Below are 115343 nucleotides of genomic sequence, written 5' to 3'. Positions count from 1 at the left end.
CGCTCCCCGGCGCGGGTCCTGGCGAGTTCCAGGAGGGCGGCCTTGCTGTAGACGCCGTTCTCGTAGCCGCCCGAGTCGAGGTCGAGATGCCCGGCGAGACCCAGTTCGGTCACCTTCAGGACGGCGTTCGGCTGCACGGACCCGGTCAGTACCGACTGGACGACGCCCGGCACGTGCGCCAGCGCCTCGACGGCCTCACGGGCACCGGCCAGGACCCGGCCGTGGGCGCGCACGTCGGCGCGCCGCGCCGCGAACGCGTCGGTGAGGGCGGTGATGAAGTCGGGCAGATGGTCGTCGGTGGTGACGACGTCGTTGAACGCCAGCGTCTCGAAGATGATCTCGGACTCGGTGCGGCCGGGGGTGGGCGCGAGCCGGACGAGGGGCCGTCCGACGGTCCGCTGGAACGCCTCGGCGTAGGCGTCCCGGGTGACCCGCCCGACGTCGACCAGGGTCTGATCGATGTTCCACAGCACCAGCCGGTTCAGCGTCGACATCCCGTTCCCATGCGAGGTCGATGGAGCGATGGACGGGCGGCGCCCCGGGCACCGGCCCGACCCCGCCGCGGGGGCGGGGCGAGCTTATCGTCCGGCTTCGCGGGCGCCGTCCGCAACCGTCCTGTACACCGCCCGGGCGGCGGCCGGTCAGGAGTTCATGTGGGGGTAGCGGTGGTCGGTCGGCGGGACGAGCGTCTCCTTGATGGAGCGGACGCTGGTCCAGCGGGTGAGGTTGAAGATCGAGCCGGCCTTGTCGTTGGTGCCGGAGGCGCGGGCGCCGCCGAAGGGCTGCTGCCCGACGATCGAGCCGGTGGGCTTGTCGTTGATGTAGAAGTTCCCGGCGGCGAAGCGGAGCGTGTCGGTCGCGGCGGCGATCGCGGCGCGGTCCTCGGCGATGATCGAGCCGGTGAGGCCGTACTCGGAGACACTCTCCATCTGGTGCAGGACGGCGTCGTACTGGCCGTCGTCGTAGACGTGCACGCCGATGATCGGGCCGAAGTACTCGGTGGTGAAGATCTCGTCGGTGGGGTCGGACGACTCCAGCACGGTCGGCGTGACGAAGTAGCCGCGCGAGTCGTCCAGCTCGCCGCCCGTCAGGATCTTCATGGACGCGATGCCGCGGGCCCGTTCGATGGCGCGGCGGTGTTTCGCGAACGCCCGGTCGTCGATGACCGCGCCCATGAACAGGGAGAGGTCCTCGGCGACGTTGCCCATGGTGAGGGACTCGGTTTCGGCGATGAAGTCGTCCCGCATCCTGTCCCAGACCGAGCGCGGGATGTAGGCGCGGGACGCGGCGGAGCATTTCTGCCCCTGGTACTCGAAGGCGCCGCGGACGAGGGCGGTCTTCAGCACCGCCGGGTCGGCGGACGGGTGCGCGACGACGAAGTCCTTGCCGCCGGTCTCGCCGACGACGCGGGGGTAGCCCTTGTAGGCGGAGATGTGCTCGCCGATCGTCCGCCAGAGGTTCTGGAAGGTGGCGACGGAGCCGGTGAAGTGGAGGCCCGCCAGGTCGGGGTGGCGGAGCGCGACGTTGGAGACGGCCCGACCGTTCCCCGTGACGAGGTTGATCACGCCGGGCGGCAGCCCCGCGGCCTCCAGGAGCCGCATCGTGAAGTGGGCGGCGAGCTGCTGGGTCGGGGACGGCTTCCAGACGACGACGTTGCCCATCAGCGCGGGCGCGGTCGGCAGGTTCCCGGCGATCGCGCTGAAGTTGAACGGGGTGATCGCGAGGACGAACCCCTCCAGCGGCCGGTATTCGAGGCGGTTCCACACGCCCGGCGACGACAGCGGCTGGATCTCCTGGAGCCGCCGAGCGTAGCGGACGTTGAACCGCCAGAAGTCGATCAGTTCGCAGGCCGCGTCGATCTCGGCCTGCTGCACGGACTTGGACTGGCCGAGGATCGTCGCCGCGTTCAGCGTGGACCGCCACGGCCCGGCGAGCAGGTCGGCGGCGCGCAGGAAGATCGCGGCACGGTCCTCGAACGCCATGGCCCGCCAGCCGGGGGCCGCCTCCCGGGCCGCCGCGATCGCCTCGGCCACGTCGGGTTCGGTCGCGTCGCCCATCCGGCCGAGGACGTGCGCGTGGTCGTGCGGCTCGACGACGTCGATCGGGGTGCCCGCGCCCATCCGCCGCTCGCCGCCGATCGTCATGGTCAGCTCGGTCTGCGCGCCGCCGAGTTCCTTGATCTTGGCCTCCAGCGCGGCCCGTTCGGAGCTGCCCGGCGCGTGGCTCCTCACCGGCTCGTTCACCGGTACCGGCACGGTGGTGACGGCGTCCATCTGACGACTCCCTGCACATTCGACGGCTTTGTCGACGCGTCAGGGGCCCTACCCGCCGGCACCCCGATCAGTCGAGAAGGTGCGGGAGTTCCTGGGTCGCGTACCAGAGGAGTTCGTGGCCCTCGGCGCCGTCGACGGTGAAGCGGGCGTCGTCGTCGCCCGCGTCGGCGGCGGGCAGGGCCTCGGCCGCCGCGACGATGTCGTCGATTGCGGCCGGGTCGTCCACATGACCGGACGCGATCCCGCTCCAGGGGATGACGGCCGAGAGTTCGACCAGGGCGCGGTCGTCGTTGCCGAGGTCGGCGTACCCCGCCCAGGAGACCACCTGGTCGGGCACCTCGGCGGCCAGCACGACGCGGCGGCGCGGCACCGACGGGTCGGCGGCGAGCAGGCGCAGGGACGCGCGGGCGGCGGCGGACATCGCCGCGTACTCCAGTTCCTCCAGGTCGCCGCCCGCGTACCACTCGCGCAGCGCGGGCGTGACCGCGTGGGCGGTGAGCGGCGCGGGACCGATCTCGCGGGCGGCGTGGATTCCGGCGAGGAGGGTGAGCGTGGACGGCAGATAGACGCGCATGACGGTTCGCCAGTCTGCCAGACGGTCAGGCCAGGACGTTCAACGCGCGCAGTTCGGCGATGGTGGTGTCGGAATCGGTGTGGTGGATGCCGTGGCAGCCGATCGCCTCGGCGGCGCGGACGTTGTGGTCGATGTCGTCGATGAAGACGCACTCCGACGCGTCCAGCCCGAGGAGGGTCAGGGCGTGCCGGAAGATGCGCTCGTCGGGCTTGCGGACCCCCACCTCGGCGGAGATGACGATGGCGTCGAAGTGGTCGGCGAACAGGTCGCGGGGGTAGTGGTCGCCCCACGAGTTGGACAGCAGGGCCGTACGGGCCCCGGCGGCGCGGGCCGCGCGGAGCGCGTCGTACATCGGCTGGACGGGGACGAACCCGCGGAACATCCGGGGGACGAGCCCGGCGGCCTCCACGGGACCCCCGTCGGTCGTGCGGAGTTCGGCCGCGAGGAGGCGCTCGAACTCCTCGGTGGGCAGGGTGCCGTCCTCCAGCCCGTGGATCGGGTTGGTGCCGGCACCGTCGTAGGCCTGCTCCACCCAGGCGCGCATCACGGTCATGTAGCGCTCGGCGTCGATGCGTTCGGCGGTGAGCCACGCGTTGATCGCCTCCCGCAGAGGCGCGGTGAGGACGCCGCCCAATCGGTGATCACGGCCTTGATCCGCTTTTGTCCGGCGTACATGGCCCTGATCGTACCGAACCCCGTTCTATCCCGATCGCTCGTCCGGAAGGCCGCCGGCCCCAACTACCGGCCGCCTCGGACCCCGGATCAGGCTGATCTGAGTCGTTGAAGAGCCTCTCGGACGCCCCCGTCGGTCTCCTCCAGCAGGACCGTCGCACGCGACGCGGGAACCTCGCCGAGGAGCGAGACCAGCGCGACGCGCGTGTTCCCCCCCGCCTCGGCCAGCGCCTTCTCGCAGATGTGCGCGTCCATGCCCGTCGCCTCGGTGAGGATGCGCACCAGCCTGGCGCGCAGCTTGGCGTTCAGCGCGTTCACGCTGACCATCAGGTTGGAGTAGGTGCGCCCCATCCTGATCATCAGTGTGGTGGAGAAGGAGTTGAGCACGAGCTTGGTCGCCGTGCCCGCCTTCATCCGGGTGGACCCGCTGATCACCTCGGGCCCGGTGGCGAGCCCGATGTGCACCTCGACCTCGTCCCCGTACGGGGTGTGCGGGTTGCAGCTGATCAGCGCGGTCCGGGCGCCGACCCCGGCGGCGGCGCGCAGCGCGCCCACCACGTAGGGGGTACGGCCGCTCGCCGCGATGCCGATGGCGATGTCACCGGACCGGACGTCGCGGGCGTCCCGGCGGCCGAGTTCCACGTCGTCCTCGACGTCGGAGACCGCCTGGGACAGCGCGCCCGGCCCCCCGGCCTGGTGGGCGACCACCCGTCCCCAGATGCCGAACGTCGGGGGCAGTTCGGCGGCGTCCAGGACCGCCAGCCGCCCGGACGTGCCGGCGCCGAAATAGTGGACGCGCCCACCCGCGCGCAGGGACTCGACGGCGAGGTCGACCAGCCGGGCGACCTCGGGCAGGACGGAGGCCACGACCGTCGGAACGGTCGCGTCCTCGGAATTGATCACGCGCAGCACCTCCAGGGTCGGCAGCGTGTCGACGTCGAGGGTCCGGGGGTTCCGTCCCTCGGTGGGGAGCTCGCAATCGATCACCGACGCCTCCGGTCGGGTCGCACGGTCCGGCCGCGGACCGCCTCGAATGTGGCCTCCAGTGCCTTGCGGGTCGGCCCGTAGGTGCGCTGCGCCACTCCGACGAAGACGCAGTCGACCACCGTGAGCTGAGCCAGCCGGCTTGCGGTGGCGCCGGAGCGGAACGTCGTCTCCCGCGCCGCCGTCGTCAGAATCAGATCCGCCACCTCCGCGATCGGGGACTTGGGAAAGTTGGTGATCGCCACGGTCGTGGCGCCCCTGCTCCGGGCGACCGCCATGGCGTCGATGGTCTCCACCGTCGCGCCCGTGTGGGAGATCCCGATGGCCACGCTCGTGCCGCCCAGCACGGCGGCGCTGGTGAGCATGATGTGGGCGTCCGACCACGCCGAACAGATCCGGCCGATCCGGTGGAGCTTCTGCTGGAAGTCGGCCGCCACGAACGCGCTGGCGCCGACGCCGTAGACGTCGACGCGGTCGGCGGCGACGACCGCGTCCACGACCTGTTCGAGCATCTTGATGTCGAGCTGCGACGCGGTCTCCTCGACGGCCCGCGCGTCGGCGAACGTCACCTTCTCGACGATCTGCTCCAGCGAGTCGTCGGGGCTGATGTCGCTGCCGATGATCCGGCCGCCCGCGGCGCTCTGCGCCCGTCCCGCCTCGGTGGCGAGGGTCAGCCGCAGCTCCGGGTAACCGTGGAACCCGATCGCCCGGCAGAACCGGATGACCGTGGTCTCCGAGGTGCCGCAGGTCTGCGCGAGTTCGGTGATGGTGGAGTTGGCGACCCCTTCGGGGTCGTCGATGACGCGTTGTGCGACTCGCCGCTCCGCGGGGGGCAGCGAGGGCAGCAGCGAGCGGACCCGCACCACGGTGCTCAGCGGCGTGCTGTCCTTCTCTCCTTCGGTGGGTGGGCGTTGGGACGCCGCCTGGTCCCGTGGTGAACCGGGCTCCCCCGTGATCCCCCGCTCGGGGCCCTGCTCAAGGCTCCGCTCGGAGCCGATGGGTTTCCTCATGATGGAAATTTTCTTACGTGCGAGATGTCACGTCAACGGTAGAAAAGGCTACGGTCGCCATGTGTTGACCCATTTGGCCGGTCCTTACGTGGTCGGTATCGACGCGGGTGGCACGAAGACCCGCTGCGTCGTACTGACGCTGGGGGGTGCTCTGGCCGGTTCCGGCACCGGCCCCGGGGCCAACCCCAACTCCGGAGGCGACACCGCAGGGGCGCTGACCACAGCCCTGCGGGAGGCGCTCGGGGACCTCGACCGTACCCATATCCTCACCGGCGTGTTCGGCATCGCCGGTGCCGGCTCCGCCGGCCGGCCCGCCGCCGTCGCGGCGGCGCGGCAGGCATGGCAGGCCGTCGGCCTGCGCGGATCACCCGCGGTGGTGACCGATATCGCGGTGGCGTTCGCCGCGGGAACCAGCGAGCCCAAGGGCATCGTGGTGTTCTCCGGCACGGGCGCCGGCGCGGCGGTCATCAACGACGGGACGATCGTGCAGCGCGCGGACGGCTACGGCTGGCTCGTCGGGGACGAGGGTTCGGCGGTATGGCTCGGGAAGGAGGCCGTCCGGGCGGCGCTCGCCGCCTACGACGGCCGCGGCTCCCCGACGCTGCTCACCGATTCGGTCCCCCGCGCACTGCTCGGCGCCACCGTGGTCGCGGAGATCGACGCGGAACGGCGAAGACCTCGCCGACCGAGGGCGCTGGCCATGGCCGGCGCCCCTTCGTCATCACCGGGCGGTTCCATGCCGCCGCCGACCGCGACGTTCGCCACCGGAGCAGGCACCCCCATCGGGAGCGGCACGGGCACCGCCGTGCTCCTCCCCGAGTCCCCCTGTCCACCGCCCGGAGAAGGGCCCGGCGGGCCGCCCGGGAACGGGTCGTGCCCGGCGTCCGGGAGCGTTCCGTATCCGGCGTCCGGGAACGGTTCCACCGGCCCGCCGGGCCGTCCGGGCTCGCATGGGCCGCCCGGCTCGCACGGGCCGCCGGGCCGTCCGGGATCGCACGGCCCGCGCGGTGATCCCGGGCCGCCGGGCCATCCCGAGATGCCCGGCATCCCGCCCAACCCTCGTCTCGCCCAAGCGATCATCAAGGAGGTGTACGGCCGTCCGCCCGCGGCCCTGGGCCGGCTCGGCCCGGTGGTCGCCGCCGCCGCGGCCGCCGGAGATCCGGTGGCCCGGCGCATCACCGAAGAGGCCGCGCAGTGGCTGCTCCGCGACGTGGACGCGGTGCGCCCGGCCCTGTCCGATCCCTGCGCACCGGTCGTCATGCACGGCTCGGTGCTCCGTGAAGGTCCCGTCGCCGAGGCCGTCCGCACCGGGCTGCGCGATCGTTTCGCCGCGGCGCCGCGTTGTGCGGGCGACGGAGCCGTCGGCGCGGCCGGGCTGGCGCTGCGCCGCCTCGGCCACCCTCTGCCCGGCTGAGCCACCGCGCCCCGCCGGACCCGGCTTCGGCTGACCTGTTCCAGCCCCGGCCGATCCCAGAAACAGACGGTGGAGAAGACCGTCCGGGTTCATCGCGATGGACCCCACAAGATCCACACCAGTGGTCCTGGGGTCCATCGTGATCGGAGTGGTACCAGAGGGGCGGCCGTGGACGATGTTGCCCCTGCGGGTGTCCGTGCGCGTCCTTTCGCGAAGCCGTGTTAACGTCGCCGCGTTCGATCCGATGAGGAACCGAGACCATGTCGGGGGGCCTGGTCAGGTGCGTGTTACTCGACCGCTCGCGCTCGCGGCGACACTGACCGTGGCGCCCGCCATGGCGCTGGCCTCGGGCTGCGACGACGGGCCGGCGCCGCCCGCCCGGTCCGGCGCGCCCACGCCGGCGAAGAGCACGGCGCCGCCGCCGGACGCGTGGATCCCCGGCCATGTCGCGAAGATGAGCGTGGCGGAGAAGGTCGGTCAGCTGTTCGTGCCACGGTTCTCCGGCCGCGCCGACGCCCTGGAGAAGATCAGGAAGTACCACGTCGGCGGCCTGATCTACTTCCCCGAGAACTTCGGCTCCCCGAAACGGACCGCCGCGCAGTCGAACGCGCTGCAGCAGGCGTCCAAGATCCCGTTGCTGCTCGGCGTGGACGAGGAGCAGGGCATCGTGTCGCGCACGCCGTTCGTCACCGTCTTCCCCGGCAACATGGCGCTCGGCGCGACCGGCAGCCCCGCGGACGCCCACGCCGCCGCGCGGGTGACCGGCACCGAGCTGCGCGCGGTCGGTGTCAACCTCGACTACGCCCCCGACGCCGACGTGAACGTCAACCCGCGCAATCCCGTCATCGGACTGCGCTCGTTCGGCGCCGACCCGGGGCTCGTGTCGAAGCTGACGGCCGGCGCCGTCGACGGCTACCAGGCCGCCGGGGTCGCCGCGGCGGCCAAGCACTTCCCCGGGCACGGCGACACCGCCACCGACAGCCACACCGGCCTGCCGGTGATCAGGCATTCGCGCCCGATGTGGGAGCGGCTCGACGCGCCGCCCTTCCGGGCCGCGATCGCCGCCGACGTCGACATGATCATGACCGCGCATATCGAGGTGCCGGAGCTCGACCGGTCGGGCGACCCGGCCACGCTGTCGAAGACCGTCCTCACCGGGCTGCTGCGCGGCGCCCTCGGCTACCAGGGCGTGATCACGACGGACTCGCTGGAGATGGCGGGCGTACGGAAGAAGTACGGCGACGCGGCCGTGGCGGTCCGCGCGATCGAGGCGGGCGCCGACCAACTGCTGATGCCACCGAGCCTGCCGCGCGCCTACCGGGCGGTTCTGGCGGCCGTCCGGTCCGGGCGGATATCGGCGCAACGGTTGGACGCGTCGGTCACGCGCGTCCTGCGGCTCAAGCAGCGGCGCGGCCTGTTCCAGCGGGCGACCGTGGACCCGGACGGAACCGGGGCCGTGATCGGCACGGCCGCGAACAAGGCCGCCGCCCGCCGGGTCGCCGAACACGCCGTCACCCTCGTCCGCAACGATCGGAACCTGCTGCCGCTGAAGGGCAGGAAGGTCGCCGTCACCGGGCCGGGAAACGGGACGCTCCGCGCGGCGCTGCGCAGTCAGGGCGTCACGGTGACGTCCCCTGCCGCAGCGGACGTCACCGTCCTGACCACCGAGAACGCGGGCGCCGCCACCGCCGCCCGGATCCGGGCGCTCGGCCCGAAACCGGTGGTGGTCGCCGCGCTCGGCCGCCCCTACGACCTCGACTTCGCCGGGGGCGCGGACGCGGCGCTCGCCACGTACTCGGCCAGTACCGTGTCGGTCACCGCGCTCGCGAAGGTGCTGAGCGGCGCGGTGCGGCCGACGGGCAAGCTGCCGGTCCCCGCGGCCGGAAAGCGGGTCGGCCACGGGCTGGGCTACCGGTAGGTCATTCCCTCGCCCCCGCGGCGTCGATGGCGGGGGTGCGCAGCCCGGCGCAGGCGGGCAGCAGCGACGCAGAGACGGCGATCATGACGCATAGGGCGAACACGCCCCCGACCGCGGGCCAGGGCAGGGCGACGCCGGGCCCCTCGCCGGTGACGGCGCGGATCGCGGCCCACAGACCGCCGAGGCTCGCCAGCGAAGCGAACGCGGCGAGGACCGTGCCGACGCCGACGGCGAGCAGCGACTCCCCCGCGACCACCCGCAGCACCTGCCCGGATGTGGCGCCCGCGAGGCGCAGGACGCCCTGCTCTCGGATCCGGTCGGCGGCGGCCATGACCAGCGTCGCGGCGATCACGATGGCGCAGTAGAGGAGAGAGACGCCGAGGATGAACAGCATCCCGGTTCGGGCGTGCCGGTTCTGCCGCCCCTCGGCGGCCGCCGACAGGTCCGCGGGGACGGCGACGTCGGCGCGCAGCCCACGCGTCGCGGCACGGAGCGCGGTGAGCGCGGCGGCACGGTCGGTTCCGGGCAGCAGTTGGACGTCGATCGACTCGGTGAGCACCGCGCCGCCCGCGTTCCGCGCCGTGACGTGGACGATGTCGTCGGCGAGCCCCTGCCTGAGCACCGCCGCGACCTTCAGCGACCGGTTCGTGCCGTCGGCGAGCCGGACGTCCACCCGGTCCCCGACCCGCCGCTCCCACTCCCGTCCGACGATGATCGAGTCGTCGGTGAGGGCGGACGGCGTCCCGGCGAGCACCGGCAGGGCGCTCAGCGGCCCGCCGGGCGGCACGGCCTCGGCGGCGTAGGTGACCGGTTCACCGTCCTGCCGGACCGTGATCGTCGTGGGCGTTCGCGGCACGGCCCGCACGCCGGGAACGGCCTCGACCCGGGCGACCGCCGCGCGGGTGAGACCCGGCGCGCCCACCGGGACCACGGCGAGGTCGCCACCGTGCCGGGCCCGCTCCTCCGCGGCACGCGCGTCCTTGACCATGGCGGTGGCGCCGAGCAGCCCGACCGTCAGCCCCAGCGTGATCAGCACCGGCGCCGCGGTCGAGGCGGTGCGCCGCGCGGCGGCCAGGGCGCCGCGCCGGACGATCGTCGTCCACGGACGGCCGAACCGTCCGAGCGGCCAGGTGACCAGCCGGGCGACCGGCGGCACGACGGCGGGGGCCAGCAGTCCCATGCCGCCGATCAGCAGCAGGGTCACCAGGACGTACTGTTTCCGGTTCGTCGCGGCCTGCGGGGAGTTCAACGCCGTGGCGACCAGCATCCACAGCGCGGTGCCGGTGATAGCGAGCCCGGCGAGCCAGCGCGCGAGGGTCATGACCCGGTGTTCGAGCACGGACTCCCGCATCGCCTCCACCGGACGGATGCGTCCGGCCCGGCGGGACGCGGCCCACACGCCGAGCAGCGCGACGGTCAGGCCGGTGCCGCACGCGACGGCGAGCGGCCACACCGACGGGGTCACCTCGTAGCCGGGGGGCGCGAGGTCACGGGCGGTCAGCCAGGCGCCGAGCGCCGGGGCGGCGGCGACGCCGAGCGCGCAGCCCGGCAGCGACGCGGCCACGCCGAGGACGGCGGCCTCGCCGAGCAGCATCCGGCGCAGTTGCCGGGCCGTCATCCCGACCGCCCGCAGCAGCGCCAGTTCCCGTCGCCGCTGCGCGACCGCGAACGCGAACGTCGAGGCGACGACGAAGACCGCCACGAACCCGGCGACTCCGCCGGCGATGCCGAGCAGGACCTCGGCGTCGGCGAGCCTGTCGTCGTCCGGGCCCGACCGCAGCCCCGCCCCTGGTGCGACCAGCGCGCCCGTGCCCGCGGCGTCCCGGACGGCCGGCACCGGGGCCGCGGAGATCAGGACGTCGACGCGTGGCGACAGCCGGGCCGCCTCCGTCCCGGTGAAGAAGATCGCGGGTTCCGGTCCGTGCGCGACGCCCGCGACCCGGTAGGTGCCGGGCCCGCCGCCCGTGAGGACGGTGATGGACGTGCCCGGCCGCGCACCGCCGCCTCCCGCCACCACGATCTCCCGGTCGCCGGACGGCGCCCGTCCCGCGGTGATCTGGTACGCGGCATAGCGCGCCGAGGGCCACGCGCGCCCGATGACCGGTCCGTCTCCCGTGGCGGGTTGGGCGTAGAAGACGCGGTCCGCGACGACGGGCCCGAGCCCGGACACACGCGCGACCACGTCGGGGCCGAGCCCCGGCGGTGGCGCGGGCGTGTCGGGCGGGTCGGGCGGTGGCACCGGCTGGACGACCGAGACGGCGCGCGGGTACCGTTCCGGCGCCTTGACGGGCTCGGTGCCGATGGCCGACGCCAGCGCCGACCCCAGTGCGGCCGTCATCGCGACGCCCAGCGTCAACGCGATGAACGTCCCGGTGAACGCCGTCCACCGGGCGCGGACCGTCCGTAACGCGAGTGTCAGCACGCCGATCCGTGCGTCGTTCCCCATACTCCAAGATCACCGCTGGGGGCGGTCACCGGCAATGGGGTAAACCCGATTCTCCGGGGTGGGGCGGCCCGGTCACACCCCCAGTTCGGTGAGGCCGGGCAGGTGGGCGCGGGCGGCGTCGCGGGCCTGACCCGCGGTGCGCGCCGCGCGGGCGGCCGACGCGGCCTTGCGGCATTCGTCCAGCGTGTGGCGGGCGAGCGCGGCCCGGACCAGCGGCAGCGACGGCGCGCTCATCGACAGCGACGTCACGCCGAGGCCGACCAGCACGCAGGCGAGCGCCGGATCGGACGCGGCCTCCCCGCACACGCCGCAGGGGATGCCCGCCGAGGCCGCCGGGGCGACCAGGTCGAGGACGGCGGGCTGCCACGGGTCCTGGAGGTGCGCGAGCCCGCCGACCTGGCGGTCCGCCGCGCACGCGTACTGGGTGAGGTCGTTGGTGCCGAGGCTGAAGAACTCCACCTCGGGCGCGAGGTCGCGGGCGCGGAGCGCGGCGGCGGGCACCTCGATCATCACGCCGGGATGGTCGATGCCCGCCTCCCGGCAGGCGGCGGCGAAGAAGGCGGCCTCGTCGGCGTCCGTCACCATCGGCGCCATGACCTGGAGTTTCACTGTCAGGCCGGTGGCGGCGCGGGCGAGCGCGGCGAGCTGGGCGGCCTGGACGTCGGGGTGGCGGCGCATCATCCGCAGCCCGCGTTCGCCGAGCGCCGGGTTCGGCTCCTCACCGGGCGGCGGCAGGAACGCGAGCGGCTTGTCGGCGCCCGCGTCGAGGGTCCGGACGACGACACGGCCCTCCGGGAACGCCTCCAGCACCTTTCGGTACGCGTCCTCCTGCTCCGCGTCGGACGGCGGCGTCGCGCGGTCGAGGAAGAGGAACTCGGTGCGGTACAGCCCGACGCCCTCGGCGCCGTTCAGCAGCGCGGCGTCGACGTCTGTAGGGCCGCCGATGTTCGCCAGCAGCGGCACCCGGTGCCCGTCCTTGGTGGCGCCGGGGCCGGTGGAGCCTTCCAGCGCGGACGCGCGGGCGGCGGCCGCGGATCGGGCCGCGGTCACCTCGGTCTCGGACGGGTCCGGACGCACCGTCCCGGCGGAGCCGTCGACGAGGACGCGGGTACCGTCCGCGAGCGCCGTCGCGCCGGGCAGCGCCACGACGGCGGGCACGCCCATCGTCCGGGCGATGATCGCGGTGTGGCTGGTCGGGCCGCCCTCCTCGGTGACGAACGCGACGACCTGCGCCGGGTCGAGCACGGCCGTGTCGGCCGGGGCGAGGTCGCGGGCGACCAGCACGAACGGCTCGTCCGACTCGGGGACGCCGGGCACCGGCAGGCCGAGCAGCCGGGCGACGGCCCGGTCGCGGATGTCGTCCAGGTCGGTGACCCGGGCGGCCATGTACTCCCCCGCTCCGGCGAGCATGTCCCGGTAGACGCCGAACGCCTCGAACACGGCGCGGGCCGCGCCGGTGCCGCCGTCGATCCTGGTGCCGACGTCGTCGGCGAGGCCGGGGTCGCGGGCCATCAGCGCCTGCGCGTTCAGCACGTCGCGGCCGTCGGTGTTGCCGATCTCGGCGGCGCGGGCGCCGCGTTCCTCCAGGTCGGTGGCGACGGCCTCCAGCGCGGCGAGCGCCGTGGCGCGCTCGGCGGCGGCGTCCCCGCCGTGCCGGTCACCGGCGGGCGGCTCGGGGACGGCGCCCGCGATGCCCCGCACCGGGCCGACCCCGACCCCCGGGCTGACTCCGGCGCCGCGCAGCACGTTCCCCGCCGTGTCGCCCGATGCGCCGTTCGTTGCGTCCGGCACCGTCAGGACTCCTCGGGCTCCGGCGTCGACAGCAGGGTCTCCAGGCTGTCGAGCAGTTCCTCCGCGCCCGCCCCCTCCGCCGACAGGACGACCTCTTCCCCGTGCCGTGCGTCCAACCCGAGCACGGCGAGGATGCTCTTGGCGTTCACCGGGGTGCCGCCGGGCTTGCCCACGGTCACGTCCATCGGGGCCTTGGCCGCCGTCTGGACGAACAGCGCGGCCGGCCGCGCGTGCAGCCCCACCCTCGACTGGATCTTGACATTGCGCTCGGTCACGGCACGCTCCTCCATGGTGTGTTGCAGCTCGATGGCGTTCAGCTGTGTCGCTGTCCGCTGTGGTTCAGGCCGCGCACCCGCAGCGCGGGGCCCGGCACGACGTGGACGTCCTCCAGATCGGGGACCACATGGTCGGCCCCGGCGAGCGCGCCCACCGGTTGCGTGGTGACGACGCCCACGCAGGTCATGCCCGCCGACTTCACGGCCGCGACGCCCGCGGGGGTGTCCTCGAACCCGACCGTCTCCTGCACCGGGACGTCCAGGTCGCGGGCGGCGGCCAGGTACCCCTCCGGGTGGGGTTTGCCGGTGACGACGTCCCCGGCCGTCACCACGATGTCCAGCAGGTCGCGGACGCCGAGCTCGTCGAGCAGGTTCTCGGCGTACGAGCGTTCCGCCGACGTCACCACCGCCAGCGGGACGCCCGCGTCCGCCAGCGACCGGATCAGCCCGACCGCGCCGGGGACGGGCGCGACGGCCGGCATCCCCGGCAGCGACTGGTAGGACACCACCTGCTCGAACAGTTCCTCGACCGTCCGGCCGGGGAACAGGTGCGCCAGGTCCCGGAGCACCTCCATCCCGCGGCGTCCCGCGAACGAGGAGATCAACGCGTCGTCGTAGGGGACGCCGTGCGCGTCGAACAACCGCGACCACTGCGCCCGGCTTCTCGGTTCGGTGTCGATGAGGGTGCCGTCGAGATCGAACACGGCGGCGCCCAGCCCGATCACCGTCATCCGTTCAGTTCCATGTGAACAGCTCTGCCCCCCGTGTCACCTCGCCCGACTCCACAACGTCCGACAGGGCGTCGGCGTTCGCGTCGAGGGCGACGACCGCGCAGACCGGCGACCGTCCGCCCGCCTCGATGACGGACGGATCCCAGGCGACGACCGGCTGACCGGACGTGACCTGGTCGCCCTCGGACACGAGGAGCTCGAAACCCTGCCCCTTCAGTTTGACCGTGTCGATTCCAAGATGAACCAGCACCCCGTGCCCTTCCTCGTCCACGACGACATAGGCATGGGGATGCAGCTTGACGAGCTTGCCGGTGACGGGCGCGAGGGCCTTGCCGGGCCCGCGTTCGGGGTCGACCGCCGTGCCCGGGCCCACCATGGCCTGGGCGAACACGGGGTCGGGCACGCCGGCGAGGCCGACGACCCGGCCCGCGACCGGTGACAGTACTCGGGTCATGTGAGGGGTCCTTCTGGTCAGTCGAGGATGTCCTCGATGTCGCTGGCGAGGGTGTCGGCCTCGGTGCCCACGACGACCTGCACGACGGTGCCGCTGCGCATGACGCCGAACGCGCCCGCCTTCTTCAGCGCGGCCTCGTCGACCTTGCCGGCGTCCGAGACCTCCGTGCGCAACCGGGTCGCGCAGGGCTCGATGTCCACGATGTTGTCGGCGCCGCCCAGCGCGGCGATGATGGCCTCGGCCTTGTCCATGGTTGTCTCTCCTCGTTGGGGTGGGCCCGGTTCCGCCGGGGTCCGTGAAGTTCAGTCCGTCTGGGTGACCTTGTTCAGGCCGCGGGGAACGTCCGGGTCGATGCCGAGCCGCCGGGCCAGGTTCTCCACCAGGATCTGGCCGGGGACGATGAGGCCGAGCGGCGCCGTCCACTCGGGCAGGACGGGTCCGGGCAGCGACGCCGAGCACGCGGCCGCCAGGTCGGAGCCGCCGCCGAGCCCGTACGCGCGGGCGCCGGCGCCCGCCACCCGGCGGGCCAGCGCGACGGTCCCGGCGAGCGTCGGGCCGGAGTCGGCGGCGACCAGCAGCGCGGGGGTCTGCGCGTCCACGACGGCGATCGGGCCGTGCTGGAGGTCGGCGTAGGACAGGCCCATCGCGTGCAGGTAGCACGCCTCCTTGATCTTCAGTGCGAGCTCCAGCGCGGTGCCGAACGCGATGCCGCGTCCGGACACGACCGCGCCCGGGACCTTCGCCAGCTCCTCGACGATCTCCGGCAGCGCCGGCGACTCCTCGGTCAGCGCGATCAGCCGGGCGACCTCGTCGGGGACGCGGCGCAGGTCGTCGCCGCCGCCTTCCACGCCGCCTTCCACGTCCGCGCCGAGACCGAGGCCGATCACCGACAGCGCGGCGAGCTGGGTGGTGTAGGTCTTGGTGGCCGGGACGGCGATCTCGTCGCCGGCCTCGGTGATCAGCGCGACCTCCGCCGCCTCGGCGAGCGGCGACCCGGCGCCGTTGGTGACCGCGACGGTCCGGGCGCCGCAGTCGCGCGCCCAGTCGAGCGTCTCGACGATCTCCTCGGTCTTGCCGGACTGGCTGATCGCGACGGCCAGCACGCCGGACAGGTCCAGCCTGCGCTTGTAGGTGGTCGCGATGGACGGCGCGGCGAGCGTCGCGAGCCGTCCGGTGTGCGATTCCACCAGGTAGCGCCCGTACACGGCGGCGTTGTCGGACGAGCCGCGGGCGATGAACAGCACCTGCCGCGTCTCCCGGCCCAGGGCCGCGAGGTCGGGCGTACGCGGCAGGAGCGCGTCGATCGTCCGGCGCAGCGCGTCCGGCTGCTCGCCGATCTCGGCGCGCATCACACTGGTCATGATCCCCCTTCGAAGACTTTCTGCCCGCCCGCCCAGGTCGTACGCGTGCGGTGGTCCGGCCCGAGCCAGACCAGGTCGGCGGCGGCGCCGGGCGCGATGCGGCCGAGGTCGGGACGGCCGATGAGGTCGGCCGGTACCCGGGTCGCGGCGTCCACCGCCGTGACCAGGTCGATGCCGATGCCGACGGCGTTGCCGACGGCCTCGTCCAGGCGCAGACCCGATCCGGCGATCGTGCCGTCGGCGCGCAGCGGCGGGCCCTGTTCGGGCATCGTGATGGGCTCGCCGCCCAGCTCGTAGGTGCCGGGTGGCATCCCGGCGGACGCGGCCGCGTCGGTGACGAGCACGACCCGTCCCGGCGCGGCCCGGAACACCAGCTCGGCGACCTTGGGCGCGACATGGTGCAGGTCGAGGATCAGGCCGGGGCTGAGCCGGTCGTCGATCAGCGCCTGCACGGCGACACCGGGGTCGCGGTGGTGGACACCGGACTGCGCGTTGAAGATGTGGGTGACCATGCGGGCCCCGGCGTCGGCGGCGGCGGCGGTCTGCTCGGCGGTGGCGTCGCTGTGCCCGACGCTGACCAGCACCCCCGCCTCGGTGAGGGTGCGGACGGCGTCGAGCGCGCCGTTGCGTTCGGGCGCGAGGGTCACGAGCTTGACCAGGCCCGTCTCCAGCAGCGCGGCGACGTCCTCGGGCGACGGGTCGGTGAGGTGCGCGGCGTTGTGCGCGCCCTTCCGCTTGTCGGACAGGAACGGTCCTTCGAGATGGACGCCGAGGACGCGCGTGCCGGCGGGAAGGTTCGAGAGGATGTCGCGGGCGCGGCGGAGGGCGGCGGCCTGCGTCTCGACGGGTGCGGTGATGAACGTGGGCAGGAACGCGGTCACCCCGGTCTCGGGGAGACGGGAGACGACGGTGTGCCAGGCGGCCTCGTCGGCGTCCACCATGTCGTGGCCGTAGAACCCGTTGACCTGGAGGTCGACGAGGCCGGGGGCGAGCAGCCCGTCCGGCAGGTCGACGTCGGGCGGATCGGCCGGACGGCCCTCTCCGGCCTCCACGATCACACCGTCCGCCACGCGGACGTATCCCGGAGAGACGACACGGGTAGAGGTACCCGTGGGGGTAATGATCACGCTGTGCGCTGTGATCAGCAGTGATGCCATGGCTCAGCACTCTCCGTGACACGAACGAACGCGGGTCGATATGACCCGAACAACTGGTCTAGTCCGGACTAGACCAGTACGCACCATACTCCACGAATCGGATGAAGATGAAGATGCGGGCTCGAACTCGTCAGGGAACCGTCCCTCGCTGGGAAGGCGCCGACCCGGCCGCGGCCGGGAGATTCGGTCCGTCGGCGCCGGGAGGGAAGCCGGATGAGGACACGCCGGGAACCCCCGCCCCGGACATACCGCCCAGAAGGGGCCCGTGAGCTGGATGTTCCTTGATCTTGGTGCCCGCCGCGCGTGACCCGGTCGTTACGAATTCGTGCATTGACATGCCTTTCGGTCCTGTGGTCTAGTCCGGCCTAGACCAGTACGAACCAAATCGAACACCTTCGAAGCCCACTTCATCCGTCGAAACCCGGCGAATCCCATCGATCCGGCCCCCGGCCATCGAGGACACCCCCGTGACGACAATCGACCCGCACAGTCCGGTACCGAAGTACTTCCAGCTCCGCGCGATCCTGCTCGACCTGATCGAGAGCGCGGAACTGCCCGTCGACGCCCCGATACCCTCGGAGCGCGAGTTGTGCGTCCGGTACGGACTGTCACGCATGACCGTGCGGCAAGGGGTCGACCAACTCGTCTCCGAGGGCCGGCTCTACCGCGTCCCGGGCAAGGGCACCTTCGTGGCCCGGCCCAAGATCGAGATGCCGCTGCGGCTGGTCTCGTTCACCGAGGACATGCTGAGCCGCGGCCTCCATCCCGGCGCGATCGATCTGGACCGGCGGACCGTCCCCGCGGACGCCCGCCTCGCCCGGATCTTCGAGGTCGAACCGGGCACCGCGATCCACGTCATCGAACGGCTCCGCACCGCCGACGGTGAGCCGATGGCGCTGGAACGTGCCCACATCCTCGCCTCGCTCGCCCCCGACCTGCTGGACCGGCGACTCGCCGACCGATCCCTTTACGGAGTTCTGGAGGCGGTGTACGGCCTGGTCTTCGACGCGGGCGACCAGACCATCGACGCCAGCCTGGCGGACGCCGCCGACGCCAGGCACCTGCACATACCCAGGGGCAGTGCCGTGCTGCTCCTGCAACGCCGCTCGTACACCGGAGGCGTATGCGCCGAGCTGGGCGTGTCGACCTACAGGGCGGACCGTTACCAGATCCACACGGCTCTCGGAAATCCACCGCCCCCGCAGGCCTGAAACCCAGCCCAGTCCCTGAGAACTCCTGAAACCCCTGAGGAGGAACCTCGCGATGACAGCCACGACAGTGGACTCAGCGCCACGCCGAGGGTCGAGCGCCCTCGCGATATTGCAGCGAATCGGCCGCAGCCTCATGCTGCCGATCGCCGTCCTGCCCGCCGCCGGCATCCTGCTACGGCTCGGCCAGCCCGACATGCTCGGCAAGGACGGTCTCGAATGGAACCGCGTCGCCGAGATCGTCGGTGAGGCCGGCAACGCGCTGTTCGTCGCCCTCCCGCTGCTGTTCGCGGTCGGCGTGGCGATCGGTTTCGCCAAGAAGTCCGACGGCTCCACCGCGCTCGCGGCCGTGGTCGGCTACCTGGTCTACGACCGGGTCTCCAAGATCATGTTCTCGCACACCGATGAGCTGAAGGACACGGTCGTCGTCACCAAGATGCAGGGCGACGCACCCACGCCGGTGATCGACTGGGGTCTGAAGAACCCCACCGACGTTCTCGGCGGCATCCTCATCGGCCTCACCGCGGCACTCCTCTACCAGCGGTTCTACCGGGTCAAGCTGCCCGCCTACCTGGCGTTCTTCGGTGGCCGCCGGTTCGTCCCGATCGTCACCGCGTTCGCCGCGCTGATCCTCGGCGTGCTGATCGGCTTGATCTGGCCCCTGTTCGGCACCATCCTCACCGACTTCGGTGACTGGGTCACGGGCGCGGGCGCCCTCGGCGCCGGTGTGTACGGCGTCGTCAACCGTCTGCTGCTGCCCTTCGGCCTCCACCACATCCCGAACTCGCTCATCTGGTTCGTGTTCGGTGACTTCCAGACCGCCGACGGCGTCGTCAAGGGTGAGATCAACCGTTACCTGGCGGGCGACCCCAACGCGGGCGGCTTCCTCGCCGGCTACTTCCCCGTCCTGATGTTCGGCCTCCCCGGCGCGGCGTTCGCCATCTGGCGCGCCGCTCCCGCGCACCGGCGTCCCGCGGTCGGCGGCATCATGCTCTCCGCCGCGCTCACCGCGTTCGTCACCGGCGTCACCGAGCCCATCGAGTTCTCGTTCATGTTCGTCGCGCCCGTCCTCTACGCGGTGCACGTCGTTCTCACCGGTATCTCGATGGCGGTCCTGGAGGCCGCCGGAGCCCAGCTCGGCTTCAGCTTCTCCGCCGGGTTGATCGACCTACTGCTCAACGCGAGGAAGGACAATACCGAGCAACTCGCGCTCATCCTCGGAATGGGCGTCCTGTACTTCTTCATCTACTTCTTCATCTTCAGTTTCCTGATCAAGAAGTTCAACTTCGCGACCCCGGGCCGGGAACCCGAAGGCGAGGAAACGGTGGCCGCGGATCCCGCGGTCGACCCGGAAATGGCCGGCAACAGGAAGGAAGGCGGCACGCGGGAGGCTCCCGCCGGCGGCTGACCTTCCCCCAGGGGCGCCGCGTTCCCCTCATCCGAGCGGCGCCCCGCCGGGCCGGTCCAGCCCCCCGGCCCGGCCCCCAGGAGAGTCCCGGGAATCCCGCGCCTCACCCGGGACTCGCTCCCAGGCGGCGGGACGCTACAGCGTCCCGCCGCCTCTCCTTTATCTCAGGCTCGTTCTCGGTGGGTGGGAGCGGCCTGATGCGGTCAGGATGTATTTTTCGCGGCTCTCGTGACTCCTGTCTCTGAAAGAGACAGGAGGTTTTTGTATGGGGCGACGTTCGGAGAGAGCCGCGGCGGTGCGGTTCGTTCGGTATCAGCCGGTGACACGCGGGGCGCTGGCGTTGAGCCCCGCGGTTCGTGCGCGGGCGCCGGAGTTGAGGGTGGTACGGCCCGCGGACGGGGTGGACGCGGAGGTCCGGGCCGTCGCGGACGCGGCCGTGCGGCTGGTCGTGGAGGTGTTGGCGGGGACGCGGCCACCTCATCAACTGTCGCTCGTGGCCGTTCCTGGGGTTTGCAGGGAATTGTCCCGGCGCGGTGACGCGGTTCGGCGCGGGAGACGGGTCGTCCCGCCGAAGGTGCTGTCCAGCCGACTCCAGCGGCCCGTTCCGGCGGTGGCGGAGGTGGTCGCGGTGGTCGTCGTCGCCGGACGTGTCCACGCGCTGGCCCTGCGGCTCCAACACACGCGGGGACGGTGGCGCTGCACCGCGCTGGAGACGACCGCGCCGTGAACGAACGGAAGCGGCCCCCGGTGTGCACCGGGGGCCGCTTCCGTTGCTTCTACTGCCTACTTGGCCTTGTTGCGCGGGTCGCCGTGGCAGCGCTTGAACTTCTTGCCCGAACCGCAGGGGCACGGGTCGTTGCGGTTCACGCCCGCGTACTCGTCCCGCGTCTCCTCGCTGTGGTGCTCGACGCCGCCGTCACCGTCGACGGTCGGGGCCGAGTACTCCAGCTTCGACGGACGCTTCGGCTTCTCCAGGCCCTTCGCCTTGATCGCCGGAGCCTCCTCCGCCTCCTCCAGTTCGTCGGCGGGGGCGGCGTCGGTGTCGGCGGCCGACTTGGCGACCGAGACGGGCGCGGCGCCGACGGTCGGGGCCGACGGCTGCTCCTCCACCTCGACCTCCAGGTGGAACAGGTAGCCGACCGACTCCTCCTTGATGCCGTCGAGCATCGCGTTGAACATGTCGTAGCCCTCACGCTGGTACTCCACCAGCGGGTCGCGCTGCGCCATGGCCCGCAGGCCGATGCCCTCCTGGAGGTAGTCCATCTCGTAGAGGTGCTCGCGCCACTTGCGGTCGAGGACGTTCAGGACGACGCGCCGCTCGAGTTCGCGCATCACCTCGGAACCGAGTTCCTCGTCGCGCTTGTCGTAGGCCGCCTGGGCGTCCTCGCGGATCCGCTCGGCGAGGGTCTCGGCGTCCAGGCCGGAGATGTCGCCGTCGGCCACCTCCTCGACCAGCTCGTCCACCGTGATCGAGATCGGGTAGAGCTGCTCGAACGCCTTCCACAGCTTGGCGAGGTCCCACTCCTCGGCGAAGCCCTCGGCGGTGGCGCCCGCGACATAGCCCGCGACGACCTCGTCGATCATGCTGCGCACCTGCTCGTGCAGGTCCTCGCCTTCGAGGACCTTGCGGCGCTCGGCGTAGATGACCTTGCGCTGCCGGTTCAGGACCTCGTCGTACTTCAGGACGTTCTTGCGGACCTCGAAGTTCTGCTGCTCGACCTGGCTCTGCGCCGACCTGATCGCGTTGGTCACGATCCTGGACTCGATCGGCACATCGTCCGGGATGTTCAGCCGCGTCATGATCGACTCGACGCGGGCGGAGTTGAACAGCCGCATCAGGTCGTCCTCAAGGGAGAGGTAGAACCGGGACTCGCCCGGGTCGCCCTGACGGCCGGACCGTCCGCGGAGCTGGTTGTCGATGCGCCGCGACTCGTGCCGCTCGGTGCCGAGGACGTAGAGGCCGCCGAGCTTGACGACCTCCTCGTGTTCGCCCTCCACGTCCAGCTTCGCCTTCTTCAGCGCCTCCGGCCAGGCGGCCTCGTACTCGTCCGGCGTCTCCAGCGGCGACAGGCCCCGCTGGTGCAGCTCCAGGTCGGCGCGGAAGTCGGGGTTGCCGCCGAGCATGATGTCGGTACCGCGTCCCGCCATGTTCGTCGCGACGGTGACGGCGCCCTTGCGGCCCGCCTCCGCGACGATCGCCGACTCCTGCTCGTGGTTCTTGGCGTTCAGCACCTGGTGCGGGATGCCGCGCCGCTTGAGCATCTTGCTCAGCTTCTCGGACTTCTCCACCGAGGTGGTGCCGACCAGGACCGGCTGGCCCTTCTCGTGCCGCTCGGCGATGTCGTCGACGACGGCCTCGAACTTGGCCTGCTCGGTCTTGTAGACGACGTCCGACACGTCCTCGCGGACCATCGGCTTGTTCGTCGGGATCGGCACGACACCGAGCTTGTAGGTCTTGTTGAACTCGGCCGCCTCGGTCACCGCGGTACCGGTCATCCCGGACAGCTTGTTGTAGAGGCGGAAGTAGTTCTGGAGGGTGATCGTGGCGAGGGTCTGGTTCTCGTCCTTGATCGAGACGCCCTCCTTGGCCTCGATGGCCTGGTGCATGCCCTCGTTGTAGCGGCGGCCGTGCAGGATGCGGCCGGTGAACTCGTCCACGATCAGGACCTCGCCGTTCATGACGACGTAGTCCTTGTCGCGCTTGTACAGCTCCTTCGCCTTGAGGGCGTTGTTGAGGAAGCTGACGAGGGGCGTGTTGACCGAGTCGTACAGGTTGTCGATGCCGAGCCAGTCCTCGACCTTCTCGACGCCGGACTCGGTGATGCCGACCGTGCGCTTCTTCTCGTTGACCTCGTAGTCACCCGGGCCGTACTCGTCGACCTGCCCGGCGGTGCTGATCAGCTCCGCCCGCTTCAGCCGCGGCGCGATCTTGGCGAACTCGGGGTACCACTTGGAGTTCTGCTCGGCCGGCCCCGAGATGATCAGCGGGGTACGGGCCTCGTCGATCAGGATGGAGTCGACCTCGTCCACGATCGCGAAGTTGTGGCCGCGCTGCACGCACTCTTCCAGGCTCCACGCCATGTTGTCGCGCAGGTAGTCGAAGCCGAACTCGTTGTTCGTCCCGTAGGTGATGTCGGCGTTGTAGGCCGCGCGGCGCTCCTCCGGCGTCATCTGCGGGAGGACGACACCGACCTCGAGGCCGAGGAACTGGTGGACGCGGCCCATCCACTCGGCGTCACGTTTGGCGAGGTAGTCGTTGACCGTGACGACGTGGACGCCCTTGCCGGTCAGCGCGTTGAGATAGGCGGGGAGGACACAGGTCAGGGTCTTGCCCTCACCGGTCCTCATCTCGGCGATGTAACCGACGTGGCGGCTGCTGCGCTGACCGGTCTCGTCGGCGTTGCGCCGCTCGTCGTCGGAGGCCTTCTGCGTGCTCATGTGCAGCGCCGCGCCGCCCATGATCTGCACGTCGAAGTGACGCTGGCCCAGCACTCGCTTCGCGGCCTCACGGGCGGTCGCGAACGCGAAGGGCAGGAGCTCGTCGAGGACCTGGCGCTCGGCGTCCCGCTCGGACTTGCCCTTGGCGACGAGCTTGGCCACCTCCTCGGTGATCTCCTCCTTGAACTTGTCGGTCTGCTCGCGCAACTCGGCGTCGCTCATCTCGAGGTAGTCCTCCTCGATCGAGTTGACCTGATCCGCGAGCTTTTTGAGCTTGCGCAGAACTTTGCCCTCGCCCGCACGAAGGATTTTGTCGATGACTGGCGGCACTCTCAGAGGCTCCTTGCAGATCGTGGGTCACCGCTCCAGCGGCGCGCACACCACACGTACGATGCCATCGTAGGCGAGACCCAGAATGGTCTACGTCACTCCGCAGCGCAATCCATAGCACGCCTCGTTTGACCCTCGGGCTCCCGGAGAGGATGTTTCCGACGAAGCGGAGGGAGACGCGCAGTGTCCGAACAGTCGCAGTCCGAAGGGTCCCACGGATCGCACGCCGGGCGACCGAGTTCATGGATGGCCGTGTCGGTCATCTTCGCCGGCTTCGTCGTCGGCGGCGTGGCGCTCTGCATGGGCCCACAGTGGATCCTGTTCTGGGTGGGCGCCGGGATCATCGTCCTCGGCATGATCATCAGCGGTTTCGTCCATCTGTTCGCCGATGTGGTCGTGGACGCGCCCCGCGTCATTCCGGAAATAGTCGACTACTCACTGTTCGGTTCCCGCTCCGACAGGCGCCGCGGCGGCCCGGCGGGCGAGTCCCTGGACCGCCCGGTGGCCACCGACCCCCATCAGACCCCCCACGGCTGACCCCCCTCACCCCACCAAGATCAACCCACACAGAAAAACCCGGTATCGGCGGCCCCCACCACACATAAGAACAAGCCCGAAACCCACCCCCGACACCGGACACGCTCCGGCCACCGCACCCGGCCGGAGCGTCCAGTCGGGACGCTTGCCCGTGCGTCGGCCAGCGGGCCCCGCTGATGCCCCAGCCAGCGATCCCGTCGGCACGCCCAATCGATACGCCCAGCTGTCACGCTCGGCTAGCACGCCCGGCCCGCAGGCCCGACCCACACCCCCGATCCGCACGCCCGGTCGGAGCGGGTCGCCCGCTCTTGTCGTGGGGACGACCAGGCGGGACGCATTTTTGACCCAACGTCCGCTAACTAGAGATCAGCCCCCGGGGAGAACCCGGTGGTGTCGGGTGACGAGGCGTGTGGATCGGCGGGGTCGGTTGGTGGGTTAGGTGGGTGTGGTGGTCTTGAGGGCGGAATCGAGGGTGGTCGGGGGAAGGTCGCTTCTCTCGATGCGGACGTCGTCGCAGCCGACCCAGGTGGCGGCGCGCCAAAGGGCCGGCGTCTGTGGGTAAAGCCGCAGCGGCGTGGTTCTGCGCTCTGGCGTCGGACGTCGCCGGAGTCAATCGCGAGGCGATCCGCCGCCGGTCGCGCGAACTAGGGGTCACAGCCTCGGGGAGAACTCGGTGGTGTCGGGTGGCGAGGCGTGTGGATCGGCGGGGTCTGTTGGTGGGTTAGGTGGGTGTGGTGGTCTTGAGGGCGGAATCGAGGGTGGTCGGGGGAAGGTCGCTTCTCTCGATGCGGACGTCGTCGCAGCCGACCCAGGTGGCGGCGCGCCAAAGGGCGGTGGCGAGGGCGGTGGTCGAGGTTTCCGTTCTGGCGGGGGTGCGGACGGCCCACGGTTCCAGGGACACCTGTCGGGCGACGAGGGTGCGGCCCTCCCTGGCGGGGTCGACACGTCCGATAAGCCTGCCCCCGGCGAGGAGCGGCATCGCGAAGTAGCCGTGGACGCGCTTGGCCTTCGGTACGTACGCCTCCAGGCGATGGTCGAAGCCGAAGACCCGGGAGGCGCGGGCCCGGTCCCAGACGAGGGAGTCGAACGGGGACAGCAGGGTCGTGGCGTGACGGCCGCGCGGCGGCGTGGCCAGTGCTTCGGGGTCGGCCCACGCGGGCTGGGACCAGCCGGCGACCCGTGCGGGGACGAGCCCGGTCGCCTCGATCACCTGGTCGACCTGGTCGCGCCTGATGCGGTAGTAGTCGGCGAGGTCACCGCGGGTGGCGACGGCGAGGGCCCGGCCGGCGCGGGCGACGAGAGCGGTCAGGCAGGCGTCGTCGTCCGGGTCGAGCGCGAAGTACTCGGCGGGGACGGCCCGTTCGGCCAGGTCGTAGACGCGGCGCCAGCCGACGCGTTGGACGCAGACGACCTCGCCGATGTCCAGCAGCCACTCGATGCCGATCTTGTGGTCGCTCCAGTCCCACCATTCGGCGCTCGCCTTGGCGCCGCCGAGTTCCTTGGTGGTCAGCGGCCCGTCCGCCGCCAGCTTCGCGCGGATCTCGGCGCAGACGCCCTCCGGGACCTTGTGCCAGCGCCACCCGCGGCTCCGGTAGGAGCGGCGGCGGAACGCGAACAGCGGCCAGTCGGCGATGGGCAGGATGGACGCGGCGTGCGCCCAGTACTCGAACGTCCCGTTTCCGGCGGCGCCGTTGCCCCAGTAGGCGGCCTCGATCTTGTCGCGTCCGACCGGTCCCAGGCGGGCGTACGGGACGAGTTCGTGAGACCGTGCGAGGACGGAGATCGTGTCGAGCTGGACGGCGCCGAGCCGTCCCAGCATCGCCGCGACGCCGCCCTTCCGCCACGCGCCCAGGAAACCCTGGGCGCGCAGCTGAAGTCGTCGTGCCTCGTCCGCGCTGAGCTCCACCGTGTCGACCACGCCCGCGATGCTACGTCACGACACCGACAAAACTGGATTGGTGGTGACTCAGGTGATCTCCAGAAGCTTCTCCCGGACGGCGTACACGACGGCCTCCATCCGCGAGTGCAACTGGAGCTTCTCCAGGATGTTGCGGACGTGGTTCTTCACGGTGTTCTCGGAGATGAACAGCTCCCGGGCGATCTCCCGGTTGCCGAGACCGCGGGCGACGAGGCGCAGCACCTCCATCTCCCGGTCGGTGAGGCGCGGCGCCGGAACCTGCTGCGTCCGCTCCTCGCTGCGCTTGGCCAGCGCCGCGAACTCGGTGATGAGCTTGGACGCCATCGACGGGCTGATCAGCGACTGGCCGCCGTGCACCGCGCGGACGGCCTGCGGCACCTCGTCGATCGAGATCTCCTTGAGCAGGTAGCCGCTGGCCCCGGCCTTGATCGCCTCGAAGAGGTCCTCCTCCTCGTCGCTGATGGTCAGCATGACGATCTTGGCGCTGGGCGCGGCGTCCTTGATGGCCGTGCACGCCTCGATACCGCTGCGGCGGGGCATCCGGATGTCCATCAGGACGACGTCGGGCAGCAGGTCACCGGCCATCTCGACGGCCTCGTGCCCGTCGCCGCCCTCACCGATGACCTCGATGTCGTCCTCGCCCTGCAGGACCATCTCCAGACCCCTGCGGAACAGCGCATGGTCGTCGACGATGAGCACGCGGATCGGATCGGCCGTCCCGGCCGGCTGGGCCGCCTCCCGCGCGGCGGGGACGGCGCCGGGCTGACGGGGTACCGCCGCGGCGTCGCGAGCCTCGGGATTCTCGCTCACCAGAGTTCGCGGCGTGGAGGAGACGCCGCTTCCCCCCTTCACTATTCAGCGATCTGGAACCACCGGAGGGTTGTTCTCCGACGGGTCGTCCTCGGGAACATACGGGTTCCCGGGGCGAACCCGGGGGATTTCGGGCCGGGGTGTCCCCCGGTGAACTGCTGTGCGTACCGGGAGGTTCCCGACGGCCCGCGTCCGCCCGGAAAGGAACCGGTGCGGCGGGGCGCCGCACCGGAGCCTCCCGGGCCTCCGACGGACCGGCTGGTACGCCTTTTCAGATCATGGCATGGTTCGGACGGTGACGTGATGCGAGTACCGCATCACTGAACACACTCCATCTTCGATCGGTACGCCCGGCCGGATGAAGAACGTTCATTCTTCGACGAGCCTGATGACTCCGTAGTCCCAGCCTCTCCTTCGGTAGACGACCGAGGGGTGCCCGGTCTCCTTGTCGCGGTACAGGAAGAAGTCATGGCCGACGAGCTCCATCTCGAAGAGCGCCTGCTCGATGCCCATCGGCTCGGCCTTGTGGAACTTCTCGCGGACGACGACGGGGCCATCGCCCTCCATGGGGATCGGGACGAGATTCTCTTCCGGGGACACCTTCACGGGCTCGGGCTCGTCCGCGGTGGGCTCGGCGACGGCCGCCGGGGGTTCGGGGAGCGTCTCGGGTAGGGGCTCTATCGTCGCGAGCTTGGCGCGCCCCTTGCCGCCGTGCCCCTTGCGCCGTTCTGAGTCGCGGCGCAACCGTGACTCCAGCTTGTCCAGCGCCAGGTCGAGGGCGCCGTAACGGTCGTCGGCGGCGGCCTCGGCCCGGATCACCGGACCGCGGGAGCGGATCGTCAGCTCGACCCTCTCGCGCTGGTCGGCCAACCGTGGGTTGCGTTCCTCGGACACCTCCACATCAACGCGGATGACCTTCTGGTTCAGCCGTTCGATCTTGGCGAGTTTGTTGTCGACGTGCCGCCGGAACCTCTCGTTGACGTCGGTGTGCCGGCCCCTCACGGTGATGTTCACGTGGGACCCCCCTTCTCCCGGTTGTACTCAGGCTTTGCCCGGGGTCCCCGGCTGAACACCTCTCATCCCCGACGATTCGTGAAGATCGTGGACGAAAAGTGCTCACCGCCCCGGACGCGCACCACAGGACGGTGGGTCGCACCCGCCCGGCCGACCTGGTCTTCGTCCCCACATCCGCCTGCTGAGGGGCTCGCGGCGCTTTCGCCACTACTGCCCTTCTCCCGGTTCGGGGGATGTCGGATCCCTCGACGGGGCAGGACTTACCTCTAAGGCGCACCGTGATCGGTCGACGAGAAGTCGCCTTACGTGGGCCGTTTCGCCTGCGCCTGGCATCGGCTAGCCGGACCGCCTCCCGTGCTCCGCACGAGCACTGCGCTCCGACGCAACCACGGACCCGGGCGGGTGCCATGTCAGGAACGCTAACCCCTTACGCCACGAATGTCAGGGGGGTGGGCCGAGGAAATACTCACTGACCGTCATCGAACCCCGCCCCGACGCGCGCCTCACCACCTCACGAACGCCACACCACCGCCCCCGAACCCCACCCGCACACCGGATCCGCTCGACACGACCCCGCAGGTCAGTGCACCCTGACCCGGCGGTGAGTTTGCCCACCCCGGACGCGACAGACCCCAAATCACCCACCCCAATCCCCCAATGTCGACTACGCCCGGTAACTACCTACAACCCCACCTCCAAGCCCGAAGAAAGTCACCAACCGCCTCCCTCCCGTTCGCCAACCGTCCCAACCGACACCCCTACGAGCCGCGCCCCCACGAACGGCCTTCACAAGCAGCACCCCCAGGGGCACGGCCGTCACAGACGCCGCCCCTCACAAGTGGCGACTCCCGAACGACGCCCCACGAACGGCCATCACGAACAGCGGCCCCACAGAGGTGCCCTTCACGAGCGGTAACTCTCACGGACGACGACACGCACGGACGACGACCCACGGACGGCCATCATGAGCAGCGGCCCCATAGAGGTGGCCTTCACGGACGGCGACCCTTACGAGCGGTGGCCGTCACAGGCGGCAGTCGTTACGGGCGGTGGCGGGGTGTGGCGGCGATGGTGGCGGCGGCGTTCACCTCGATGCCTGCGGCTCGAAGTGCGCGGGCCGCCTCGGCGAGAGTGGCGCCCGTGGTGATGACGTCGTCCACCAGGATTACCGAACAGTCCGTGATGCGCTGGGTGACGCGTCCGATCGCGGGCTCGATTCGGGGTTCGGAGGCGTGCTCGGTGAGGTGTCCGGTGGTGTGCTCGGTCGGGTGGTCGGTGGTGGGCTCAGTGGCGCGGCGGGGGGTGTGGTCGGGGATGGGGCTGGTGGGGTGGTCGGTCCTGTGGTCGGTGGTGGGGATGGGGTTGAGGGGGTGGTTAAGGAGGGGGGTTGCTTGGAAGGCGCCTTGGAGGTTTTTGGCGCGTTGGGGGGCGGTCAGGCCTGCTTGGTCGGCTGTGCGTTTGGTTGGTCTTAGGGCGTTGATGGCGGTGATGGGGACGTCGTCTTCTCGTAGGCGGTCCAGGGCGATGGCTACGGTCTGGCGGAGGGGGTCGTGGCCGCGGCGTTTGAGGGAGGCGCGGCGGGACGGGATCCATACGACCGTGTGGGGTGGGCGTTGGTCCGCTATTGCGGCGTGGAGGGACGTGGCCAGGGCCTCGCCCAGAGGGACGGCCAGGGCGGTGCGGCCGTGCTCCTTGTAGGCGGACAGGATCGCTTTTAAGGGGCCCTCGTAGGTGGCGACGGTCCAGGGTGGGGGGAGGCCGTGCGGAGCCGTTCTGGCGGGTCTTGCGGGGCCCTGGAGGGGGGACGCGCAAACGTCGCAGAGGAGGAGTCGGGGCGCGCCACAACCGACGCAGGATTCGGGGAAGAGTAGTTCGAGCAGGTCGGTGAGCCATCTCATGGCATCGACGATGCTCGTTGAGGGGGGTCGGCGGTTCGGGGTTTCGGGATTGTGGATAACTTTCAGCCCGGGTAGTCGGGGTCCTTGGCCGGGGTGGGGCAGATCCAGGGGCTGTAGGAGTTGCTGGGGGCGCGCTGGCGGCAGACCTGGTCCTTGCCGGACGACCGGGTCCCGATGAGGATCGGGGCGCCGGGGGCGGCGGCGATCGTCCGGGGTTCGCCCAGGGAGCCGACGCCCAACGACGTGATGGCGCTGCCGCTGATCGGCATCAGGAACGGGAGCGTCTGCGAGTCGCGTTGGGCGCGGCCGAGGACGGCGAGGGTGCTGTAGTCGCGCCAGGCGAGGTCGACGGCGTCCTGGAGTTCGGAGCTCACCGGCAGGAATGAGCCGACGTCCAGGGTGCCGCCGGGGGCGTACGCGATACGGCCGATCTGGACCTGGGGGCGGCCGTCGATGTGCGCGATGACGGCGGCGCGGACGCCGTCGCGGGCGATGCGGAACGCGCGGACCTCGCGGCCGCCGAGGCCCCAGTGGGCCGCGCGGACGGGTGGTCGACCGCGCGGACGCAACCACAGCCAGGACTCGTCCTTCTTGCTCTCCACCACCCACAGGGTGCCGTCGCGGCTCCAGGTCGGGGCGGTGAAGCGGGCGTCCTTCTGCGCGGTGAGCAGGAGGCGGGGCGGGGGCGAACCGGTCAGGGGCGCGGCGACGAAGACCTGGTCGGCTTCGGCGCTGAGCCCGGCGAGTTCCTGGTTGTCGGGGGCGACGGCCGGGCGGGAGAGACGGCCCGCGGCGCCGATCACCCGGGGTTGGGCGCGGTCGCCCTCCAGGGTGCCGATGAAGCCGGACGGGCTGACGACGTAGGCGTTCGGGTGGTGTTCGCCCTTCGGGACCTGCCCGTCGGGCGAGTTGGCGTCCCACGCGTGCACGGGCTGCGTGTATTCGAGGCCGTCGGGTGCGACGGGCTTCCCCTCGATCTGGAGCCGCCATCGCTTGATCTCGGACAGTTGCCGCATCGTCCAGCCGAGTTGCGCCGACATCTGCTCGACGTTTCCGGCGCGGGCCTCCTTGGTGAGGTCGACGGTGGCGGTGTCCTTGTCGATGTGGACGCCGCGCCGCAGTCTCGTCCCGGTGGGGAAGGCGGTGTGGACGGCGCCGTTCAGCCAGGACGTCGGGCCGTCCAGGAGCGCCTGGGCGAGCTGGGTCGGCAGTGTCCGCCGGTTCACGACCGGCAGGAAGATGCCGTTCGGGACGAGGGTCTGGTGGTCGGGCGCGAAGAAGAACAGGTTGACGGTGCGCATGGCGCGCTCGACGTCGTCCTTGGAGAGAAGCAGCCCGGTCTTGTCGTCGCCGGGCAGCCCGGTGATGCGCCACGTTCCCTGGGATGTCTTAGCGAGTTGGAACGAGGTGTCGAGGGCTCTTGGGGAGGCGGTGTACTGGCCGTCGGAGGTGATGGTGCCGATTTCCTGCCCGGTGACCTTGACGGTCGCGTGGGTGGCGGTCGCGCGCACTACCTGTGGTTCGGTGATGCGGCTCGCCAGGACCGTCACGGACGGACGCAGCCCCGGGTTCCATCCGGTCCGCGCGCCGAGATACAGCTTGGCGACCTTGTGGTCGTCGTCGAAGCTCGCGGACGCGGCCAGGAACCCGGAGACGATCTGGGCCGGTCCCCATTCGGGACGCGGATTCACCGGGATCAGTCGGACGTACGGGTCGTCGACGCGTTCGGAGCGTTCGGCCGGTTTTCCGGTGACGACCTGACCGCCGCTCGGCACGGTCGCGCAGCCGCCGAGGACGAGGCCGGCGACCGCCAGGAAGCAGAGCGTCCCGTTCCGCCCCACCGCGGTCACTCGCCCGCCTCCAGCTCGGCGAACAGCGGACGCGCGTCACCGGCCCCTGGAGGGACGAGCGGGAGCGGCGAGCCCCGGAGTTCGGCCCCGGCCACGCGAGGCAGCGAGAGGCGGAACTGGGACCCCGCACCGGGCTCTCCCCACGCCTGCAGCCACCCGCCGTGCAACTGCGCGTCCTCCCGGGAGATCGACAGGCCGAGTCCGGTGCCGCCGGTGGTGCGGGCGCGGGCGGGGTCGGCGCGCCAGAACCGGTCGAAGACCATCTGGCCCTCGCCCGCCTTGAGGCCGACGCCGTGGTCGCGGACGGCGACGGCGACGGCGTCCCGGTCGGCGGCGACGGACACCACGATGTCCTCGCCCTCGCCGTGCTCGACGGCGTTGACGAGCAGGTTCCGCAGGATGCGTTCGACCCTGCGGCGGTCGACCTCCGCCATGCACGGCTCGCCCGGCAGTTGCAGGACGACCTTGCTGCCCTTGCGTTCGGCCAGGCCCTGGATGTCGCCGACGACGCGCAGGACGAGGTCGCGCATGTCGAGGGACTCGACGTCCAGCGTCGCGGCGCCCGCGTCGTGCCGACTGATCTCCAGCAGGTCGGCCAGCAGCGACTCGAACCGCTCAAGCTGGCTCTGCAACAGTTCCGCGGACCGTCCCACCGCAGGGTCGTCGAACGTGTCACGGTTCTCGTAGAGCATGTCCGCGGCGATTCTGATGGTGGTCAGCGGCGTGCGCAGCTCATGAGACACGTCGGACACGAACTGGCGTTGAACCTGCGAAAGGTCCTCCAGTTCCCCGATTTTCTCCTGAAGGTTCGCGGCCATGTCGTTGAACGATCGGGCCAGGCGCGCCAGATCGTCCTCACCACGGACCCTCATGCGCTCTTCCAACCGTCCGGCGGCGAGCCTTTGGGCACCCTGCGCGGCCAGCCGTACCGGGATGACGACCTGCCGCGTCACCAGTGACGCGATCGCCGCCAGCAGCAGCACCAGGACGATGCCCACTCCCGCGAGGGACCGCCCAACATTGGTCAGGGTCCGCTGTTCCTCCACGAGCCGGAACAGGTAGTACAGCTCGAACTGGCCGGTCTTGCCGCCGACGATGAGTCCCCGCTCGGACGGACGGTCATCGATATAGGACAGCTCGCCGTAGGTGTAGGCACGCGAACCCGCGGGCGCGTTCTTCAGTTCCTTCCGAAGCCGCCGCGGGACGCTCTCCGGACGCAGTTCGTTGGTCGTGTACCCGTCGAAGTACTGCTCGGTCGTGTCGCGGATGTGGACCTCGTACAGCCCGGACGGGCCGCTCCGGGCCTTCAACCGCTCGATCGTCGAGTTGAGCCTGCTGCCGTCCCCGGTCGAGTTGCCGAGGTCGCGCTGTACCTGCGCCAGACCGTCGTCCAGTTGGAGACGGGCCGCCTTGACCTTGCCGTCCATGAGCGCCGACGACATCTGCTGCATGAGGAACATGCCCAGGATCGCGACGACGATCGCCGAAATGAACAGGGTGGACGTGACGATGCGTACCTGAATCGACCGGCGCCACCGCGTGTATCCGCTCTTCACGGTGCCGCGCAGAAGACGCCTGGCCTCCCGCAGGGCACGCCGACCGAACCGCATGGCCCTCCTCATGTCGGCTCTCATGAGGGAACCGCGATACGGCGTGGCCTGGGTGACGGGGCTCCGGGAAAGTGCTGGACGGTCATCGGTGTGTCACGAGGGGAATCACGAAGGAATGCGACTCCGGCAGGTTACGGCGACGTCATGAAGGTTCGAAAGGTCGCGCGAACGTCGGATGGCTGAGTTGAACGGTCTGGTGGACGGGACGTCTGGGCGCCGGCCCGGTCAGGCCGGACCGGCCTTGTAGCCGACACCGCGCACGGTGACGACGATCTCCGGCCGCTCGGGGTCTTTCTCTATCTTGGCGCGAAGTCGCTGCACATGGACGTTCACCAGGCGGGTGTCGGCGGCGTGCCGGTACCCCCAGACCTGCTCCAGCAGGACTTCGCGGGTGAACACCTGGCGGGGCTTGCGGGCCAGCGCCACCAAGAGGTCGAACTCCAGCGGCGTCAGCGGGATGTGCCGGTCGCCGCGCTTGACCGAGTGCCCGGCGACGTCGATGGTGATGTCGCCGATCTGCAGGGTCTCCGGCGCGGGCTCGTCCGTGCGCCGCAGCCGGGCGCGGACGCGCGCCACCAGCTCCTTCGGTTTGAACGGTTTCACGATGTAGTCGTCGGCGCCGGACTCCAGCCCGAGCACGACGTCCACGGTGTCGCTCTTCGCCGTCAGCATGACGATCGGCACGCCGGACTCGGCGCGGATCTGGCGGCACACGTCGATGCCGTCCGCCCCCGGAAGCATCAGGTCGAGCAGCACGAGGTCCGGCCGGGTCTCCCGGAAGGCCTCGAGCGCCTTGTCGCCGTCGTGGACGAACGACGGTTCGAAGCCCTCGCCCCTCAGCACGATGCCGAGCATCTCGGCGAGCGCGAGGTCGTCGTCGACGACCAGTACACGTCCTCTCATGGCCCTCATCGTCACAAAGTCGGGGTTCGGTGGAGTGAGTACTCGGTGGCGCGTGGCTCCGGCGGCCCCACCTCGCCAGGGAGAGATCTGCCTTGGCGTGCCAGGTTACCCGCGTTCGCGTCGTCCATGGCTCCCCCGCGATCAAGTGCGCGGCACGGAATTGTAGACGGAGCCACCGGAACACACGTGACGTCGACCGGCATCGGCATGATTCGGTGATCGGTGCGCCACGGAGTGCGCAGATCACCGCCATCGGGGTCGGTGACGGCATTCGCGGCGCCTCGCCCGTGACAGGATGACCTGACCGGCGGACGTGACGGGCGGGCGTGACGGGCGAACGTGACGGCCCGGACCAGAATCGGGCGGGCCGCCGGACGACCCCCGCCAGAGACCGCAGGGAGCCAGGAGATGCCGGGACCGGACGGCCGCGACGGCACGGACGTCGACAGCGACGCGTCCGGCGTGCAGGAAGTCCCGTTCCGTCCCATGTCCGTCTCGGAGATGCTGGACGGCGCCATCGCCGGCATCCGGCGGCGCCCGCGCACGTCGCTGGGCCTGGCCGTCGGGATGACCACGGTGATCCAGGTGGCGAGTTCGATCGCCGCGTACTTCTTCATCGGCGACGAGGCCCGCAACGAGGTCACGCCCGACCTGCTGCTCGAGTCGCTCGGCGCGCAGCTCACGCTGACGGTGATGGGGCTGGTGCTGTCGGCGTACGGGATCCTGGTGCTGGCCGGGCTCCTCGCGCCGATCCTCGGCCGGGAACTGGTGGGCGCGCCGATCGCGCCGCGCCAGGCGTGGCGGGACACCCGGCCACATCTCGGCCGGTTGTTGGCGACCGCCGCGGCCGTCATCGGTGTCTCGCTGGTCGCCCTAGTACTACCGATCTTTCCGTTCGCCCTGCTGATCGCGGTCGGCGCGCATCCCGGGTTGAGCGTGCTGGCGGGGCTCCTAGGGATTCCCATCGGCATAGGCCTGATGGTGTGGCTCTATCTACTGTTCGTCTTGGCCGTGCCCGCGGTCGTCCTGGAACGACAGACGGTGAGCGGCGCGCTTCGACGGGCGGTGGCACTGTCCAAGGGACGCTGGTTCAGAACATTCGGAACCCTGCTGCTCGCGATGCTCGTGACCGTGTTCATGGGTTTCTTCGCCTTGCGGATCCCGTTCCTGTTCGTGCAACTGGCGTTCTTCGGTGACGCCGAAGGCAGCGACGCGACGATGGCGGCGCTCGCCGTGGACACGCTCGGCCGGATCGTCAGCTGGTCGGTCGTCCTCCCGTTCGACGCCGGGGTGATCGCGCTGCTCTACATGGACCGGCGGATGCGCCGTGAAGGGTTCGACCTGGAGTTGCGGACGGAAAGACGCGGTGACCAACTGGAGGACTTCGTCGACCTGTGGCGGACCGGCCCGGCGCCGGCGCCTCCCGGGACGGGGGCGCACCCATGACGCGCACCGACGCGCCGCCGGACGCGCCGTTCCTTGCCGCGGCCCCCGATCCGATCGGCCGGGACGAGGCCCGCGAGCTGGCCCGTCGTGAGCTGGAGAAGCAGATCTACCAGCGCGACGAACCGTCCTGGCTGCAACGCACCTGGGACGACTTCGCCGAATGGCTCCAGGAGCTGTTCTACAGGGCGCCCGCTCCGGAGTCGCAGGGACGCGGCGGTGGCTGGACGTCGATCGTCGTCGTCGTCCTCGTCGCGCTCATCGCCATCGCGCTCGTCGCGTGGCTGATGCGGGGCCGCCGCAACCCGCGGTCCAGGAACGATCCCCTGCTGGAGGACGAGACGTCCACGGCGATCGACCACAGGAACGCCGCGGAACGGCACGCGGCGGCCGGGCAGTGGGCGGAGGCGATCCGGGAACGGCTCCGCGCGATGGCCCGCGACCTGGAGGAGCGGGCGGTGCTGCCGCCACGTCCCGGGCGCACCGCCGACGAGTTGGCGGAGGAGACCGGCGAGGCCGTCCCGCAGCTCGCCGACGACCTGCGCGAGGCCGTCCGGATCTTCGACGACGTCTGGTACGGCGACCGTCCGGGCACTCCGGAGGGGTACGCGCGGGTCAAGGACGTCGACGACCGGCTCCGGGCGGCCAGACCGAAGCCGCTGGAGGCCGACGACCTCGCGCCCTCCGGGGCCGGTGAGGACGGAGGACCGCGATGGTGACGCAGACCTCCCCGCCCGGCGGGGCGCAGACCGCACCGGCGGCGGAGCCGTCCGCGCGGCAGGTCGCGGAGCGCCGCTGGCGGTCGGCGCGCGGCGTGGTCGCGGTGCTCCTCGTCATGGTGGTGGTCGCGGTGATCCTGGCCGCGCTGCGCCCCGCGACGTCGCCGCTGGCGCTCGATCCGACGTCGCCGAAGCAGGACGGCGGCCGCGCCCTCGCGGAACTCCTCCGGCAGCGGGGGACGGAGGTGACGGTGGCGCGGAACACCGAGGCCGTCTTCACGGCCGACCCCGGTTCGCTGGTTCTGGTGACCCGTACCGAGCGGCTCACCGACCGGGATCTGAGCCGCCTGAGCGCCTGGCAGGTCGACTTGCTGCTCGTCCGGCCCACGTCGTTCGCGCTGGCGGAACTCGCCCCGCAGGTGCGCAGGCGTGAACCCGTCTACGGGAACGCCGACCCGGGCTGCTCCCTGGAGGCCGCGACGCGGGCCGGCACGGTCGCGTTCCGCCAGTCGGACACCTACGAGGCGACGGGCTCCGCGACCCGGTGTTACCAATCCGATTCCGGGGATTCCAGGGTCGTCCAGGTACAGAACGGTTCGAACACCGTCACCGTGCTGGGTTCAGCGGAGCCGTTGACCAACGGTCGGCTGACCGAGGAGGGCAACGCGGCGCTGGCCCTGAACCTGGCGGCCGGTACGGGCGCGTCGATCGTGTGGCTGGTGCCCGACCTGCCGGAGTCCGGGTCCGGGGCCGGGCAGCAGTCGCTAGGCGACCTTCTCCCGTTCGGCGTGAAGCTGTTCTTCCTCGAACTGCTCGTCGCGGTGATCCTGGTGGCGCTGTGGCGGGCGCGCCGCCTCGGCCCGGTGGTGGCGGAGGCGCTGCCCGTCGTCGTCCGCTCCGCCGAGACGGTCGAGGGACGCGCCCGCCTCTACCGCGCCGGACACGCCCGCGACCGCGCCTCGGACGCGCTGCGCTCCGGCGCGCGAGAACGTCTCGTCCCGCTGCTCGGCCTGCCCCGCGGCCGCGCGCAGGACCCCACGGCCGCACAGGAGATCGTCACGGCGGTCGCCCGCCGCACCGCCTACGACGAGACGTACGTCGGCGCGGCCCTGTACGGTCCTGAACCCGTGGACGACGCCGGGCTCATCGCCCTCAGCGACGTCCTCGACGACCTGGAAAGGCAGGTACGCGAGTCTTGAACCAACCAGTAGAGCTCGGTAAGGACGACGTGCCCGGCGGCGACCGCGCGCTGAGCGACACTCCGCCGGGCGCGCTGTCCGAGGAGGCGCGGCGGCAGGCCGACACGGCCCGGGCGGCGCTGACGGCGCTGCGCGGCGAGGTCGCCAAGGCGGTCGTCGGTCAGGACTCCGTGGTCACCGGTCTGGTCATCGCGTTGCTCTGCCGTGGTCACGTACTGCTGGAGGGCGTCCCGGGCACGGCGAAGACGCTGCTCATCAAGACGCTGTCGCGGGCCCTGGACCTCGACTTCAAACGCGTCCAGTTCACCCCGGACCTGATGCCCGGTGACGTGACCGGTTCGCTCGTGTACGACAACCGCACGTCGGAGTTCGACTTCCGCGAAGGTCCCGTCTTCACCAACCTTCTGCTGGCCGACGAGATCAACCGGACACCGCCGAAGACGCAGGCGTCCCTGCTGGAGGCCATGGAGGAACGGCAGGTCTCCGTGGAGGGCTCCGCGCGTCCGTTGCCCGACCCGTTCGTGGTGTGCGCGACGCAGAACCCGATCGAGTACGAGGGCACCTATCCCCTGCCGGAGGCCCAGCTCGACCGGTTCCTGGTCAAGCTGACCGTGCCCGTCCCCACACGGGACGAAGAGATCTCCATGTTGCAGCGGCACGCGGCCGGGTTCGACCCGCGTGACCTGTCGGCGGTGCAGGCGGTCGCGGGCGCCGGTGAACTGGCCGCCGGGCGCGCCGCGGTCCGGGCCGTCCACCTCGACCCGAAGGTCGCCGCGTACGTCGTGGACCTGTGCCGGGCGACGCGCCAGTCGCCGTCCCTCCAGCTCGGCGTGTCGCCGCGCGGCGCGACGGCGCTGCTGGCCACGTCCCGTGCTTGGGCGTGGCTGTCGGGCCGCGACTACGTCACACCGGACGACGTGAAGGCGCTGGCCCGCCCCACGCTGCGGCACCGCGTCCAGCTCCGCCCCGAGGCGGAGTTGGAGGGCGCGACGGCCGACGGCGTGCTGGAGGGCATCCTCGCCCACGTCCCGGCGCCGCGCTGAACGGCCCCGCGACATGGCACTGACGGGACGTCTCGGCCTGCTGGCGCTGCTCACCGCGGTGATCCCGCTGTTCGCGCCGACCTGGTGGACGCTGTTCATCGTCTGGGGGGTCCTGCTGCTCGGCGTCCTCGCCGACCTCGCCCTCGCCGGGAACGTGCGCGCTCTGCGTTTCCACCGTTCCGGCGACACGAACGTCCGCCTCGGCGGGACGGCCGGCGTGACGCTGATCGTGGAGAACCTTGGGCGCCGCCGTCTCAAGGCCCGCCTGCGGGACGTGTGGCCGCCGAGCGCCGGAGCGACCCCCCGCACCGTCCGGGTGGACGTTCCCGCCGGTGAGCGGCGACGTGTCGAGATGACGCTCACACCGACCCGGCGCGGCGACCGGAAGGCCGTCACCGTCGTCGTCCGGTCCGTGGGGCCGCTGGGGCTCGCCGCTCGGCAGCTCTCGCGGGCCGCGCCCTGGACGGTGCGCGCGCTCCCGGCGTTCCCGTCCCGCCGCCACCTTCCCGCCAAGCTGGCGCGCCTCCGCGAACTCACCGGCGCCCACGTCGCCCTCATTCGCGGGCAGGGCACCGAGTTCGACTCGCTGCGCGAATACGTGGACGGCGACGACGTCCGTTCCATCGACTGGCGGGCCACCGCCCGCCGCAACGACATCGTCGTCCGTACCTGGCGCCCCGAACGCGACCGGCGCATCTACCTCGTCCTCGACACGGGCCGCACGTCCGCGGGCCGCGTCGGCGACATCCCCAGGCTGGACTGTTCGATGGACGCGGCGATGCTCCTCGGCGCCCTAGCGTCCCGCGCTGGTGACCGTGTCGACCTGCTCGCCTACGACCGGCGGGTCCGCGCCCGGGTCGAGGGCGCGTCCCGGACCGACCTGCTGCCCGCGATGGTCCACGCGATGGCGCCGCTGGAACCCGAGCTGATCGAGTGCGACGCCGCGGGGATGGTGTCGACGCTGATGGCCCGCGTCCGGCAGCGGTGCCTGGTCGTCCTGCTCACCGAGCTGAACACCGCCGCGATCGAGGAGGGCCTGCTGCCGCTGCTGCCGCAGCTCACCGCTCGCCATCTCGTCATGATCGCCGCGGTGTCCGATCCGCGGGTCGGTGAGATGGCCGCAGCCCGCGGCGACCTCGCCTCCGTCTACGACGCCGCCGCCGCCGAACGCGCCCGCGCCGAACGCCGCCGCCTCACCGCCGAACTCCGCGGACACGGCGTCGAGGTCGTGGACGCGCCCCCCGACGAGATCGCCCCCGCCCTCGCCGACGCCTACCTCTCCCTCAAGGCCGCCGGCCGCCTGTAGCCTCCGGCAGGACGGGCGCGATGAGCACCGCGCCCAGGAAGAGGGTGTCGCGACGACGAGGGCCGGGGAGTAGCCCTCCGTCGCGGTGCGCAACGGGTCCGTCGAGCCGGTCAGGGCGTCGCGGCGGCGGGCGGCGAGCCCGACGATCGCCACCCCTAACGCGCCGCCGATCCGCTGGACGGACGTGTGAACACGGCCGAGCCGATCCCGGCGTCCTCCCCGGTGGTGCCCGTGACGGCGGCGACCGCCAGTGCGGGCAGGCGCAGCCCGCAGCCAAGGCTGGTGACGAGCATGCCCGGCAGCGCTCCGGTGGCGCAGCCGTCGCCCGGCGCACCGCCCCGGACAGCAGGAGCAGCCGCGCCGACCAGGGACGCGGCGACGAGGGCCCAGCGCGTCCCGAGCCTGGTCACGGCACGAGCGCGTTACCTCCGGGGCCAGATGACCCGCTGTGCGCGTTGGCCTCCTCGACCAGATCGCGAAGCGATGCGGCGCTCGCACAATCGCGGCCCTGACCGGAATTCGATGAATTCAGCCGGAGACCGGGGCGAGGTCGGGGCGGAGGTCGGCGTCGCCGGTCTCGCCGCGGCGGGTGGCGCGGCGGCCGAGGACGATCACGTAGGCGAGGAACGCGACCTCGGCGACGACGCCGATGCCGATGCGCAGCCAGGTGGTGTGCACCCAGCCGGTGACGAAGCCCTCGATGAGACCCGACACCAGCAGGACGGCGATGAGGCCGATGGCGATGCTGACGGCGGCGCGTCCCTCCTCGGCGAGCGCCTGACCGCGGCGGCGCCGACCGGGGTCGATGATCGTCCAGCCGAGTTTGAGGCCGCCCGCGCACGCCAGGTAGACGGCGGTGAGTTCCAGCAGGCCGTGCGGCAGGATCAGCCCGAAGAACACGTCGCCCTTGCCGTAGGCGAACATCAGCCCGCCGATCAGGCCGAGGTTGACCTGGTTGAGCAGCAGCACGTACACGGTGGGGATGCCGAGCATGATGCCGAACATCAGCGCGACCGCCGACACCCAGGCGTTGTTCACCCACACCTGGAACGCGAACGACGACGCCGAGTGCTCGGTGTAGTAGTTCGCGAAGTCGCGTTCGACGAGTTCGCGGATCTCGTCCGGCGGGGCGATGCTCGCCTGCACCTCGGGGCTCTGCACGACCCAGATCGCCAGGGCGACCGCCAGCAGGTTGCCGAGGACGGCGCTGCCGAGCCACCACCATCTCATCCGGTACGCGGCCGCCGGGAACGACACGGTCGCGAAGCGGGTGACGTCCCGCCACAGGGGCGCCTGCGCACCGGCCACCTTCGCTCTGGCGCGTGCCACGAGCGACGACAGCCGACCGACCAACTGGGGGTCGGGTGAGCTGGACCGGACGACCGACAGATGTGTCGCCGTCCGCTGATACAACTCGACCAGTTCGTCGGCTTCCGCACCGGTCAGCCTGCGGCCGCGGTTGATGAGCCACTCAAGGCGCTGCCAGTCGGCGTTGTGCGCGGCCACATAGGCGTCGACGTCCACCCGAGGGAGACTAACGCCTCGGCCCGCCGAACCGGCAAAATGGACGGCACCCGACCGCTTGGAGGATCAGGCAATGGCCGAACTCGTCACCGGCGAGGCCGTCGCGCTCGACATCAGGGTCGCGCGCCTGGCCAGCCGTGGCTGCGCCATCCTTCTCGACCTGCTCCTCCAGATGGTGCTGCTCAACATCGCGATCTACTTCACGGCGATGACGTCGCTCGTCGCCGACGAGGCGTGGACGATCGGGTTGTCGCTGCTCGCCGTCGTCACCGTCCTGGTCGGGTATCCGTGCGTGATGGAGACGCTGACGCGGGGACGGACGCTCGGCAAGATGGCCCTTGGGCTGCGGGTCGTCGCCGACGACGGCGGGCCCGTCAGGTTCCGGCAGGCGCTGGTGCGGGCGCTGGCGGGCTTCATCGAGTTCTGGACGTTCTACGGCTCCCCCGCGTTGATCACCTCGTTCTGCAACCGGCGCGGCAAGCGGCTCGGCGACCTGTTCGCCGGGACGATCGTCATCCAGGAGCGGGTTCCGGCGTCGGCGTTCCACGGTCCCGTCGCCGTGATGCCGCCGCAGCTCGCCTGGTGGGCGCGTTCGTTGGAGCTGTCGATGCTGTCGGACGAGCTGGCGATGACGGCCCGGCAGTACCTGTCGCGTTTCTGGGAGCTGCTGCCTGAGGTCCGTGACTCGCTCGGGCAGCGGATCGCGTCGCAGGTCGTCGCGGTGGTGAGCCCGCCTCCGCCGCCGGGTCTGCGGCCGGAGATCCTGCTGTCGGCGGTCCTCGCCGAGCGCCGCCACCGCGAGGAGTGGCGGCTCGCCCAGCGCCGCGCCCGCCGTCTACAGCGCCTCGGCCGGACGTCCTGGGCGCCGGACGCGGCCCCGGCTCCGGCGATGGCGATGGCCGGGCCCGCGCCGTCCGGGCCGCCTCGCCAGGGCCCTCCGCCGCCGCCTCCGTTCAGCCCCGCCGCGCCGGGACGCCCGCAGTTCCTGCCGCCGCCCAACTATGGCGCCGGGCCGTATCGGCAAGTGCTGAACTCGCCTCCTCCGCCCGCCCAGGGCCCCTATCCGCCCGCCCACTGACGCCCCGCGGACCGACGACTCCGGCGGCGACGGCTTTCCTTCTTCCCATCGGACGCTCGGGCCACCACTGATCGCCGAGAAGTCAAGTATTCGATCATAAAAATTGCGATCATGATGAGCGCCCTGGATGCGCACCCGGCACGCTCGATCGACCCCAGCACATTTCACGTACATTAGGCTAGCCTATCCTTAATTAGGAGAGGCTAGCCTTAACAATTGCCTGAGATGCGCCTTCAATTACAGACCGAAGGACCTTCTACGCCGAAGACGCGTTTACTTATCGATCAAGAGGCGTCCGGAAGTAGAAGCGCTGACCTGCGCACATGCTCCCTACAGCGACTTTACAATGGCACGAGATCCATTCATTGGGAATCTCGGTCGGCACCGATCTCGTCCCCACCGGAGGAGTGCCCGGCGGGGCGTCGCCGCAGCACCGGGCGCAGGTTCGCCCCGAGAGGCATGTTCAACTCGAATTTTCTAATCTGTCCGGGCCGTGCCGGGGATGTCAGCATGTGCGCATGGACGGAGACAGAGAGATCATCGGGCTGCTCAACGAGCAGCTCACCGCGGAACTGACGGCGATCAACCAGTTCTTCCTGCACGCCAAGATGCAGCAGGACTGGGGCTATGTGCGGCTCGCCAAGCACACCCGCTCGGAATCCTTCGACGAGATGAAGCACGCCGAGCGGCTCACCGAACGGATCCTTTTCCTGGAGGGAATGCCGAACTATCAGAAACTCAACGCCCTGCGCATCGGGCAGAACGTGCCCGAGCAGCTCCGGGCGGACCTCGCCCTGGAGATGGAGACCGTGGCCCGGCTGCGGCCCGGCATCGAGCTGATGCGCTCGCGCGGTGACATCACCTCCGCGCGGATCTTCGAGGAGATCCTCGCGGAAGAGGAAGAGCACGTCGACTACCTGGAAACCGAACTCAGCCTCGTCGACTCCCTCGGCGAGCACAACTACCTGCAACGTCTCACCGACGCGCCCGGTGAGGACTTCACCGAGCCCGTGTAACCCCCCGCCCCGACCGGTGGGTCCGGGGGCCGCGCTTCCCCGGACCCACCCGACCGGGCCTGCGGCACAGCGCGACGCATGGGGGGCTGTCGCAGCCCTTCGGACAGGGGGCGGAGCACATCCCCGGCCGCCCGAGCGCCGGACGCCGAGTCCGGCGGCAGAGACCCACGGAGAAGGAGCGCGCTCGTGACCAACACCCAGACCAGCACCACCGATGACACGGTCGGCCCGGCCGACACCGACGTCACGTCCCCGGCGGAACGCCTCGTCCTGGAAATGTGGCGAACACCCGTATATCAGGCCGACTGCAGCGGCGCCGCCGACCATCTTCCGCGGCTGCGGAAGCTCGTGCTCGCCGCGGACGAGGCCGACCGGCGGGCCGCGGACTCCGGCCGCGCCACCGTGATCAGGTCGTCCCAGACCCTGCTGGCCTGGGACCACCCCTCGGTCGACTGGCTGAGGGAGCAGATCGGCATGGCCGGAGACGCGCTGGCCCGCGCGGTGCTCGGCGAGACCGCCGACGAGATCGACGACCGGGACGTCCACACGGAGGCGTGGGCGGTGGTCTGCCGCCCGGGAGAGTTCCCCCGCCCGCACACCCGCCACGACTCCGCCTGGTCGGGGCTGCTCTCCATCGCCGCGGACTCCGACGGCGACACCGACGCGGGTCACCTGTATCTGCTGGATCCGCGTCCGGCCGCCCTGGACCGGGCCACCTCGGCTGGAGCGGTCCGCTTCTCCCCGGTGCCCGGCCGGATGATCGCCTTCCCGGGCTGGCAGGCCCACTGGATCAAGGCGACCGCCGCCGACTCCCGGCTGCGGATCGCGATCGCCTGGAACATCACCTACCACGGACACTGGAGCCGGACGTCATGACGCTCACCACCCCCGCCCCAGCCCCGGCCCCCGCACCGGTCCCCTCCTCCAGCCGTGCCCGGCGAAGCTGCGGCAACGCCTGCCCGGCCGTGCGGCAGCACTGGGGAACGCCCGTCGCCTTCGCCACCCTCGACCCGGCCGGGCTGCTGTCCCCGTCCGTCGCCGACATCGGCGCCGAGGGCCCCCCGCTGCGAACCGTGTCACCCGGCGACGTCATCACCGACCTGGAGGCCGCGACAGCGCACTTCCGGGTCTCGTTCGAGCACCTGGCCGCCACCCTGGACCCGGATGTCGCGCCCACGATCGACCACATCGACATCGACGTGCAGATCTGGCGGCACGGCTACGCCCTGCCCGCCACCGGGCATCCCGCCGACATGGTCGCGTGGTGGGTGCTGGGCGCCGGTCCGGCCCCGGCGCACACGGAGGCGGGCGCCCTCACCTTCGCCGACCCGCGGACCGGGTCCCCGCTGACACCCCTGCCCGGACGGCCGTGGGGACGCCATCTGATGGTCCGGCCGGTACCCGGCACGCACGTCGCCGTCCCCGGCTGGCTCACATCATCGGTCGTCCCCGTCGCCCAGGGCCAGCACGTCGTGGTGGCGTTCGCCGCGGCCCGCCGCTGACCACCGGGAGTCCCCACCGGGGTGGCCGTCCCGGCAGTCTCGGTGGGGACTCCAGGCGACCGACTAGTCCGGCCAAAACCGCTCCCCGCGAAGTGCACGATCACGACCTCACCCGTCGCAGGCCCACCCCGTCGTGGTGGCGTTCACTACCACCCGCCACCGACCGCGAATCCCCGCCGACCTGCTAACCCGACAGGTTCGGCGGGGACTCCAAGGCGACCAACTCAATGCCGGGAGCCGCCAGGACGACGTCTCCCGCGAGATGGACGGTCTCGACCTCACCCGTCGACAGATCCGTGACCTCGTACTGCGCGACGGGCAGCGGTTCGGTCTCCGTCTCATAGGTGGACGTTCCAGCCCTGCGCCAACGCCACAGGGCGGTCAGCGGCGCCAAAGAAGGACCACTCAACCGGACGAGCCGAACATCGGTCTGCGCGCCGTCGTCCAGTCCCAGGGAGCGGGCCACGGCGACGAGGAATCCAGGCGAGTCACTCAAGAAGCCGGACGCCCGTTCCGCGTGTTCGGTGCCGGTCTCTCCGGCGGCGCGCACCCACGCGACCTCCGCGCCGGTGACACCGCCCCGCACCCACCAGGACGGGGTGACCACCTCGACGCGGATTTGCCGCCAGCGGGCGTCCACGACCAGATCGACCCGAACGCCGTCCGGACGGTTGGACGTGTAACGCCACCCTCCCGGACCGGGCGCGCACTGGAACCGCTCCTCCAGCCCCCCGTCCACGTGCAGATACGTCCCGGACGGCACGGGTCAGGACCCGATCCGCCAGGAGTGCAGGTACTCCTCCTGACCCGCTGTGAGCCGGTCGATGGAGATCGACATCGACGCCAGCTTCAGCCGCGCCACCTCCGTGTCGATCTCCTTCGGAACGTCGTGGACGGCCGGGGCCAGGGTCTCGTGCGCGCTCGCCAGCCACGCGCACGTCAGGGCCTGGTCGGCGAACGACATGTCCATCACGGCGGCAGGGTGCCCCTCCGCCGCCGCCAGATTGACCAGCCGCCCCTCGGCGAGCAGCACGAGACGGCGTCCGTCGGCCATGACGTACTCGTCCGCCTGCGGGCGGACGCCGTGATGGACCTCGACGGCCATCTCGCCCAACGCCCGGACGTCGATCTCGACATCGAAATGCCCCGAATTCGCGAGGATCGCGCCGTCCTTCATGACGGCGAGGTGCTCAGCGTTCACGACTTCGCGGTTGCCCGTGACGGTGATGAACACGTCGCCGTCCACGGCCGCCTCCGCCATGGGACGGACCGCGAACCCCTGCAACGCGGCGTCCAGGGCCTTCACCGGGTCGATCTCGGTGATGACCACGCGCGCCCCGAGCCCGCGCGCCCGTTCGGCGAGACCACGGCCGCAGTAACCGAAGCCCGCGATGACGACCGTCTTTCCCGCCAGCAGCGTGTTCGTGGCGCGGACGATCCCGTCCAGCGTGGACTGGCCCGTGCCATAGCGGTTGTCGAACATGTGCTTGGTGTCGGTGTCGTTCACCGCGACCACCGGAAAGCGCAACGCCCCCTCAAGCGCCATCTGGTGCAACCGGATGACGCCCGTCGTCGTCTGCTCGCAACCCGCCTTGACCGTGTCCAGGAGGTCCTTGCGGTCGATGTGCAGGGTGTTGACAAGATCGCACCCGTCGTCCAGGACGATGTCGGGCCCGGTCTCCAACGCCCGGTGAATGTGGGCGTAGTACCCCTCACGGTCGGTACCGGCGCGGGCGAACACCTCAGCGCCGTACTCCTGGACGAGCGCCGCGGCCGTGTCGTCCTGCGTGGAGAGCGGATTGGACGCCGCGAGCGCGACACTCGCCCCGCCCGCCTGAAGCGTGCGGATGAGCCCGGCCGTCTCGGTCGTGACGTGCATGCACGCCGCGACCTTGAAACCGTCCAGCGGACGCTCCACGGCGAACCGCTCCCGGATCTGCCGCAGTACGGGCATGCTCCGGTCAGCCCACTCGATCCGCTTGACACCCTCATACGCCAACGAAACGTCCGCGATATCGCTCATGGCTCCCTCATAAAGCGGCTGCCGGGCGGAACCATACCCCCGCCCGGCAGCACCCACATCCGCGCCTACCTCAGCCACCTCCGCAACCCCGCGGCAACCTCAACACCCGCGATCGCGTCCGAAGGCAGGTTCAAGCGAAGCGAGAACCTGATCGCGCAGCGAGCCGCAAGGCGAGCCGAAGCGATGCCAGCGATCGCCCGCGTTTCTCGACGATGGAGGCCCTTCAGGGCCGAAGAAGGAGAGAAATGCAAACAAATCAGTACCGATAGTGGTCTGGCTTGTAGGGGCCTTCGACGTCTACGCCGATGTAGGCGGCCTGTTCCTTGGTCAGTTCGGTGAGCTTGACGCCGAGGGCGTCGAGGTGGAGGCGGGCGACCTTCTCGTCCAGGTGCTTCGGCAGGACGTACACGCCGATGGGGTATTCCTCGGTCTTGGTGTACAGCTCGATCTGCGCGATGACCTGGTTGGTGAACGAGTTGGACATGACGAACGACGGGTGGCCGGTGGCGCAGCCCAGGTTCATGAGGCGGCCCTCGGCGAGGACGATGATGGAGTGGCCGTCGGAGAACCGCCACTCGTGCACCTGCGGCTTGATCTCGATCTTCTCGATGCCGGGGATCTTGGCGAGCCCGGCCATGTCGATCTCGTTGTCGAAGTGCCCGATGTTGGACACGATCGCCTGGTGCTTCATCCGGCTCATGTGGTCGGCCGTGATGATGTTGAAGTTGCCGGTGGTGGTGACGAAGATGTCGGCGGTCTCCACGACGTCCTCCAGGGTGGTGACCTGGAAGCCGTCCATCGCCGCCTGAAGCGCGCAGATCGGGTCGATCTCGGTGACGATCACGCGGGCGCCCTGGCCGCGCAGCGCCTCCGAGCAGCCCTTGCCGACGTCGCCGTAGCCGCAGACGACGGCGACCTTGCCGCCGATGAGGACGTCGGTGGCGCGGTTCAGGCCGTCGATGACGCTGTGGCGGCAGCCGTACTTGTTGTCGAACTTCGACTTGGTGACCGAGTCGTTGACGTTGATGGCCGGGAACGCGAGGGTGCCCGCCTTCGCCATCTCGTACAGGCGGTGGACGCCGGTCGTGGTCTCCTCGGTGACGCCCTTGATCTCGGCGGCGGTCTCCGTCCAGCGGCCCGGCCTGTCGGCGATGGTGCGGCGGAGCGTGTCGAGGATGACGCCCCACTCGTGCGGGTCGTCCTCGGACGCGGTCGGGACGGCGCCCGCCTTCTCGTATTCGGCGCCCTTGTGGACGAGGAGGGTCGCGTCGCCGCCGTCGTCCAGGATCATGTTCGGGGCCGAGCCGTCCGGCCACTGGAGGGCCTGGTCCGTGCACCACCAGTACTCTTCGAGGGTCTCGCCCTTCCACGCGAACACCGGGACGCCCTTCGGGTCGTCCTGCGTGCCGTCCCGGCCGACGACGACCGCCGCGGCCGCGTGGTCCTGGGTGGAGAAGATGTTGCAGGACACCCAGCGGACGTCGGCGCCGAGGTCGACCAGCGTCTCGATCAGCACGGCCGTCTGGATCGTCATGTGGAGCGAGCCCATGATCTTGGCGCCGCGCAGGGGCTTGGTGGCGGAGTACTCCTTGCGTACCGCCATCAGTCCGGGCATCTCGTGCTCGGCGAGCCGGATCTCCCGGCGTCCGAAGTCGGCGAGCGAAAGGTCGGCGACCTTGTAGTCCATGCTTTCGTTGCTCCTTGGTCCGCGGTCGGTACGCGAGGGTCGATCTCAGGGGTTCACGCCCTGTGGGCGCCTGCGTCAACGCCGTGAGTCTACGGGCGGGGACCGTCCCGAGGCACGGCCGGAGGCGACTTTCTGCCACAGATTTGTCAGAATTGGCTTCATGCGCATCACGGAGGCCGCCCGGCGGCTCGGCACCTCTCCCCGCATGCTCCGCTACCGCGAGGCCCTCGGGCTGCTGCCCGCCACCAGGGAGGCGGCCGTGACCCGGCGCGGGGGCGGCCACCGCCGGTTCGGCGACGCCGAGTTGCGGGCCGTCGCGCTCACGCTGGCGCTGGAGAAGCGCTACGACATCGGCCCGGCGGAACTGGCGTTCGGGCTGCGCGTCCTCGCCGAGCCGCAGGTTCAGGCGCACGTCCGTGAGCTGGGCGAACGTATCGGACGGTTGTCCGCGCCACCGACCCGCGCGCTCGACTTCGAGAAGGAGAAGGCCATGCGCCTCCTCCGTCGCCGGTGACCGCCCCTCATGTCGCGGCTCAAGCCCGGCGGTGGGCGACCGCGTCGTGCGACATCACGCGCACGTCGACGTCATCGACGCCGGCTTCGGCGCGGGCCTGCATCTCCTCGGCGCGCTGCTGTTCGCGCTCGGCGGCGGCCCGCGGTCAGCCGGCGGCGTTCTCGCCCGGGACCACGACGCCCGACTCGTAGGCCAGCATCACGGCCTGCGCGCGGTCACGCACGCCGAGCTTGGTGAAGACCCTGGCCACATGCGTCTTCACCGTGTGCTCGCTGACGACCAGACGCGCCGCGATCTCGCCGTTGGACAGTCCGCCCGCGATGAGGACGAGCACCTCCGTCTCACGGGCCGTCAACGTGGACAGCTCCGACGGCGCCCGCGGCCGGGTGCGGCGCTGTTTGGTGAATTCGCGGATGAGGCGTCCGGTGACCTGCGGGGCGAGGAGCGAGTCGCCACGCGCCACCACCCGCACGGCGGACACGAGCTCGTCGGCGGTCGCGTCCTTCAGCAGAAAACCACTGGCGCCCACGGCGAGCGCCTCGTAGACGTACTCGTCCACGTCGAACGTCGTCAGGACCAGCACCCGGACGTTGTCCGAGCCGGGCAGCGCCAGGATGCGGCGGGTCGCCTCGATGCCGTCCATGCCGGGCATCCGGATGTCCATGACGACGACGTCGGGACGGCGCCGCTCGGCGATCTGCACCGCCTCCCGCCCGTCCCCCGCCTCGCCGATGACGGTGATGTCGTCCTGCGCGGCGAGCAGCGCCGCGAACCCCGCCCGGACGATCGTCTGATCGTCGACGACCAGCACGTTGATCACCGTTGCCGCCCGAGAACGGGGACATCGGGGTCAGCCGCGGCCGGGAGGCGTCTCGGAACCGTGTCCACGGGTGGAATCCCCTTCCCTCGTCAGCGGAAGCTCGGCCTCCACCAGGAACCCGCCCTGGACGGCCGGGCCGGCGGAGAACCGCCCGCCCAGCATGGTCGCACGTTCCCGCATCCCGACGAGGCCGTGTCCACCACTCGGCCCCCCACTCGGCCCCTCACCCGGTCCGCCGCCCGGCGGCGACGACTCCAGGCGGGTGCGTCCGGAGTCCACGAAGGTCGGCCCCGCGGGATCCAGTACCGCCGTACGGGAACCGAGGTCGTCGCGGTTCAGGACCAATGTCGGATCCGACGCGCCGTCGTCGTGGACGCGGACCGCCAGCCGGTCCGGCAGGAACGTCAGGTCGACGCGGACCCCGGCCCCGGGCGCGTGCCGACGCGCGTTCGTCAGCGCCTCCTGCACGATCCGGTACGCCGACAGTTCCACCGTCGTGGAGAGGGTCCGCGGGTCGCCGTGCACGGCGAGGTCGACGTGGCCCCCGGCGCCGCGATGCTGCTCGATCAGGTCTGGCAGCCGGTCGAGGCGCGGCTGCGGGGAGTTGGCCGCGTCCGGCTCCGGTTGCGCGTCGGCGCGCAGCACGCTGAGCAGCCGCCGCATCTCCACCAGCGCCTCCCGGGCCGTCTTCGCGATCTCGGTGTATCCGGCGCGGGCCTCGGGCGACAGGTTCTCCATCGTGTACGGCGCGGTCTCCGCCTGCACGGCGATCATGGAGACGGAGTGGGCGACGACGTCGTGCAGTTCCCGTGCGATGCGGGCCCGCTCCCGCATGACCGCCTGCTCCCGCTGGACGGCGGTGAGCCGCGTGAGGGTCTCGTTGGTGCGTTCGGCGGCCTCCGCCTCGGTCTGGCTCGCGGACTCCGCGACGCGGCGGGCGTCACCGAGGCCGATGGCGCCCAGGACGGCGATGAACACCGCCGGGGACGGGACGCCCTCCAGCGCCGAGGTCGCCACGTAGACGACCGCGACCGTGACGACGCTGCCGAACGCCAGGACGCCCGTCGACTGGCGCGGCAGGTGCCGTCCGAGCGTGTACAGCGTGTACAGCGCCGCGAACCCGGTCGTGACGAGGAGGGTCTGCCCGGTGAGGAGGTTCGCGGCGACCGCGCCGAGCACGATCGCCGCGACCGGGCGCAGGTACTCCCGGCGCCACACGAGCGGAAGCGTGGACGCGACCGCGAAGCCGCCCACGAGGCTGATCGGCGAGTCGGCGCGCGGCGCCAGCTCTGCGAGGGCGGCGACGGTCAGGGCGAGCCCGGTCAGCGGCGCGAAGTACCAGGAGCCGACGACCTCGCGCCAGGTGTTGAGCCACCGGGGCAGCGGCGCCGTGGCCCCAGGGACACCGGCGCCGGGCGCACCGGGGGCGGGGCGCTGGCCCCCGCCGGTCAGGCGCGTGACCAGGCGCACCGCCACGGGACGCAGCAGGGTCCCGACGCCGGTGAGGATCCACAGCAGCAGCTGCCCCACGCCCGCCACGATCCGGCCGGACAGCCGCCACGCGTGCCGCGCGAGGGCCGGGCCGAACCCCGCGGGATCGGGTCCTGACCGGGCCTTGTCATCAAAGGTCACCATTCCATACTGACCTCAAAGTCGGGCGTCCACCTCCCCGTGCGGATGTATGACGACGGCGCGGCTCCGCCTGGAGTACCACGCGCTTTCCCTCCTTGAGAGGGACGTGCGGAGGACCCCCGTGACCGTAGTGTTCTAACCGTGACCGCGAACGGCAGCGGCGCCGGCGTAGGGGTTTCGGCACGCTGCCGCGGTCACACCAGAACCGTCCGGTTTTCAGGGGTCCGGGCGGGGAGGCATGGGAAGCACCTCGCCGGACGGCCGTGGTACGCGCCTCTACGGAGGCACTCGCCGGTCCTGCCTGGGCTGGGGTCGGCCGGCGCACGGACGGCGGCCGCCCGGCGAGGGGTCCCATGTGAGACCTCTCACCGAGCCGAGCCGCTCCAATCTCATCCGCGCTGAACGAGTCCGTGACGAGCGGGTCCGATCAGGACGAGGCGGAGGTCTCCGGGCTCGTCGGCCCCGCACCGGGAACACTCGGCCGGGACGTCTCGTCCAGCGCCGGCTCCAGGTAGATCAACTTCGCCTCCGGGAACTGCGCCCGGATCTTGGCCTCGGCGGCGTCGATGCCGCGCGCCACGTCCGCCGCCGTGTGATCGTGCTTCACCGCGATCTTCGCGGCGATCAGCAGTTCCTCCGGGCCGAGGTACTCGGTGCGCATGTGGATGAGCCGGTCGACCTGGTCCACCGACTCCAGCGCGTCGACGATCGCCTGCTCGTGCTCGGGGGCGACGCCCTCCCCGATCAGCAGGCTCTTGGTCTCGATCGCCAGGATCGTCGCGACCACGGCGAGCAGCACGCCGATCGCGACGGTGCCGACACCGTCCCACACGCCGTCGCCGGTGACGACGGCCATCGTCACGCCGAACAGCGCGAGGAACAGACCGACCAGGGCGGCGAGGTCCTCCAGCAGCACGACCGGCAGTTCCGGGGCCTTGGCCCGCCGGATGAACGCCCACCACGACTGGTTGCCACGGACCGCGTTCGACTCCTTGATCGCCGTGCGGAACGAGAACGTCTCCATCACGATCGCGGCGATCAACACCCCGAACGCCCAGGCCGGCGACTTGACCTCCTCCGGGTGGGAGATCTTGTGGTAGCCCTCGTACAGCGAGAACACCGCGCCGACGGTGAACAGCACGACCGCGACGACGAACGCGTAGAAGTAGCGTTCGCGGCCGTACCCGAACTGGTGCTGCTGCGTCCGCGCCCGCCTGGAACGCTTTCCGCCGACCAGCAGCAGGCCCTGGTTCCCCGAGTCCGCCACGGAGTGGATCGACTCGGCGAGCATCGACGACGAACCCGTGAACACGAACGCCACGAACTTCGACACCGCGATCCCGAGGTTGGCGGCCAGCGCGGCGACGATGGCCTTCGTTCCGCCCTCAGCACTCATCTTTCAGCAATCCTCGCTTTTAGCTCTTGAATGGCAGGCACCGGAGTGGGGTCCACGCCCAGCGCGATAGCCAAGTAAACCGTGACGTAGTCCGCCAGCGCGATCAGCGTCGCGATTCTCTCCAGCGGATGCGTCCCCTCCGCCCCGAGCTCGGTGACCGCCACGCCCCTGTCCCGCGCCACCTCGGTGGACGCCTCGCACCGCTTGCGGACCTGCGGATGCTCCTCCACGTCCCGCAGGAGGACGAGGTGCAGGCCGTGCTCGGGGTCGTCCACCCGGTCGCGGAAGAAGTCGTCCGGGTCGGACGACGCGGCGGCGCGGCCCGTGAAATGCCCGTCGAACGCCATCACCTGGTTGTGGTGGGCCTCCGGGACCTCGCCGAACACGCCCGGGTACTTGGCGTTCTCGTTGAGCTGGCAGCACATCCGGTACGCCGCCGTGGCCGCCAGCGCGGACGACCCCCACACCAGCGGCACGTCACCGGCGAGTTCCAGCGCGATCCGCTTGGCCGGGTTGACGAACGGTTCGCTGGACGGACGGCACCGGTACGCGACGTCCTCCAGCCGTTCGGCGGTGGATTCCAGGACGGCGTCGGGCACGTCCACCAGTCCCAGTGTCCGCGCCGCGAGGAGCAGCGGGATCGTGAGTCCCCACAGCGTCGAACGCGGCTGCCCCACCGAACGCACCGGCACGAAGACGCCGCGGCTTCGGGCGGCCAGGTCGGCGAGCGGCGAGTCCGGTCCGCCGACGAACAGGAGCCTGCATCCCCGGCGGGCCGCCTCCGCGGCGACCTCCAGGGTCTCCTCCGTCGTCCCGGAGCAGGACACGGCGATGACGAGGTCCGCGGCGCCGACCCAGCCGGGCAGCCGGTAGCCGCGCACCGTCGAGACGGGGACGGCGCAGCCCACGCCGCACACGGCGGCGAGGACGTCACCGGAGATGCCCGAGCCGCCCATGCCGGCGACGACGATCGCGCGGGGCCTGCCGTCCTCGGCGAGACCGGCGACGCCCGCCTCCGCGGCGGCCCGCTGCGCCTCCCGCACCTGCGCCGCCGACGACGCGACCTGCCGCAGCATCCCCCCGGGGTCGGCCGCCTCGGTCGTCGCCGCGCCGTCCAGCCGTGAAGGGTCGAGCCCTCCGTTCACGGAGCGGGGGTCCTGGCCTCGTCGACCAGCAGGACGGGAATGTCGTCGCGGACCGGGTAGGCGTAGCCGCACGAACCGGTGCACACCAGTTCGGCGGCCTCGTCGTCGGCGCGGAGGTCGCCGCCGCAGTTGGGGCAGGCGAGGATCTCCAGCAGCCAGGAGTCGAGCTTCAAGGTCATGGCAGCGTCACTTCTCCCTCTCGGTCACTTGTCCCGCACCGTCACTTGTCCCGTACCAGGGCGAGGACCTCGTCGCGGATGGCCGCCATGGTGCTCTCGTCGCCCGCCTCCGCGTTGAGGCGCAGCAGCGGCTCGGTGTTGGACGGCCGCAGGTTGAACCACCACCCGTTGGCGTCGTCGCTGACGGTCAGCCCGTCCAGCTCGTCGGTCGTGACGCCGGGGCGTCCGGCGAACGCGTCGCGGACGTTGGCGGTCGCGGCGGCCTGGTCGGCGACCTCGCTGTTGATCTCGCCGGACGCGACGTACCGGGTGTACTCGCCGAGCAGCCGGGACAGCGGCCCGTCCTGCTGCCCGAGCGCGGCGAGGACGTGCAGGGCGGCGAGCATCCCGGAGTCGGCGAACCAGAAGTCGCGGAAGTAGAAGTGCGCGGAGTGCTCGCCGCCGAACACCGCGCCCGTCTCCGCCATCGTCTGCTTGATGAACGAGTGCCCGACGCGCGTGCGGACCGGGGTTCCGCCGTGCTCGGAGATGATCTCCGGCACGGACCGGGACGTGATCAGGTTGTGCACGATCGAGGCGCCGGGATGCTTGGCCAGCTCCCGCGTCGCGACCAGCGCCGTGATCGCGGACGGCGGGACGATCTCGCCGCGCTCGTCGACGACGAAGCAGCGGTCGGCGTCGCCGTCGAAGGCGAGCCCGATGTCGGCGCCCGTCTCGCGGACCTTCGCCTGGAGGTCGCGCAGGTTCTCCGGCTCGATCGGGTTGGCCTCGTGGTTGGGGAAGGTGCCGTCCAGCTCGAAGTACAGCGGCACCAGGTCGATCGGCAGACCGTCCATGACGGACGGGACGGTGTGCCCGCCCATGCCGTTGCCGGCGTCCACGACGACCTTGAGCGGGCGGATCGACGACAGGTCGACCAGCGTCTTCAGATGGTCGGCGTAGCCCTTGAGGACGTCGCGGCGCGAGATCGTCCCCGGTTTCCCGTCGTAGGCCGGAACGCCCTTCTCGATCAGGTCGCGGATCTCGGTGAGACCGGTGTCGCGGCCGACCGGGCGGGCGCCGGAGCGGCACAGTTTCAGCCCGTTGTACTTGGCGGGGTTGTGGCTGGCTGTGAACATCGCGCCGGGCAGGTCGAGGCTGCCGCTGGCGTAGTACAGCAGGTCGGTGGAGCCGAGCCCGGCCTCGATCACGTCGGCGCCCTGGGACGTCGCGCCCCGGGCGAACGCCTCCGCCAGCGGCACCGACGACTCCCGCATGTCGTGGGCGGTGACGATCGCGGTCGCCCCGGTCACCCGCACGAACGCGGCGCCCGCGGCCTCGGCGGTCGCGGTGTCGAGTTCGTCCGGTACGACGCCGCGAATGTCGTACGCCTTGAAGATCTTGGCGAGGTCGCCCACTCCCTGCTCCCTGCTCGCTGAACCTGGCCCTGGAAACCCCGAGAAACGGGGGTTCACGAGCCTACCGGGAAGGGAGGGTGTGACCGGCCGCGACGCCACCGCGCGGCGATGCCGACCGTTGTCGGCCGTCGTCGGCCGTTGTCGGCCGTCGGCGACGGCCCCGGGACGTTCAGTCCTGGGCGGGTTGGGTTCCGGCGGGTTCGGAGCGGAGCACCCGCAGATGGCCGCGGCGTCCGACCTCGGTGCCCTGCCCGACGGGCTCGTGGGGCGATCCGGGCGCGGGTCTGGCGGCCTCCCGGACGGCGTCGGCGAGGGCCTCCAGGTCGTCGGCGCTCGGCTCGGTCTCCTCCTCGACGGGGAGCCGCACCAGTTCCCACCCCATCGGGGCGGTGAGCCGTTCCGAGTGCTCCGCGCACAGGTCGTAGCAGTGCGGCTCCGCGTACGTCGCGAGCGGCCCCAGGACCGCGGTGGAGTCGCGGTAGACGTACGTGAGCGTGAACACTGCGGGCGCCTTGCAGGCGGTACGAGAGCAGGTGCGGACGGGGCTCACGATGGCTGACCGTACCCCCCTCCCACCGGCTCCGCCACCACCTGTGGCAACGTGTCGCCGTTACCGGGCGATTTCCGGGGTAACAACTACATACCGTGTGACCCTGAACTCTTACCGTGCGGACACTGCACAGGGGTGCCCGACGTGGTGGAGAGGTACCCTTGGGGCGTGCGATCCCGTGTGGCAGGCGTACGGCGCCGCGATCGCCACGGTCGCGGTGTGCGTGGTCCTCTGACACCCCCGCAGGCGCCGGTCTCACGTACCCGCGCGGAACGGTTCGACGACCTCGTCGACGACGAGGCGCGTCGGCTCGGCGAGCGGTGGGAGCGCGAACTGGCCAGGGTGCGGTTCGGCGTCGAGGCGGTTCCGCCCGTCGAGCCGGGGTTCGCCGGGCCCGTCCCGCTCGCCCGAACCGTCCACCCGTCCCCGCCCGAACGTTCCGTCCGCATCGTCGTCTACCGCCGTCCCGTCGAGGCCCGCGCGAAGGGCGAGGCGGAACTCTCCCGCATGATCCGCGACCTGCTGGTCGAGGAGGTCGCCGACCTGCTCGGCCTGTCCCCCGAATCCGTCGATCCCAGCTACGACTCCCCCGACGAGTAGCCGGGGATCAGGGCTCCCTGGGAGTCCGCGGTGTCCGGGAGGTGGACGGTCATCGCGGCGGGCACGATCGGCAGGACGGTGAACAGGTACTCGTCGTCCTTGCCCTTCCCGAGGACACGTGCCGCGTGGACGGGCCCCGAGCCGGGCTTCGGCGTGATCACGACTCCGTAGGCGACGTCGTCGTCGGCGTTCGCGGCCGGTGCGGCCAGCACGGTCTCGACGGTGCGTCCGGCCGGAATCCTGACCTCCAGCGGGGCGCTCCTGCCCGTGGCGTTCATGGTCGTGACCTGGACGGTCGCCGCCCCGGCCGGTGCGGTCAGGACCAGGGACGAGTTGAACCGGTTGTCGGCGGCGACGCCGGGCCCGGAGACGGTGAGCGGCGGCGTGGACGTCCCGTAGGCGATGTCGGCGCCGCGTTCGGCGGCGAACCCCGCCAGGATGGGCCGGTCGGCGACGAGCCGGACGGCCGCGGCCCGGCCCGACAGCACGTCGTCGAGCGCGACGGACGTGACGGTCTTCGCGGGCGCGTCGACGACGTCCTGGCCGCGCGGGACGAACGCGCCGTCCTTCGTGATCACCTGGACGCGAACGCGGGCGTCGGCGTCGCCGGGCACGGCGACCAGGAGCCCGCGCTCACCGGACCCGCCCGGCACGCCCGGAACGAGCGCGGACGACGCGGGCGCGGGCGAGCGCGGCACCCACTCGACGCCCTTCTCCTCCCCGGCGCGGACGCGCAGGGACGCGGCGACGCGCCCGCCGGCCGCCCGGACGCGCAACGCGAGGACGGAGGCCGGCTTGACGACGTCCCCGAGCCCCTCGGACGACTCACCGATCTTCACGACCCTCGTGGTGTAGGGGTCGACGCGGGTGCCGCGCCCTTCGACGGTGTCGAGGGGTCCTTCGCCGGAGAGGGCGGTGAGGTCCACGAACACGGGCCGGGGGTCGACGTTGGTGAGGTAGAGGTCGAGTTCGTCGGCGGCGACGGGCCCGGGGCCGAGGAACCACAGGTCGGTGCCGGGCGCGGCGCAGCGGGCCCCGGCGAGGCCCCGGTCGTCGCCGTCGTCGTGGTACGTGGTCTGCTCGGCCGCCAACCCGGCGGCCATGGCGCCCGTGGCGCGGAGCGTGTAGGAGTCGTCGCCGGAGTCGGTGTCCTTCTCCCAACTCTGGCCGGGCGCCGTCATGGTGGCGATGGCGGAGCCGCCCTTCGTCGGCGTCATGTCCACGCGCCCGCCCTTCTCGCGGGCGATGGATTGCACGGCGAGCCGTCCGCCTTCGTGGCCGGGGCAGACCGCCACGGCGGACGTCACCGGGGCCCGCCTGCCCTTCGCGGTGGCCTCCCCCGGGCGGGCGAACGTCGCTGCCCCGTACAGGGCGGCGACGGCGACGAGGATGAGCGCGGCGGTGGCGTAACGCATGCCGAGGAGTCGCAGAACCTTGTCGGTGTTCACGAGACCTCCTCCGTCTCCGGGCTGCGTTCCTTCGTGGGAGGCGGTTCCTCGTGCTTCTTCTCGGGCTGGGCGCGGACGTGGCTTCTACGGCGGCGGCCTCGCCGTCCACGGCGCCGGTCCCGGCGGCTCTCGCCGGTCTTCTCACGACGCTTCTCACGGGGCTTCTCACGGGGCTTCTCGCGTGCGCCGCCGCCGCGGAGCGTGTCGGCACGCGCGCCCGGCAGCGCCAGAACGGCGACGAGCAGCACGGCGGCGCCCTGCACGACGACCCAGACGTGCCGCGCCGTCATGGACCGGGTCAGTTGGAACTCTCCTCCGGCGGCGGGGATGTCGTAGCCCTGCGCCCAGCCGTCCACCGTCCGTTCCTTGAGGTCCCGTCCGTTCAGGGTGGCCCGCCAACCGCCGTCGGACGGTTCCGCGAGCAGCAGGGTGCGTGTTCCTGTTCCGGCCGGGAGCCGGACGCGGGCGTCGATCCGTCCCGACGGCAAGGGGGTGACGGTGGAGCCTTGCAGCAGCATCATCCGGCCGGTCGGCGCGTGGAGGCGCCACACGGCGAACGTGTCGGTGCGGCTGAGGCGCGTCAGTTCGGGTGCCGTGTCGAGGACGTCCGTGAGCGGGTCTGTCCGGGGGTGCGGCACGAGGATGTGCTGGACGCCCATCCGGGTCAGCGCGGGCCCTTCATCGCCTTCACGGTTCGCCGCGAGCCCGGCGACGAGATCGTCCAGGCGGTCCCGGGCCTTGCCGCCGCCCGCGACCTCCGACTCGCCGAGCCGTGGCCGCGCGCCCCGCAGGAGGGTGTAGGAGACGCGGCCGGTCGGTTCCCGGTGCAGGACGAGTGTTCTCGCCCCGCCCGGTCCGTGGACGAACGCGGGGACGGTGTCGGGGTCGACGCGGCGCAGCGGCCCGTCCACGCCGTCCACCACCCAGAAACCGGCGGCCAGCACGGGCGCGGTGAACGCGGCGAGCACGACGGCGGCCCCGCCCGCCTTGGGGAGCAGTCGTGTGCCTCCCATGGCCTCGCCGGCCCGCTGGACGGCGGCCGTCGCGGCGACCAGGACCCCGCCGCCCGCGAAGATCAGCGCGACGCCGGGCCAGACGGGCGCCGCGTCCACGCCCTTGGTGACGGTGACGAAGCCGGTCAGGACCGCGATGAGCAGCCCGTAGACGGCGAGCAGCCAGCCCGCGAGGACGGTGTTGCGGCGGCGACGCAGCGCCAGCGCGCACACGCCGACCGCGAGCAGCCCGGCCATGGCCCACCACGCGGGTGTGCCGGGCCCGCCGGGATCGAGGGTGAGCAGGTCGGCCGCGTCGGCGGTCACGAACCGGCGGTGCAGGCCCGACTCCGTCAGAAAACGGGACGGGTGCGACAAGAGGCCGACCGTCCACGGGAACAGCAGCAGCGGCGGGACGCCGAGCGCGATGACGACGCCGCGGCGCACCCGCCGTCCAGGCCGGTCGAACAGCACCTGCACCGTCCCGGCGGCGAGCGCGGCGACCAGCCAGGTCAGGGGGACGAACGCCATCGCGACGGCGAGCAGCAGCGCGGTCGCCCACGCCGCCCGCCCGGCGCGGGCGCGGCGCGTCCGGACGTCGAACGCGGCGGCCTCCGAGCGCGGCAGCCCGTACACGCGGGCGAGTTGGACGGCGATCGGCGGGAGCAGGACGAGGACGACGGCGGTGCCGAGCCGTCCGCCCGCGATGGCGCCGGTGGCGGCGGGCAGCAGCGCGTACGCGGCGGCGAACCAGGCGCGGACGGCGGTCACGGGCAGGCCGCGGCCGTTGGCCCGGTGCCCGGTGCGCGGCGAGTGCGGCACGGGCGGCGGCCTCCTCACCAGCAGTCGGGACGCGCGGTAGGCGGTGAGGCCCGCGAGCGGCACGCTGCCGAGCAGCAGGATCGTCACGGCCAGCCACGGTTTGCCGAGCGTCACCGTCGACAGGGCGGCGAGAACCCCGACGTACGGGGGGCTTCCCGCGTCGCCGCCGAGCCCGACCGGATGCCAGCCGGACACGTACTGCGCCCACAGGTCGCTCGCGCCGCCCCACGCGGGGACGAGCGCGCCGCCGCCGAGCGACCCGGCGGCGGTGAGGAGCGAGCGTTCCGCCGCGACCGCGACGGCGACCAGCGCCAGCACGACCAGCACGCCGGGGTGGGTGAGGAGCCGCCGGATCGTGCCCGGTTCCTCGGGGGCGGGGGCGGTGTCGTCGCCGTCTTCCCGGTCTCGTTCGTGGGCGGCGAGGAACTCGGAGATCGCCTCGACCGTGCGGCGGGCCACGACCCGGCGGGCCTGGAAGCGCCGGACGGTGCGGTGGACGCGTTTGCGTCCGTCCGCGCGGGCGGCCCGCGCCTGCCGCAGCCGTCCCGGGTCGCGCAGGACGTCGCCGAGGGCGCGCAGCTCGTCGCGGGCGGCGGCCGGACGTTTGCTGACCGCGAGCCAGAGGGCGTGCGCGAGCGACGCCCACACGTTGCGGACCAGCGACCGTAGCATCGCGCCGAACGGCTGGTTTGCGAGCAGCGTGGCGAGGGCGTTGCGGCGGTCGCGGCGGTCCGGATGCTCGGCGGTCACGCCGGTCTCGCGGAGCCCGCGCCGGGCCGCCTCCGCGTGGTACACGACGGCGTCGGTGGCGGTGACGACGCGATGGTCGGCGGCGTGGACCCGCCAGCAGAAGTCGAGGTCGTCGCGGAAGACGCCGTAGTCGACGTCGAAGCCGCCGAGCGCGTCCCACACGTCGCGGCGGACGAGCATCCCGGCGCTGCCGACCGACAGGACGTCCCGGACGCCGTCGTGCTGGCCCTGGTCGAACTCGCGGCCGTCCAGGCCCGTCACGCGGCGTCCGACGGCGTCGACGGTGACGCCGACCTCCCGCAGGACGCGCCGGTCGTCCCAGTCGCGGACCTTCGGGCCGAGGACCGCGATGCTCGGATCGGTGTCGGCGCTCCGCAGGAGCTGGGCGAGGGCGTCGTGGGCGGGCGCGCAGTCGTCGTGGAGCAGCCAGAGCCACTCGGTGCGGGGGCTGCCGGGTTCGTCGTCGGGGACGGGCGTGGACGCGGCGTCCTGCCGCAGCGCCTCCGCGACGGCCTCCCCGTACCCGGTGGTGCGGGGCAGGGTGAGGACCTTCGATTCGCCGACGACCTCGGCGAGGAGGGCGGGTCCGCGGTCGCGGCTTCCGGTGTCCACGGTCACGAGGCGCTGGGCGGGCCGCGCCTGGGTCAGGAGTGCCTTCAGCGTCTCCGGCAGCCAGCGCGCACCGTCGTGCGCGACGAGGACGGCCGTGACGACATGGCGATCGAGAGTGGGGGACAAGGATCGCTCGATCTGTGGGGCGACGGGGTGGTCTTGGCTGAGAAGTTCAGCAGCCGTGCCGGCCCCAGGGGGCCGACACGGCTGATTACTGTACGCGCGGCCGCATGGGACACGCCTCGGATCACAAAGATCCGGTTGACCGCGGTTAGACGGCCTGGCGCTTCAGTTTGCGCCGTTCCCTCTCGGAGAGCCCTCCCCAGATACCGAAACGTTCATCGTGCTGTAGCGCGTACTCCAGGCATTCCGTACGCACCTCGCATGCCCGGCACACCTTCTTGGCCTCGCGAGTGGAGCCGCCCTTCTCCGGAAAGAACGCCTCCGGGTCCGTCTGCGCGCACAGCGCGCGCTCCTGCCAGCCCATCTCTTCGCCGTCTGTGCCGTGCGCCAGCGGGATGACGACCTCGCTCACAGCGCACCTCCCTGCCCGTGAAACCCCCTGGTCAACGCCTTCCCTCCGGTTCCTTCCCCCGAGAAGGCGTTGAAACTACACCGTTGAAATTACACGCGTGTAGTGCCTGTCCCGTCAAGCTGGATGGCTTTCCGGGCGACATAGAGGCTTATGCCGGGATGACCGTCATCACCCTTTGGGCGAAGAAACCGGTTACTGCGGTGGTGGAGGCCGGTTGTCGCGGTACCAGTCGCCGCCCTCTTCGGCGCGCTGCTCGCCCGCGCCCGGCTGCGGCGGCGCGGGTTGCGTGCCCTGCGGGCCCTGTTCCTGGGCACCGCCGCCGTACGCGCGGGTCCACTCGCCCATCTCTTCCTGCTCGGTGGGCTGATGCTGGGCGGGCTGGGCGGGCTGGGCGGGCTGGGCCGATTGGTCCGCTGGCTGGCCGTACTGCTGGTACTGCTGGTAGTCCTGCTGCGCGTACTGCTGGGGCTGACCGTACTGCTGCTGCCCGTACTGCTGCGCCGCCTGCTGACCCTCGGCGGCCGGCTGCTGGCCGTACTGCTGGTACTGCTGACCCGGCTGACCGTAGGCCTGCTGCTGCCCGTAGGCCTGCTGCCCATAGCCCGGCTGACCTGGCTGACCTGGCTGGTAGCCGTAACCCTGCTGCATCTGCGGACGCGCCGGCTGCAACTGCTGGAAGATGGTGAGGACGTACCAGCCGCCGACACCGACGATGGCGAGCTTGCTCGCGCCGACCAGGAACGTCGTCAGCTTCGTGACCGACCTCACGACATCGCCGTCGGCCAGCATCCCGCCCAGCCAGCACAGCACCCCGAACAGGGCGATGCCGCCGAGGACGCCGAGCGCCCCCATGGCGAGCGTCCGGGCCTGGGGGGTGGGCGTCGCCTCGCCCGACGTCACCAGCACGACGGCCAGGACGAGGAGGGCGACGGCCCCGACGTAGAGGAACAACCCGTCCCTGGTCTCGTTCAGGGCGCGCATCGAGAAGTCACCGTCGTTGCCGAGAAGGTTGATGATGCCCGCGAGCAATTGCAGACCCGCCGAGACGATCAGTACCCAGGCGGCCGGTTCGCGCATGCGCTGGACGGCTTCCTTGTTCACGGTGAATTCTCCCAGACCGAGGCAACCCGATTACACGGCAAAGCTTTGCATACTTCGACCCGGCGGCGTGACCCCGCCGGAACGGCCCGTCACCGCCGGGCCGACCGGGGCGCCGGGACGCGCGATGAATAGGGTGCTCCCATGAAGATCGTGGCGCTGGCGGGCGGCATCGGGGGCGCCCGCTTCCTGCGCGGGCTCCGGTCGGCCCACCCCGCGGCGGAGATCACCGTGATCGGCAACACGGGGGACGACATCTCCCTGTTCGGCCTGCGGGTCTGCCCCGACCTGGACACCGTGATGTACACGCTCGGCGGCGGCATCAACGAGGACCAGGGCTGGGGCCGGGCGGACGAGACGTTCACCGTCAAGGAGGAACTCGGCGCGTACGGCGTCGGCCCGAACTGGTTCGGGCTCGGCGACCGCGATTTCGCGACGCATATCGTCCGGACGCAGATGCTCGCAGCGGGATACGAACTCTCAGCGGTGACGGAGGCGCTGTGCGACCGGTGGAAGCCGGGCGTGCGGCTGATACCGATGACCAACGATCAGGTCGAGACCCATGTGGTGATCGAGGACGAGCAGGGGCGCCGCGCGATCCATTTCCAGGAATGGTGGGTGCGGCTCCGTGCGTCCGTTCCGGCACTGTCGATCGCGGCGGTCGGCGCGGAGGATTCCGCCCCCGCCCCGGGCGTGCTGGAGGCGATCGAGGCCGCCGACGTCGTGGTGCTGCCGCCGTCCAACCCGGTCGTCAGTATCGGGACGATCCTATCCGTGCCGGGCATCCGGGACGCGATCGCGGCGAAGACCGTCGTCGGCGTCTCCCCGATCATCGGCACCGCCCCCGTGCGCGGCATGGCGGACGCCTGCCTCACGGCCATCGGCGTGGAGACCTCCGCGCAGGCGGTCGCCGAACTGTACGGCCCCGACCTCTTGGACGGCTGGCTCGTAGCCGAAACCGACGCGAACGTCCACGTCAAGGACATCGAGGTACGCTCCCGCCCGCTCCTCATGTCCGACCCGGACGCAACAGCCGCCCTAGCCCACGCGGCCGTCGACCTCGCCCTCGAACTGAAGGAGACCCAATGAACCTGGAGGTCTTCGGCATTCCGGGCCTGCCCGAGGTCACCGAGGGCGACGACATCGCGGCCCTGATCTCCTCTGAGGCGGTGCAGGACGGCGATGTGCTCGTCGTCACGTCCAAGATCGTCAGCAAGGCGGAGGGCCGGGTCCAGATCGCCTCCGACCGCGAGAAGGCCATCGAAGCCGAAACGGTCAGGGTCATCGCGCGCCGCGCCCACGCCAACGGCGAGACCCGGATCGTCGAGACACGTCACGGCCTGGTCCTCGCCGCCGCCGGAGTGGACGCCTCGAACACCGAACCGGGCACCGTCCTGCTCCTCCCGGAGGACCCGGACGCCTCGGCCCGCCGCATCCGCGCGGGCGTCCGCGACCGCACCGGCGCGAACGTCGCCGTGATCGTCTCCGACACGCTCGGCCGCCCTTGGCGCAACGGCCTCACCGACGCCGCGATCGGCGTCGCCGGCCTGGACCCCCTGAACGACCTACGCGGCCAGAACGACCGACACGGAAACCGCCTAGACGCGACCATCACAGCAGTCGCCGACGAAATCGCCGCAGCGGCCGAACTCGTCAAAGGCAAACTGGACGGCGTCCCCATCGCCGTAGTACGCGGCCTCTCCAACCTGGTCACCCACGAAGATGGCCCGGGCGCCCGCGCACTGATCCGTCCACCCGCCGAGGACATGTTCCGCTACGGCCCCTCGGAAGTCCTGGCCGCCCGCCGCACCATCCGCGAGTTCACCCCCGACCCGGTCGACCCAGCAGCCGTACGCCGCGCCGTCGCCGCCGCGATCACGGCCCCGGCCCCCCACCACACCACCCCGTGGCGCTTCGTCCTGCTGGAGTCGCCGGAGTCCCGCACCCGCCTCCTGGACGCTATGCGCGACGCCTGGGAGGCCGACCTGCGCCGCGACGGCTTCTCGGAGGAGTCGATCACCAAACGCCTACGCCGCGGCGAGGTCCTGCGCCGCGCCCCCTACCTGGTCGTCCCATGCCTGGTCATGGACGGCTCCCACGACTACCCCGACGAACGCCGCTCCCAGGCCGAACGCGAGATGTTCGTCGTAGCCACCGGAGCAGGCGTGGAGAACCTCCTGGTCGCCCTGGCGGTAGAGGGCCTCGGCTCCTGCTGGGTCTCCAGCACGATGTTCTGCCGCGACGTAGTCCGCGAGACCCTGGACCTTCCACCCACCTGGGACCCCATGGGCGCCGTAGGCATAGGCCACCCCGCCGCACCCCCACGCCCCCGCCCCCCACGCAACCCAGACGCCTTCATAGAAACCCGCTGACCGACCCACCCACGCGTCCAGCGCTCCTCGATATCGATCCACCAATTCCGGATTGCGGTTGACATCAAGTCACCGGAGAGGTCACCGCGAGGTCTGTATCATTCCTCGACAGTCTCGTCGTTGATCAGTGATGCCCTCGGGATTTGGGGACGAAGTGGACGCTATCGTGCGGGTTTCGGGGCTGGTACAGGGTTACGGGCGCGCCAATGTCCTTGCCGGGGTCGATCTGGAAATCGGTCCGGGTGTGCTCGGCCTGCTCGGGCCCAACGGGGCGGGAAAAACAACTCTGCTGCGGACGCTGGCGACCACGACTCCGCCACGGAGCGGAACGGTGGAGATCTGCGGCACCCGGGTGGCCTCCGAACGGACGGCCAGGAAAGCGCGACGCGGTATCGGCTACCTCCCGCAGGAGTTCGGCTACCTGCCCGCCTTCACCGTGTACGACTTCGTTCGCTATTGCTCCTGGTTACGTGGGGTTCCAGGACGGCGAGCCCACGAGGCCACGGTCAACGCCATCGCGGCGGTCGGGCTCGCGAGCAGGCAGAAAGCGAAGATGAAAGCCCTCTCCGGCGGGATGCTGCGGCGTGCCGGAATCGCCTCGGCCATCGTCGGCTCGCCCAACTTGCTCCTGCTCGACGAGCCGACCGTGGGCCTGGACCCGGCGCAACGGCTGGAGTTCCGCGGGCTTCTGCGGTCGTTGGAGAACACCGCCATCGTGTTGAGCACACATCTGGTCGAGGACGTCGCCGCCATCTGCGACAACGTCATCGTGATGAGCGAGGGCCGATTTCTTTATTACGGCCCACCCCGTGAACTTGCTGGGATCGCGTCAGCGGACGCGCCCGGCGACAGCCCCCTTGAAAAGGGCTATATGACGGTGCTCACGGGCAATGAGGTGCCCGCCTGATGCGCATCTTCTGGACAGAGGTGCGGCGCTCGCCCCTTCGATGGTTGTTTCCGGTTCTCGTCTGCATCGATCTCGCGGCGTTGTTCGGCCGGAACACGTACTGGATAGGCGTATGGCCGCAGGCGAGCGCGGCTGCACAGATCCCGTCGCTGTTCTTCGGACCGGCCCTCGCGGCCTCGGCGGCCTGGGCCGCCGGGCGAGCGCACCGCTACAGTTTCGCCGAACAGTTTCGGGCCTCCGCGCTACCGAGCTGGCGGCCGGAGATCGCGCTCCTGGCCTGCACGCTGGCTTACGGAATGCTCGCCTACGGCGTTGGAGTGGCCGCGGCGGCCGTGGTGAGCCTGCCCGACGCGGGCCCTGGATTCCTTTGGCCGGGATATGTGCTGCTGGGAATGGGGAACGTGGTCGGCTGCACGGCCGTGGGACATGCGATCGGCCGTTGGTCACGTTCGGCGTTCATGGCGCCGGTCTGCTGCGGGATCGGCGTCTTCGTGCTACTCGGTCTGTTCGGGCAGTCGCTCGGACTGTTCGTCCTCTCCGGCCACCCACAGGTCGAGGTCGTTGATTCCGCTCTCGCGACACGGCTTATGCTCGCGGTGGCGATCACGGGTTTGGCCTTGCTCGTTCCCCTGGCGGCGGCGAAGGGAACGAAACGGTGGCGCTCCGGCATTATGCCTCGGTTGGCCGCGGCGGGGATCTGCGTGGGTCTTGTCGTCGTGACCTATGAAATAGCGTTGGGCGCATCACTCCAGACAGAGAGGGCCGCACCGGCTGAACCTCTGTGCTCCGGAGGCACACCCAGGGTTTGTGTATGGCCTGAGGATCGGAAGTACCTGCCGGAACTGGAGAAGATGGCGAATCGGCTGGCCTCCCTCCCGTCGGACAGGTTCAAGGTGCCTGCTACCTTCATGGAGTCAGGGCTCGGGGAGGACAAGTACGCGGGCTTTCAGATCATCGAGGGAAGCATGTGGTCGGTCTCTCCGAACATGGCGAGTTCCGTCCTGCAGGAGACCGTGAAACCGTATTGTCCCGCCGCGAACCAGGCGGCCGAAGACCGTCAGATGCGCGCCATCTTCGAGTTGACCACCTGGCTTGAGGCGTGGGCCAATGGCGCCGGTCAGCCCGCGAGCGTCGGCGGCGGCCCGCCCGGCGTCGACCTGCGGCAGGTCGGCGCCCTCATCAAGCAGCCCGAGGCGACCCAGTTCCAGTGGGCGAAACAACGGATCGACCAAATCAATGGGACGCCCTGTGCATAGTGGGGGGCGAACCGTCTGGCGCTTTCTGCGGGCACACCACCCCTACGGCACCCTCATCGGGATTCCGGCCGTCGCGGCTGCGGATGGAGTCGCGGGGTCGTGGAATTTGTGGATGCCCTCCGCCTACGCCGATGGAATGACGGTGGTGCCCTTCCGGCACTTCATTCCCATCGTCCTGGCGGCGATCGTCGTCGGCGGCCTGCACAGTTCGATGAGCGAGATCCAGTCGACCGCGACATCCGTCCTTCGCCGCTACGAGGTCGGCTACCTGGTGTGCGCTGCGACGGCAGCGATCGTCCTCCTCGGCGTTGCGGAGGCTTTGGCGACGTCTGCTGCGTCGGCTCTTCTCGTCATTCGGGGTTTCGTGGTCTGGATAGGCTTGGCTCTCCTGTCCGGACGGCTTTTCGGATGGCTGACGAACTGGCTCCTACCCGTCCTGACGGTGTTTCCGCTCGTCTATTACAGCTTGGACGATGTCGGCGAAGTGCGATGGTGGAACTGGACGGGCCAGCCGTCGGGCGACGCCGCGTCCTGGCTGATCGCGGCGACCAGCCTCGCAGCCGGAGCCGCCGCATTCACCCTCACCCCCTGGCGCCTCCCCCGCATGACGGCCCACTTCCGACCGAGTCAAGGAGTCGCCCCTACCGGTCGACCCGGTGTTCTTCGGCATCGAGCCAGACGTATTGGCCCTCGCCGGTGACGGTCAGGCCCCAGCGGTCGGCGGCGGGACGGTCGAGGCCGAGCCACCAGTGATAGGCGTCCTCTACCTCCTGCCAGAGATTCCGGTCGCCGAATTGCCGGACAGGAAACCGTTCGGAGCCTGGTTCGCAGTCAAGGCAGGCCCACGATCCCGACCACGGATCGACCAGCCATGCCGTGTACGCCCCGCCTTCGTGGTGGGTGACGATCAGCTTGCAGCGCGGCACCTTCAACCCGATCGCGAGGGACGCGTCATACTCTCCCAGCACGGAGTAGGGATGCATCCGTGTGAACGACCTACGTGCCCCGTCCAGGTCACGCACGTTCCGGTCGAGTGAGGCGCGCTTGCCGCGCTGGGCTCGCAGCCGCATGAACGCCACGTTCCCCACGATCCGACCCCGCATGGTGCCGTCCCGGGCCACCAGGAAGGACACCAGAGCACCGTTGTGGAAGTCGGTGGCCCACGGCACCAGCACCCGACCACCCGGACGCGTCTGGACCGCCCACTCCTGCGGCACACGGTCGGCGGCGACGGTGGCGATCACCCGGTCGAACGGCGCGGACGACCGACAGCCGACCGCGCCGTCCCCGACCACGACCGTGACGGGGTATCCCGCCTCGATGAGCGACCGACGCGCCCGGTCGGCGACCGCCGGATCGACCTCGACCGAGGTCACGTTGCCGGGACCGAGCCGCTCGGCGAGCAGCGCCGCGTTCCACCCGGTCCCGGTCCCGATTTCCAGAACGTTCATGCCCGGCTGCACGTCCAACGCCGCCAACATCAGGGCGACCACGTCCGGACGGCTGGCCGAGCTGGTGATCTCCCGGCCGATCCGCCCCGGCAGTGACGGGACGCCATCGTCCACCTGCGTGATCACCGCGTCGTTGGCGTAACACAGCTCTAACCAGGCCGCTTCGTCGTCGGCCCGGTCCACCGGCACCAACCGGTCACCGTCCTCCACCCACACCGTTTCGGGAACGAACCGGTGGCGTGGCACCACCTCGAACACGGGTCGCCAATCGGGTGTCAGGTCACCGGCATCCGTCAGTTCGGTGACGAGACGTGCCAACAACTTCGCCGCCTCGGGCACCTACGCACCCTTCTCGTGCTTGCCGCCGCCCTTGGGATCGTCCTTCTCCGGCGGCGGGATCGGCTTGTCCCATTGGCCGTCCTTGTCTTTCTTGTCCTCGTGCCTGCCCATCTCGATCTCCTTCGGCTTGCTCGAATGAGGACTCTAGTGTTTCGACTTGGAGATGGGCCATGGCGTGCAATCGACAATCGCCTCCCGACGAGGCGAACAATAGTCGTTCCTGAGAGCGCGGTTTAGAGCCCTCGACGTCCAGGACCTGGTCAATGACCGAGACGCCCTTGTTTCCGGAGGTGTAGGTCGTGGAGATGCGGTAGAGGCCGGACGGCGCCACCACGGGGTACGCGGATGATTCGTTGACGACGCAGTTGCTACCGGCCGTCCGGGTCACCAGTGCGGATTGCCCGGGGACGACGTTGATCGGGCCGCCGGTGAACAGGTTCGTGGCGCGGAATGTGATCGACGTGTCGGGCTTGATGCCGTTTCCGCCGAAACGGAACGAGGAGAGGTTGCGGACGGCCGTCACCCGTGGAATTCCCAGCGACCGGTCGCCGTCATAACCAGAGAAGTACACGCTTCCGGCTGGGTCAGGTAGGCGTGCCCAGGCGTCCGGCAGGTGGCCGCGATGGAGGCCGGGGCGGCGATCACCACCAGCACCGTGGACAGCGCCAGCGCGCAGGCGAGCGAGATGAGCTGTCTGAGCGTCAGGGGAACACTGCGGAGCAACACTGGGAACTCTTATCCTCCGGGGCCGTCAGGCGGCTACGCCGTAGGGAGTTCGCCGCCGCGCGAACCCCCGGTTGGGGCGCGACGGTGGCCGGGTGGGGACACCTCGGGAATAGGTTCGGGGCCCTGCGGGCTGATCTGGGCGGCTGGGATTTCGGTGGGTGCGGCCGGGCGCAGAATATGACGATTGACATAGAGTGCCTGTATGGACGGCATGAGCTCCGCGCTCCGTCGGGCACTGGCCCGTGCGCGTGACGGCAAGACACTGGACCGATCCGAGGCCACGACACTGTTGGGCGCCCGTGGGGCGCAGCTCGACGATCTCCTCGCTCACGCGGGCCGGATCCGGGACGCCGGTCTGGAAGCCGCGGGGCGTCCGGGCGTCATCACCTACAGCCGCAAGGTGTTCATCCCGCTGACGCGCCTGTGTCGCGACCGCTGCGGGTACTGCACATTCGCAACCGTCCCGCACAAGCTGGACGCGCCGTACCTCAGCCCCGACGAGGTGTTGGAGATCGCGCGGCAGGGCGCGGCGATGGGGTGCAAGGAGGCCCTGTTCACGCTCGGGGACCGTCCCGAGGACCGGTGGAAACAGGCCCGCGAATGGCTCGACGCGCATGGCTACGACGACACGCTCTCCTATGTGCGCGCGATGGCGATCCGGGTGCTGGAGGAGACCGGGCTGCTGCCGCATCTGAACCCGGGCGTGCTGACCTGGCGCGACTTCCAGCGGTTGAAGCCGGTGTCGCCGTCCATGGGAATGATGTTGGAGACGACGGCGACGCGGCTGTTCAGCGAGCGCGGCGGCCCGCACTTCGGGTCGCCGGACAAGGACCCGGCCGTCCGCCTGCGGGTTTTGGAGGACGCCGGACGGACGAACGTGCCGTTCACGACGGGCATCCTCATCGGCATCGGCGAGACGGTAGAGGAACGCGCAGACGCCATCTTCGAGATTCGGCGGACGATGCGGGAGTACGGCGCGATCCAGGAGGTGATCGTGCAGAACTTCCGCGCCAAGCCCGACACCAAGATGCGCGACGTCCCCGACGCCGAGTTGGAGGAGCTGGCCGCGACGATCGCGGTGACGCGGCTCATCCTCGGTCCGAAGGCGCGCGTGCAGGCGCCGCCGAACCTGGTCGCCGACCAGTACGGGTTGATGGTGCGCGCCGGGATCGACGACTGGGGCGGCGTGTCCCCGCTGACGCCCGACCATGTGAACCCGGAACGGCCGTGGCCGCAGATCGAGGAGCTGGCCGCCAGAACGGCCGAGTCGGGGTTCGAGCTGCGCGAACGGCTGACGATCTACCCTGAATACGTGCGGCGCGGCGAACCGTGGCTCGACCCGCGGCTGATCGGGCACGTCGCGGCCCTCGCCGACCCGGAGACGGGGCTCGCGCGGGAGGACGCCGTCCTGGAAGGACGTCCCTGGCAGGAACCCGACGGCGGTTTCGAGGCGTCCGGGCGAACCGAGTTGCACACCGAGATCGATACGACCGGCCGCACCAGTGACCGGCGCGACGACTTCGACGAGGTGTACGGCGACTGGGACGCGTTGCGCGAACGCATGTCCGCGCCCCAGCGGTTCGACGCCGACGTGAAGGCGGCCCTGGCGAATGCGGAGCGAAACCCGGCGGGCCTGTCGGACGACGAGGCGCTGGCCCTCCTCCACGCGGACGGCCCGGAACTCGACGCGCTGACTTCTCTGGCCGACGACCTGCGCCGCGAAGCGGTCGGCGACGAGGTCACCTATGTCGTGACACGGAACATCAACTTCACGAACGTCTGCTACACCGGCTGCCGGTTCTGCGCGTTCGCGCAGCGCCGCACGGACGCCGACGCCTACACGCTCTCCCTGTCCCAGGTCGGCGACCGGGTGGACGAGGCGTGGGAGGCGGGCGCCACCGAGGTCTGCATGCAGGGCGGCATCCACCCCGACCTGCCCGGAACCGCCTACTTCGACCTGGCCCGCGAGGTGAAACGCCGCGCGCCCGACATCCACCTGCACTCCTACAGCCCGATGGAGGTCGTGAACGGCGCGTCCCGGACGGATCTGTCGATCCGGGAATGGCTGGAGGCCGCCCGGGAGGCCGGGGTCGATTCGCTGCCCGGGACGGCCGCCGAGATCCTGGACGATGACGTCCGGTGGGTCCTGACGAAGGGGAAGCTGCCCGCCGACCAGTGGATCGAGGTCGTCACCACGGCGCACGAGCTTGGGATTCCGACGACGTCCACGATGATGTACGGGCATGTGGACACGCCCGCGCACTGGGTCGCGCACATCAAACTGCTGCGCTCCATCCAGGAACGGACGGGCGGGTTCAGTGAGTTCGTGTTGTTGCCGTTCGTCCACCACAACTCGCCCATCTACCTCGCCGGACTGGCGCGGCCGGGCCCGACCGTCCGCGAAAACGTGGCCGTGCACGCCTTGGCGCGGATCCTGTTGCACGGCGCCATCCCGAACATCCAGACATCCTGGGTCAAGCTGGGCGACGAGCTGTGCACGCGCGTCCTCCAGGGAGGCGTGAACGACCTGGGCGGAACGCTGATGGAGGAGACCATCAGCCGGATGGCCGGGTCGGAGAACGGCTCGTTCAAGCCCATCAGTGACTTGGAGGCGATCGCGGCACGCGCGGGCCGCCCGTCCAGGCAACGCACCACCCTCTATGGCGACGTGCCCGCCGAACGACTGGAGGCGTCCCGCCGCACCGACGGCATCGGCCACTTCGGCAGACGGCTACCGCTCGTCGGCACCTGATCAGGACACCCGGCCGCCGTACTCGGAGTTCCGGAGCAGCGCCGTGACCTCCGCCCTGCTGTAGCGACGGTGGCCGCCCAACGTTCGGATCGAGTTCAGCTTCCCCTGCTTCGCCCACCGGGTCACGGTCTTCGGGTCGACGCGGAACATGGTCGCCACCTCGGCGGGGGTCAGCAGTTCCTCGATGTTGACGGGCTGATTCGACATTGGGGGGGTCGTCTCCTGTTTCAGTAGGTATGGCGTCCGGGGGCACGGCGAGGTGGCGCGACGACGTGGCGTCCAGCCCGTCGCTGACACCCGACCAGGAGGACGACGGTCAGCAGGCCCGTCACCGTCCCCAGGCCGATCGCCAGCACGATCGCGACGGTCACCGGACGACGTCGCACGGCGCGGACGTGCGTGCGCCGTCGTCCGGTGCGGGGCGAGGCCCTCCCGACACCTCCGCCCAGACGGTCCGGGCTCCGGTGTCGGGGTCGACGAAATCACCCCAGCGGTCCGCGAGGGCCTCCAGAATCATCAGCCCACGACCACAGACCTCGTCGCCGCACGGACGCCGCGCCACCGGGACCGTGCCCCCGCACCCGTCGTCGGTGACTCCGACCCGGAGCAGGTTCGGCCAGCAGAGCGCGACCAGACGCACCCGGCCGTCCGGACGAATGGCCACGCCAGAATGGAGGCACGCGTTCGTGACGAGTTCCGAGACCATCAGCTCGACGTCGTCGACATCGAATCCCCGGACGTCGGCGAGCCACCCACGCACACAGCGCCGGGCACGACCCGCCGCCGACTCCTCGGCGGGCCAGGACACGTCCAGGAGCATTAGACTGCCGATGGGTTCCGATACGGTTCCCGTAAGTATGGGCATTTTCGTCCATTCCGGGGCCGCGCCAGAAGCTCACCCTGACCACCTCAGGGCTTCGTCCACCTGGGCAAGAGGCGGACAAACGGGCATTCCTGGCGTCGGCCCCTCCCTCTTCGATCTTGCGTGCGGACAGCCGTTCACTGATCACCAATCAACGGGCCCCTCTCAACCGGAATCGGCACCCGAAACCTTCCATGAGGCTTGGGAAAGCGGCTGCCGACGCCCGACCGCCGTGGCACCGTAGATGCGCACAAAGAGCTGATATTTGATCACCATCAGTGAGCGAACGTAGCAGTGCTACTATGGACGTATTGACTACTGCATGCAAGTAGTTCTTACGAAGATCTTGGTTGAAGTAAGCCAAGCCCCCTCCATGCAACTGATCTTGGTGAGGCTGAAGTGACGCCACCCAAACCCACCTATGCGCCGTCCGTACGAGCACGACGATTGGCCCGCTGGCTCCGCGATTTCCGTCGCAGGTCAGGACTCAGCCAGGACGCAGTCGCCGCCCGGCTCGGCTGGTCTCAGGGAAAGGTCGGCCACCTCGAAAGTGGCCGCAACAAGGCTGCCCCACACGACGTCGCCCTCATGCTGGACATCTACGGCGTCGTCACCCCGGAACGCGAAATGGTCCTCGAACTAGCCGAACGAGCAGAACAACGCGGCTGGTGGACGGACTACATCGACGTCCTATCGAGCCCATATGTCGCTCTAGAGGACGAAGCCTCCACGATCGGCGACTGGACGCCCCAGGTCGTCCCGGGGCTCCTTCAAACGCCCGACTACGCACGCGCACTGCTCACCGCCTGGAACCTGGACAGCACCAGCGACCGGGAGATCGAGCGTCGCCTACAAGCCCGCATGGCTAGGCAAACGATCATCACTCGCACTGAGGCCCCGCCGAGCCTGCATGTCATCCTCGACGAGTCCGTCCTGGCGCGCCAAATCGGCGGCCCGGAGGTTCAGCGCGACCAGATGCATCGGCTTGTCAGAGAGGCCCGCCGACCGAACGTCACCATACAGGTTCTACCGACCTCGGCCGGAGCCCATGACGGCCTAGAAGGAGGCTTTATCTTGCTGCGCTTCGCCGAACCTACGGACCCGGACGTCGCTTACACCGAGGGATTCCACGGAGCAACCTACCTCGAAACCCCACACCTGGTGTCCCGATGTAATGTCGCCTTTGGGCGCCTTTGTGAACTGGCGCTCAGCCCGCAGAAGTCAGCGAGCCTCATACGGGCCGCTGCCGAACAGTAAAGGTCCAGTTCACATGACCAAGATCGACCTGTCTCGCGCCGACTGGTTCAAGAGCAGCCACAGCGGAGACGCCAACACCGCTTGCGTCGAAGTCGCCACCAACCTCCCCGCCATCGTCGCCGTCCGCGACAGTACCAACCCCACCGGTCCGGCCCTGGTGTTCAGTCCGGCCGCCTGGAAGAGGTTCACCGACAAGCTCAAGAACGACGAACTTCATCCCCACGCCTGACCTGAGGACCCGAACGAACAAGGCTCTCGTCGCCTTCACGGCGGGAGCCTTTGTACGAACGGGTTATCAGCGTGCTTCATCGCCGGGCACTGCTCGGTGGTGTGCCCATGTGCGGGTGGCCGTGGCCATTGCGCTGAGCCACGGTTCGTCGGGACGTCGGTCAGCGAGCGTCCTGTACATGAACGCGTTGGCGGCGGCGAACGCGTCGATCACTTCAGAGTCGGCATCCTTCCACGCCGGGCAGCCGGACGCCCACTCCTCGGCCTGCTCGGGGCTGTGCCCGGCCGCGATGAGTTGAATGACCAGAAGCGCGGGGTCGATGACGGCGGCGCCTCGGGTCGGCCACGCCCAGTCGACCGCCCAGGTCCGCTCACCGATGATGATGTTGGACCAGTGGATGTCGGTGTACAGCAGCGCGTCACCGCGCAACAACTCCGGCCGGTCGGTGTACCTATCCCAGCGGGTCTCATGCCAGTCCACGGCGACCTCCGGCAACGGCAGACCACCGATGCGGTTCAGCACCTCGACCACCGTGGGCAGATCGTCCGAGCCCGCCGTCAAGTCCGCATGGCGTCCTCGGACGATCTCGAAGCCGAGCGCGATCCATTCCGGATCTTCCGCCTGCCATTGCACAGCCGGGGAGATCGGGTGCACCCACGAGTTGATGAGCCCCTCCCGGATCAGCGAGTCGCGTCGGCCGCCAGGCCGGTTGCGAACGGCCTTAACGAACCACACGCCCTTCTCACCCGTCACGAAAGCGGTGAGGTCGGAGGAGAATCCGTGCTCGGTCGGCTCGACGGCGACGAGTGCGCCGATGTGCGGGTACATCGCCTCGGCGAGTCCGGCCAGGCCGGGAAGGTCGCTCAACTGGATCTCCTGTCAGGTACGAGGATTGCAAGAACTCATCGGATGTCCCGGGGAGCATTCCTGGTCCGGGTCGCATCCCCCAGAGCGGGGGACGGCGCGGATGGTGGTGGTGGCCTTGGCCATCGCGGTGCCGCCGACGATAGCGGCCAGCGACTCCTCACGTACGTTGCCCACGCTCATCCACCCGGACATCGCGCACGGTGCGACCGTGCCGTCCGGCCCCACGGCGGCACGGCCGTCTCCGCACCGACCGCACAGTTCGGCGGTGGCCGGTGCCTGGTTGACAGCGGCGCGACCGAACGCGCGCACTCGATCGACGCGGATCCGGGTGACGCCGATCGCGGTCAGGTCACGACATGCCCTCTCGGCACGAACGGGATCGCCCGTGTCGATGACGCCGACGCGCAGCCGTACCCCGAGTTGGACGGCTCGGACGATGTTCGCGTGGGTTCGGGCGTGGGAGGGACGTCGAGTAACGGCGTCGTGCTCGGTCGGGTCGGCGGAGTAGTACGAGGTCGCCACCGACACGCCCTCGCGCTGGAACAGGCCCCACCAGAGGCCGGACACGTGTACGAGGTTGGTGAACACCTCAATCGACAGGCCGAGGTTGAGCGCGTGCTCGAGCAGGAAGGCGGCGTCCGGGTGCATCGTCGGCTCGCCGCCGATGAACTGGACGCGGCGGATCCCACAAGCGGCGGCCTGGTCAAGGACCCGGATCCAGTCGCCATGCGTCATGGTTCCGTGGTCTCCGGTCGGACCGGAGTCGTTGTAGCAGTGCGCACAGCCGAGCTGGCACCGGCGGGTCAGATCCAGCCAGAGCATGTCGGGCAGCTTTCGCTCGGACTGCTCAGCTGCTAAAGCCATGGTCATGGCGTCCTCCACGGGCCGGGCCTTCTGTCGTCTGCTACAGAGCGTCCATCGGCCATGACGTCATGAACCAGGAGTGTGACCGAGTGTTACAACCGAGTTCAGCCGAGCTCCTCGATCGCCGAACTGATCAGGGCTCGGGCGGGTGCGCCGGTCACCGCCATCTCGGCCAGTTCCTCGAAAGCCTTCGCATAGATGACGATCTCCCCTGGAGCGGTCACCGTGACCAGTGCGGACGGAAGTTCCACCTGGACGTTCTTGACGTCGAACATGGTGAAGTCCGGGCGTGGAGTGGCGGTGCGCATCGCGGCGAAGGGGATGATGCCGAGTGACACCGACGGCAGCGTCATGACGGTCAGCAAATGGCTGAGCTGCCCGGCCATGATCTCGGCACCGCCGATCCGGTAGCGCAGCACACTCTCCTCTATCACGAAGGCAAAGCGGTGGTTTCCCTTCGTGAGCACCCTCTTCCGGTCGCGGCGCACGGTGACCGCCGCCTCAACGTCGTCCGGAAGTTCGCGAAACCGTTGGATCAACCCGAGTAGAGCGCTCGTGTATTCGGCGGTCTGGAGTAGGCCGGGCACGGCCCGGGAACAGTACGCGCGCAGGTGACGGCACTCATCGAACTCGACCTGCGCCGACTCCTGGAGGCGTTTGAGGCCGGTGCGCTGGAGCCGCTTCCATTCCACGTAACCGCTTTCGGCGTCGCGCAGTCGCGCTATGAGGTCCTCGGCCTCATCGGCGGCTTCGCAAATACGACACCAGGTGCGAACATCGCTTCTTGATGGCGCACGCACCGCGTGCTCGATCTGGGAGACCTTTGTGCGGTGCCACCCGGCCTTGCCAGCCAGGGCCTTTCCAGTCAGTTCGGCATCGAGCCGCAGCTCGCGCAGGCGAGCGGCCAGCTCTTCACGGGCGGCCCGGACGGAAGACGACGGTGAGAAGGACATCGGTCGGAACAAGCGACCATCGTTACCGCGGCTCGAACTCGGCCTGATCGACCGCCCGCGCCCAGACCGCTTCGAACGCGGTGACGCACAGGTCGATCACGGACGGATCCTCACTGAACTCATCAACAAGGGGATGCCCGGCTCCCGAGAAATGGTGGAACCGCACGAGCCGGTCGTCGAACACCCAGAAGTCGTTCCCCGGCAGCGCCAGATCCGACGCACGACGCCGGGACAGCCATCGGACCTGCTCACCGGCCGGAATGTTATGCAGATTAGACACAGCATGCTCGAAACGGATGTAGTCGGTGACCGGCTCCGACACGAGCCTGGCCCTGCGCACGGCCACACCACGAGCGACCGCCGAACGGATGAGGCCGAACCACGCAGAGCCCACACCGAACCCCTCAAGCGTGCCGGTTTCTTGCCATGCCAGAAATTTGGGATCGTCCGGAGTGTAAATGTCCCGCATCTCCAGATGGATCGCGGAACGCTTCGTGGTGGCGAGCAGCTCAGCGAAGCTCGGGACGTTCCCCGACATCAGGTACCTCCAGTGCCTGCAAGACGATCTCCCGCATTCGCGCCGGGAGCCTCACCACGGTCTCGTAGTCCGCGACGGGGGTGTGTTCGGCCACCCCGGCGAGCGTTTCGGGGTCGGTCACCGTCCACCCCACGAGAACGAAGTCGCCGGTGTCGGTGTCCACGAACACGGCAGGGCATTTGTCCTCATTCGTCTCGGGATCTATGCCGATGCACACTAGTGCCATTGCGCCCTCCACGATGCGCCCCCGGATGACAGGCAGTTCGAACCTCTCTCGGGAGCCCGCCACGGTCAAGGGAAATCCGCAGATCAGCTCCGCGGCCTGGACGTCCTTCACCATCAAGATCAAGAACGACGGACTTCGCTCGGACGCTTGACCACTCGCGCACATGAACAAGGCTCCCGTCGCCTTCACGGCGGGAGCCTTTGTACGAAGGGGCTGTAAGCGTGCTCCGTGGCCGTGCACTGCCCGGTGGTGTGCCCCTGTGCGGGTGGCTGTGGCCATTGCGCTGAACCACGGTTCGTCGGGACGTCGGTCAGCGAGCGTCCTGTACATGGACGCGTTGGCGGCGGCGAACGCGTCGATTCCTTCAAAGTCGGCGTCCTTCCAGGCCGGACGGCCGCTGCTCGGCCTGCTTGGGGGTGTGGGTCTTCTGCTGGTCCGCGGTGGGCTTAGGCGGTGGCGGGTTGGCGGGGCCAGGTCCAGGCGGAGCGGAGGATGAAGGCGAGGAGTAGTACTTCGAGTCCGATGGAGAGGGCGTAGAAGTAGGAGTAGCTCCAGGTCTCTCCTGCCGCGTTGAACACCGTGACGGGGATGTAGAGCGCTGCGACGGCCAGGTTGATGGTGCGGTTGAGGCGGGCGGGCAGTGTCGCGGAGAGGAGGATCATGAGGATCGGGACGGCCATGAGCGTGAGCGCGAGGGCGACGAAGGTCGGGCCGGTGTCGAACTCGTGGACGGTGCCGGCCAGGAGGTCGTCGAGAAAGCCAGGCTTGTACAGGGCGAGGTAGTCGACGTAGATGTAGAGGAACATGAAGCTGGTCCATGCCGCTGCGATCTTGACCTGCACGGGCATGCGCAGGTCTTCCAGCGTGCTCTGGGACGGCGGATTTGCGGTGTGGGCTCGAAGCGTTCTCATCACAATGCTCCCTGGCTTGATCGGGTGGGTGCTTCCACCTTCACTAATGCCGGCGGCGGGCACATCAGCCGCGGAGCCTGGTTCGACCTGGCCGTTGGCACAGCCGGGCTCTTGTACTTTCGGTGAATACGCCGAGCACGCGGGCTGCCTAGGCTGACCAGATGGCGACCAAGGCACTCCGCTCGCTGTGGGCCGAATCTCGTCCCACGAATGCCCCAGACCTGGGGCCGTGGGACTGGGCCTTGGTCGCAGCACTGATCTGCTGGTCGGTGGTGGAAGCGGTATTTCGTGAGGACCTGGCGCCACGTCCGCTGCTGCTCCTCGCGGTGCTCGCGGTCCTCGGCCCCCTGCTGTGGCGACGCACGTACCCGCTCGTCGCGGTCGCGGTTTCCCTCGGCACGTTGACGGTCGTCGACATCGTCAGAATCCTCAGCGAGACGCAAGGCGCCCTGCTGAACAGCAGCATTGCGGTGCTAATCCTGGCCTACGCCCTGTTCCGGTGGGGCTCCGGTCGGGAAGCCGTAAGCGGCCTCGGCGTCATCCTGATCTGGCTGGCTCTCATCACCACCCTCGGCGCCGACCCCGCCAGCCTGGCGGAGGTGGCCGCGGGATACGCGTTTTTCCTGTTCGCCGCCGCGCTCGGCACCGCGATCCGTTATCGCACGAAGATCCGGCTCCGCGACATCGACCACGCCAAGGCCCGCGAGCGCGAGCAGCTCGCTCGTGAACTCCACGACACCGTCGCCCACCGCGTCTCGGGCATCGCCATCCAGGCCCAGGCAGGACGTGCCGTCGCGGCCTCCCACCCCGAGCGTGCCGTCGAGGCCCTGGCCGTCATCGAGGACGCGGCGTCCCGCACCCTCACCGAGCTGCGTTCCATCGTCGGCGTGCTCCGCGCTACACAGGACACCGAGTTCGCGCCGCAGCCCGGCGTGGCCGAGGTCGAGCAGCTCGCCACCGACGGCCGGACGCGTCCCAGCGTCAAGGTGACGCTGTCCGGCGAGTTCGACGACCTCAGCCCGGCGGTCGGGGCCGCGATCTACCGTCTGGCCCAGGAGTCCATCACCAACGCTCGACGGCATGCCCGTCACGCGACCCAGGTCACCGTCGCCGTCACAGGCGACGCCGACCAGGTACGGCTGACCGTCGACGACGACGGTTCCGCCGCCGCCGGACGCGCCTCGGCGGGCTACGGCCTGGTGGGCATGCGGGAACGCGCCTCACTGCTCGGCGGCACCTTCCACGCAGGCCCTAACGCCGAGCGGGGCTGGCGGGTAGAGGCGGTCCTGCCTCGAACCGGGACGCCATGATGAGCATCAGGGTCCTCGTCGCCGACGACCAGCCCATCGTGCGCACCGGGCTGACCATGCTGCTCGACGCCCAACCCGACATCGAAGTGGTCGGCGCGGCAGCCGACGGACGCGAGGCGGTCCGCCTGGCGCTCCAGCTGCGCCCCGACGTCGGCCTGTTCGACATCCGGATGCCGCTGATGGACGGCATCGAAGCCACCCGACGTCTCGCCGGGCCCGCCGTCACCGATCCCCTGCCGATCGTGGTCATCACCACCTTCGACCTCGACGAGTACGTCCACGGGGCACTCAAAGCCGGCGCCCGCGGGTTCATACTCAAGGACGCCGGACCCGCCCTGCTGACCCAGGCCATCCACGCCGCCGCCGACGGAGACGCGCTGATCGCGCCCAGTGTGACCGTTCGACTGCTCGCAGCGTTCGCCCACGCACAGGCTCCATCACCGAGGCAGCCGACAGAACCGCTCACCGCCCGCGAGGAGGAAGTCCTCGTGACCGTGGCCCAGGGCCTCACCAACAATGAGATCGCTGGCAAGCTCTACATCACCCCGAGCACCGTCAAAGCCCACATCGCCAGCCTCATGCGAAAGCTCGGCGCCCGGAACCGCGTCGAGGTCGCCATGTGGGCCCACGAGACCGGCCGCATCTGACGCCGCAAAGGCTCCCGCCGCCGCCCGGTCCGTTGGTCAGGGGGTGCCGCGTACGCACGTGGGGCGGAGTTCTACCAGGGCGTCTGCGGAGCGGCGGAGTTCTTTCAGGAGGACTCTGACCGAGGGGCGGGCGTCGGCGCCGGCTCTCGTCCAGAGGACCATGCGGCGGTGGAGGCGGGCGTCGGCCAACTCGCGGACGACGATGCCGTCCTGGCGTTCGGCGAAGGCCAGGTCGGGGACCAGGCAGACGGCGCCGCCTCGGGCGACCATCTGGAAGACGACCAGGAGGTCGTTGGAGCGGTAGCGGACGTTGGGGCGGAAGCCGCCGTACTCTACGCAGGCGCGTTCGATCAGGTCGGCGTGGTTGGTGCCGATATGTGTGGACGCCCATGAGCATCCGGCCAGGTCGGCCATTCGGACCGGGGCGCCGTCGCGGGCGAGTGGGTGGTCCTGCGGCAGGACGACCCTCATCAGCTCGGTGATGAGGACCTCTGATGACAGTTCGGGGCGGCGGGGGCGCGGCAGCTGCGCGTACTCGTCGGTTAGGACGACGTCGATTTCTTGGAGTACCAGCGCGTGAAGTACGCGGTGGAACTCCTCGTCCACGACGTCCAGGGTGAGGTCGGGATACGCCTCCGCCAAGTGGGGCAGGGCGGGGCCGAGGACGTGGAGGAGGGCCGTTTGGAAGCCGACGATTCGTACCACTCCGGCGACGCGGCCGCTTGCGGCTAGGGCCGCCTCTTCCGCGCGCTCCGCTCGGGCCAGGAGGGCTTCGGCGTGTTCGGCCAGTACCTCGCCCGGCTCGGTCAGGCGTAGGCGTCGTCCCACCCGTTCGACCAGCGGGACGCCGACGTCTTTTTGCAGCTGGGCGAGCTGTTGTGACACCGCGGACGGCGTGTAGCCGAGGGCCTCGGCGACGGCGCCGAGCGTCCCGCGCAGCTTGAGCTCACGCAGTACGCGCAGCCTGCCGAGATCCAACATAGTGAAGAGATTCTTACACAATCACTCCAGAAACAGTCGCTGGACCTCAACTATGGGCTCAGGCAGACTGAAGGTGCGAACGGAAGAGACGGTCACCCCGGCCCGGCCGATCGCCCCGCGCGGGAACGCCCAGCTGCGATCCCAGCCCTCGCTTCGGCGGGGGGCTGAGGGGGTTGCGCCCCCTCAGAGAGAAGGAAGTGCCATGTTGTACGTGCTCGCCCTCATCGCCGCCCTCGCCGTGCTCGGCCCCCTGTTCGGCGCCGACAGCCGCGACGGGCTCGACTGGACCCCGAACCACTTCTGGCGGCGCCGCAGTCCCGAGCAACCCCCCGTCAGAACGAGCGATAGTCCCGCACGGGCAGACGGGGGCCGCGCCTCGGCGGACGCCTGCCGGACGATTCCAGCAGCCGGATGACCCGATAACGATGACCGGCGTAGGGTTCCAGCAGTTCGAGCATCCCGGCGTCGTCGACCTTGCGGCCCACCAGCGCCCAGCCCACCAGGCCCGGCAGGTGGTAGTCGCCGACGGAGACGGCGTCGGGATCGCCGACGGCCCGCTGCCGGATCTCGGCGGCCGTCCAGATCCCGATGCCGGGCAGCGAGCGCAGCCTCGCCTCCCCGGCGTCCTGCTCCAGGCGTCCCGCGACACGGGCCGCGCCGATGATCGTCCGCGCCCGGACGGCCTCCAACCCCGACCGGTGCCATTCCCACGAGGGAATCCGGATCCACACCTCCGGCGGGGGCGGAACCCGCATGTGGGGGGCGCCGGGCGCGGGCTCCCCGAACCTGCGCAGCAGATAGCCCCAGGCCCGCCAGGCCTCCTCGGCGAGCACCTTCTGCTCCATGACGGCGGGGACGAGCGCCTCGAAGACCCGACGTGTACGCCCGATCCGGAGGCCGGGACGGCGACGCGCCTGTTCCCGGACGACGTCATGCCGCGCGACGAGACCGTCCGGAACGTCCGCGGCCCCGAGTAGGTCGGGCACCCCGTCCAGCAGCCATTCCGCCCCGGGCCCCCACGCGGTCGCCTGCACCGCGTCTCCGGTGTGCGTGAGTCGTAGTGTGCCTGGGCCTTCGGGTGTATGAGAGGCACGCCAGACCGAGCCGTCCCGCTCGACGCGGAACGCCGGGTCATGTCTTCCTCGCATGTGCGGCGACAGCGTTCCGAGCAGGTCGAGCGGGCGCCTCGGCCGCCACTCCCGGACCCGGTGGGGGAGGCGCCCAGCGGTCGTCTCCCCCACCGCATCGGTCGTCACGCGTTCCGCCCTCGTTGTCGCACGGGGCACAAGTCTGCCATCGGTCCCGTTCCGTCCCGTCCGGGCATACGGCGCAACGCGCCTATTCGGGGTCGATCGGTGTGGGACGCCCGGTTGCCGCCATGTCTTAGCGATAACTACCTTATGCAGTCGAATGACTACGATATGCTATCGTGATCGACGTTCTGTGCGGGACTCCAGCCGGAAGGGGGGAGACCGGTCATGCCCGCCTGACCAAGGCCGGCCGTGAACACCAACACGACCGGAGACAGCCACCACGCCGTGACCCGGAAGTGGTGCCGCGGGGGCCACCGGCCGAGACACAACATGAGACGTGCAGAAAGCAACAGACGTATCCGGGTCATGGCGATGTCCGTGGTCCTGCTGGCCGCGTCTGCGATCATTCCGACCGCCACGGTCCGGGGTCCACGCGGCTGCGGCTGCGCCGCCCCGCACTGCCCGCAGGCGTACGTCCACGGCGAACCGGGCGTCCAGGGCGGTCCGGCGACCGACCGGCCGGAACCTTCCGGAGGGAGCGCGGCCCACTCGCCGGACGCCTCGTCGATGCTCGGGGCCGACGGGGTCGTTCTGAAGATCAGCTTTTATCGCGGAATCGGCGCCGGGGTGACGAGCTCCTATTCGCGGGACGGCTTCGGCCTCACCTTCGAGACCGGGGTCGGTGTCGGCGGCTCGTTTTCCGCCGGCACGAGCACGGGACGACCGGACGCGGGCCTTTCCTTCGAGGGACGCGCCTCGATGAAAAGCGGCTTCGGACATGTCAGACTTCCCGACTTCGGCGCCACACTGGCCCAGGACGGCCGACTTCAAGCATATATGGACGCCAAAACGGGGAATTTTCGCACCCGCTTTCGCTCGAAGCCGGTCCATGTCTACGGAGAAGGCGGCGACCTACAGGCCAAGGCGCCCGAGAGCCGCCGATCCTGGAGCCTCGGGACGGAATTCAAGCTCGCCGCCGCCCGGACGATGTGGTTCTCCTGGTCCGGCGTCCTCGACCTGGTAGGGGGCATGTTCGACACCCCGCTCGGGGGCCGCGGCTCGCGGGCCCCACCGGGCGTGTCCCTCGGGCTTCCGGTCTTCGCGGTGACCGTCGGCGGTGCCAACGTGCGACCGCCATTCTCCGTTCGCCACCTCGGAGCCGAGTTTCGGGCCGGAGTCGCGGACCGGTTCTGCGCACCGAAGGAATTCCGTGCCGTCCACGCGATCCGCGTAGTCATCATGAGGCGGTTCATACAACGACGCGGCGCGTCCGGCGCGCGGACCCCGAGGTCACCGAATTCGCCACGCGGTCGTTCGCGCCAAACGAAGTCCGAGGAAAACCATTCCCCGCCCGGTATCATCGGCGTGTTCAATGCGGTCGCGCAAAACGCGATTCGCCCAAAAGGGGGAAAAGAATGAAAAGTATCGCTCGTGCGGCGACGGTGGCCGGGCTGACCATCGGTGTCGGCCTCCTCGCGCTTCCCGCCGCGTCCGCCGGCTCCGGGGACCCGGCCATCGCCAACGTCACGCTGGTGCAGCTCCACAGCGTCTCCGAGGAGGGACCGGGCGATCTCAACCTCAGCCAGGTCATCAGCTCGCCGCACGCCTCCCCGAAGGTCGGGAACAAGCCGGTGAAGACCGGGGACATCAAGCAGATCGTGAAGGGCAAGAAGATCGGCCCCGTGGCCCTCGAAGTCGAGGGCCCGGAGCAGGACCAGGGCGAAGGGGCATAACGCCCTGACCGGGTCCACGGCGGCCACGCCGTGGACCCGGCACCGCCCGGCACGCCGAACGCTTTGGACACGGCGGTAAAGGTGCTCGCCGCCCGCGAGGCCATTTCGGTCCGTCCCGTGCTTCACCCCGACCGAGCGGGCGGCAGGACCCGTGGGCGCTACTCGGGGGAGAAGCGGACGGCGGTCGCCGGGAGGTCGACGCCGGGCCAGACTCGGGCGCCGTCGAGTAGTTCGTTGCCGGGGCCCACGGTGGCGTCGTCGCCGACGACGCAGTCTTCGAGGACGGCGCCCGAGCAGACGCGGGCGCCGTGGCCCACGACCGAGCGGACGACGCGTGCGCCGGGCTCGATGACGGCGCCGTCGAACAGGACGCTGGACTCCACCAGGGCGTCCGCGCCGACGCTCGCTCCGGCCCCTACGGCGGTGCCGCCGCCGACTCGGGCGCTGGAGGCCACCGACGCGTCGCCCTGGAGGAGCACGCCGTGCTCGTTCGCCCGGACGACGGGCGACGTCAGCGCGCCGAGGACGAGGTCGGTGACGCCGCGGACGAACGCGGCCGGTGTCCCCACGTCCAGCCAGTAGGCCGCCTCGACGTAGCCGACGATCGTCTCGCCCTTGGCGAGCAGCTCGGGGAAGGTCTCGTACTCCGCGGAGACGACCCGCCCGGGCGGAATGCTGTCGATCACCGAACGGCGGAAGACGTAGCAGCCGGCGTTGACCTGGTTCGTCGGCGGGTTCGCGGACTTCTCCACGAAGTCGAGGACGCGCCCGTCCGGTGAGGTCGGCACCGACCCGTACCGGCGGGCGTCGTCCACCAGGGTCAGGTGCAGGGTGACGGCCGCGTCGCTCTTCCGGTGCGCGGCGACCTGCGCGGAGATGTCATGGCCGGAGAGGATGTCGCCGTTGAGGACCAGGACGGGGCCGTCGCCGGTCAGCGCGGCGGACGCGTTGCGGATCGCCCCCGCCGTGCCGAGCGGCTCGTCCTCGGTCACGTAGACGATCTCCAGGCCGAGGCGTGTCCCGTCGCCGAACGCGTCGGTGAACATCTCGGCGCGGTAGGACGTCGCGAACACGATGCGGGTCACGCCCGCGTCCCGGGCCCGGGTCAGCTGGTGCTCCAGGAGCGGCACGCCCGCGGCCGGGAGCAGGGGCTTAGGGGTGGAGATGGTCAGCGGGCGCAGGCGGGTGCCCTGGCCCCCCACCAGGAGGATCGCTTCCACGCGGTTCCTTTCTCGGGTGCGACCGAGCCTAACGCGCCCCGTACTGGCCGACGGCCCGCTCGTAAGACGCGAGATGCGCCGCCGCGGACTCCGACCAGGAGAACCGCTGCGAGCGGGCGTGCGCGGCCTCGGCCAGGTCGGCGCGACGCGCCGGGTCGTCGATGAGGGCGGCGAGGGCGGCCGCGATGTCGGACGCGCCGGGCTCGGTGTAGGCGACCGCGTCCCCGCCGACCTCGGGGAGCGGGCCACGGCGCGTGGTGAGGACCGGCGCGCCGCACGACATGGCCTCCAGCACGGGCAGGCCGAAGCCCTCCCCGCGGCTCGGGTGCGCGACGACCAGCGCGCCGCCGAAGAAGCCGGGCAGCGCCGACCACGGCAGGTAGCCCGGCCGCACGACCCGCAGGTCGAGCGGGACCGTGGCGAGGGCCGCGTCGACGTCGTCGTCCCAGCCTCCGCCGCCCGCGAGGACGAGCGCCGGGGCACCCGGACGGCCCTTGCACGCCTCGCCCCAGCCGCGGATCAGGTTCGGCACGTTCTTGCGGGGCTCCAGCGCGCCCAAGTAGGCCACGTACGGGTGGCCGTGCAGGCCGAGACGGTCGGAGACGTGCTTGACCTCCGCCTCGGACGGTCGGTGAAACACCTCGTGGTCGACGCCGTGGTACGCGACGTCGATGTGCCCGGGGTCCGCGTCGAGGACCCGGACCAGTTCGTCGCGGGTCGCGCGGGACGGCGCGATCAGCCGCGTGGCGCGCCGCGCGGCCGTGCGGGTCGCCGACCTGACGTACCCGGCCCGGACGGGATCGTGCGTCTCGGGCTCGGCGAACGACGTGACGTCGTGGAGGGTCACCACCGTGGGCAGCGACGCGCTCACCGGCATCGTGTAGGTCGGCAGATGGATGACGTCCGCGGCGACGCGTGCCGCGACGTGCGGCAGCCCCGACTGTTCCCAGGCGAGGCGGGCCGCGCGGTGCGCCAGTGTCGCCGGGCCCGCGACGACGCGCGCCCCGGGAACGAGTTCGGCGTACCGTTCCTCGTCGGCGCGCTGACAGACGACCGCGAGGTCGGCGCCCTGCGCGTGCAGGGCGGCGAGCAGCCCGTCGACGTAACGGCCGAGGCCGCCGCGGTCGGCCGGCACGGCGGTCGCGTCCAGCAGAATGCGAGGCGCCACTGTCCACTCCCCCATCCAACGTGGTGGCGTAGATCACTCTTTACGTTTCGAGCCTACGCCCGCCGATGCCCGCTTCGCGGGACCTCATTCCCGAACTCGTCGCGGGGTTGACCCGAACCCCGGTCAGGGCCGTTTGCGCGCCTGCACCAGAACGATGCTCCCCCGCTCGTTCGGCGCCCTGCGGTCGGCGAGGGCGACCAGCGGTGTCAGGGGCGCCGCCGCGTTGAAGCCGACCTTGCCGCCGTAGGCGGACAGCGACAGGTACAGGCGTTCGGCCGCGGCCGTGCGGAACTGGTAGCTGTGCCGGACGAGGTCGAGGCCGCGCTCGTCCATCAGCTTGCGCAGGCTGTCGTGGGTGTAGGTGTGCTGCACGTGGTACTTGGACTTGTGCGCGTCCCGAAGCTTCGGCCACGCGTCGGCTCGGCTCAGCACGTCGGCGGACATGAAGATCTCACCGCCGGGTTTGAGGACGCGCGCCATCTCGTCCAGCGACCTGCCGCCGTCGTCGAAATGCTCGATCGCGCAGACGGACAGGATCGCGTCGAACGAGCCGTCGCCGAACGGGAGGCGCAGCGCGTCGCACTCGATCAGCGCGGGCGCGTGCGCGAGCGTCCGCCCGTACACCATCTTGCGGCGGGCCAGGTCGATCGAGACGGCGTCGGCGCCGCGCCTGCGCGCCTGACCGGCCCAGTATCCGTCGCCGCCCGCGACGTCGAGGACGCGCCGACCGCGCAGTTCCCGGCCCATCCAGTCGAGGAGCGTCCCCGCCTCGCGGTACCGGCACACGTGCACCTGGTGGCCCATGAAGGCGACCACATCCGAAATCTTCATCGCCCCCAACCATAGGACGCGCGGGCGGTCGGGAGACCACGTTTGGTCGGCTCGTTCACCTACGCTGGGCGCGTGAAGCCGAAGGTCGTCGCCGTACGGGCGCTGCGAGTGCTGCTGGTGCTGCTGGCCCTGGCCTTCTGCTCGTACAGCGTGGCGTCCCAGTGGGACGCGACGGTCGAGGCGTTCCGGCAGATGTCGTGGGCGACGCTCGCGGGCGCGCTGGCCGCGGGCCTGGTGGGGATCTTCGCCTGGATGCTGGGGTGGCGGGAGTTCCTCGGCGGGCTCGGGTCGCCGCTGCCGATCCGGGCCGTCTTCCGCATCTACGGGATCTCCCAGCTCGGCAAGTACGTGCCCGGCAAGGTGTGGGCGCTGGTCACGCAGATCGAGATGACGCGCGAGCACAAGGTGCCGCCGGAGCGCAGCTTCGGGTCGACGCTGCTGGCCGTCGCGACGTCGGTCTCGTGCGGGCTGGCCGTCGCGGCGGTGACGCTGCCGCTCACGTCCACGACGGCCCGCGACACCTACTGGCCGCTGTTCCTGCTGGCGCCCCTCCTGCTGGCGCTGCTCCACCCGAAGATCGTCACATGGTGCCTGGGGCTGATGCTCCGGATCATCCGGCGTCCGCCGCTGGAGCGTCCGGTGAGCCTCGGCGTGACGCTCCGGGCGATCGCCTGGACGGTCCTCGGCTGGGTGCTGTTCGGCGTGCACACCTGGCTGTTGAGCATGGCGGTGGGCGGCGACGGGGCGGGCCTGCCGTTCGTCGCGACGGGCGCGTACGCGCTGGCGTTCGTCGCGGGCTTCCTCGTGTTCATCGCGCCCGGCGGCATCGGGGCGCGGGAGGCCGCGCTGACGGTGGTGCTGACGCCGGTGCTGCCCGCGGGCGCGCCGGTCGTGGTCGCGATCGCGTCCCGGGTGCTGCTGACCGTCGCCGACCTCGTCAACGCGGGCGTGGCGTTCCTCCTCGGACGCACCGCCCCGGCCCCCGGGAATGAACGGCCGACCAAAGAGCTTGTGAGGGATACACAGCCAACGAAGGAGGGATCGTGACGGCCCCGATCACCGTGACCGACGCGACGTTCGCGGACGAGGTCCTCAGCAGCGACACCCCGGTACTGGTCGACTTCTGGGCCGACTGGTGCGGGCCCTGCCGCATGATCGCTCCCGTGCTGGAGCAGATCGCCGCCGAGCAGGACGGCAAGATCAAGATCGCGAAGATGGACTACGACGCGAACCCCGACACGCCCAACAAGTTCGGGGTGATGGGCCTGCCCACGCTGCTGCTCTTCAAGAAGGGCGAGGTCGTGGAGCAGGTCGTCGGCGCCAAGCCGAAGCGCGCCCTGCTCAAGGTCCTCGAACCGCACCTGTGAGGGCGGCGCCGGTGAGCGCGTCGAGGTAGGCGGCCCACACCGGGCCGTGATCGACCGGACGGACGCCGGAGCGGAGACGCTCCGGCTCCCCCGGCGCGTAGAAGCGGCGAAGGGCGGCGGCCAGGGACGGGACGTCGTCCGGCGCGCAGACCAGGCCGTCCACGCCGTCGCGGATCTGGTCGGCGAACCCGCCGACATCGGTGGCGATCACCGGGACGCCGTGCTCGTAGGCCATCCAGACGTTCTGCGACGCGGTGGCCGTCCGGTACGGCAGGACGAGCGCGTCGGCGTCGGCGAACAGCCCCGGCACGTCGGCCGCCGGAACGTATCCCGGCCGCAGCTCCACGCGGGCTTCCAGGCCGAGCGACCGGACGAGTTCGCGCGTGCCGTCGAGACCGCCCCAGAACTCGCCGGCGACGGTGAGCGCCACGTCGTCCGGGCCCTCGGCGAGGGCGCGGAGTAGCACGTCCAGGCCCTTGTAGGGGCGGACGATCCCGAAGAACAGCAACCGGCGCCGAACCTCGTCGTCGTTTCGCGCCGGGGGCGTGGACGTCGGCAGGTGGGCGGGCATCTCGGCAACTTGGACGGGACGGCCGGTAAGCCCGCGTGCCAGTTCGGCCTGCGCCTCGGAGTGGACGAGAACGCCGTCGACCTTGCGCAGCAGCCGCTTCATGAGCGGCTCGTCGTACGGTTTGCGTTCGTGCGGCAGGACGTTGTGACACAACGCGACCACGGGCGTCCGCCGCCGCAGCCCCGCGAGGATCCCCAGGTAGGACGGGACCTGCACCGGCGTCAGCACGGCCAGGACGACCAGGTCGTACCGGCGCAACGCGCGGCCGGTGCGCCACCAGCCGTCCGGGCGGCGCCAGTCGAGCCGCCGCCGGGTGCCGGGGAACGGCTCCCCCTCCGGCTCGGAGATCGTCTGCTGCCCCGGGTACAGGAACGCCGGGTACTGGGCGCGCCACGACTCGATGACGACGTCGTGTCCGGCGGCGGCCAGCCGGTTCGCCAGTTCGGTGGTGTGGTGCGCGCCGCCGCCCTTGTAGGGGAAGGCGGGGCCGACGAGTGCGATGCTCAGTTTTCCCATGGCGTCAGACGTCGCCGCGCGATCGGACGATGAGGTCCGCGAGCAGCGCCAACGACGCGATGATCAAGCCCGTCACGAAGATCATGATGGTGTTGTTGGCGAAGTAGCCGAAGTGCACCACCATGTCGAACACGCCCTTGAGCAGCCCGATCACGATCAGCCACAGCGCGGGCGGCATCAGCACCTTGAGCGGGTTGAAGTACATCACCATCCGCAAGACCTGAAGGATGTAGCGGTAGGCGTCCTTGGTGAAGTGGAACTTCGACTTCCCGGCCCGCTTGGCGTAGTCGATCGGCATGTACCGGACCGGATGCTGGTTCGACAGGAACGCGATCGTGATCGTCGTGACGCAGGAGAAGCCGGGCGGCAGCAGCCGCAGGTACGGCAGCGACACCTCGCGGCGGAACGCCCGCAGCCCCGAGTTCAGATCGGGGATCCTGGTGTTGGTGAGCCGCTCGGCGACCTTGCGGATGAACCATTTGGCGGGCACCCGCAGCGCCTTGTGCGAGCCCTCCTCGGTGGTGCGGGCGCCGACGACCTGGTCGACGGACGGGTCGGTGTCCAGGACGTCCACGAGCTCGGGGATCCGCTCGTTGGGGTAGGACATGTCGGCGTCCGTCCACACGACGATCTCGCCGCGGGCCTGCTGCGAGCCGATCCGCCGCACCGTGCCGGAGCCGCTGTTGTGCTGGAACGCCATGATCCGCATGTGCGGGAAGCGCGGCGCGGCCTCCTCCAGCCGGGCGAGCGTGCCGTCGGTCGAGCAGTCGTCCACGGCGAGCAGCTCGTAGGTCTTGCCGCTGTTGTCCATGGCCTTGCAGATGCGTTCGACCTCGTCGATCACGTGCTCCTGCTCGTTGTAGCAGGGCAGGACGATCGTGACGTGCACGCGGTCGGACGACGGCTCCGCCGCGGCGGATGCCGGGGCGGGGGCGGGGACGGGCGCGGGGACGGGCGGGCGCGTCGGCTCGGCGGACTGGGTGCTCACGCAGCGCGAGGATACTCGCCCGACCGGTGCCGGGGCGCCTCAACGCCGTGGCGGCTCGGCGATCCAGACCTCCATGGACAGGCCCCACGTCCCGCCCGGCGGCCCGGTGAGGGTGCGGCCGTCCTGCCGTGTCCGCAGCGACAGGACCCGGCGCGGCGTCCCGTACGGCGCGACCTGCTCCGCCCTCGCCGCCATGATCACCGGGCGGCGTCCGGCCTCGGCGACCCCGGCGACGACGCGCCGCACGTCGGCGACGGTGGCGTTCCCGGTCGTGCGCGCCGCGGGCACCCCGCACATGCCGCGGACGACCTGGAGGAAACGGTCGGCGGTCGACTGCTCCACGACGACGACGGAACCGCGCGGGTCCAGCGCGTCGCACATGCCGTCGACGGCGGCCACCTCGTGCTGCTCCGTCCGGGTCACGAGGAGACCGCCGGACACCAGCACGATCGGCACCAGCATCATCGCGACGCCGACGACCGCGCCCGCCCGCACGAGCCGCCGCCCGTACCCGAGGCGGCGGACGCGCCGCGCCGCCCACGCCGACGCGAACACGGTGAACAGCAGCAGGCCGGGGACGACGAGGCCGATCAGCCGCCGGGACGCCCACGGATGGTCCGGCGTGATCCCGGGCCTGATCAGCACCTGCGTGGTCGTCCAGACGATCATCGCGTAGGGCAGCAGCCACTCCGTGGAACGGCCCCGCAGGAGCCGCCGCGCAAGCAGCGCCGCGCCGACCGTCGCGAACAGCAGCGCTGGGGGCCCGATGTACCAGGAGACCCAGTGCAGCGAGTCCTCCGAGTACTGGCGGGTGCCGTCCACCGGCAGGTGCTGGATCCGCTGGATCGTCTCGATGAAGCGGACGTTCATCTCGTCGTCGCGCGTCGCAGGCTCACGGCGGACGGTCTGCACCCACGGCCGGACCGCGAACCCCACCATCACCAGCACGGTCAGCACGGCGGCGACCCCCGGCAGCCGTCCACGCGCGACGACCGTGCCGAGGCGGCGCAGGCGCGAGCCGGTCCGCTCCCGGCGCAGCAGCACCACCATGATCAGCGTCGCCGCGACGACCACCGCCGCGATGGCGAGCAACGGATCGAGGGACGCCCCCAGATACGTCAGGTACGGCCGCGACAACGTGAAGCCCTCCAGCAGCCCCGCGCCCACGCCGAGCAGCAGCCCTCCGGCCGTCCAGTAACCGGCGCGCCGCCGGTGCGCCACGTAGAGCCCGGCGAAGACGAAGACCGGGAGGACGTCGCGGAGCCCGTCGATGCGGACGAGCACGATCAGCCCGAGCGCCAGACCCGCGAGGAACGCCTTCGCGTCGGCGAGCCGTCCCGTCTCCGTCCGGACGTCGTGCATCAGCGACAGGCCGCCGAGGAGCAGCACGATCGCGGGCAGCTCGCTGAAGGCGCTCCGGGAGACGTAGAGCATCGGCAACGTCAGCGCCAGCAGCAGCGCCCCCGCGGGCGCCCAGCGGGGCGAGACGAGCCGCGCGACCAGCCCGGCGAACGCGAGCACGCAGCACGCGCCGAGCAGCGGCGCCATCAGCAGGATGCCGTGGGTGCCGCCGATCCAGCCGCCGAGCGTCAGCACGAGCGGCAGCCCCGCCATGAACTGGGGGACGACCGCGCCGTCCCGCTCATAGAAGGCGGGGCTCTCGAAGCGGAGCGCCGGGTCGGAGCCGCCGAAGGCTTCGTCCATCAGCGGGATCGGCAGTGACCCTTCGTTCTTCAGCCACGTCGTGAACTGGACGTAGGACGCCGGGTCGCGGCGCACCACGATCTGCTCCGCGCTCATGACGACCTGGAGCACCAGGAACGCGACCGTGATGCCGAACACGGCGAGGACCGGCCACCACGGCACGTCCGTCGCCGCGCCGCCCGCGCCACGGGTCCGCAGCCCGAACCACAGCGCCGCGGCCGCGACGGGCACGAACAGCGCGACCGCCGGGACCGGACGGAACGCGTCCGCCATCAGCAGCGGCAACGAGACGGCCAGCCACGCCACGATGAGCAGCGCGGGAGCCACCGTGACCCGCACGAGCAGCCGACCCGCGTCCATGAGATTCCGCCCCGTGCTCGTTGATCCGTGTGTTCCGTGCGGAGCGTAGCGGTCTCCGGAGGCGTGCCCGGTCGTCCCCGCGCAAGTGACCGGCCACGAATGTCCGGCCCGGCGTCGGGGCGGGGACGATCACGCGGGCATACGCTCTGGAGGCATGAGCGCACATGCCGGGAACCCCGTGGGACCTGCGGAGCTGCTGCGGCGGCGGGTGGCGGACGACCCGTCGAGCCCGCTGGTGACCTTCTACGACGACGCCACGGGCGAACGCGTCGAACTGTCGGCCCGCACGTTCGACAACTGGGTCGCCAAGACGGCGAACTTCCTGGTGGACGGTCTCGCCGCCGAACCCGGGACCCGTGTCGTGCTCGTCCTGCCTCCGCACTGGCAGACGGCCGTGTGGCTCCTGGCGTGCTGGTCGGCCGGGCTGGTCGTCGAGCCCGTGGACCCCGCGTCCGTCGGGTCGGCGTCCTTCGAACCGTCCGGGTCGTCCGAGCCGTACATCCTGGCGGTGGCACAGGAGGTGCTGGACGACGTGATCGCGGACGACGCGCTGGCGGGCGAGGCGGAGGAGATCGTCGGTCTGTCGCTGCACGCGCTGGGCGGGCCGCTCGCGAACACTCCACCCGGTGTCACCGACTACGCCACGGAGGTTCGTGCCTATGGAGACCGTTTTATCCCAAATGCCGGAGTGACCACCGAGGCTCCCGCGCTGAATGTGACAAAAAGCACAATGAGCGCCGCCGAGCTGGTCGAGGCGGCCCGAACCGCCGCCGAAAAGTGGGATCTAGACGCACGCGACCGCGTGTTGGTTGACATGTCGTTCGCCACATTGGACGGGGTACTGACCGGCCTTCTCGCACCACTAGCCTCGGGTGCTTCCGTCATAATCCAACGAAACATCGACAATGCCGTACTAGAGCGACGCCTGACCGTGGAACATGTGACGGTGGTGGCAGGTCCGCCCGGACGTAATGGCGCATCCGGGTCCCCGCGTCGGCTCGCCTGACCTACGCTGCCCTTGCCCGACCCACCTCGTCCTACCCCGGAATTCACCGAGCACACCCGGACCCGGAGCCGATGAACAGCAACCCGATGTACATGGAGTACGTCGACGACGCCGATCCGCAGCAGGCGCCGCGACGCGGCTGGCGCATCCTCGGCTGGGTGTGCATCGGACTGTCGGCGGTCATGGTGGCCGGCTCCCTCACCGCCTACGGCCTGTACCGCAGGGCGTTCGGGAACATCGCGCACGAGGACGTCAACGCGCAACTCGGCCCCAACCGGCCGAAGAAGCTGAACAGCGCGATGAACATCCTGCTGCTCGGGTCCGACACCCGGGAGGGCGCCAACGCCAAGTACGGGCGGCGGCTGAAGAACGAACCGCCCCGCTCGGACACCATGATCCTGCTGCACCTGTCCCCCGGCGGCGGCCAGGCGATGGGCATCAGCTTCCCCCGCGACCTCATGGTCCGGATGCCGTCGTGCAAGAGCCGCGACGGCGGGGTCGTCCCGGCGCAGTCCCGGGCCCAGATCAACTCGGCGTTCACCGCCGGCGGCGCGGCCTGCGTCATCAAGACGATCGAGAGCATCTCCAACATCCGCGTCGACCACTTCATGCAGGTCGACTTCAACGGGTTCAAGGCCATCACGAACGCGGTCGGCGGCGTCCCGGTGTGCCTGCCGAAGGCCGTCAACGACCCGCAGTCGAAGCTGAGGCTCGGCAAGGGCAGGCACAACATCAAGGGCGAGACGGCGCTGGCGTACGTGCGCGTCCGGCACGGTCTCGGCGACGGCTCCGACCTCGACCGCATCAAGCGCCAGCAGAAGTTCATGGGCGCCCTCGCCAACAAGGCGATGAGCGCGGGCGTGCTGAGCAACCCCAAGAAGGCCCTCGACCTGATGAACGCGGTCACCAAGTCGCTCACCACCGACAAGGAACTGACCCCGCAGGTCATGATGGACATCGCCCGGGAGATGCAGGGCATGACGTCCGGCAAGCTGCGGTTCGTGACCGTGCCGTCCGGCCCCGACCCGCTGGACCCGAACCGGGTGGCGCTCAACTCCGCCGCCCAGCCGTTCTTCGCCGCCGTCCGCAACGACAAGACCATTCCGAAGCAGCCGAAGCCGGGCGCCTCGACCATCCCGCCGAGCCAGATCCGGGTGCGGGTCTACAACGGCAGCGGCATCGACGGCCAGGCCGGACGCGTCGCCGCCGACCTGGAGTCGCAGGGCTTCCACGTGACCGTCGGCGGAAACGCGCCTTCCGCGACGGCGGCCACCAAGGTGCTGTACGGTTCCGGTGCCGACCAGCAGGCCATGTCGCTCGCCGCGCTGATCCCGAGCAAGCCGCAGCCGGCGGCGCGCAAGCGCGGCGCCACACCCGGCGTCGTCGACCTGGTGGTCGGACGCGACTGGACGAAGCTCAACAACGCGGGCGGCGGCATCCCCAAGCAGCAGGGCGAGATCCGCGCCAGCGAGGACATCTGCAAGGAGACCTGACCCGGGCAGCCTGTATGAGCCACACCACCGGGCCCTCTGTGGCCGAGACGGAAGCGGGAGCCGACCGGCGGCCTCCCGCTGACGCGACGGACACGGCGAACGCGGCGGCCGGAACGGCGACGGGCACGGCGGCCGGGGCGGCGGGCACGGTCCCGAAGGCGCGTCCGGGCAAGCAGCGCGACCCGTTCTTCGACAACGCCAAGTACTTCGCGATCCTGCTGGTGGTGGCCGGGCACGCCCTGGCCAACCTGCTGGGCGTCCCGCTGGCGAAGGGCCTGTACATCTTCGTCTACATGTTCCACATGCCGCTGTTCATCGTGATCACCGGCTACTTCTCCCGGAACTGGACGTTCTCCGGCGGCAAGGCCCGCAAACTCATCACGAACGTCGGCGTCCCCTACGTCGTGTTCGAATTCGCCTACTCGCTGTACGACTGGCTCGCGGGACGCAACGTCCTGGAGATCAGCCTGCTGAACCCGTATTACCTGACGTGGTTCCTGTGCGCGCTGTTCATGTGGCGGTTGTCCACGCCGGTGTGGCAGCAGATCCGGTGGCCGCTCGCCGTGGCGGTGGCGTTCTCGCTGCTGGCCTACATGAGCGACCTCGGTGGAACGTTCGACATCCATCGGGTGATCGGCCTGCTGCCGTTCTACGTGCTCGGCCTGACGCTGCGACCGCACCACTTCGAGCTGCTGAAGCGACCGGCGGCGCGGCCCGTCGGCGCGGTGGTGCTCGCCGCCGGGCTCGGCTTCACCTACTTCGCCATGAACCACATGTCGCGGGACTGGGTCTACTGGAAGCATCCGCACGACGAGCTCGGCGTCGGCAACGTCGCCGGCACGCTGATGCGGCTCGCCATGTTCGCCTGCGCGGTCGCCCTGGTGGCCGCGTTCCTCACCCTGATCCCGCGCGGCCGGTACTGGTTCACGGGGCTGGGCGCGGCGACGCTGTACGCCTACCTGCTGCACGGGTTCGTCATCCGGCTGCTGGACTTCACCGGCTGGTGGGGCGCCGGCTGGATGCACACCCCGCCCGGGGTGGTCGTCGTGGTCGGCGGCGCGCTCGCGGTCGGGACGGCGCTGTGCACCAGACCCGTCGTCCGGTGCATGAGCTGGGCGCTGGAACCCAAGATGACCTGGGTGTTCACTCCCCTGCGCAGACCGGGCGGGCGGACGCGCGAGCGTGTCCCCTCACCGAACGGGCCACGAATCCCCACGGTGGGTGACTAGAGTCGCCGTGGCTCCTCCTCCCGCACGCCCCGCACCCCCGATGAGGCTTTCGGAGACATGACCGGCATCCTCCACCCGCCCCAGCAGCCACCGCGGCAGCCGCCCGGTGGGACGGCGCCGTCCGGCTCGCCTTCGGACACGGTCCCGGACGCCGCCCCGCGGCAGCGCGACGCGTACTTCGACAACGTCAAGTTCTTCCTGATCCTCCTGGTCGTGGTCGGCCACTTCTGGGAGGTGTTCAAGAAGGACAGTTACGCGGTGGACGCGGCCTATTCGGTGGTCTACGGGTTCCACATGCCGTTGTTCGTGTTCGTATCCGGTTATTTCTCCCGGGGCTTCATGCGGTCGACGGAGAAATTCCGTGGCGTCTTCCCGACACTGGTCGTCCCGTTCGCGATATTCAATGCCCTGTATGCCGCGCTTGGTTACCTCAAGGGCGATTCGGTCCCGTTGCACACGTTCTTCCGTCCGCAGTTCCTGATGTGGTTCCTCGTCGCGCTGGTGTTGTGGCGGCTGAGCGCGCCGCTATGGCCGCATCTGCGTTATCCGGTGGTGGTGGCGGTCGCGTTGAGCCTGGTCGCCGGAAGTTGGAGTTTCAGTTCCGACACGACTCTGTGCCGCGCCGCGGGTCTGCTTCCGTTCTTCGTCCTCGGCCTGACGATCCGGCCCGAACGCGTCCACGCGCTGCGGAGCCGGGGCTGGACGCGCTGGGCGGGCGCGTTCGTGCTGCTGGCAGCGCTGCCCGTCGCCTACGTCTGGCAGCGCGGGACCGTCGTGCCACCGATCGAGCACGGTGTCCGGCTGTGGAACCGCGGCTACGAGTACATGGACTTCACCATGCCGGAGGGCATGGCGTACCGGCTGCTCGCGATGGCGTTCGCCGTCCTGCTCGGCGCCGCGTTCCTGGCCGTGGTGCCGCGCGGAGACGCCTGGTACACCAGGCTCGGAACGCGGACGATGTACGTCTACCTGCTGCACGGCCTCGCGGTGAAGGCCCTGTACAACCTTGGCGCCTTCGAGGGGCGCTTCATCGGGAGCCCGCCCGGCCTCGTCCTGCTGACGGTCGGCGCTCTCGCCTTCGGCCTGCTGCTCGCCACGACTCCGGTGGTGCGCCTGACGCGCCGGATGGTGGAGCCCAAAGGTCACGGAATTCTCAAGCAGAAGCAACGCGCTGCATAAGATTCATCCGCCTCTTGCGGGTATAGTTCAGGTTCACCGAGTAGTCGATTGGCCAGCGCGTGAGCAGTGACCAGAGCGTCTCGTTGAGCGTCATCGTACCCGTGCACAAAGTGCAGGGGTATATCCGGCAATGTCTTGATTCCATCCTTGATTCCGACATTTCCAACCTTGAAGTCATAGCGGTCGACGATCATTCACCGGACGGCTGCGGGGAGATTCTCGACGAGTTCGCCCAACGCGACCCGCGCGTCCGGGTCCGGCATCTCGACGAGAACGTGGGGCTCGGTCACGCCCGCAACATCGGCCTCGACATGGCGACCGGTGACTACGTCTGGTTCTTCGACAGCGACGACCACGCCACCGAGGGCGCCGTCCGCGCGATCTGCGAGCGGCTCGCCGAGACCCGTCCCGACGTGCTCGTCTTCGACTACGCGCGCTCGTACTGGAGCGGCAAGGTCAAGCGCAGCGTCATCAACGACCTGTTCCGCGAGCCGCCCGCCCCCGACGTGTTCACCCTCCAGGAGCGGCCGAGCGTCCTGGAGATGATGATGACGGCCTGGAACAAGGCCATCCGCAGGGAGTTCCTGCTCGACCTCGGGCTGCGGTTCAGCGGCGGCTACTACGAGGACGTCAACGTCACCTACCCGATCCTGATGGCGGCGGAGCGGCTCAGCCTGCTCGACAGGGTCTGCTACATCTACCGGCAGCGCCGCCACGGCGCGATCACCAAGACCACCGGCGCCAAGCACTTCGACGCGTTCGCGCAGTACGACCGCATCTTCGCGTTCATGGACGGGATGGGCGAGAAGGCCGACCCGTTCCGGCATCTGATGTTCGACCGGACGATCTGGCACCTGCTCGTCATCATCGAGCGCGAGGACCGCGTCCACGAGTCGGACAAGGCCCGCTTCTTCGCCGAGATGTCCGAGACGTACCGCAGGCACGAGCCGCCCGGGCATGTCCCGCCCGACCCCGAGGACAAGCCCTTCCTCGCCGACAAACACCGCATGATCAAGGCGAACGACCACCGGGGGTTCGAGCGGGTCCGGGCCGTCGAGGCCAAGGCCCAGGCGGCCCGGCGCAGGCATCGCAGGGTCGGCCGCCTCAGTCGGCGCGGCGTGCGGATGTCCAAGGAGCTCGCCAAGGACCGCTACTACCGGATGCAGGCGCGGCTCCCGGTCGAGGAGGACCTCGCCGTGTTCGCCGCCTACTGGTACCGCGGCTACGCCTGCAACCCGGCGGCGATCTACGAGAAGGTCCGGGAGCTGGCCCCGGACGTCCGGCCGGTCTGGGTGGTGAAGCCGGGGGCGCGCTCGTCCATGCCGGACGGCGTCGAGTACGTGGTCGCCGGGTCCCCCGACTACTACCGGACGCTCGCCCGCGCGAAGTACTTCGTCAACAACGTCAATTTCCCCGACTTCTACGTGAAGCGGCCCGAGCAGGTCCATCTGATGACCCAGCACGGGACGCCGCTGAAGAAGATGGGCCTCGACCAGATGGAGTATCCGGTCGGCGCCGGAGACATGGACTTCGAGGCCCTCATCACCCGGTCCGACCGTTGGGACTTCCTCATCTCGTCCAACCCGCTGTCGACGGAGGCGTGGGAGCGCGGGTTCCCGTGCGGCTACGAGATGCTGGAGATCGGCTATCCCCGCAACGACCGCCTGGTGACGGCGGGCGGCGACGCGGCCGAGCGCGCCCGGCTGCGCGCCGAACTCGGCCTCGCCGACGACGTCACCGCGATCCTGTACGCGCCGACCCACCGCGACTACCAGCGCCGGTACAGCCCGATGTTCGACATCGGCCGGGTCATGGAGCGGCTCGGCGAGGGGCATGTGCTGCTGCTGCGGGCGCACTACTACTACAAGATCAAGAATTTGGCGGCGGATCTGGGCTGGCCGCGGGACCGGGTCGTGGACGTGTCCGGGCACCGGTCCGTCGAGGACCTCATGATCGCCTCGGACGCGCTGCTCACCGACTACTCGTCGGTCATGTTCGACTACGCCAACCTCGACGACCGGCCGATCGTGATCTACGCCAACGACTGGGAGACCTACCGGCTCACCCGCGGCGTCAACTTCGATCTGACGGCCACGCCGCCCGGCGCCGTCGCCACCACGGAGGACGAACTCGTCGACGCGTTCGCCTCCCGCGCCGCGTGGGGCGACGCCGCCGCCAAGGACCGCGCCGACTTCCGGGCGCGTTTCTGCCCGTGGGACGACGGGCACGCCGCCGAACGCGCCGTGCGGCGGATGTTCCTCGGCGAGAAGGTGCCGAACCCGCCGCGGTGACGCGCGGCGCTCGGCGTCCGGCAAGACATCCCGGGTCGAAGGCCCGGCGCACGCAGCGAAGGAGTGGGCCCCCTTGTCCGCCAGCAGGATCAGCGTCATCGTGCTCTCCCATGGAGCCGGGGACTCCCTGCCCGCCACCCTGGAGTCGCTCGCCGCCCAGTCGCACGACGCGTTGGAAGTGCTCGTCCTGGACGACGGCACCGGCGCCACCGCCACGGCCGCCCTTCCCGACGACCGGTTCCGAATCGTCCGGGAGGGCGCGCCGAGCCGGGGCGCGGCACGCGATCTCGGCGTCGCCGCGGCCACCGGCGCGTTCCTGCTGTTCGTCGACGGCGGCGACGAGCTTCCGGGGCACGCCGCCGCGGCTCTTCTGTCGGCGCTGGACCGGTCCGGGTCGGACGTCGCGGTCGGCCGCGACGCCGTGCGCAGATGGACGGGCCAGGTGTCGCAGTGGCGGCCGCGTAAGGGCGCCGTGGCGCCCGTCACCGGCACCGACCTGCGGCGCACCCCGGAGCTGATCGGTGACCGGCGCGTGTCCGGCAAACTGTTCCGGCGGTCGTTCTGGACGGCGCACGATCTGCGGTTCCCCGACGTCGGCCGGTACGAGGACCTGCCCGTGACCGTCCAGGCCCTGCATCTGGCCACGGCGGTCGACGTGGTGCCGGACGTCGTGCTGCACCGCCGGGGCCGCCGGTTCCCGGTGACGACGGAGCCGCAGGAGATCGCGGACGGGTTCGGCGCCGTCGCCCTCGCCACGGCCTGGCTCGACGGCATGGGCCACACCAGGTCACTGCGGCGGCTTCAGCGCCTCGCCGTCGCCGAGGAACTGCGCGTGTTCCTGGACGCGCTGCCGGACCTGCCAGCCGAGGAACGCGACCAGGTCGTCGCGCAGGCCGCCGCGTTCGCGTCCGAGGTGCCCGCGAAGGTGTTCGCCGCCGTGTCCGCCCTGACCCGGCTGAAGTGGCATCTCGCTGCCACGGGACACACGACCGAGCTGGTGAAGGTCGTCCGGTACGAGCGGGGGAAGGCGTCGCCGTCGATCGTCCGTGACCCGGTGCGCCGGTACGTCGTGTACCCGTACTGGAAGGACTCCTCGCTCGGCGTGCCCCGCGACGTGTACCGGGCCCGCGGGGAGGTCAGGCTGCGGGGCCGCGTCCACGCTGTGACCTGGGAGGGCGACCGGCTCACCGTCACCGGTGAGGCCTACATCAACGCCGTCAGCATGCGCCGCCGGTGGACGTCGGTGAAGACGATGACGCTCCGGTCGGGTCGGAGAAGGATCGTCCTGCGGGCCCGGCAGACGCCGAGGCCCGGCAAGACCTCCGGATTCGCCGGTTTCGAGTTCGGGGTGGACGTGACCCGGCTCCGCGACCACGGCCGCTGGGTCGAGGGCGCGTGGGAAGTCCAGGCGTCGGTGTTCAACGCGGGCGTGCTCCGGCGCGGCCCGCTGCGCGGCGGCGGCTCCGGCAGCGGCGCGCATCCGCCGTACCGGTATGTCGCGGACGACGTCCGTGTCGTTCCGCTGATCGAGGACGACCGTCTCGTCGTGAAGGTCGAGAAGGTCCACGCGAAGGCGACCGCGCTGCGCTGGGACGGCGACGCGCTCGTCGTCGAGGTGACGGCCCCCGGGAAGGCGCCCGCCGACCTGGAACTGACGCTCGGTGATGACCGTGTCCACGTCCCGGTGACCGCGACCGAGAGCGGGTTCACGGCACGGATCGTCCCGGCGTCCCTCGAAGGCGCCCATATCCCACCCGAGCGGATCGACGACACCCGCGACTGGACGGTGTCGATCGGCGGGCGTCCGCTGGTCCTCGCGGAGGGTGTCGACGACGCCGAGCGGACGTTCGGCGCGCTGGAGGTCATGGCGGGCCGCGGCCCGAGCGGCTACCTGCGGGTTCGTCGCACCACGACCCGGCTCGTCGTCGGCGACTGCACCTGGCGCCCCGACGGTGCGCTCCTGGTCACCGCGACGCACCCCGCCCACGGCGGCGGGCAGATCGTGCTGCGCGGCCGCGGCCGCCGCAGGGAGCACGCGTTCGACCTCGTCGCCGACCCGTCGTCGGGCGTCCTGCGGGCGGAGGTGCCGGTGGCGGCCGTGCCGGGAGTCGCGGGCGTCCTGCCGCTGCGTCCGGGCCGGTGGGACGTGCTGTTCCGACCGCCGGGCGGCCGGGCGCTGACCGTCCGGCTGTCCCCGCACGCGCAGCGGCACCTGCCGGAGCCGTTGGAGGCGGCGCGGCGCGGCTACGCGTTGGAGGGACGCGACGGGCGCCTCACCCTGTCGGTGACCGGCGACGTGTCCCGGGAGGAGAAGAGCGCCGGCCCGAGGTACCGGGAGGAGGCCCGTCGCCGTGTGGCCCGCACCGGGTTGCGTGACGCCGTGTTGTTCTCCTGCTTCAGCGGACGGCAGTACTCCGACAGCCCCAAGGCGATTCATCGGGAGCTGCTCCGCCGGGGCACGGACCTCGAACAGTTGTGGGTGGTCAACGACGCGCAGGTGGAGCTGCCGAACAGCCTGCGGGCCGTCCGGCTGAACGGCAGGGAGTGGAACGAGGCGCTCGCCACGTCCCGTTTCATCGTGACGAACCACCGGCTCGGTGACGCGTTCCGGCGCCACCCTGACCAGGTCGTCCTCCAGACCTGGCACGGAACCCCGCTGAAGAAGATCGGCAAGGACATCAGGGAGGTGCACTTCGCCTACACGCCCGGGATGAAGAAGGCGCTCCAACCGAAGTCGACCGGGCCGACGGTCCCCGAGTGGTCGCATCTCCTCTCCCCGAACCCGTTCAGCACGGCCATCTTCCGCCGGGCGTTCGGATTCGACGGCGAGATCCTGGAGGTCGGTTATCCGCGCAACGACCTGCTGCACAGCCCCGACGCCGCCGCCGTCGCCGCGAAGGTCAAGGCACGCCTCGGCATCCCCGAGGGGAAACGGGTCGTCCTCTACGCGCCTACGTGGCGCGACGACCAGTACTACAGCCGCGGCCGGTACCGGTTCGACCTGCGCCTCGACCTGGAACGCGCCCGCGCCGCCCTCGGCGACGACCACGTTCTCCTCGTCCGGCTGCACACCAACGTGGTCGACGGCGTCACCGAGGACGAGCACGGTTTCGTCCGGGACGTGTCGCTGTACCCCGACATCACGGAGCTGTACCTCATCTCCGACATGCTGGTCAGCGACTACTCGTCGGTGATGTTCGATTACGCCAACACCGGCCGTCCGATGCTGTTCTTCACCTACGACCTGGCCGACTACCGCGATCGGCTCCGCGGCTTCTACTTCGACTTCGAGGCCGAGTCGCCGGGGCCGCTGGTGGAGACGTCCGACGACCTGATCGACGCGATCCGCGACGTGGACGCGGCGACCGCCGGTCACCGTGACCGCTACCGCGACTTCGCCGCCCGGTTCTGCCCGCTCGACGACGGCAAGGCCGCGTCCCGTACCGTCGACCGGGTCTTCGGGACGTCCCCCTGAAACAGCGCGAACGCGAGCGCCACACACGCGAACGGAACAGCGGGTTGTACGTACCGGTAGTCGAAGTCGGCGGTCGCCGCCGGAATGACCAGCAACGCCAGACATGTCCCCCATGGCAGCAGGGCACCCGTCGTCCAGTCCCAGACGGCGCCCTTCACCCGCCACCGCCCCTCAGACCGAACGTGCAGCAACACACCACCAAGCCCCCCGAGCAACAGAACCCCGAGAACGGTCCCCGGCAGAACGACACGCTCCTGGTACTTCAGAACCCACGCCGACCAAGGATCGACGACCTTCGTCCTGCCTCCCGGCCCGTACTCCCCCGCGATCGTCGCCTGCTCGTAGCTCCACGCCTCACCCTCGGGGAACTCGTACTGCCGCCACGTCCACGGCGTCGGGTAGGCCACCCGCCGCCACTCGAACGCCCGCAGGGTGTCGTGGACGACGACCTTCGCATAGTCGCCGGGCTGCGCCTTGATCGCCTCCCGCGCGAACTCGCCCGCGAGCGCGTTGCCCCGCTCCCCATGAATCCAGCCGGGAACGTCGCGGAACGGGGAATCGCCCGTCCACAGGGCGGCGAACGGCCGCGACACCCGCGGGTTGCTGCGCTCCGGACACATGATCTTCAGCTCGGGACGCGGTTTGATGACCCGACAGTCCGCGAACGTGGCGGTCCGCCCGTACAGCCAGACCTGTTCGGCCTTGGCCATCCTGAACTCCCCGTAAGCGGAATGGAACCAGACCACATAGCCACCGACCGGCACCGCGAACGCCACCGCCGCGACGCCGACACGCCACCCCGCGCCCCGCACCACCATCGCCACGAGGATCACCACGATCAACGGCAGGCCCGCCGCCCTGGTGACGGCCGCGAAACCCGTGAACAGCCCGGCCAGGGCTCCCAGCCACCAGGTCGTCCGGCGCCGCCACAGCACCGCCGCCACCGCCGCCAGCAGCAGGAAGGCGAACAACGAGTCCGACATGAGCATGTGTTCAAGCGCGACCTGATGCACCGGCAGAAGCACCGGAACGGCCAACAACGCCCCGAACCACGCCACCCGCGCGACACGCCACACCAACAAATAGACGAGCACTCCCATGAGCAGCCCGATGACGTGCTGCACCGACACCAGCAGCGTGAAACTGTGGAACGGCTTGAGCGCCCACAGCAACAACGAGTACCCGGACGGCCGCGTCTTGCTGGGCCGCAGCTCGATCGCCGCCGTAAGGTACCCCGGCGAGTCACCGAACCACAGCGGCGAGGGATAGCCCTTGACCGCGACGACCCGCACCACCACCGCCACCGCCATCAAGCAGGCGAACGGCAGATGAATCAGGATGGGCCGGGAACGCACCCCCAAAGCGCTACCCGCCGTAACGACGAACAACCCGCGCACAGTCACGACTCGACGACAATCCCTGAGGCCGCAACCGGACAGCGATACCATCGGACGGCTTCCGATGACGAAAGGGCACTCCATGGCGAACTTCACGCTCGACGACGTTCGGCAACGGACGTACAAGGCGCGTGACGCCTGGTGGACGGTACTCCTGGTCGATCCGCTCGCGTCCCGACTGGTCAAGATCACCGCTAACCGGACGCGCGTCACCCCGAACCAGCTCACCGTCGGCGCCCTCGTCCTCGGCCTGGCCGCGGGCGCGTGCTTCACCCAGGCGTCCTGGCCCTGGCTGCTCGCCGGCGCGCTGCTCTACCACCTGTCGTTCACCCTCGACTGCATGGACGGCAAGATCGCCCGGCTGAAGGGCACCGGCTCGGTGTTCGGCGCCTGGCTGGACTACATCTTCGACCGCGTCCGCGTCCTCGCCTGCGCGATCGCCCTGATGGGCGGCCAGTACCACGCGACCGGCAACACGGCCTACCTCTGGACCGCTCTAGCCGTCGTCTTCCTGGACATGCTCCGCTACATGGACGCGCTTGAGATCTACAAGGTCCGCGCCGAGATGCGCCGCAACCTCCTCGCCGCCCGCGAGGAGGCCCGCACCCTCGAACTCGCCGCCCGCCGCGCCAACGGCGAGGTCCTCGACGACGACTTCGACCGCGCCGAGGACCTGGCCGGCGACGCCGACATGGAGGACCGCGTCCTCGGCGACGACCCCGCAAACGCGGCCCTCCAGCAGGGCTTCTACCAGCGCTTCCCCTGGTACATCCGGGTCCGCAACGTGCTGCGGAGCGGCCGCATCCGCCCCCACCTGTTCAGCGGCATCGAGTTCCAGATGGGCGTCTTCATCGTCGCCCCCCTCATCGCCACCGTCGTCTCCGGCGCCATCATCCCCGTCGTCGCCGTCAGCGCCGCGGGCCTCCTCGCCTTCGAACTCATCATCATCTACAAGTTCTGGCTGGCCGCCCGCGACTACACCCGCACCCTCAAGACCCTCAACACCAAAATCGACACCTACCGCTCAGAAACCTCTCCCCACCCCAATACCACCCCTGCGACAACAAACTCCAGCTGACCTGAGCCGCCAACACGCGTATCGCTAAGGTGCGCGGCGAGAGGACAGTCCGATGGCTCTCCCAAGCCACTACATGACGGGCAGACACTCCCCCACTGAGGCGTCCCACGCCGCCACCCGCTCCACCTCAAAGACGCCGCACTTCTGCGGACGTATGATGATCCATGTGGCGAGCCGAGCGTCCCTTCTTTCCCGCGACAACCTCAGAATCCGCCTCGCCTGAGCGCTCGGCCGCCAGGCTAGGAAAACTCGAATTTCACCACGATACTCGCGTCTAGTGCAGCACTTGGAACTGATCTACCCGTAGACTCGACGGAAAACCCGAAGGAAACGCCGGGCAGCGAATATCTCGCCGCATTACACCGACCAAGAAGTCGACGATTCCACCTTCATAACGCCAATACTTAGTATCATCCGTGATCAGGATTGGCCATCTATTTGGATCGGGGTCAGAGGTCAACCAGAGACAATAGTCGCCGTTTTGCGTACCACCCCAATGGAACAGTCCGCCAGCATCGGGAAAAATCGGCATGCGCGGCACAAGCTTCTCATTTCCGAAGTCATCCACCAGGAGTATTCGATCGCTTTCGGCGGCCAGGTAACGCAGCGAGTCCAACGCACAGTTGACCCCAGCCAGGAATCCTTGCACATCCCCTCCAGGATGGGAAACACGCAAGAATCGATCAAATTCAAGGTCAGGATACTTCTGGAAAATACGTTTGTAATCGTCCGGAAACCGTAGACCGGCCGCACTTTCAAGCTCTGCCCACTGCACGTCCGGCCCACTGAACTGCACTGCACCGACCAATTGCTCGAGGTCAGCAAAATCCGCCACTAAGATTCACTCTTCCTGGTGGGTTCATCCTATTGATGAGACATCTGTCCAGATTGATTCCCGGCCGGCCGTCCTTGTACCTACCGATGGCCGTTAGCCGAATCTTGTCCGGCTTAGTGTTTCCGCGCCGATATATTGGACTCACCCAGTAACCGACCTGCTGGCCGCTCTCCACAGCCCTCGCGACCTGTCCCTCAAGTCCACTCATCACTGGGCTATTCACGGGGGACTGCATACAGGTAACAAGGTTATTCGGGTTAGTTCCATCACCACCCAACTGCTGCGCGATAAGGTGACACCGCGCGTACTTATGCTGCCTTGTTTCAGGAAGCCAGGGGTTGGTCGACCGGCCCTTGCTGTCAAGTTCCGGCCAACCCGGCGGCCTGATTTCTGGCTCGGCCAGGCTACCACCCTTGAGATCAGTCGGGGAGCAAAACTTAGCATATGCGCCCGAGTGATAGCCGTGTGAATCGAACTTCCCGTAGTCCTTGATCGACCTGCATCCGTCGTCATCATCCCTGCTGGACGTACCATGCCCCGAGCCCGAGCCTTCCTCCGTCACGGGTCTCGTAACAGGGGGCGAGGATCCGACGGGACTCAGGGGGATGAGAACGAAGTTATTCTGGGGATTCGGAGGGGTGACAGTGCTCGCAGGTGGTGGTCCTTCACCGACTCCCGACGGGATCTGGACGGGGAGCGCTCTAGGCGGGGCAAAGCCAGTCAGCGAAACCTGTCCGACGATTGAGCCCGCTTCGCTGACGGCATTGGCGCGAATGTTCCTTAGTGACTGGGCAGTGTCCCTGACCGCGTTGTGTGCCGTTGCCCTCGTGGGCATGCGTGAAGGCTTGGTTGAGATTCGCGAGTCGGGATCGGCGTAAGAGGGCTTGCGGAGCGTCGGGCTGATAACCCTGGCATTGTTCCGTGCGTCTTCCGCGGCACGACGCTTGGCTGCCGCCGTTCTCGCGCGCGCTCTCGCAATGGCCTGTGCTCGGGCGATCGCTGCTTGCTGCGCTGCCGACAACCCGCCGACGGCGGGAACATAGGGGCTACCGCGCCTAGGCACATACGAGGCCCCTTGTCCCCGCCCCCCGGAGCTACCGCCTGCCGGGCGGACCCCTCCGCCAGACAGGCACGGTGCGAGGGCGCATCTAATTCCTGGGAACAGCCAAGTGGGAAGGCCACCGTACGGACGCAGGGAGCGCAGTCCTACATATCCGGCTGTGCCTCCTCCAACCGTAATAGCACTCGCAGCTGCGTATGCGCGATATGCGCGCCATGCACGATATGAGCGGTACCCCGCATATCCCGCCCTGCCGAGCAGCAGTCCCGCCCCAACGGCTGCGACCGCCCAGTGGCCGGTGGGGTCGGTGTTGTCGTTGGGGTTGCCGTTGGCGTAGGTGTAGCGGTTGGCGTTCGCGGAGGTGGAGGTGGGGTCGAGGGTCCAGTCGTCGCGGCTGAGGAAGGAGCCGGTGGAAGGGTCGTACCAGCGGGCGGCCATGTTGACCTGGCCGGATGCCGGGTCGGTCCAGTCGCCCTGGTAACCGATGCCGGGTTTGGTGCCGGTGGTCGCGGTGGGCGCGCCGAAGGGGTCGTAGGAGACGGAGTCGGTAAGGGTGGTGAGCGCGGCGTTCGGGTCGAACGTGCCGAACACGTCGTCGTGTTTGTCGGAGAGGAGCACGCGGGTGTCCAGGCCCCGTGCGGTGGCCAGGGGCTCGTCGGACGGGCCGCGTGCGTAGCGGGTCAGGCCGTCCGCGACGGGGTCTGTACCCAGGCCCGCGTAGGTGAAGGTCGTGTCGTCGCGGGTGGCGATGCGGTCCAGGCCGTCGTAGGTGTAGGCGGTGGAGCCGAAGGCGACGAGCCGGTCGAACGCGTCGAAGGTGTAGGTCGTCGCCGGTGCGCCGGGAGCCTGTTTGGACGCGAGTGTGCCACGTGGCGTGTAGGTGGAGGTGACGGTGCCATCAGTGATACGGCGGTTGCGTTCGTCGAAGGTCGCGGCCGTGTCACCGGCCTTGATGCGGTTGCCGGAGTCGTCCCATTCGTAGCGGGTGGTGGTGCCGCCGCGAGTCCATGAGGTCAGGCGACCGGCGTGGTCATAGCCGTAGGTGTCCTCAGCCGCACCGGCGGTTCCGGTGGTCGTCTTACTGGTGGTCTGATCGTTGTCGTCGTAGGTGTAGGCGAGGGACGCGACGACCGCGCCTTGGCCGTTCTTCAAGGTGTCGTTGGCGATTCGGCCGAGGTCGTCGTAGGCGGCGGTGCGAACGCGTCCGGCGCCATAATCGATCTTGTTGGGTTGTCCGGCGGCGTTGTAGCCGAGGGTCTGGGTGGTGCCGGTGAGCCCCTCCCGGACGGAGGCCAGGCGACCGTGCAGGTAGCCGAAGTGAGCGGTGCCGGCGGTGTCGGAGCGGGTGGTGGGCTGGCCGTCCTCGTTGTAGGACCAGGTCGCCGTCCCGGACGGGCCGTCGGCGGAGGTGAGGAGGCCGCGGTCGTTGTAGGTATAGGTGTTGTCGCCTGAAGGGGCGTTGGCCTTGATGAGCCGCCCGGTGTTGTCATAGCCGTAGCGGCGCGCTGTGGTCGGGGCGGCTCCGGAGCCGGATTCGGTGAGGAGCCGGCCTGCCGCATCAAAGGTGCGTTCGCGAACCACCCCGCCTGGGGCGGTTACCTTGACCGGGTTTCCGGCCACGTCATAGGTGTTGATCCAAGTGCGCTGTGCCGGGTTCGGGTGCGCGGTGGTGGACGGCTCGATGATCGACTCGGGCAGGCCGAGCGGGTTGACCGTGTAGACGGTGTCGTTGCCGCGGCCGTCGGTGAACCGGGTGCGATTTCCTGCGGCGTCGTAACCGAACGTGGTGGTGATCGACTTTGTGTCGGTGACCGGTTCTGCCTGCTCGGTCAGCCGGTTCAGCGCGTCGTAGGTAAAGGTCCTGGTGTGGTTGAGCGGGTCGGTGCTGCGGGTGAGGTTGCCTGCGAGGTCGTAGCGGTAGCTGGTGCGGCGTGCCTCGGTGCCGTCGGGTTTGAGGTCGGCGGAACCAACGAGACGTCCGAACGTGTCGTATTCCAGCTTGCCTGTGCGGCCGAGACCGTCGCTTGTCCGGATCTGGCGTCCGAGGGCGTCGTAGCCGAACTCGGACACTGTTCCAGGCGGGCCGACCGTCTTGACGAGTTGGTGCGCGCTGTCGTAGGTCGCGGTCGTCCTGGCGCCGGTCGGTGAGATGGTGGTGAGGAGATTCCCGGCGTCGTCGTAGGTGGTGCGCGTGGTGTAGGCGGCCGGGGCCGGGATTCGTTCTATCTCTGTGGCGGTGACTGTGCGGCCGAGATCGTCGTAGGTGGCTTCGTCGCGGGCGCCGTTGGGATCGGTGACCGACAGGACTTCGCCGGTCCGGGTGTAGGTGTACTTCCACTTCGACCGGTCGTCATTGGTCTTGCCCGGCGCGTCGAGCTCTTGGAGGCGACCAAGACGGTCGTAGGTGTAGCGGGCTTCGTTCTGCCGGGGGTCGGTGATCTTTTCGATCTGTCCGATGGGGTCGTAAAACGTCGTGGTGGTGGGGGTCAACGGCGCGGCAGAGCCGGGCGGGGTGTAGGTCGGTGCGATCTCCTTGACCGGCTGCCCGAGGCGGTCGTACTCGGTGCGGGCGATGTTGCCGAGCGGATCCTTCGACTCAGTGGGCTCACCGAAGGCGTTGAAGCCCGTGACGGTCTCTGGCCTAGTGACGGTGGGGGTGCTTCCGCCAGCCTCGGCGGCGACGGGTGGCGACGTGACGGTGGTCAGGCGGCCGATCTCGTCGTATTTGTACGTGGTGGTGTACGCGGCTTTGTTGGCACCTTCCGCGTTGCCTCGGGGATCTGTCACCGAGGTGATCAGGTCACGTTGGTCATACGTGAATGACGTGACCTGCGCAGCAGTGCCATCGGTGATGGTCCGCTGGGTGACACGGCCTGGTGCGTCGTAGGTGTAGGCGGTCGTCTGCCCCTCGACGGGAGTCGTCCAGGGGACGTTGGACGGCGTCCCGTTGACTGTCTCTTGCGTGAGGTTGCCACCGACGTCGTACCGGTAGGTGGTGCGGCGAGCGAGGCCGGTTGGGTCGAGTGTCGAGGATTGAAGGCGCCCGACGTTGTCGTAGACGTTCTGGACGGTGTTCTTACCATTGCCAGTGACTAGCTTGGTCGGATTGCCCGCGCCATCGTATTCAACAGTGGACAGGACGAAATCGCGTTTGGTGCCGTCCGGGTTGCGGAAATTTTTGAGCGTCGCCGATTTCGGCAGGTCGTCGCCGTAATAGGTGAACTCGGTGCGGCGGCCCATGGCGTCGGTAGTGGCGACGAGGCGCCCGGCGTAGTCGTAGGCGCGAGCTTCGACGACGAGGTGGTCGCCCAACTCTGGTGCGCCGTCGGGGTCACCGTCGAAGTCGCGGAGTCGCACTTCGGCGAGCATGTTCCGGGCGGTGTAGGCGTACTCGTACCGGTTTCCAACCGCGTCCACCATGGCGGTGAGGTTGCCGAAGCGGTCGTAGTCGTAGCCGGTTTCGTGGCCGTGGGCGTCGGTGACACGCTCGACGAGGTTGTAGTCGTCGTAGGCGTAGCTGGTGACGCGAGGCTCACCTCCGTTGGTGTCTGATATCTGCGTCTTGGTGAGGTTGCCGTCGGCGTCATAGGTGTAGTCGGTGCGCTGCTGTTGCGCGGCGTTGGTGACGGCATTGCTGGTGACGGGCTGGGTGACGCTGGTCAGATTCGACCATTCGTCGTAGCCGTAGTAGGTAGTGACTCCCGCAGGGACGCTGTCGGACGTCTCGGTAACCGTTTTGCGGCGTCCGATGGCGTCGTAGCTGTATCTGGTGACCAGGCCGGACGGGTCGGTGACCTGAGCCAGGTCGCCTGCACTGGTGTAGGCGTAACGAGTGATGGCGCCGCGCGGGTCGGTCTCGGTGCGGATCAGGCCGCTGGGCGTGGTCCCGCCGCCGACCGCAGCCTCAGTTCCATTGGTGTAGGTATAGCTGACCTGGCCGCCGCCCTGGGGATTGGTCTGCACCTTCAGGTCGCCGGTAGTGGTGTAGGTGTAGCTGGTCTTGTAGCGGTTGTCAGTGGCGCTGGTAGAGCGGCCGTCGCGGTGCTCGATCGGCTTGTCGTTGCGTGGGTCTGACGGGTCGGTGACGGCTGGGAAGGTGTAGTAGGCGGTGTGGCAGACGTCCTTGGTACGACAGGTGGTACGGGTCAGGATGTTGCCACGGGTGTCGTAGGTGAGCTTGACCGAGTCGCCGTTCTCGTTAGTGATGGCGGTCGGATTCCGGCTGTCGTCGTAGGCGAACGTCCGGATGCCCATGCCAGCCAGAGTGACGCCCATCCAGTCCGGGACACCGCCGGAGTTCCCGGGCAGATCGGTGCAGAAGCTCGGGTCGCCAGGGTCGGGGGTGGTGCACACATAGGTGGGTGTTGGGGACGGGGTCGCGGTGGGAGTGGCGGGTTGCTTGTCCTCATCCCGGACGTCCAGGCCCATCGGAATGCCGACACGGATCATCTGGCCGGTCAGCGCGTCGGTCTCATACAAATAGGGGCGGTCCGCGGGGTCCCGGACCTCGACGGCGCGCCGCAGGTCGGCGGCGCCGCCGTAGACAATCGGCGTCTTGATTCTCCAGGTCCCGCCGTTGCCGTCCGTGTACTGGCTGACCCGGTCCTGGTCGGTGTCGTACTCGACCTCGGAGGCGGTTCTCCCGCTCGGTAGCGTGATCTTGGTGAGTTGGTCGGCGGCGGTCAGGGCCTGCGCGTAGTGCGCCGCGACCTGCTCGGGACCGAGCGGGTGATGATAGATCGCGACGTCGTCGATGGTGCCGTTGTAGAAGCGGCGCTGGGCGGTGCCCCACCCTGGCCAGGACGAGGGCGTGGATGCGAACGCCGCACCGATCTGGTTATGGGTGAGCGCCAGATGGTTCGGGGTCTGGCCCGTAAGCGTCGCGACCCGCTGCCCATCGACATAGAGCGTCTGAGTGGAGCCCATCGCCGACAGGACGGCGTGGTGCCATTTGCCATCGTTGACGATTTTGGTGGACGACATCGGCGAGATCGGCCCGCCGCTCCAGAACTGGCCGTGCAGCTTGCCGTCCGTCCCGGTGTACAAGGCCGGGACGCCTACACCGGACGCGGAGTCCAGAGGCTTGTCCTGATATCCGATCAGCGGACCGCCCGATCCGGTGGCATTGTTCTTGAACCAGACCTCGACGGTCAGGTCCCGGCTCTTCTTCACGGCCCCGCCAGGCAACTGCACCTGCGAGGACGAGCCATTGAAACCGGCCGCGGTGTTGTCAGTGCCGGCCAGTGCCCCGGCCGCCTCCAGGGTGACGTTCTTGTACGTCGCGCCGTCCTTGCCAAGATTGACGGCGACCTGGCTCGACGCGCCGACGCCCTCGTCCTCGCCGAGCCGCCAGTAGGATTCGGGACGGTCGTCCAACACGGTCGTGCGGTAATGCGACCCCGGCGAGTAGTCGTAAGTGGTGCAGCGTGACGCCGGTCCGCAAACCCTGGTGAGCAGATCACCGGTGTAGGTGTAGTTCCAGGTGAGGGGCGTGCCGTCGACCGGCGCGGTGCTGACGGACGCGACATGGCCGCCCGACCAGGTGAAGGTGAGTTCCCGGCCACCGGCAGCGGTAGCCTTGGCGAGCTTTCCGGTGAGCGGGTCGTAGGTGAGCCGGACGGCGTGACTGGACGCGTCGGTAATCGAGGTCAGGCGGCCGTTGACGAACTCGAATGTGCTGCCTGTCTTGTCGGTCAGCTTCCATTTCCCCGGCTCGACGGTGAGCGTGGCCTGGCGACCCATCGGCGGGACGTAGGTGCCGTCCGGGTTCTTGCCGTAGCGGACCTGCTGGCCGTCCGGATATCCGACGACCACGTTGCCAGAGCCGTCCCCGTCCTCGGTCAGTCGCATGTCAAACCGAGTCGCCCACCCGGCCCCGAACAGCGAGTTGCGGCGCGGGTCCAAGCTATTGTAGGTGCGCTCGACCGTGAGTTCCGGACCGACCGTCGTCACGCTGGCGTCGATCGCCGAAGTAGAATAATTGCCCGACGACGGCTCGAACTCGCGATCCTGCCCTTGGGCGAGTTGCGCGGTGATCTCCGGCTGCGGGATCGCGGTCTGCAGCATCACCCGGGGTGAGGGAACCTCGTTTCCGGCGTCTTTGACGAACACTCGCCACAGATACGTC

98 protein-coding genes (2 of these 98 only partly in view) are annotated in these 115343 nt (G+C 70.0%); 38 read left to right on the top strand and 60 right to left on the bottom strand.

Features of this window, described 5'->3' with window-relative positions:
* The 6 genes from D0T12_RS07770 to D0T12_RS07745 form a co-directional block, all read right to left on the bottom strand.
* Positions 1-494 carry the 5' portion of an HAD family hydrolase gene (locus D0T12_RS07770; protein WP_117398752.1) on the bottom strand. Its footprint begins 211 nt before the window's first position, so 494 of the gene's 705 nt are visible here — the first part of the coding sequence; the start codon lies at positions 492-494; its stop codon lies beyond the left edge, outside the window.
* 147 nt (positions 495-641) lie between these two features.
* Positions 642-2273 (bottom strand): L-glutamate gamma-semialdehyde dehydrogenase, encoded by a 1632-nt coding sequence (gene pruA, locus D0T12_RS07765; protein ID WP_117398751.1) that lies wholly within the window; start codon positions 2271-2273, stop codon positions 642-644.
* Between the two features lie 67 nt (positions 2274-2340).
* Positions 2341-2847 (bottom strand): DUF6912 family protein, encoded by a 507-nt coding sequence (locus D0T12_RS07760; protein ID WP_117398750.1) that lies wholly within the window; start codon positions 2845-2847, stop codon positions 2341-2343.
* 25 nt (positions 2848-2872) lie between these two features.
* Positions 2873-3481, bottom strand: a complete 609-nt coding sequence (locus tag D0T12_RS07755) for an HAD-IA family hydrolase (protein WP_233525896.1) — start codon at positions 3479-3481, stop codon at positions 2873-2875.
* 128 nt (positions 3482-3609) lie between these two features.
* Complete coding sequence (locus tag D0T12_RS07750; protein WP_117398749.1) at positions 3610-4506, bottom strand: N-acetylmuramic acid 6-phosphate etherase; 897 nt, start codon at positions 4504-4506, stop codon at positions 3610-3612.
* Entirely contained in the window at positions 4503-5513 is a 1011-nt protein-coding gene (locus D0T12_RS07745) for a MurR/RpiR family transcriptional regulator (RefSeq protein ID WP_233525895.1), read from the bottom strand. The genes D0T12_RS07750 and D0T12_RS07745 overlap by 4 nt, the downstream gene beginning before the upstream one ends.
* 61 nt (positions 5514-5574) lie before the next feature.
* Between D0T12_RS07745 and D0T12_RS07740 the strand changes: the two genes are divergently transcribed.
* Positions 5575-6927, top strand: a complete 1353-nt coding sequence (locus tag D0T12_RS07740) for an N-acetylglucosamine kinase (protein WP_233525894.1) — start codon at positions 5575-5577, stop codon at positions 6925-6927.
* A 280-nt stretch (positions 6928-7207) separates the two neighbouring features.
* Entirely contained in the window at positions 7208-8845 is a 1638-nt protein-coding gene (locus tag D0T12_RS07735) for a glycoside hydrolase family 3 protein (RefSeq protein ID WP_233525893.1), read from the top strand.
* A 1-nt stretch (position 8846) separates the two neighbouring features.
* Here the strand turns inward: D0T12_RS07735 and D0T12_RS07730 are convergent, their stop codons facing one another.
* The 8 genes from D0T12_RS07730 to nagA all read right to left on the bottom strand — a co-directional run bounded on the left by D0T12_RS07730 (position 8847) and on the right by nagA (position 17060).
* Positions 8847-11291, bottom strand: coding sequence for an FtsX-like permease family protein (locus D0T12_RS07730; RefSeq protein ID WP_117398745.1), 2445 nt, complete (start codon positions 11289-11291; stop codon positions 8847-8849).
* A gap of 72 nt (positions 11292-11363) precedes the next feature.
* The gene (gene ptsP, locus D0T12_RS07725) at positions 11364-13082 is read right to left on the bottom strand and encodes a phosphoenolpyruvate--protein phosphotransferase (protein ID WP_199487338.1); all 1719 of its coding nucleotides are present in this window, start codon (positions 13080-13082) and stop codon (positions 11364-11366) included.
* 2 nt (positions 13083-13084) lie between these two features.
* Positions 13085-13357, bottom strand: coding sequence for an HPr family phosphocarrier protein (locus D0T12_RS07720; protein WP_117398985.1), 273 nt, complete (start codon positions 13355-13357; stop codon positions 13085-13087).
* A 38-nt stretch (positions 13358-13395) separates the two neighbouring features.
* On the bottom strand, positions 13396-14088 hold the full coding sequence (locus tag D0T12_RS07715; protein WP_117398744.1) for an HAD family hydrolase: 693 nt from the start codon (positions 14086-14088) through the stop codon (positions 13396-13398).
* Positions 14089-14092: 4 nt separating this feature from the next.
* Complete coding sequence (locus tag D0T12_RS07710; RefSeq protein WP_117398743.1) at positions 14093-14542, bottom strand: PTS sugar transporter subunit IIA; 450 nt, start codon at positions 14540-14542, stop codon at positions 14093-14095.
* A gap of 17 nt (positions 14543-14559) precedes the next feature.
* The gene (locus D0T12_RS07705; protein ID WP_117398742.1) at positions 14560-14793 is read right to left on the bottom strand and encodes a glucose PTS transporter subunit EIIB; all 234 of its coding nucleotides are present in this window, start codon (positions 14791-14793) and stop codon (positions 14560-14562) included.
* Between the two features lie 51 nt (positions 14794-14844).
* Positions 14845-15903: an SIS domain-containing protein gene (locus D0T12_RS07700; RefSeq protein WP_117398741.1), complete on the bottom strand. Its 1059-nt coding sequence runs from the start codon at positions 15901-15903 to the stop codon at positions 14845-14847.
* The gene (gene nagA / locus D0T12_RS07695; protein WP_117398740.1) at positions 15900-17060 is read right to left on the bottom strand and encodes an N-acetylglucosamine-6-phosphate deacetylase; all 1161 of its coding nucleotides are present in this window, start codon (positions 17058-17060) and stop codon (positions 15900-15902) included. Before nagA ends, D0T12_RS07700 begins: the two co-directional genes overlap by 4 nt.
* Before the next feature lie 467 nt (positions 17061-17527).
* Here nagA and D0T12_RS07690 point away from each other — a divergent pair, with 467 nt between their 5' ends.
* From D0T12_RS07690 to D0T12_RS07680, 3 genes are all read left to right on the top strand, one after another.
* On the top strand, positions 17528-18271 hold the full coding sequence (locus D0T12_RS07690) for a GntR family transcriptional regulator (RefSeq protein WP_117398739.1): 744 nt from the start codon (positions 17528-17530) through the stop codon (positions 18269-18271).
* 52 nt (positions 18272-18323) lie between these two features.
* Entirely contained in the window at positions 18324-19676 is a 1353-nt protein-coding gene (locus D0T12_RS07685; RefSeq protein ID WP_117398738.1) for a PTS transporter subunit EIIC, read from the top strand.
* Between the two features lie 379 nt (positions 19677-20055).
* Entirely contained in the window at positions 20056-20403 is a 348-nt protein-coding gene (locus tag D0T12_RS07680; protein WP_117398737.1) for an Rv3235 family protein, read from the top strand.
* Between the two features lie 56 nt (positions 20404-20459).
* Here the strand turns inward: D0T12_RS07680 and secA are convergent, their stop codons facing one another.
* Positions 20460-23444, bottom strand: a complete 2985-nt coding sequence (secA, locus tag D0T12_RS07675) for a preprotein translocase subunit SecA (protein WP_117398736.1) — start codon at positions 23442-23444, stop codon at positions 20460-20462.
* Between the two features lie 183 nt (positions 23445-23627).
* Here secA and D0T12_RS07670 point away from each other — a divergent pair, with 183 nt between their 5' ends.
* Positions 23628-23981, top strand: a complete 354-nt coding sequence (locus tag D0T12_RS07670) for an HGxxPAAW family protein (protein ID WP_325050744.1) — start codon at positions 23628-23630, stop codon at positions 23979-23981.
* A 721-nt stretch (positions 23982-24702) separates the two neighbouring features.
* On the opposite strand, the gene D0T12_RS07665 is transcribed toward D0T12_RS07670, so the two are convergent.
* The 7 genes from D0T12_RS07665 to mtrA form a co-directional block, all read right to left on the bottom strand.
* Positions 24703-25899, bottom strand: a complete 1197-nt coding sequence (locus D0T12_RS07665; RefSeq protein ID WP_233525891.1) for a winged helix-turn-helix domain-containing protein — start codon at positions 25897-25899, stop codon at positions 24703-24705.
* 48 nt (positions 25900-25947) lie between these two features.
* Positions 25948-26709 carry a response regulator gene (locus D0T12_RS07660; protein ID WP_117398734.1) on the bottom strand — a complete coding sequence of 254 codons (762 nt, stop codon included), beginning with the start codon at positions 26707-26709 and terminating at the stop codon, positions 25948-25950.
* 369 nt (positions 26710-27078) lie between these two features.
* Positions 27079-27723 carry a ribosome hibernation-promoting factor, HPF/YfiA family gene (gene hpf, locus D0T12_RS07655; RefSeq protein WP_117398733.1) on the bottom strand — a complete coding sequence of 215 codons (645 nt, stop codon included), beginning with the start codon at positions 27721-27723 and terminating at the stop codon, positions 27079-27081.
* A gap of 1040 nt (positions 27724-28763) precedes the next feature.
* On the bottom strand, positions 28764-29621 hold the full coding sequence (locus tag D0T12_RS35825; protein WP_199487337.1) for a ComF family protein: 858 nt from the start codon (positions 29619-29621) through the stop codon (positions 28764-28766).
* Between the two features lie 62 nt (positions 29622-29683).
* Entirely contained in the window at positions 29684-31471 is a 1788-nt protein-coding gene (locus D0T12_RS07640; RefSeq protein WP_233525890.1) for an LpqB family beta-propeller domain-containing protein, read from the bottom strand.
* A complete protein-coding gene (gene mtrB / locus D0T12_RS07635) occupies positions 31468-33081 on the bottom strand; it encodes an MtrAB system histidine kinase MtrB (protein WP_199487336.1) in 1614 nt (537 codons plus the stop codon). The genes D0T12_RS07640 and mtrB overlap by 4 nt, the downstream gene beginning before the upstream one ends.
* 225 nt (positions 33082-33306) lie before the next feature.
* The gene (gene mtrA, locus D0T12_RS07630) at positions 33307-33984 is read right to left on the bottom strand and encodes an MtrAB system response regulator MtrA (RefSeq protein ID WP_021598338.1); all 678 of its coding nucleotides are present in this window, start codon (positions 33982-33984) and stop codon (positions 33307-33309) included.
* A 408-nt stretch (positions 33985-34392) separates the two neighbouring features.
* Here mtrA and D0T12_RS07625 point away from each other — a divergent pair, with 408 nt between their 5' ends.
* The 5 genes from D0T12_RS07625 to D0T12_RS07605 are packed head-to-tail and all read left to right on the top strand — an operon-like array spanning position 34393 to position 39694.
* A complete protein-coding gene (locus D0T12_RS07625; RefSeq protein WP_117398731.1) occupies positions 34393-35430 on the top strand; it encodes a hypothetical protein in 1038 nt (345 codons plus the stop codon).
* Positions 35427-36146, top strand: a complete 720-nt coding sequence (locus D0T12_RS07620; protein WP_117398981.1) for a DUF4129 domain-containing protein — start codon at positions 35427-35429, stop codon at positions 36144-36146. The genes D0T12_RS07625 and D0T12_RS07620 overlap by 4 nt, the downstream gene beginning before the upstream one ends.
* On the top strand, positions 36140-37345 hold the full coding sequence (locus D0T12_RS07615; protein WP_117398730.1) for a DUF4350 domain-containing protein: 1206 nt from the start codon (positions 36140-36142) through the stop codon (positions 37343-37345). The genes D0T12_RS07620 and D0T12_RS07615 overlap by 7 nt, the downstream gene beginning before the upstream one ends.
* Before the next feature lie 50 nt (positions 37346-37395).
* Positions 37396-38388 (top strand): AAA family ATPase, encoded by a 993-nt coding sequence (locus D0T12_RS07610; protein ID WP_267900393.1) that lies wholly within the window; start codon positions 37396-37398, stop codon positions 38386-38388.
* Positions 38389-38401: 13 nt separating this feature from the next.
* The gene (locus D0T12_RS07605; RefSeq protein WP_117398728.1) at positions 38402-39694 is read left to right on the top strand and encodes a DUF58 domain-containing protein; all 1293 of its coding nucleotides are present in this window, start codon (positions 38402-38404) and stop codon (positions 39692-39694) included.
* Positions 39695-39849: 155 nt separating this feature from the next.
* Here D0T12_RS07605 and D0T12_RS34810 read toward each other — a convergent pair whose 3' ends face one another.
* Both D0T12_RS34810 and D0T12_RS07600 read right to left on the bottom strand, forming a co-directional pair.
* The gene (locus D0T12_RS34810) at positions 39850-40104 is read right to left on the bottom strand and encodes a hypothetical protein (RefSeq protein ID WP_147339430.1); all 255 of its coding nucleotides are present in this window, start codon (positions 40102-40104) and stop codon (positions 39850-39852) included.
* Between the two features lie 118 nt (positions 40105-40222).
* Positions 40223-41218 carry a stage II sporulation protein M gene (locus D0T12_RS07600; RefSeq protein ID WP_117398727.1) on the bottom strand — a complete coding sequence of 332 codons (996 nt, stop codon included), beginning with the start codon at positions 41216-41218 and terminating at the stop codon, positions 40223-40225.
* A gap of 73 nt (positions 41219-41291) precedes the next feature.
* On the opposite strand from D0T12_RS07600, the gene D0T12_RS07595 reads away from it, so the two are divergent.
* The 4 genes from D0T12_RS07595 (at position 41292) to D0T12_RS07580 (ending at position 44814) form a co-directional block, all read left to right on the top strand.
* A complete protein-coding gene (locus D0T12_RS07595) occupies positions 41292-42296 on the top strand; it encodes an RDD family protein (RefSeq protein ID WP_117398726.1) in 1005 nt (334 codons plus the stop codon).
* 518 nt (positions 42297-42814) lie between these two features.
* Complete coding sequence (gene bfr / locus D0T12_RS07590) at positions 42815-43312, top strand: bacterioferritin (RefSeq protein ID WP_117398725.1); 498 nt, start codon at positions 42815-42817, stop codon at positions 43310-43312.
* Between the two features lie 186 nt (positions 43313-43498).
* Positions 43499-44188 carry a putative 2OG-Fe(II) oxygenase gene (locus D0T12_RS07585; protein WP_158581439.1) on the top strand — a complete coding sequence of 230 codons (690 nt, stop codon included), beginning with the start codon at positions 43499-43501 and terminating at the stop codon, positions 44186-44188.
* Entirely contained in the window at positions 44185-44814 is a 630-nt protein-coding gene (locus D0T12_RS07580; protein WP_147339429.1) for a hypothetical protein, read from the top strand. Before D0T12_RS07585 ends, D0T12_RS07580 begins: the two co-directional genes overlap by 4 nt.
* 184 nt (positions 44815-44998) lie before the next feature.
* Here D0T12_RS07580 and D0T12_RS07575 read toward each other — a convergent pair whose 3' ends face one another.
* From D0T12_RS07575 to ahcY (D0T12_RS07565), 3 genes are all read right to left on the bottom strand, one after another.
* Positions 44999-45577, bottom strand: a complete 579-nt coding sequence (locus D0T12_RS07575; protein ID WP_117398722.1) for a hypothetical protein — start codon at positions 45575-45577, stop codon at positions 44999-45001.
* 3 nt (positions 45578-45580) lie between these two features.
* Positions 45581-46837, bottom strand: coding sequence for an adenosylhomocysteinase (ahcY, locus tag D0T12_RS07570; RefSeq protein ID WP_117398721.1), 1257 nt, complete (start codon positions 46835-46837; stop codon positions 45581-45583).
* A gap of 256 nt (positions 46838-47093) precedes the next feature.
* Positions 47094-48524 (bottom strand): adenosylhomocysteinase, encoded by a 1431-nt coding sequence (gene ahcY / locus D0T12_RS07565; protein WP_117398720.1) that lies wholly within the window; start codon positions 48522-48524, stop codon positions 47094-47096.
* Positions 48525-48684: 160 nt separating this feature from the next.
* Between ahcY (D0T12_RS07565) and D0T12_RS07560 the strand changes: the two genes are divergently transcribed.
* Positions 48685-49038, top strand: a complete 354-nt coding sequence (locus tag D0T12_RS07560; RefSeq protein ID WP_117398719.1) for a MerR family transcriptional regulator — start codon at positions 48685-48687, stop codon at positions 49036-49038.
* A 145-nt stretch (positions 49039-49183) separates the two neighbouring features.
* Here the strand turns inward: D0T12_RS07560 and D0T12_RS07555 are convergent, their stop codons facing one another.
* From D0T12_RS07555 to D0T12_RS07525, 7 genes are all read right to left on the bottom strand, one after another.
* Positions 49184-49858, bottom strand: a complete 675-nt coding sequence (locus tag D0T12_RS07555) for a response regulator transcription factor (protein ID WP_117398718.1) — start codon at positions 49856-49858, stop codon at positions 49184-49186.
* Positions 49859-49888: 30 nt separating this feature from the next.
* On the bottom strand, positions 49889-51493 hold the full coding sequence (locus D0T12_RS07550; protein WP_117398717.1) for a sensor histidine kinase: 1605 nt from the start codon (positions 51491-51493) through the stop codon (positions 49889-49891).
* A 424-nt stretch (positions 51494-51917) separates the two neighbouring features.
* The gene (locus tag D0T12_RS07545; protein WP_117398716.1) at positions 51918-52886 is read right to left on the bottom strand and encodes a cation diffusion facilitator family transporter; all 969 of its coding nucleotides are present in this window, start codon (positions 52884-52886) and stop codon (positions 51918-51920) included.
* On the bottom strand, positions 52883-54031 hold the full coding sequence (locus D0T12_RS07540; RefSeq protein WP_117398715.1) for a bifunctional phosphoglucose/phosphomannose isomerase: 1149 nt from the start codon (positions 54029-54031) through the stop codon (positions 52883-52885). The genes D0T12_RS07545 and D0T12_RS07540 overlap by 4 nt, the downstream gene beginning before the upstream one ends.
* Entirely contained in the window at positions 54028-54210 is a 183-nt protein-coding gene (locus D0T12_RS07535; protein ID WP_117398714.1) for a Trm112 family protein, read from the bottom strand. The genes D0T12_RS07540 and D0T12_RS07535 overlap by 4 nt, the downstream gene beginning before the upstream one ends.
* 41 nt (positions 54211-54251) lie before the next feature.
* Positions 54252-55607: a phosphomannomutase/phosphoglucomutase gene (locus tag D0T12_RS07530; RefSeq protein WP_117398713.1), complete on the bottom strand. Its 1356-nt coding sequence runs from the start codon at positions 55605-55607 to the stop codon at positions 54252-54254.
* A gap of 169 nt (positions 55608-55776) precedes the next feature.
* The gene (locus D0T12_RS07525; RefSeq protein ID WP_117398712.1) at positions 55777-56157 is read right to left on the bottom strand and encodes a DUF3499 domain-containing protein; all 381 of its coding nucleotides are present in this window, start codon (positions 56155-56157) and stop codon (positions 55777-55779) included.
* A gap of 219 nt (positions 56158-56376) precedes the next feature.
* On the opposite strand from D0T12_RS07525, the gene D0T12_RS07520 reads away from it, so the two are divergent.
* Positions 56377-56757, top strand: coding sequence for a metallopeptidase family protein (locus tag D0T12_RS07520; protein ID WP_233525889.1), 381 nt, complete (start codon positions 56377-56379; stop codon positions 56755-56757).
* Here the strand turns inward: D0T12_RS07520 and D0T12_RS07515 are convergent.
* The 4 genes from D0T12_RS07515 to D0T12_RS07500 form a co-directional block, all read right to left on the bottom strand.
* The gene (locus D0T12_RS07515) at positions 56736-58205 is read right to left on the bottom strand and encodes a DUF5719 family protein (protein WP_117398710.1); all 1470 of its coding nucleotides are present in this window, start codon (positions 58203-58205) and stop codon (positions 56736-56738) included. The two genes, D0T12_RS07520 and D0T12_RS07515, sit on opposite strands and share 22 nt — an antisense overlap.
* Complete coding sequence (locus D0T12_RS07510) at positions 58202-61507, bottom strand: glycosyltransferase family 2 protein (RefSeq protein ID WP_117398709.1); 3306 nt, start codon at positions 61505-61507, stop codon at positions 58202-58204. The genes D0T12_RS07515 and D0T12_RS07510 overlap by 4 nt, the downstream gene beginning before the upstream one ends.
* 145 nt (positions 61508-61652) lie before the next feature.
* Entirely contained in the window at positions 61653-61868 is a 216-nt protein-coding gene (locus tag D0T12_RS07505) for a WhiB family transcriptional regulator (RefSeq protein WP_171064042.1), read from the bottom strand.
* A 240-nt stretch (positions 61869-62108) separates the two neighbouring features.
* Positions 62109-63017, bottom strand: a complete 909-nt coding sequence (locus D0T12_RS07500) for a hypothetical protein (protein WP_147339428.1) — start codon at positions 63015-63017, stop codon at positions 62109-62111.
* 141 nt (positions 63018-63158) lie between these two features.
* On the opposite strand from D0T12_RS07500, the gene cofD reads away from it, so the two are divergent.
* The 5 genes from cofD (at position 63159) to D0T12_RS34805 (ending at position 68249) form a co-directional block, all read left to right on the top strand.
* Positions 63159-64103 carry a 2-phospho-L-lactate transferase gene (gene cofD, locus D0T12_RS07495; RefSeq protein WP_117398707.1) on the top strand — a complete coding sequence of 315 codons (945 nt, stop codon included), beginning with the start codon at positions 63159-63161 and terminating at the stop codon, positions 64101-64103.
* The gene (locus D0T12_RS07490) at positions 64100-65386 is read left to right on the top strand and encodes a coenzyme F420-0:L-glutamate ligase (protein WP_117398706.1); all 1287 of its coding nucleotides are present in this window, start codon (positions 64100-64102) and stop codon (positions 65384-65386) included. Before cofD ends, D0T12_RS07490 begins: the two co-directional genes overlap by 4 nt.
* 154 nt (positions 65387-65540) lie before the next feature.
* Entirely contained in the window at positions 65541-66293 is a 753-nt protein-coding gene (locus D0T12_RS07485; RefSeq protein WP_199487335.1) for an ATP-binding cassette domain-containing protein, read from the top strand.
* Positions 66293-67549: an ABC transporter permease gene (locus D0T12_RS07480; RefSeq protein WP_117398704.1), complete on the top strand. Its 1257-nt coding sequence runs from the start codon at positions 66293-66295 to the stop codon at positions 67547-67549. The genes D0T12_RS07485 and D0T12_RS07480 overlap by 1 nt, the downstream gene beginning before the upstream one ends.
* Positions 67550-67661: 112 nt before the next feature.
* On the top strand, positions 67662-68249 hold the full coding sequence (locus tag D0T12_RS34805) for a hypothetical protein (RefSeq protein ID WP_147339427.1): 588 nt from the start codon (positions 67662-67664) through the stop codon (positions 68247-68249).
* Here D0T12_RS34805 and D0T12_RS07475 read toward each other — a convergent pair.
* Positions 68191-69339: a methyltransferase domain-containing protein gene (locus tag D0T12_RS07475; RefSeq protein WP_117398703.1), complete on the bottom strand. Its 1149-nt coding sequence runs from the start codon at positions 69337-69339 to the stop codon at positions 68191-68193. The genes D0T12_RS34805 and D0T12_RS07475 overlap by 59 nt on opposite strands.
* A 519-nt stretch (positions 69340-69858) precedes the next feature.
* Positions 69859-70065, bottom strand: coding sequence for a hypothetical protein (locus D0T12_RS07470; RefSeq protein WP_117398702.1), 207 nt, complete (start codon positions 70063-70065; stop codon positions 69859-69861).
* Positions 70066-70267: 202 nt separating this feature from the next.
* Between D0T12_RS07470 and D0T12_RS07465 the strand changes: the two genes are divergently transcribed.
* Complete coding sequence (locus D0T12_RS07465) at positions 70268-72817, top strand: bifunctional FO biosynthesis protein CofGH (RefSeq protein ID WP_117398701.1); 2550 nt, start codon at positions 70268-70270, stop codon at positions 72815-72817.
* On the opposite strand, the gene D0T12_RS07460 is transcribed toward D0T12_RS07465, so the two are convergent.
* The 3 genes from D0T12_RS07460 to D0T12_RS07455 are packed head-to-tail and all read right to left on the bottom strand — an operon-like array spanning position 72818 to position 73625.
* Positions 72818-73024 carry a BldC family transcriptional regulator gene (locus tag D0T12_RS07460; RefSeq protein ID WP_117398700.1) on the bottom strand — a complete coding sequence of 69 codons (207 nt, stop codon included), beginning with the start codon at positions 73022-73024 and terminating at the stop codon, positions 72818-72820. It abuts the gene before it with no gap.
* Positions 73025-73044: 20 nt separating this feature from the next.
* Complete coding sequence (locus tag D0T12_RS35270) at positions 73045-73188, bottom strand: hypothetical protein (RefSeq protein ID WP_158581438.1); 144 nt, start codon at positions 73186-73188, stop codon at positions 73045-73047.
* Complete coding sequence (locus D0T12_RS07455) at positions 73185-73625, bottom strand: ATP-binding protein (protein ID WP_199487334.1); 441 nt, start codon at positions 73623-73625, stop codon at positions 73185-73187. The genes D0T12_RS35270 and D0T12_RS07455 overlap by 4 nt, the downstream gene beginning before the upstream one ends.
* 453 nt (positions 73626-74078) lie before the next feature.
* On the opposite strand from D0T12_RS07455, the gene D0T12_RS07450 reads away from it, so the two are divergent.
* Positions 74079-74936: a helix-turn-helix domain-containing protein gene (locus D0T12_RS07450; RefSeq protein WP_117398698.1), complete on the top strand. Its 858-nt coding sequence runs from the start codon at positions 74079-74081 to the stop codon at positions 74934-74936.
* 13 nt (positions 74937-74949) lie between these two features.
* Positions 74950-75165, top strand: a complete 216-nt coding sequence (locus D0T12_RS07445; RefSeq protein WP_325050743.1) for a DUF397 domain-containing protein — start codon at positions 74950-74952, stop codon at positions 75163-75165.
* A gap of 66 nt (positions 75166-75231) precedes the next feature.
* On the opposite strand, the gene D0T12_RS07440 is transcribed toward D0T12_RS07445, so the two are convergent.
* The 6 genes from D0T12_RS07440 to D0T12_RS07415 all read right to left on the bottom strand — a co-directional run bounded on the left by D0T12_RS07440 (position 75232) and on the right by D0T12_RS07415 (position 79524).
* Entirely contained in the window at positions 75232-76032 is an 801-nt protein-coding gene (locus D0T12_RS07440; protein WP_199487333.1) for a protein kinase, read from the bottom strand.
* 12 nt (positions 76033-76044) lie between these two features.
* Positions 76045-76896, bottom strand: coding sequence for a radical SAM/SPASM domain-containing protein (locus D0T12_RS07435; RefSeq protein ID WP_199487332.1), 852 nt, complete (start codon positions 76894-76896; stop codon positions 76045-76047).
* 104 nt (positions 76897-77000) lie between these two features.
* Positions 77001-77849, bottom strand: a complete 849-nt coding sequence (locus D0T12_RS07430; protein ID WP_117398697.1) for a helix-turn-helix domain-containing protein — start codon at positions 77847-77849, stop codon at positions 77001-77003.
* A gap of 22 nt (positions 77850-77871) precedes the next feature.
* Positions 77872-78387, bottom strand: coding sequence for a DUF6879 family protein (locus D0T12_RS07425; RefSeq protein ID WP_117398696.1), 516 nt, complete (start codon positions 78385-78387; stop codon positions 77872-77874).
* Positions 78359-78727, bottom strand: a complete 369-nt coding sequence (locus D0T12_RS07420) for a hypothetical protein (protein WP_147339426.1) — start codon at positions 78725-78727, stop codon at positions 78359-78361. The genes D0T12_RS07425 and D0T12_RS07420 overlap by 29 nt, the downstream gene beginning before the upstream one ends.
* Before the next feature lie 332 nt (positions 78728-79059).
* The gene (locus D0T12_RS07415; protein ID WP_117398694.1) at positions 79060-79524 is read right to left on the bottom strand and encodes a DUF6326 family protein; all 465 of its coding nucleotides are present in this window, start codon (positions 79522-79524) and stop codon (positions 79060-79062) included.
* A gap of 161 nt (positions 79525-79685) precedes the next feature.
* Here D0T12_RS07415 and D0T12_RS07410 point away from each other — a divergent pair, with 161 nt between their 5' ends.
* Positions 79686-80834: a sensor histidine kinase gene (locus tag D0T12_RS07410; protein ID WP_117398693.1), complete on the top strand. Its 1149-nt coding sequence runs from the start codon at positions 79686-79688 to the stop codon at positions 80832-80834.
* On the top strand, positions 80834-81481 hold the full coding sequence (locus D0T12_RS07405) for a response regulator (RefSeq protein ID WP_117398977.1): 648 nt from the start codon (positions 80834-80836) through the stop codon (positions 81479-81481). Before D0T12_RS07410 ends, D0T12_RS07405 begins: the two co-directional genes overlap by 1 nt.
* A 36-nt stretch (positions 81482-81517) precedes the next feature.
* Here D0T12_RS07405 and D0T12_RS07400 read toward each other — a convergent pair whose 3' ends face one another.
* Together D0T12_RS07400 and D0T12_RS07395 are read right to left on the bottom strand one after the other, a co-directional pair.
* A complete protein-coding gene (locus D0T12_RS07400; protein ID WP_117398692.1) occupies positions 81518-82462 on the bottom strand; it encodes a LysR family transcriptional regulator in 945 nt (314 codons plus the stop codon).
* 332 nt (positions 82463-82794) lie between these two features.
* Entirely contained in the window at positions 82795-83718 is a 924-nt protein-coding gene (locus D0T12_RS07395; RefSeq protein WP_233525888.1) for a DNA-3-methyladenine glycosylase family protein, read from the bottom strand.
* 363 nt (positions 83719-84081) lie between these two features.
* Here D0T12_RS07395 and D0T12_RS07390 point away from each other — a divergent pair, with 363 nt between their 5' ends.
* Together D0T12_RS07390 and D0T12_RS07385 are read left to right on the top strand one after the other, a co-directional pair.
* The gene (locus tag D0T12_RS07390) at positions 84082-85134 is read left to right on the top strand and encodes a hypothetical protein (RefSeq protein WP_117398691.1); all 1053 of its coding nucleotides are present in this window, start codon (positions 84082-84084) and stop codon (positions 85132-85134) included.
* Entirely contained in the window at positions 85131-85448 is a 318-nt protein-coding gene (locus D0T12_RS07385; RefSeq protein WP_147339425.1) for a hypothetical protein, read from the top strand. Before D0T12_RS07390 ends, D0T12_RS07385 begins: the two co-directional genes overlap by 4 nt.
* 158 nt (positions 85449-85606) lie before the next feature.
* Here the strand turns inward: D0T12_RS07385 and manB are convergent, their stop codons facing one another.
* The 3 genes from manB to D0T12_RS07370 form a co-directional block, all read right to left on the bottom strand.
* A complete protein-coding gene (gene manB, locus D0T12_RS07380) occupies positions 85607-86668 on the bottom strand; it encodes a mannose-1-phosphate guanylyltransferase (RefSeq protein ID WP_117398689.1) in 1062 nt (353 codons plus the stop codon).
* A 28-nt stretch (positions 86669-86696) separates the two neighbouring features.
* The gene (locus D0T12_RS07375) at positions 86697-87836 is read right to left on the bottom strand and encodes a glycosyltransferase family 4 protein (protein WP_117398688.1); all 1140 of its coding nucleotides are present in this window, start codon (positions 87834-87836) and stop codon (positions 86697-86699) included.
* 123 nt (positions 87837-87959) lie between these two features.
* Positions 87960-88667, bottom strand: a complete 708-nt coding sequence (locus tag D0T12_RS07370; protein WP_117398687.1) for a class I SAM-dependent methyltransferase — start codon at positions 88665-88667, stop codon at positions 87960-87962.
* Positions 88668-88739: 72 nt separating this feature from the next.
* On the opposite strand from D0T12_RS07370, the gene D0T12_RS07365 reads away from it, so the two are divergent.
* Both D0T12_RS07365 and trxA read left to right on the top strand, forming a co-directional pair.
* Complete coding sequence (locus D0T12_RS07365; RefSeq protein WP_117398975.1) at positions 88740-89714, top strand: lysylphosphatidylglycerol synthase transmembrane domain-containing protein; 975 nt, start codon at positions 88740-88742, stop codon at positions 89712-89714.
* On the top strand, positions 89711-90034 hold the full coding sequence (gene trxA / locus D0T12_RS07360; RefSeq protein ID WP_117398686.1) for a thioredoxin: 324 nt from the start codon (positions 89711-89713) through the stop codon (positions 90032-90034). Before D0T12_RS07365 ends, trxA begins: the two co-directional genes overlap by 4 nt.
* Here the strand turns inward: trxA and D0T12_RS07355 are convergent.
* Genes D0T12_RS07355 through D0T12_RS07345 form a run of 3 tightly spaced genes read right to left on the bottom strand, consistent with a single transcriptional unit; the run spans position 90009 to position 94173 of the window.
* Entirely contained in the window at positions 90009-91112 is a 1104-nt protein-coding gene (locus D0T12_RS07355) for a glycosyltransferase family 4 protein (RefSeq protein WP_199487374.1), read from the bottom strand. The genes trxA and D0T12_RS07355 overlap by 26 nt on opposite strands.
* Positions 91113-91125: 13 nt before the next feature.
* Complete coding sequence (locus tag D0T12_RS07350; protein WP_117398684.1) at positions 91126-92109, bottom strand: glycosyltransferase family 2 protein; 984 nt, start codon at positions 92107-92109, stop codon at positions 91126-91128.
* A 39-nt stretch (positions 92110-92148) separates the two neighbouring features.
* Complete coding sequence (locus D0T12_RS07345) at positions 92149-94173, bottom strand: hypothetical protein (protein WP_117398683.1); 2025 nt, start codon at positions 94171-94173, stop codon at positions 92149-92151.
* A gap of 154 nt (positions 94174-94327) precedes the next feature.
* On the opposite strand from D0T12_RS07345, the gene D0T12_RS07340 reads away from it, so the two are divergent.
* From D0T12_RS07340 to D0T12_RS07315, 6 genes are all read left to right on the top strand, one after another.
* Positions 94328-95179: a TIGR03089 family protein gene (locus D0T12_RS07340; protein WP_117398682.1), complete on the top strand. Its 852-nt coding sequence runs from the start codon at positions 94328-94330 to the stop codon at positions 95177-95179.
* 71 nt (positions 95180-95250) lie between these two features.
* Positions 95251-96672 carry an LCP family protein gene (locus D0T12_RS07335; RefSeq protein ID WP_117398681.1) on the top strand — a complete coding sequence of 474 codons (1422 nt, stop codon included), beginning with the start codon at positions 95251-95253 and terminating at the stop codon, positions 96670-96672.
* 38 nt (positions 96673-96710) lie between these two features.
* Positions 96711-97901: an acyltransferase family protein gene (locus D0T12_RS07330; protein WP_233525887.1), complete on the top strand. Its 1191-nt coding sequence runs from the start codon at positions 96711-96713 to the stop codon at positions 97899-97901.
* 57 nt (positions 97902-97958) lie between these two features.
* On the top strand, positions 97959-99080 hold the full coding sequence (locus D0T12_RS07325; RefSeq protein WP_117398679.1) for an acyltransferase family protein: 1122 nt from the start codon (positions 97959-97961) through the stop codon (positions 99078-99080).
* 59 nt (positions 99081-99139) lie between these two features.
* The gene (locus D0T12_RS07320) at positions 99140-101371 is read left to right on the top strand and encodes a bifunctional glycosyltransferase/CDP-glycerol:glycerophosphate glycerophosphotransferase (protein WP_267900392.1); all 2232 of its coding nucleotides are present in this window, start codon (positions 99140-99142) and stop codon (positions 101369-101371) included.
* A 73-nt stretch (positions 101372-101444) separates the two neighbouring features.
* Positions 101445-104846, top strand: coding sequence for a bifunctional glycosyltransferase/CDP-glycerol:glycerophosphate glycerophosphotransferase (locus D0T12_RS07315; RefSeq protein ID WP_117398678.1), 3402 nt, complete (start codon positions 101445-101447; stop codon positions 104844-104846).
* Here D0T12_RS07315 and D0T12_RS07310 read toward each other — a convergent pair.
* Positions 104756-106201 carry a hypothetical protein gene (locus D0T12_RS07310; RefSeq protein WP_117398677.1) on the bottom strand — a complete coding sequence of 482 codons (1446 nt, stop codon included), beginning with the start codon at positions 106199-106201 and terminating at the stop codon, positions 104756-104758. The genes D0T12_RS07315 and D0T12_RS07310 overlap by 91 nt on opposite strands.
* A 124-nt stretch (positions 106202-106325) precedes the next feature.
* Between D0T12_RS07310 and D0T12_RS07305 the strand changes: the two genes are divergently transcribed.
* Positions 106326-107321 (top strand): CDP-alcohol phosphatidyltransferase family protein, encoded by a 996-nt coding sequence (locus tag D0T12_RS07305; RefSeq protein WP_117398676.1) that lies wholly within the window; start codon positions 106326-106328, stop codon positions 107319-107321.
* Positions 107322-107595: 274 nt separating this feature from the next.
* Here D0T12_RS07305 and D0T12_RS34800 read toward each other — a convergent pair whose 3' ends face one another.
* Both D0T12_RS34800 and D0T12_RS07300 read right to left on the bottom strand, forming a co-directional pair.
* A complete protein-coding gene (locus tag D0T12_RS34800; RefSeq protein WP_147339424.1) occupies positions 107596-108156 on the bottom strand; it encodes an SMI1/KNR4 family protein in 561 nt (186 codons plus the stop codon).
* Positions 108140-115343, bottom strand: the 3' portion of a protein-coding gene (locus D0T12_RS07300; RefSeq protein ID WP_158581437.1) for a LamG-like jellyroll fold domain-containing protein. The gene runs 2186 nt beyond the window's last position; the window shows 7204 of its 9390 coding nt (coding positions 2187-9390); its start codon lies off the right edge, out of view; it ends in the stop codon at positions 108140-108142. The genes D0T12_RS34800 and D0T12_RS07300 overlap by 17 nt, the downstream gene beginning before the upstream one ends.

Origin of the sequence: Actinomadura spongiicola (assembly GCF_003432485.1) — a bacterium.
GTDB classification, from domain to species: Bacteria; Actinomycetota; Actinomycetes; order Streptosporangiales; family Streptosporangiaceae; genus Spirillospora; species Spirillospora spongiicola.
The sequence above is the reverse complement of the archived record's forward strand: the minus strand, read 5'-3'. Positions and strand labels throughout refer to the sequence as shown.

Excerpts from the sequence above, each read along its gene's own strand:
- D0T12_RS07335 (WP_117398681.1), top strand. The coding sequence starts at position 95,251 with ATGAACAGCAACCCGATGTACATGGAGTACGTCGACGACGCCGATCCG.
- ahcY (WP_117398721.1), bottom strand. The coding sequence starts at position 46,837 with ATGAGCGATATCGCGGACGTTTCGTTGGCGTATGAGGGTGTCAAGCGG.
- D0T12_RS07760 (WP_117398750.1), bottom strand. The coding sequence starts at position 2,847 with ATGCGCGTCTATCTGCCGTCCACGCTCACCCTCCTCGCCGGAATCCAC.
- D0T12_RS07505 (WP_171064042.1), bottom strand. The coding sequence starts at position 61,868 with ATGGGCTGGCAGGAGCGCGCGCTGTGCGCGCAGACGGACCCGGAGGCG.
- nagA (WP_117398740.1), bottom strand. The coding sequence starts at position 17,060 with ATGGCATCACTGCTGATCACAGCGCACAGCGTGATCATTACCCCCACG.
- D0T12_RS07535 (WP_117398714.1), bottom strand. The coding sequence starts at position 54,210 with ATGACCTTGAAGCTCGACTCCTGGCTGCTGGAGATCCTCGCCTGCCCC.
- D0T12_RS07730 (WP_117398745.1), bottom strand. The coding sequence starts at position 11,291 with ATGGGGAACGACGCACGGATCGGCGTGCTGACACTCGCGTTACGGACG.
- pruA (WP_117398751.1), bottom strand. The coding sequence starts at position 2,273 with ATGGACGCCGTCACCACCGTGCCGGTACCGGTGAACGAGCCGGTGAGG.
- D0T12_RS07705 (WP_117398742.1), bottom strand. The coding sequence starts at position 14,793 with ATGGACAAGGCCGAGGCCATCATCGCCGCGCTGGGCGGCGCCGACAAC.
- D0T12_RS07385 (WP_147339425.1), top strand. The coding sequence starts at position 85,131 with ATGAAAAGTATCGCTCGTGCGGCGACGGTGGCCGGGCTGACCATCGGT.
- D0T12_RS07710 (WP_117398743.1), bottom strand. The coding sequence starts at position 14,542 with ATGACCCGAGTACTGTCACCGGTCGCGGGCCGGGTCGTCGGCCTCGCC.
- D0T12_RS07340 (WP_117398682.1), top strand. The coding sequence starts at position 94,328 with ATGAGCGCACATGCCGGGAACCCCGTGGGACCTGCGGAGCTGCTGCGG.
- mtrB (WP_199487336.1), bottom strand. The coding sequence starts at position 33,081 with ATGCGGTTCGGTCGGCGTGCCCTGCGGGAGGCCAGGCGTCTTCTGCGC.
- D0T12_RS07305 (WP_117398676.1), top strand. The coding sequence starts at position 106,326 with ATGGCGAACTTCACGCTCGACGACGTTCGGCAACGGACGTACAAGGCG.
- D0T12_RS07460 (WP_117398700.1), bottom strand. The coding sequence starts at position 73,024 with ATGTCGAATCAGCCCGTCAACATCGAGGAACTGCTGACCCCCGCCGAG.
- D0T12_RS07400 (WP_117398692.1), bottom strand. The coding sequence starts at position 82,462 with ATGTTGGATCTCGGCAGGCTGCGCGTACTGCGTGAGCTCAAGCTGCGC.
- D0T12_RS07605 (WP_117398728.1), top strand. The coding sequence starts at position 38,402 with ATGGCACTGACGGGACGTCTCGGCCTGCTGGCGCTGCTCACCGCGGTG.
- D0T12_RS07435 (WP_199487332.1), bottom strand. The coding sequence starts at position 76,896 with ATGGCTTTAGCAGCTGAGCAGTCCGAGCGAAAGCTGCCCGACATGCTC.
- D0T12_RS07490 (WP_117398706.1), top strand. The coding sequence starts at position 64,100 with ATGAACCTGGAGGTCTTCGGCATTCCGGGCCTGCCCGAGGTCACCGAG.
- D0T12_RS07745 (WP_233525895.1), bottom strand. The coding sequence starts at position 5,513 with ATGAGGAAACCCATCGGCTCCGAGCGGAGCCTTGAGCAGGGCCCCGAG.
- mtrA (WP_021598338.1), bottom strand. The coding sequence starts at position 33,984 with ATGAGAGGACGTGTACTGGTCGTCGACGACGACCTCGCGCTCGCCGAG.
- D0T12_RS07345 (WP_117398683.1), bottom strand. The coding sequence starts at position 94,173 with ATGGACGCGGGTCGGCTGCTCGTGCGGGTCACGGTGGCTCCCGCGCTG.
- D0T12_RS07415 (WP_117398694.1), bottom strand. The coding sequence starts at position 79,524 with ATGAGAACGCTTCGAGCCCACACCGCAAATCCGCCGTCCCAGAGCACG.
- ahcY (WP_117398720.1), bottom strand. The coding sequence starts at position 48,524 with ATGGACTACAAGGTCGCCGACCTTTCGCTCGCCGACTTCGGACGCCGG.
- D0T12_RS07430 (WP_117398697.1), bottom strand. The coding sequence starts at position 77,849 with ATGTCCTTCTCACCGTCGTCTTCCGTCCGGGCCGCCCGTGAAGAGCTG.
- D0T12_RS07390 (WP_117398691.1), top strand. The coding sequence starts at position 84,082 with ATGGCGATGTCCGTGGTCCTGCTGGCCGCGTCTGCGATCATTCCGACC.
- D0T12_RS07550 (WP_117398717.1), bottom strand. The coding sequence starts at position 51,493 with ATGGTGACCTTTGATGACAAGGCCCGGTCAGGACCCGATCCCGCGGGG.
- D0T12_RS07480 (WP_117398704.1), top strand. The coding sequence starts at position 66,293 with ATGCGCATCTTCTGGACAGAGGTGCGGCGCTCGCCCCTTCGATGGTTG.
- D0T12_RS34805 (WP_147339427.1), top strand. The coding sequence starts at position 67,662 with ATGCCCTCCGCCTACGCCGATGGAATGACGGTGGTGCCCTTCCGGCAC.
- D0T12_RS07580 (WP_147339429.1), top strand. The coding sequence starts at position 44,185 with ATGACGCTCACCACCCCCGCCCCAGCCCCGGCCCCCGCACCGGTCCCC.
- D0T12_RS07685 (WP_117398738.1), top strand. The coding sequence starts at position 18,324 with ATGACAGCCACGACAGTGGACTCAGCGCCACGCCGAGGGTCGAGCGCC.
- D0T12_RS07420 (WP_147339426.1), bottom strand. The coding sequence starts at position 78,727 with ATGGTGAAGGACGTCCAGGCCGCGGAGCTGATCTGCGGATTTCCCTTG.
- D0T12_RS07465 (WP_117398701.1), top strand. The coding sequence starts at position 70,268 with ATGGACGGCATGAGCTCCGCGCTCCGTCGGGCACTGGCCCGTGCGCGT.
- D0T12_RS07425 (WP_117398696.1), bottom strand. The coding sequence starts at position 78,387 with ATGTCGGGGAACGTCCCGAGCTTCGCTGAGCTGCTCGCCACCACGAAG.
- D0T12_RS07545 (WP_117398716.1), bottom strand. The coding sequence starts at position 52,886 with ATGAGTGCTGAGGGCGGAACGAAGGCCATCGTCGCCGCGCTGGCCGCC.
- D0T12_RS07700 (WP_117398741.1), bottom strand. The coding sequence starts at position 15,903 with ATGACCAGTGTGATGCGCGCCGAGATCGGCGAGCAGCCGGACGCGCTG.
- D0T12_RS07595 (WP_117398726.1), top strand. The coding sequence starts at position 41,292 with ATGGCCGAACTCGTCACCGGCGAGGCCGTCGCGCTCGACATCAGGGTC.
- D0T12_RS07445 (WP_325050743.1), top strand. The coding sequence starts at position 74,950 with ATGACCAAGATCGACCTGTCTCGCGCCGACTGGTTCAAGAGCAGCCAC.
- D0T12_RS07620 (WP_117398981.1), top strand. The coding sequence starts at position 35,427 with ATGACGCGCACCGACGCGCCGCCGGACGCGCCGTTCCTTGCCGCGGCC.
- D0T12_RS07370 (WP_117398687.1), bottom strand. The coding sequence starts at position 88,667 with ATGAAGATTTCGGATGTGGTCGCCTTCATGGGCCACCAGGTGCACGTG.
- D0T12_RS07560 (WP_117398719.1), top strand. The coding sequence starts at position 48,685 with ATGCGCATCACGGAGGCCGCCCGGCGGCTCGGCACCTCTCCCCGCATG.
- cofD (WP_117398707.1), top strand. The coding sequence starts at position 63,159 with ATGAAGATCGTGGCGCTGGCGGGCGGCATCGGGGGCGCCCGCTTCCTG.
- D0T12_RS07625 (WP_117398731.1), top strand. The coding sequence starts at position 34,393 with ATGCCGGGACCGGACGGCCGCGACGGCACGGACGTCGACAGCGACGCG.
- D0T12_RS07615 (WP_117398730.1), top strand. The coding sequence starts at position 36,140 with ATGGTGACGCAGACCTCCCCGCCCGGCGGGGCGCAGACCGCACCGGCG.
- bfr (WP_117398725.1), top strand. The coding sequence starts at position 42,815 with ATGGACGGAGACAGAGAGATCATCGGGCTGCTCAACGAGCAGCTCACC.
- D0T12_RS07410 (WP_117398693.1), top strand. The coding sequence starts at position 79,686 with ATGGCGACCAAGGCACTCCGCTCGCTGTGGGCCGAATCTCGTCCCACG.
- D0T12_RS07405 (WP_117398977.1), top strand. The coding sequence starts at position 80,834 with ATGAGCATCAGGGTCCTCGTCGCCGACGACCAGCCCATCGTGCGCACC.
- D0T12_RS07325 (WP_117398679.1), top strand. The coding sequence starts at position 97,959 with ATGACCGGCATCCTCCACCCGCCCCAGCAGCCACCGCGGCAGCCGCCC.
- D0T12_RS07715 (WP_117398744.1), bottom strand. The coding sequence starts at position 14,088 with ATGACGGTGATCGGGCTGGGCGCCGCCGTGTTCGATCTCGACGGCACC.
- D0T12_RS35825 (WP_199487337.1), bottom strand. The coding sequence starts at position 29,621 with ATGAGATGGCTCACCGACCTGCTCGAACTACTCTTCCCCGAATCCTGC.